The 113,764-nt window shown below is 61.6% G+C and carries 108 protein-coding genes and 8 pseudogenes (2 of these 116 only partly in view); 68 read left to right on the top strand and 48 right to left on the bottom strand.

Annotation, left to right across the window (positions count from 1 at the left end; genetic code table 11):
* The 7 genes and pseudogenes from CO666_RS11410 to CO666_RS11380 form a co-directional block, all read left to right on the top strand.
* Window positions 1-494, top strand: partial view of an acyl-CoA dehydrogenase gene (locus tag CO666_RS11410; protein ID WP_245436780.1) — the 3' end only. Its footprint begins 622 nt before the window's first position; 494 of the gene's 1,116 nt are visible here — the last part of the coding sequence; the start codon falls outside the window, past its left edge; the stop codon is at window positions 492-494.
* Window positions 494-1,672: a CaiB/BaiF CoA transferase family protein gene (locus CO666_RS11405; protein ID WP_097612160.1), complete on the top strand. Its 1,179-nt coding sequence runs from the start codon at window positions 494-496 to the stop codon at window positions 1,670-1,672. The genes CO666_RS11410 and CO666_RS11405 overlap by 1 nt, the downstream gene beginning before the upstream one ends.
* Window positions 1,669-2,544, top strand: a complete 876-nt coding sequence (locus CO666_RS11400) for a 3-hydroxybutyryl-CoA dehydrogenase (protein ID WP_097612159.1) — start codon at window positions 1,669-1,671, stop codon at window positions 2,542-2,544. The genes CO666_RS11405 and CO666_RS11400 overlap by 4 nt, the downstream gene beginning before the upstream one ends.
* Window positions 2,545-2,582: 38 nt before the next feature.
* Window positions 2,583-2,783 (top strand): annotated as a pseudogene (locus CO666_RS35020) (ATP-binding cassette domain-containing protein); the annotation flags it as partial.
* A gap of 40 nt (window positions 2,784-2,823) precedes the next feature.
* Window positions 2,824-3,235, top strand: a pseudogene (locus CO666_RS11390) (aldehyde dehydrogenase family protein); the annotation flags it as partial.
* Window positions 3,236-3,247: 12 nt separating this feature from the next.
* Window positions 3,248-3,997: an electron transfer flavoprotein subunit beta/FixA family protein gene (locus CO666_RS11385; protein ID WP_097612158.1), complete on the top strand. Its 750-nt coding sequence runs from the start codon at window positions 3,248-3,250 to the stop codon at window positions 3,995-3,997.
* A 26-nt stretch (window positions 3,998-4,023) separates the two neighbouring features.
* On the top strand, window positions 4,024-4,965 hold the full coding sequence (locus CO666_RS11380; RefSeq protein WP_097612157.1) for an electron transfer flavoprotein subunit alpha/FixB family protein: 942 nt from the start codon (window positions 4,024-4,026) through the stop codon (window positions 4,963-4,965).
* A gap of 116 nt (window positions 4,966-5,081) precedes the next feature.
* On the opposite strand, the pseudogene CO666_RS34530 reads toward CO666_RS11380, so the two are convergent.
* Window positions 5,082-5,274: pseudogene (locus CO666_RS34530) on the bottom strand (MarR family transcriptional regulator); the annotation flags it as partial.
* A 1-nt stretch (window position 5,275) separates the two neighbouring features.
* Here CO666_RS34530 and CO666_RS11370 point away from each other — a divergent pair.
* Window positions 5,276-5,665, top strand: a pseudogene (locus CO666_RS11370) (hypothetical protein); the annotation flags it as partial.
* On the opposite strand, the pseudogene CO666_RS11365 reads toward CO666_RS11370, so the two are convergent.
* The 3 genes and pseudogenes from CO666_RS11365 to CO666_RS11355 all read right to left on the bottom strand — a co-directional run.
* Window positions 5,664-5,869: pseudogene (locus tag CO666_RS11365) on the bottom strand (helix-turn-helix domain-containing protein); the annotation flags it as partial. The pseudogenes CO666_RS11370 and CO666_RS11365 sit on opposite strands and share 2 nt — an antisense overlap.
* Window positions 5,870-5,997: 128 nt before the next feature.
* A pseudogene (locus CO666_RS11360) lies at window positions 5,998-7,007 on the bottom strand (IS30 family transposase).
* Between the two features lie 272 nt (window positions 7,008-7,279).
* Complete coding sequence (locus tag CO666_RS11355; protein ID WP_097612156.1) at window positions 7,280-7,837, bottom strand: threonine transporter RhtB; 558 nt, start codon at window positions 7,835-7,837, stop codon at window positions 7,280-7,282.
* Window positions 7,838-7,964: 127 nt separating this feature from the next.
* Here CO666_RS11355 and CO666_RS11350 point away from each other — a divergent pair, with 127 nt between their 5' ends.
* The gene (locus tag CO666_RS11350; RefSeq protein ID WP_097612155.1) at window positions 7,965-8,183 is read left to right on the top strand and encodes a hypothetical protein; all 219 of its coding nucleotides are present in this window, start codon (window positions 7,965-7,967) and stop codon (window positions 8,181-8,183) included.
* Between the two features lie 123 nt (window positions 8,184-8,306).
* Here the strand turns inward: CO666_RS11350 and hemA are convergent, their stop codons facing one another.
* The 13 genes from hemA to ccoN form a co-directional block, all read right to left on the bottom strand.
* The gene (gene hemA, locus CO666_RS11345; protein ID WP_097612154.1) at window positions 8,307-9,521 is read right to left on the bottom strand and encodes a 5-aminolevulinate synthase; all 1,215 of its coding nucleotides are present in this window, start codon (window positions 9,519-9,521) and stop codon (window positions 8,307-8,309) included.
* Window positions 9,522-9,975: 454 nt separating this feature from the next.
* Window positions 9,976-10,653 (bottom strand): CBS domain-containing protein, encoded by a 678-nt coding sequence (locus tag CO666_RS11340; protein ID WP_097612153.1) that lies wholly within the window; start codon window positions 10,651-10,653, stop codon window positions 9,976-9,978.
* 147 nt (window positions 10,654-10,800) lie between these two features.
* Window positions 10,801-11,256, bottom strand: coding sequence for a cytochrome c maturation protein CcmE (gene ccmE / locus CO666_RS11335; RefSeq protein ID WP_097612152.1), 456 nt, complete (start codon window positions 11,254-11,256; stop codon window positions 10,801-10,803).
* Window positions 11,257-11,286: 30 nt separating this feature from the next.
* Window positions 11,287-11,952 (bottom strand): Crp/Fnr family transcriptional regulator, encoded by a 666-nt coding sequence (locus tag CO666_RS11330; protein ID WP_097612151.1) that lies wholly within the window; start codon window positions 11,950-11,952, stop codon window positions 11,287-11,289.
* A 32-nt stretch (window positions 11,953-11,984) separates the two neighbouring features.
* Window positions 11,985-12,143 carry a cbb3-type cytochrome oxidase assembly protein CcoS gene (gene ccoS / locus CO666_RS11325; protein WP_003568513.1) on the bottom strand — a complete coding sequence of 53 codons (159 nt, stop codon included), beginning with the start codon at window positions 12,141-12,143 and terminating at the stop codon, window positions 11,985-11,987.
* Window positions 12,140-14,428, bottom strand: coding sequence for a cation-translocating P-type ATPase (locus CO666_RS11320; protein ID WP_097612150.1), 2,289 nt, complete (start codon window positions 14,426-14,428; stop codon window positions 12,140-12,142). The genes ccoS and CO666_RS11320 overlap by 4 nt, the downstream gene beginning before the upstream one ends.
* Window positions 14,425-14,910, bottom strand: coding sequence for a FixH family protein (locus CO666_RS11315; protein WP_097612149.1), 486 nt, complete (start codon window positions 14,908-14,910; stop codon window positions 14,425-14,427). Before CO666_RS11315 ends, CO666_RS11320 begins: the two co-directional genes overlap by 4 nt.
* Entirely contained in the window at window positions 14,907-16,475 is a 1,569-nt protein-coding gene (gene ccoG / locus CO666_RS11310; RefSeq protein WP_097612148.1) for a cytochrome c oxidase accessory protein CcoG, read from the bottom strand. The genes CO666_RS11315 and ccoG overlap by 4 nt, the downstream gene beginning before the upstream one ends.
* A 190-nt stretch (window positions 16,476-16,665) precedes the next feature.
* Window positions 16,666-16,851 (bottom strand): hypothetical protein, encoded by a 186-nt coding sequence (locus tag CO666_RS11305; RefSeq protein ID WP_097612147.1) that lies wholly within the window; start codon window positions 16,849-16,851, stop codon window positions 16,666-16,668.
* A 10-nt stretch (window positions 16,852-16,861) separates the two neighbouring features.
* Complete coding sequence (gene ccoP, locus CO666_RS11300) at window positions 16,862-17,725, bottom strand: cytochrome-c oxidase, cbb3-type subunit III (protein ID WP_097612146.1); 864 nt, start codon at window positions 17,723-17,725, stop codon at window positions 16,862-16,864.
* 1 nt (window position 17,726) lies between these two features.
* Window positions 17,727-17,879, bottom strand: a complete 153-nt coding sequence (locus CO666_RS11295) for a cbb3-type cytochrome c oxidase subunit 3 (RefSeq protein WP_010067378.1) — start codon at window positions 17,877-17,879, stop codon at window positions 17,727-17,729.
* A gap of 8 nt (window positions 17,880-17,887) precedes the next feature.
* Window positions 17,888-18,622 (bottom strand): cytochrome-c oxidase, cbb3-type subunit II, encoded by a 735-nt coding sequence (gene ccoO / locus CO666_RS11290; protein WP_085740277.1) that lies wholly within the window; start codon window positions 18,620-18,622, stop codon window positions 17,888-17,890.
* Between the two features lie 8 nt (window positions 18,623-18,630).
* Window positions 18,631-20,253 (bottom strand): cytochrome-c oxidase, cbb3-type subunit I, encoded by a 1,623-nt coding sequence (gene ccoN, locus CO666_RS11285; protein ID WP_097612145.1) that lies wholly within the window; start codon window positions 20,251-20,253, stop codon window positions 18,631-18,633.
* A gap of 237 nt (window positions 20,254-20,490) precedes the next feature.
* Here ccoN and CO666_RS11280 point away from each other — a divergent pair, with 237 nt between their 5' ends.
* The 5 genes from CO666_RS11280 (at window position 20,491) to CO666_RS11260 (ending at window position 26,076) form a co-directional block, all read left to right on the top strand.
* On the top strand, window positions 20,491-21,222 hold the full coding sequence (locus tag CO666_RS11280) for a Crp/Fnr family transcriptional regulator (protein WP_097612144.1): 732 nt from the start codon (window positions 20,491-20,493) through the stop codon (window positions 21,220-21,222).
* Window positions 21,223-21,248: 26 nt separating this feature from the next.
* Window positions 21,249-23,174 carry a PAS domain S-box protein gene (locus CO666_RS11275; RefSeq protein WP_097612271.1) on the top strand — a complete coding sequence of 642 codons (1,926 nt, stop codon included), beginning with the start codon at window positions 21,249-21,251 and terminating at the stop codon, window positions 23,172-23,174.
* Between the two features lie 250 nt (window positions 23,175-23,424).
* Window positions 23,425-23,868 (top strand): pseudoazurin, encoded by a 444-nt coding sequence (locus CO666_RS11270; protein WP_097612143.1) that lies wholly within the window; start codon window positions 23,425-23,427, stop codon window positions 23,866-23,868.
* 59 nt (window positions 23,869-23,927) lie between these two features.
* Complete coding sequence (locus CO666_RS11265) at window positions 23,928-24,455, top strand: YcnI family protein (protein WP_097612142.1); 528 nt, start codon at window positions 23,928-23,930, stop codon at window positions 24,453-24,455.
* 46 nt (window positions 24,456-24,501) lie between these two features.
* The gene (locus tag CO666_RS11260) at window positions 24,502-26,076 is read left to right on the top strand and encodes a copper resistance CopC/CopD family protein (RefSeq protein WP_245436771.1); all 1,575 of its coding nucleotides are present in this window, start codon (window positions 24,502-24,504) and stop codon (window positions 26,074-26,076) included.
* A 12-nt stretch (window positions 26,077-26,088) separates the two neighbouring features.
* Here CO666_RS11260 and CO666_RS11255 read toward each other — a convergent pair whose 3' ends face one another.
* The 7 genes from CO666_RS11255 to hemN form a co-directional block, all read right to left on the bottom strand.
* Complete coding sequence (locus CO666_RS11255) at window positions 26,089-27,429, bottom strand: sensor histidine kinase (RefSeq protein ID WP_097612140.1); 1,341 nt, start codon at window positions 27,427-27,429, stop codon at window positions 26,089-26,091.
* A complete protein-coding gene (locus tag CO666_RS11250; protein ID WP_097612139.1) occupies window positions 27,426-28,103 on the bottom strand; it encodes a response regulator in 678 nt (225 codons plus the stop codon). Before CO666_RS11250 ends, CO666_RS11255 begins: the two co-directional genes overlap by 4 nt.
* Window positions 28,100-28,669, bottom strand: coding sequence for a cytochrome b/b6 domain-containing protein (locus tag CO666_RS11245; protein ID WP_097612138.1), 570 nt, complete (start codon window positions 28,667-28,669; stop codon window positions 28,100-28,102). Before CO666_RS11245 ends, CO666_RS11250 begins: the two co-directional genes overlap by 4 nt.
* Window positions 28,670-28,671: 2 nt before the next feature.
* Entirely contained in the window at window positions 28,672-28,938 is a 267-nt protein-coding gene (locus CO666_RS11240; RefSeq protein ID WP_097612137.1) for a PepSY domain-containing protein, read from the bottom strand.
* A gap of 134 nt (window positions 28,939-29,072) precedes the next feature.
* Window positions 29,073-29,567: a hypothetical protein gene (locus CO666_RS11235; protein ID WP_097612269.1), complete on the bottom strand. Its 495-nt coding sequence runs from the start codon at window positions 29,565-29,567 to the stop codon at window positions 29,073-29,075.
* On the bottom strand, window positions 29,567-29,728 hold the full coding sequence (locus tag CO666_RS34135; protein WP_097612136.1) for a hypothetical protein: 162 nt from the start codon (window positions 29,726-29,728) through the stop codon (window positions 29,567-29,569). The genes CO666_RS11235 and CO666_RS34135 overlap by 1 nt, the downstream gene beginning before the upstream one ends.
* 96 nt (window positions 29,729-29,824) lie before the next feature.
* Window positions 29,825-31,177, bottom strand: a complete 1,353-nt coding sequence (gene hemN, locus CO666_RS11225; RefSeq protein ID WP_097612135.1) for an oxygen-independent coproporphyrinogen III oxidase — start codon at window positions 31,175-31,177, stop codon at window positions 29,825-29,827.
* Between the two features lie 212 nt (window positions 31,178-31,389).
* On the opposite strand from hemN, the gene CO666_RS11220 reads away from it, so the two are divergent.
* From CO666_RS11220 to CO666_RS11205, 4 genes are read left to right on the top strand one after another with little or no spacing between them, the layout of a single operon-like run.
* Window positions 31,390-31,674 carry a DUF2249 domain-containing protein gene (locus CO666_RS11220; RefSeq protein WP_097612134.1) on the top strand — a complete coding sequence of 95 codons (285 nt, stop codon included), beginning with the start codon at window positions 31,390-31,392 and terminating at the stop codon, window positions 31,672-31,674.
* Window positions 31,675-31,689: 15 nt separating this feature from the next.
* The gene (locus CO666_RS11215; RefSeq protein WP_097612133.1) at window positions 31,690-33,063 is read left to right on the top strand and encodes a hypothetical protein; all 1,374 of its coding nucleotides are present in this window, start codon (window positions 31,690-31,692) and stop codon (window positions 33,061-33,063) included.
* Complete coding sequence (locus tag CO666_RS11210) at window positions 33,047-33,577, top strand: DUF2249 domain-containing protein (protein WP_097612132.1); 531 nt, start codon at window positions 33,047-33,049, stop codon at window positions 33,575-33,577. The genes CO666_RS11215 and CO666_RS11210 overlap by 17 nt, the downstream gene beginning before the upstream one ends.
* Window positions 33,564-33,863 carry a metal-sulfur cluster assembly factor gene (locus tag CO666_RS11205; protein WP_097612131.1) on the top strand — a complete coding sequence of 100 codons (300 nt, stop codon included), beginning with the start codon at window positions 33,564-33,566 and terminating at the stop codon, window positions 33,861-33,863. The genes CO666_RS11210 and CO666_RS11205 overlap by 14 nt, the downstream gene beginning before the upstream one ends.
* A 40-nt stretch (window positions 33,864-33,903) precedes the next feature.
* Here CO666_RS11205 and CO666_RS11200 read toward each other — a convergent pair whose 3' ends face one another.
* The gene (locus CO666_RS11200) at window positions 33,904-35,118 is read right to left on the bottom strand and encodes an NnrS family protein (protein ID WP_097612267.1); all 1,215 of its coding nucleotides are present in this window, start codon (window positions 35,116-35,118) and stop codon (window positions 33,904-33,906) included.
* Window positions 35,119-35,319: 201 nt separating this feature from the next.
* Between CO666_RS11200 and nirK the strand changes: the two genes are divergently transcribed.
* The 8 genes from nirK to CO666_RS11160 all read left to right on the top strand — a co-directional run bounded on the left by nirK (window position 35,320) and on the right by CO666_RS11160 (window position 41,875).
* Complete coding sequence (gene nirK / locus CO666_RS11195) at window positions 35,320-36,477, top strand: copper-containing nitrite reductase (protein WP_097612130.1); 1,158 nt, start codon at window positions 35,320-35,322, stop codon at window positions 36,475-36,477.
* A 79-nt stretch (window positions 36,478-36,556) separates the two neighbouring features.
* Window positions 36,557-37,510, top strand: coding sequence for an SUMF1/EgtB/PvdO family nonheme iron enzyme (locus tag CO666_RS11190; RefSeq protein WP_097612129.1), 954 nt, complete (start codon window positions 36,557-36,559; stop codon window positions 37,508-37,510).
* A 2-nt stretch (window positions 37,511-37,512) separates the two neighbouring features.
* Window positions 37,513-38,208, top strand: coding sequence for a Crp/Fnr family transcriptional regulator (locus CO666_RS11185; RefSeq protein WP_097612265.1), 696 nt, complete (start codon window positions 37,513-37,515; stop codon window positions 38,206-38,208).
* A 39-nt stretch (window positions 38,209-38,247) separates the two neighbouring features.
* Window positions 38,248-38,928, top strand: a complete 681-nt coding sequence (locus tag CO666_RS11180) for an NnrU family protein (protein WP_179869658.1) — start codon at window positions 38,248-38,250, stop codon at window positions 38,926-38,928.
* 167 nt (window positions 38,929-39,095) lie between these two features.
* The gene (locus tag CO666_RS11175; RefSeq protein WP_097612127.1) at window positions 39,096-39,422 is read left to right on the top strand and encodes a hypothetical protein; all 327 of its coding nucleotides are present in this window, start codon (window positions 39,096-39,098) and stop codon (window positions 39,420-39,422) included.
* 189 nt (window positions 39,423-39,611) lie between these two features.
* Window positions 39,612-40,337 carry a response regulator gene (locus CO666_RS11170; RefSeq protein ID WP_097612126.1) on the top strand — a complete coding sequence of 242 codons (726 nt, stop codon included), beginning with the start codon at window positions 39,612-39,614 and terminating at the stop codon, window positions 40,335-40,337.
* 497 nt (window positions 40,338-40,834) lie between these two features.
* On the top strand, window positions 40,835-41,158 hold the full coding sequence (locus CO666_RS11165) for a TraR/DksA family transcriptional regulator (protein ID WP_097612125.1): 324 nt from the start codon (window positions 40,835-40,837) through the stop codon (window positions 41,156-41,158).
* 261 nt (window positions 41,159-41,419) lie between these two features.
* A complete protein-coding gene (locus CO666_RS11160; RefSeq protein WP_097612124.1) occupies window positions 41,420-41,875 on the top strand; it encodes a pyridoxamine 5'-phosphate oxidase family protein in 456 nt (151 codons plus the stop codon).
* Window positions 41,876-42,193: 318 nt separating this feature from the next.
* Here CO666_RS11160 and CO666_RS11155 read toward each other — a convergent pair whose 3' ends face one another.
* Window positions 42,194-43,027: a universal stress protein gene (locus CO666_RS11155; protein WP_097612123.1), complete on the bottom strand. Its 834-nt coding sequence runs from the start codon at window positions 43,025-43,027 to the stop codon at window positions 42,194-42,196.
* 336 nt (window positions 43,028-43,363) lie between these two features.
* Here CO666_RS11155 and CO666_RS11150 point away from each other — a divergent pair, with 336 nt between their 5' ends.
* A complete protein-coding gene (locus CO666_RS11150; RefSeq protein WP_097612122.1) occupies window positions 43,364-43,666 on the top strand; it encodes a hypothetical protein in 303 nt (100 codons plus the stop codon).
* 118 nt (window positions 43,667-43,784) lie between these two features.
* On the opposite strand, the gene CO666_RS11145 is transcribed toward CO666_RS11150, so the two are convergent.
* Window positions 43,785-46,085, bottom strand: a complete 2,301-nt coding sequence (locus CO666_RS11145) for a heavy metal translocating P-type ATPase (protein ID WP_179869657.1) — start codon at window positions 46,083-46,085, stop codon at window positions 43,785-43,787.
* Window positions 46,086-46,486: 401 nt separating this feature from the next.
* On the opposite strand from CO666_RS11145, the gene CO666_RS11135 reads away from it, so the two are divergent.
* Entirely contained in the window at window positions 46,487-47,209 is a 723-nt protein-coding gene (locus CO666_RS11135) for a CBS domain-containing protein (protein WP_097612261.1), read from the top strand.
* Between the two features lie 146 nt (window positions 47,210-47,355).
* Complete coding sequence (locus tag CO666_RS11130; RefSeq protein WP_097612120.1) at window positions 47,356-48,333, top strand: ABC transporter ATP-binding protein; 978 nt, start codon at window positions 47,356-47,358, stop codon at window positions 48,331-48,333.
* 122 nt (window positions 48,334-48,455) lie between these two features.
* Here CO666_RS11130 and CO666_RS11125 read toward each other — a convergent pair whose 3' ends face one another.
* From CO666_RS11125 to CO666_RS11115, 3 genes are all read right to left on the bottom strand, one after another.
* Window positions 48,456-49,280: a universal stress protein gene (locus tag CO666_RS11125; protein WP_097612258.1), complete on the bottom strand. Its 825-nt coding sequence runs from the start codon at window positions 49,278-49,280 to the stop codon at window positions 48,456-48,458.
* Window positions 49,281-49,515: 235 nt separating this feature from the next.
* A complete protein-coding gene (locus CO666_RS11120; RefSeq protein ID WP_425352410.1) occupies window positions 49,516-50,436 on the bottom strand; it encodes a DUF6030 family protein in 921 nt (306 codons plus the stop codon).
* A 367-nt stretch (window positions 50,437-50,803) separates the two neighbouring features.
* Window positions 50,804-51,709, bottom strand: coding sequence for a sensor domain-containing diguanylate cyclase (locus CO666_RS11115; RefSeq protein WP_097612118.1), 906 nt, complete (start codon window positions 51,707-51,709; stop codon window positions 50,804-50,806).
* Between the two features lie 263 nt (window positions 51,710-51,972).
* On the opposite strand from CO666_RS11115, the gene CO666_RS11110 reads away from it, so the two are divergent.
* Both CO666_RS11110 and CO666_RS11105 read left to right on the top strand, forming a co-directional pair.
* Entirely contained in the window at window positions 51,973-53,046 is a 1,074-nt protein-coding gene (locus CO666_RS11110; RefSeq protein WP_097612117.1) for a tartrate dehydrogenase, read from the top strand.
* A gap of 224 nt (window positions 53,047-53,270) precedes the next feature.
* Window positions 53,271-53,747: an Lrp/AsnC family transcriptional regulator gene (locus CO666_RS11105; RefSeq protein ID WP_097612116.1), complete on the top strand. Its 477-nt coding sequence runs from the start codon at window positions 53,271-53,273 to the stop codon at window positions 53,745-53,747.
* A gap of 102 nt (window positions 53,748-53,849) precedes the next feature.
* Here CO666_RS11105 and CO666_RS11100 read toward each other — a convergent pair whose 3' ends face one another.
* Both CO666_RS11100 and CO666_RS11095 read right to left on the bottom strand, forming a co-directional pair.
* On the bottom strand, window positions 53,850-55,226 hold the full coding sequence (locus CO666_RS11100; RefSeq protein WP_097612115.1) for an aspartate aminotransferase family protein: 1,377 nt from the start codon (window positions 55,224-55,226) through the stop codon (window positions 53,850-53,852).
* A 13-nt stretch (window positions 55,227-55,239) separates the two neighbouring features.
* A complete protein-coding gene (locus CO666_RS11095; RefSeq protein ID WP_097612114.1) occupies window positions 55,240-56,073 on the bottom strand; it encodes a GNAT family N-acetyltransferase in 834 nt (277 codons plus the stop codon).
* A gap of 388 nt (window positions 56,074-56,461) precedes the next feature.
* Between CO666_RS11095 and CO666_RS11090 the strand changes: the two genes are divergently transcribed.
* From CO666_RS11090 to CO666_RS11015, 16 genes and pseudogenes are all read left to right on the top strand, one after another.
* Window positions 56,462-57,130, top strand: coding sequence for a haloacid dehalogenase type II (locus CO666_RS11090; RefSeq protein WP_097612113.1), 669 nt, complete (start codon window positions 56,462-56,464; stop codon window positions 57,128-57,130).
* Between the two features lie 83 nt (window positions 57,131-57,213).
* Window positions 57,214-57,641 (top strand): annotated as a pseudogene (locus tag CO666_RS11085) (ISAzo13-like element transposase-related protein); the annotation flags it as partial.
* Between the two features lie 237 nt (window positions 57,642-57,878).
* Window positions 57,879-58,475, top strand: coding sequence for a TetR/AcrR family transcriptional regulator (locus CO666_RS11080; protein ID WP_097612112.1), 597 nt, complete (start codon window positions 57,879-57,881; stop codon window positions 58,473-58,475).
* Window positions 58,459-59,061: a 2-hydroxychromene-2-carboxylate isomerase gene (locus CO666_RS11075; RefSeq protein WP_097612111.1), complete on the top strand. Its 603-nt coding sequence runs from the start codon at window positions 58,459-58,461 to the stop codon at window positions 59,059-59,061. The genes CO666_RS11080 and CO666_RS11075 overlap by 17 nt, the downstream gene beginning before the upstream one ends.
* A gap of 81 nt (window positions 59,062-59,142) precedes the next feature.
* The gene (gene sseA / locus CO666_RS11070; protein ID WP_097612110.1) at window positions 59,143-60,021 is read left to right on the top strand and encodes a 3-mercaptopyruvate sulfurtransferase; all 879 of its coding nucleotides are present in this window, start codon (window positions 59,143-59,145) and stop codon (window positions 60,019-60,021) included.
* Window positions 60,018-61,394: an FAD-binding oxidoreductase gene (locus tag CO666_RS11065; protein ID WP_097612109.1), complete on the top strand. Its 1,377-nt coding sequence runs from the start codon at window positions 60,018-60,020 to the stop codon at window positions 61,392-61,394. Before sseA ends, CO666_RS11065 begins: the two co-directional genes overlap by 4 nt.
* A gap of 41 nt (window positions 61,395-61,435) precedes the next feature.
* Entirely contained in the window at window positions 61,436-63,736 is a 2,301-nt protein-coding gene (locus CO666_RS11060; RefSeq protein ID WP_097612108.1) for a molybdopterin guanine dinucleotide-containing S/N-oxide reductase, read from the top strand.
* Window positions 63,737-63,920: 184 nt separating this feature from the next.
* Window positions 63,921-65,573 (top strand): ABC transporter substrate-binding protein, encoded by a 1,653-nt coding sequence (locus tag CO666_RS11055; RefSeq protein WP_097612107.1) that lies wholly within the window; start codon window positions 63,921-63,923, stop codon window positions 65,571-65,573.
* A 33-nt stretch (window positions 65,574-65,606) separates the two neighbouring features.
* A complete protein-coding gene (locus tag CO666_RS11050; RefSeq protein WP_097612256.1) occupies window positions 65,607-66,617 on the top strand; it encodes an ABC transporter permease in 1,011 nt (336 codons plus the stop codon).
* Window positions 66,614-67,462, top strand: a complete 849-nt coding sequence (locus tag CO666_RS11045; protein ID WP_097612106.1) for an ABC transporter permease — start codon at window positions 66,614-66,616, stop codon at window positions 67,460-67,462. The genes CO666_RS11050 and CO666_RS11045 overlap by 4 nt, the downstream gene beginning before the upstream one ends.
* A complete protein-coding gene (locus CO666_RS11040) occupies window positions 67,441-69,144 on the top strand; it encodes an ABC transporter ATP-binding protein (protein WP_097612105.1) in 1,704 nt (567 codons plus the stop codon). Before CO666_RS11045 ends, CO666_RS11040 begins: the two co-directional genes overlap by 22 nt.
* A complete protein-coding gene (locus CO666_RS11035; RefSeq protein WP_097612104.1) occupies window positions 69,141-70,232 on the top strand; it encodes an LLM class flavin-dependent oxidoreductase in 1,092 nt (363 codons plus the stop codon). Before CO666_RS11040 ends, CO666_RS11035 begins: the two co-directional genes overlap by 4 nt.
* A 141-nt stretch (window positions 70,233-70,373) precedes the next feature.
* A complete protein-coding gene (locus CO666_RS11030) occupies window positions 70,374-71,477 on the top strand; it encodes an LLM class flavin-dependent oxidoreductase (RefSeq protein ID WP_097612103.1) in 1,104 nt (367 codons plus the stop codon).
* Window positions 71,477-72,673 carry an acyl-CoA dehydrogenase family protein gene (locus CO666_RS11025; protein WP_097612102.1) on the top strand — a complete coding sequence of 399 codons (1,197 nt, stop codon included), beginning with the start codon at window positions 71,477-71,479 and terminating at the stop codon, window positions 72,671-72,673. The genes CO666_RS11030 and CO666_RS11025 overlap by 1 nt, the downstream gene beginning before the upstream one ends.
* A 2-nt stretch (window positions 72,674-72,675) precedes the next feature.
* Window positions 72,676-73,671, top strand: coding sequence for a ketopantoate reductase family protein (locus CO666_RS11020; protein ID WP_097612101.1), 996 nt, complete (start codon window positions 72,676-72,678; stop codon window positions 73,669-73,671).
* Window positions 73,592-73,858: pseudogene (locus CO666_RS11015) on the top strand (ISAzo13-like element transposase-related protein); the annotation flags it as partial. The gene CO666_RS11020 and the pseudogene CO666_RS11015, both read left to right, overlap by 80 nt.
* A 173-nt stretch (window positions 73,859-74,031) precedes the next feature.
* Here CO666_RS11015 and CO666_RS11010 read toward each other — a convergent pair.
* From CO666_RS11010 to argE, 6 genes are all read right to left on the bottom strand, one after another.
* Window positions 74,032-75,489: an NAD-dependent succinate-semialdehyde dehydrogenase gene (locus CO666_RS11010; protein WP_097612100.1), complete on the bottom strand. Its 1,458-nt coding sequence runs from the start codon at window positions 75,487-75,489 to the stop codon at window positions 74,032-74,034.
* 228 nt (window positions 75,490-75,717) lie between these two features.
* The gene (locus CO666_RS11005) at window positions 75,718-77,172 is read right to left on the bottom strand and encodes an aldehyde dehydrogenase family protein (protein WP_097612099.1); all 1,455 of its coding nucleotides are present in this window, start codon (window positions 77,170-77,172) and stop codon (window positions 75,718-75,720) included.
* Window positions 77,169-78,446, bottom strand: a complete 1,278-nt coding sequence (locus CO666_RS11000) for an NAD(P)/FAD-dependent oxidoreductase (protein ID WP_097612098.1) — start codon at window positions 78,444-78,446, stop codon at window positions 77,169-77,171. The genes CO666_RS11005 and CO666_RS11000 overlap by 4 nt, the downstream gene beginning before the upstream one ends.
* A gap of 200 nt (window positions 78,447-78,646) precedes the next feature.
* Complete coding sequence (locus CO666_RS10995; RefSeq protein ID WP_097612097.1) at window positions 78,647-79,003, bottom strand: cupin domain-containing protein; 357 nt, start codon at window positions 79,001-79,003, stop codon at window positions 78,647-78,649.
* Between the two features lie 14 nt (window positions 79,004-79,017).
* A complete protein-coding gene (locus tag CO666_RS10990) occupies window positions 79,018-79,941 on the bottom strand; it encodes a 2-hydroxyacid dehydrogenase (RefSeq protein ID WP_097612096.1) in 924 nt (307 codons plus the stop codon).
* 16 nt (window positions 79,942-79,957) lie between these two features.
* Window positions 79,958-81,085 (bottom strand): acetylornithine deacetylase, encoded by a 1,128-nt coding sequence (gene argE, locus CO666_RS10985; protein WP_097612095.1) that lies wholly within the window; start codon window positions 81,083-81,085, stop codon window positions 79,958-79,960.
* 288 nt (window positions 81,086-81,373) lie between these two features.
* Here argE and CO666_RS10980 point away from each other — a divergent pair, with 288 nt between their 5' ends.
* From CO666_RS10980 to CO666_RS10935, 10 genes are all read left to right on the top strand, one after another.
* Complete coding sequence (locus CO666_RS10980) at window positions 81,374-82,249, top strand: GNAT family N-acetyltransferase (protein WP_097612094.1); 876 nt, start codon at window positions 81,374-81,376, stop codon at window positions 82,247-82,249.
* Window positions 82,250-82,352: 103 nt separating this feature from the next.
* Window positions 82,353-82,619, top strand: coding sequence for an acylphosphatase (locus CO666_RS10975; RefSeq protein WP_097612093.1), 267 nt, complete (start codon window positions 82,353-82,355; stop codon window positions 82,617-82,619).
* Window positions 82,620-82,760: 141 nt separating this feature from the next.
* On the top strand, window positions 82,761-83,414 hold the full coding sequence (locus CO666_RS10970; protein WP_097612092.1) for a Rieske (2Fe-2S) protein: 654 nt from the start codon (window positions 82,761-82,763) through the stop codon (window positions 83,412-83,414).
* Entirely contained in the window at window positions 83,411-84,256 is an 846-nt protein-coding gene (locus CO666_RS10965) for an aromatic ring-hydroxylating oxygenase subunit alpha (protein WP_097612091.1), read from the top strand. The genes CO666_RS10970 and CO666_RS10965 overlap by 4 nt, the downstream gene beginning before the upstream one ends.
* Complete coding sequence (locus CO666_RS10960) at window positions 84,253-84,918, top strand: glutathione S-transferase family protein (RefSeq protein WP_097612090.1); 666 nt, start codon at window positions 84,253-84,255, stop codon at window positions 84,916-84,918. The genes CO666_RS10965 and CO666_RS10960 overlap by 4 nt, the downstream gene beginning before the upstream one ends.
* Window positions 84,915-86,294 (top strand): amidohydrolase, encoded by a 1,380-nt coding sequence (locus tag CO666_RS10955; RefSeq protein ID WP_097612089.1) that lies wholly within the window; start codon window positions 84,915-84,917, stop codon window positions 86,292-86,294. The genes CO666_RS10960 and CO666_RS10955 overlap by 4 nt, the downstream gene beginning before the upstream one ends.
* Before the next feature lie 25 nt (window positions 86,295-86,319).
* Window positions 86,320-87,417, top strand: coding sequence for a BMP family ABC transporter substrate-binding protein (locus CO666_RS10950; RefSeq protein ID WP_097612088.1), 1,098 nt, complete (start codon window positions 86,320-86,322; stop codon window positions 87,415-87,417).
* Window positions 87,418-87,420: 3 nt separating this feature from the next.
* A complete protein-coding gene (locus CO666_RS10945) occupies window positions 87,421-88,944 on the top strand; it encodes an ABC transporter ATP-binding protein (RefSeq protein WP_097612087.1) in 1,524 nt (507 codons plus the stop codon).
* Window positions 88,941-90,041, top strand: a complete 1,101-nt coding sequence (locus CO666_RS10940; protein WP_097612086.1) for an ABC transporter permease — start codon at window positions 88,941-88,943, stop codon at window positions 90,039-90,041. Before CO666_RS10945 ends, CO666_RS10940 begins: the two co-directional genes overlap by 4 nt.
* Window positions 90,038-90,949 (top strand): ABC transporter permease, encoded by a 912-nt coding sequence (locus tag CO666_RS10935; protein WP_097612085.1) that lies wholly within the window; start codon window positions 90,038-90,040, stop codon window positions 90,947-90,949. The genes CO666_RS10940 and CO666_RS10935 overlap by 4 nt, the downstream gene beginning before the upstream one ends.
* A gap of 38 nt (window positions 90,950-90,987) precedes the next feature.
* Here the strand turns inward: CO666_RS10935 and CO666_RS10930 are convergent, their stop codons facing one another.
* On the bottom strand, window positions 90,988-91,521 hold the full coding sequence (locus CO666_RS10930) for an NUDIX hydrolase (protein ID WP_097612084.1): 534 nt from the start codon (window positions 91,519-91,521) through the stop codon (window positions 90,988-90,990).
* A gap of 96 nt (window positions 91,522-91,617) precedes the next feature.
* Here CO666_RS10930 and CO666_RS10925 point away from each other — a divergent pair, with 96 nt between their 5' ends.
* The 5 genes from CO666_RS10925 (at window position 91,618) to CO666_RS10905 (ending at window position 96,810) form a co-directional block, all read left to right on the top strand.
* Window positions 91,618-92,262, top strand: a complete 645-nt coding sequence (locus tag CO666_RS10925) for a DUF47 domain-containing protein (protein ID WP_097612083.1) — start codon at window positions 91,618-91,620, stop codon at window positions 92,260-92,262.
* The gene (locus tag CO666_RS10920) at window positions 92,262-93,266 is read left to right on the top strand and encodes an inorganic phosphate transporter (RefSeq protein WP_097612082.1); all 1,005 of its coding nucleotides are present in this window, start codon (window positions 92,262-92,264) and stop codon (window positions 93,264-93,266) included. Before CO666_RS10925 ends, CO666_RS10920 begins: the two co-directional genes overlap by 1 nt.
* Window positions 93,267-93,750: 484 nt before the next feature.
* Window positions 93,751-95,049 (top strand): CmpA/NrtA family ABC transporter substrate-binding protein, encoded by a 1,299-nt coding sequence (locus CO666_RS10915; RefSeq protein ID WP_097612081.1) that lies wholly within the window; start codon window positions 93,751-93,753, stop codon window positions 95,047-95,049.
* 58 nt (window positions 95,050-95,107) lie between these two features.
* Window positions 95,108-96,001 carry a nitrate ABC transporter permease gene (ntrB, locus tag CO666_RS10910; protein WP_097612080.1) on the top strand — a complete coding sequence of 298 codons (894 nt, stop codon included), beginning with the start codon at window positions 95,108-95,110 and terminating at the stop codon, window positions 95,999-96,001.
* Between the two features lie 11 nt (window positions 96,002-96,012).
* Window positions 96,013-96,810, top strand: coding sequence for an ABC transporter ATP-binding protein (locus tag CO666_RS10905; protein WP_097612079.1), 798 nt, complete (start codon window positions 96,013-96,015; stop codon window positions 96,808-96,810).
* A gap of 152 nt (window positions 96,811-96,962) precedes the next feature.
* On the opposite strand, the gene CO666_RS10900 is transcribed toward CO666_RS10905, so the two are convergent.
* The 4 genes from CO666_RS10900 to CO666_RS10885 form a co-directional block, all read right to left on the bottom strand.
* The gene (locus tag CO666_RS10900; protein WP_097612078.1) at window positions 96,963-97,754 is read right to left on the bottom strand and encodes an amino acid ABC transporter ATP-binding protein; all 792 of its coding nucleotides are present in this window, start codon (window positions 97,752-97,754) and stop codon (window positions 96,963-96,965) included.
* Window positions 97,751-98,419 carry an amino acid ABC transporter permease gene (locus CO666_RS10895; protein WP_097612077.1) on the bottom strand — a complete coding sequence of 223 codons (669 nt, stop codon included), beginning with the start codon at window positions 98,417-98,419 and terminating at the stop codon, window positions 97,751-97,753. Before CO666_RS10895 ends, CO666_RS10900 begins: the two co-directional genes overlap by 4 nt.
* Entirely contained in the window at window positions 98,416-99,057 is a 642-nt protein-coding gene (locus tag CO666_RS10890; protein ID WP_097612076.1) for an amino acid ABC transporter permease, read from the bottom strand. The genes CO666_RS10895 and CO666_RS10890 overlap by 4 nt, the downstream gene beginning before the upstream one ends.
* Window positions 99,058-99,155: 98 nt before the next feature.
* Entirely contained in the window at window positions 99,156-99,983 is an 828-nt protein-coding gene (locus CO666_RS10885) for a transporter substrate-binding domain-containing protein (RefSeq protein WP_097612255.1), read from the bottom strand.
* 215 nt (window positions 99,984-100,198) lie between these two features.
* Between CO666_RS10885 and CO666_RS10880 the strand changes: the two genes are divergently transcribed.
* From CO666_RS10880 to CO666_RS10865, 4 genes are all read left to right on the top strand, one after another.
* Entirely contained in the window at window positions 100,199-100,906 is a 708-nt protein-coding gene (locus CO666_RS10880) for a histidine utilization transcriptional repressor HutC (protein ID WP_097612075.1), read from the top strand.
* 30 nt (window positions 100,907-100,936) lie between these two features.
* A complete protein-coding gene (locus CO666_RS10875; RefSeq protein ID WP_097612074.1) occupies window positions 100,937-101,875 on the top strand; it encodes a LysR family transcriptional regulator in 939 nt (312 codons plus the stop codon).
* Window positions 101,876-101,986: 111 nt separating this feature from the next.
* Window positions 101,987-103,339 (top strand): LLM class flavin-dependent oxidoreductase, encoded by a 1,353-nt coding sequence (locus tag CO666_RS10870; protein ID WP_097612073.1) that lies wholly within the window; start codon window positions 101,987-101,989, stop codon window positions 103,337-103,339.
* Window positions 103,339-103,878 carry a flavin reductase family protein gene (locus CO666_RS10865; RefSeq protein WP_097612072.1) on the top strand — a complete coding sequence of 180 codons (540 nt, stop codon included), beginning with the start codon at window positions 103,339-103,341 and terminating at the stop codon, window positions 103,876-103,878. Before CO666_RS10870 ends, CO666_RS10865 begins: the two co-directional genes overlap by 1 nt.
* Here CO666_RS10865 and CO666_RS10860 read toward each other — a convergent pair.
* Window positions 103,855-105,018, bottom strand: a complete 1,164-nt coding sequence (locus tag CO666_RS10860; RefSeq protein ID WP_097612071.1) for an aminotransferase — start codon at window positions 105,016-105,018, stop codon at window positions 103,855-103,857. The genes CO666_RS10865 and CO666_RS10860 overlap by 24 nt on opposite strands.
* Before the next feature lie 96 nt (window positions 105,019-105,114).
* Between CO666_RS10860 and speB the strand changes: the two genes are divergently transcribed.
* Window positions 105,115-106,170: an agmatinase gene (gene speB / locus CO666_RS10855; RefSeq protein ID WP_097612070.1), complete on the top strand. Its 1,056-nt coding sequence runs from the start codon at window positions 105,115-105,117 to the stop codon at window positions 106,168-106,170.
* Between the two features lie 166 nt (window positions 106,171-106,336).
* Here speB and CO666_RS10850 read toward each other — a convergent pair whose 3' ends face one another.
* The 4 genes from CO666_RS10850 to CO666_RS10835 all read right to left on the bottom strand — a co-directional run bounded on the left by CO666_RS10850 (window position 106,337) and on the right by CO666_RS10835 (window position 113,380).
* On the bottom strand, window positions 106,337-108,964 hold the full coding sequence (locus tag CO666_RS10850) for an AAA family ATPase (protein ID WP_097612069.1): 2,628 nt from the start codon (window positions 108,962-108,964) through the stop codon (window positions 106,337-106,339).
* Window positions 108,961-110,085 (bottom strand): metallophosphoesterase family protein, encoded by a 1,125-nt coding sequence (locus tag CO666_RS10845; RefSeq protein ID WP_097612068.1) that lies wholly within the window; start codon window positions 110,083-110,085, stop codon window positions 108,961-108,963. The genes CO666_RS10850 and CO666_RS10845 overlap by 4 nt, the downstream gene beginning before the upstream one ends.
* Window positions 110,086-110,225: 140 nt before the next feature.
* Window positions 110,226-112,313, bottom strand: coding sequence for an oxidoreductase (locus tag CO666_RS10840; RefSeq protein ID WP_245436770.1), 2,088 nt, complete (start codon window positions 112,311-112,313; stop codon window positions 110,226-110,228).
* Between the two features lie 68 nt (window positions 112,314-112,381).
* Window positions 112,382-113,380: a glycine betaine ABC transporter substrate-binding protein gene (locus CO666_RS10835; RefSeq protein ID WP_425352409.1), complete on the bottom strand. Its 999-nt coding sequence runs from the start codon at window positions 113,378-113,380 to the stop codon at window positions 112,382-112,384.
* 234 nt (window positions 113,381-113,614) lie between these two features.
* Between CO666_RS10835 and CO666_RS10830 the strand changes: the two genes are divergently transcribed.
* Window positions 113,615-113,764, top strand: partial view of a GlxA family transcriptional regulator gene (locus tag CO666_RS10830; protein WP_245436769.1) — the 5' portion only. Its footprint extends 801 nt past the window's final position; only the first 150 of its 951 coding nucleotides appear in the window; its start codon is at window positions 113,615-113,617; the stop codon falls past the right edge of the window.

Here is a 113,764-nt window from a genome sequence, read left to right as displayed (position 1 = left end):
GGGAAGAGGCATTGCTGCCTGGTGTCTCCGGCCTCGCCGGCCCCTTCGGTTGCCTCAACCGCGCCCGCTACGGTATTTCCTGGGGTGTGCTGGGCGCGGCAGAAGACTGCTGGTTCCGCTCCCGCCAATATGGCCTTGATCGCGTCCAGTTCGGAAGGCCGCTCGCCGCTACCCAGCTTTTCCAGAAGAAGCTCGCCGACATGCAGACCGAGATCGTGCTCGGACTTCAAGGTTCGCTTCGCGTGGGCCGCCTCATGGACCAACACAAGTTCGCCCCGGAAATGATTTCGATCGTCAAGCGCAACAATTGCGGCAAGGCGCTTGATGTCGCTCGTCAGGCCCGTGACATGCATGGCGGCAACGGCATTCAGATCGAATACCATGTCATGCGGCATGCGCAGAACCTGGAAACGGTCAATACTTATGAGGGAACGCACGATGTCCATGCACTGATCCTCGGACGGGCGCAGACCGGGTTGCAGGCATTTTTCTAATGGCCGACCGCAAGACCACCGCACTTGCCGGACTGAAGGTAATAGAACTGGCCCGCATCCTTGCAGGACCATGGATCGGCCAGACGCTGGCCGATCTTGGCGCGGACGTGATCAAGGTGGAAAGCCCGCAGGGCGATGATACTCGTTCCTGGGGGCCACCTTTCATCAATAGGCCGGACGGCAAGGGTGGCACGGAGAAAGTAGCCGCATACTTCCATGCCGCCAATCGTGGCAAACGCTCGATCGTTTGCGATTTTGCCGTCGCCGCCGATCTGGAAAAGCTCAAGGACCTTATCGCCGAGGCCGATGTCCTGGTCGAAAACTTCAGAGTTGGGGGTCTGAAGAAGTTTGGTCTCGACTATGAGAGTGTGGCGAAGCTCAATCCGCGTATTGTCTATGCGTCCGTAACAGGCTTCGGCCAGACCGGACCACGGGCAAGCCATCCCGGCTACGACTTCCTTATCCAGGGGATGTGCGGCATTATGGACCTTACCGGCGAGCCGGAGAGGGAGCCCCAGAAGGTCGGTGTCGCCTGGATCGACATCTTCACCGGTCTCTATGGCGTCATTGGAATCCAGGCAGCGCTCGTTGAACGTGAGCGCTCCGGCAGAGGGCAGCAGATCGACCTGTCGCTGATGGATACGGGCGTTGCCGTGCTCGCCAATCAGGCCATGAACTATCTCGCCGGCAATAATTTGCCACGCAGATTGGGAAACGCGCATCCGAACATCGTGCCTTACCAGGTCTTCCCGGCCGCCGATGGCCATATCATCATAGCCTGCGGCAACGACCGGCAGTTTACCGCGCTTTGCGATGTGCTGGGACTGGGCGGCTATTCAAGCGACCCCGCCTATGTGTCCAATGCAGCCCGCGTCACGAATCGGATCGCGCTCTGTGAGGCCATTGCCGAAGCCACAAAGTCGCGGGCGAAAACCGAGCTCATTGCGGCTCTTGAGCATGCCGGCGTTCCGGGCGGACCGATCAACACGGTCGGGGAAGCGTTGAACGATCCTCAAGTCCGGGCGCGGGGCTTGCAGATCGAGCCGGAGGGCCTCCCCGGTCTTCGGACTCCCATCCTTTTTTCACGGAGCGCGCTCTCACTCGAACGAGCGGCGCCGATCCTTGGCGACACGGCATGTCACTTTCCTCGATCAGATGCAGAAGAGGGGACGATATGACCGTACACGCGGTGGGCATCATCGGGGCCGGGCAGATGGGATCCGGCATCGCTCAGGTTTTCGCTGTCGCGGGCTTCGACGTTCTCCTTATGGACCAGCACGCTCAAAAGCTAACCGAAGCACTCGCCTACATCGAGACCAATGTCGATAGACAGGTGGCTCGCGGCAAGATCACGTCGGACGCGAAGAGGGCGGCACTGGCGCGCATTCGAACGACGCAGAAAATCGAGGAATTCGGATCGAGCGATCTTGTGATCGAAGCAGCAACCGAACAGGAAGCTCTAAAACTGACAATTTTCGAATCGCTGAAGCCGCATGTAAGGCGGGATGCGATTTTGACCTCGAACACATCGTCGATCTCCATTACCAAACTTGCCGGGAGGACGGCTCATCCTGAACGCTTCATGGGATTGCATTTCATGAATCCGGTTCCGGTGATGCAGTTGGTGGAGCTGATCCGCGGCATCGCCACCAGCGACGACACGTTTCACACGGTGCTTTCGGTTGTCGAACGGCTCGGCAAGACACCGGTGAGCGCGGCGGACTTTCCGGCATTCATCGTGAACCGCGTGCTCATTCCAATGATCAACGAGGCTGTCTACGTGCTCTACGAAGGCGTGGGATCTGTCCGCGACATCGACTTAAGCATGAAACTCGGCGCCAACCATCCGATGGGGCCGCTCGAGCTCGCGGACTTCATCGGGCTGGACACCTGCCTATCGATCATGGGCGTCCTGAACGATGGATTTGCCGATCCGAAATACCGGCCGTGCCCGCTCCTCATCAAATATGTCGAGGCAGGCTGGCTGGGGCGCAAAACTGGTCGCGGTTTCTATGACTATGGAGCTGACGAACCAATCCCGACACGATGAGCTGGGCCCTTTAAAGTACGTGTTCAGATCGACCAGGAATGAGCTTTGAGGAGAACCTGACGATGGGGACGACACCGATCGGCATGGCCAGTTTCGAGGATGATCGAACACCGATGCACGATCTGTTCCCGCGCCTCCAGAAACAACAAAACCAGACCGCCGACACTATGTCGGGCGGTGAGCGGCAGATACTCGCGATCGCACGCGCCATGATGGTCCGCCCGGAATTGATCCTATTGGACGAACCCTCGCCCGGTCTGGCGCCACCCGTCGTCAAACCAAGGCGCCAGTCTCGCTTTCGGCGGAGAACGGCTCGAGCGCGAGAACCCAGGCTTCTATCTGCAACCGGCACTCTTTACCGAGGCGACGAACGCCATGCGTTCGCGCGCGAGGAAGTCTTCGGCCCAGTCGCTACGGTCATCCGCGTTAGGAACTATGAGGAATCTCTGGCCACCGCCAATGACACCAACTTCGGACTGTCTCCGGCATTGCCACGACGAGCCTCAAGCACGCCACGCATTTCAAGCGCAATTCCGAAGCGGAGATGGTGATGGTGAACTTGCCGATAGCCGGTGTCGATTTCCACGTGCCCTTCGGCGGGCGCAAGGGCTCTTCTTGCGGCTCGCGGGAACAGGGCCGCTATGCCGCCGAGTTCTACACCACCATCAAGACCGCCTATACTTTTGCCTGAGGAGATCCCGCCATGAAGATTCTCGTGCCCGTCAAACGGGTTGTCGACTACAACGTAAAGATCCGGGTTCGTCCGGATGGCACGGGTGTCGAGCTTGCCAATGTGAAGATGTCGATGAACCCGTTCGACGAGATCGCGGTGGAAGAGGCGCTGCGGCTGAAGGAAGCCGGCAAGGCCGAGGAAGTGGTGGTGGTGTCGATCGGCCCCGCCAAGGCCGAGGAGACGCTGAGGACGGCGCTTGCCATGGGCGCTGATCGGGCGATCCTGGTCGAGACCGACGATCAAGTCGAGCCGCTCGCCGTCGCCAAGATCCTCAAGGGTGTCGCCGATGCCGAGCAGCCGGGGCTTGTCATCGTCGGCAAGCAGGCGATCGACGACGATTCCAATCAGACCGGCCAGATGCTGGCGGCATTGCTGGGTTCGGCCCAGGCGACCTTCGCCTCGAAGATCGAGATCGGGGACGGCAAAGCGACCGTGACCCGCGAAGTCGACGGCGGCCTGCAGACGATCGAGATCAAGCTGCCGGCGGTGGTCACCTCGGATCTGCGTTTGAACGAGCCGCGTTATGCCTCGCTGCCGAACATCATGAAGGCGAAGAAGAAGCCGCTCGACAGACAAGCTCCGGCCGATTTCGGCGTCTCCACGACGCCGCGGCTGAAGGTGCTGAAGACCGAGGAGCCATCCGGCCGCAAGGCCGGCGTCAAGGTCAAGTCGGTGGCCGAGCTGGTCGACAAGCTGAAGAACGAAGCCGGCGTGCTGTAATCGGGCAGGAACAGGAGTAAATTATCATGACCATTCTTCTTCTGGCCGATCACGACAATTCGAGCCTTTCCGACCAGACCGCCAAGGCACTGACGGCCGCAAGCCAGATCGCCAAGGAACAGGCAAGCGATGTCCATGTGCTGGTCGCCGGCAAGGGCGCCAAGGCTGCGGCCGAACAGGCGGCCAAACTCTCCGGCGTCGCCAAGGTGCTCTTGGCCGAAAGCGATGCGCTCGCCAACAATCTGGCCGAGCCGCTCTCCGAGCTGATCGTCTCGCTCGCCGGCAGCTACGACACGATCATCTCGGCCGCCACCTCGGTCGGCAAGAACGTGCTGCCGCGCGTCGCCGCCCTGCTCGATGTCGCCCAGGTCTCGGAGATCGTCGAAGTCGTCTCATCCGATACCTTCAAGCGGCCGATCTATGCCGGCAATGCCATCCAGACGGTGCAGGCAAGCGATGCCAAGAAGGTCATCACCGTGCGCACCGCCTCGTTTGCTTCCGGAGCAGAAGGCGGCTCCGCCGCGGTCGAGGTCATCCCCGCGGTTTCCGATCCCGGTCTGTCGACGTTCGTCAAGGATGCGCTGTCGGCCTCCGACCGTCCGGAGCTGACCTCGGCGAAGATCATCCTCTCCGGTGGCCGGGCGCTCGGATCGGCGGAGAAGTTCCGCGAAGTCATCCTGCCGCTGGCCGACAAGCTCGGAGCTGCCGTCGGTGCCAGCCGTGCGGCCGTCGATGCCGGTTATGCCCCGAACGACTGGCAGGTCGGCCAGACCGGCAAGGTGGTGGCGCCTGATCTTTATATCGCCGCCGGCATCTCCGGCGCCATCCAGCATCTGGCCGGGATGAAGGATTCGAAGGTCATCGTCGCCATCAACAAGGACGAGGAGGCGCCGATCTTCCAGGTCGCCGACTACGGTCTGGTCGCCGATCTCTTCGACGCGCTGCCGGAATTGCAACAGCAGATCTAGCAGAGCTGACCATGCCCACGACACCAAAAAGGCGTCCTGGCTTCGCAATCAGGAGAGCGGCCACAGCCGCTGGATCCGAGGGCATAGGATTGAAATCCGTCACTTAAATCTGTTGCTCATCCGGCGCCGAACAAACTTAGCTTCTTCAGAAGCGCCTCCGAAATCTCGAACACGCGCGCCGTTCCGCGCCTCATCGAATTCTTGACGCTCGTCTCGTCCAACATCCCACGTCTCACCAGAAGATCCACCGTCTCCTTGACGCCGCTACGCGTCAGAGCCGTAATTATCCATAATGCTGGAAAGGGTTAGCCATCGCCCTTTCCAGAAGGAGCCCGATCCGCGGCCACTCCCGGAAGAGCCCGTCGTTCAGTCGGCGCTGACCGCGATCTTTGACGCCCTGTTCGAAATGCTCGGCGATACGCGGCTGGAGCCCGATCTCGAAGACCTGCTCTGGTCGGCGGTTAACCTCTTCCACCGGGCCGGCGAACGCATCCAGCGCGAGCTTCAGCGAAACGAGGAAGCGCAACACGCCGGGCAGCGGGAGCAGGACGGCTCGGAGGTCAAGAGCGTCGAGCTCGCCGAAGGCATCATGTTTCTCGAACGCCGCAATGCCTTCGAGTTCATGCGCGACTATGCCGCCGATCTCTTCGAGGCTGAGATAAGTTCGGCCTGGCGGCCGCGCACCGGCTCCAAAGTCAGCTGATCCGGTTGTTCGACGGTCGGCCAATCGCCTTGTGCCGGATCGACGCCGCACCGTCAGTTCGGATCCGCTCCAGCAGACGGCGTACCTGGCGCTCGCTCAGAGCAAGCACATGCGCCGCCGACACCAGCGTCATGCGGCGATCACCTTCGATAGAATCTCGATCCGCCGCACATCACGTTCGCTCATCGCCATCAGTCCCATCCGCTTATCTCCCACGTCAGCAAAACGGCAGGAGAGTGACATTCCAACTTTGCAGAAACAGGACACTTCAGCTTTGCGGTTGGAGAATCTAATCCAAGTGCATCATGCCTGTCTTAGAGGGTAGGGGATCAGCCTCCCTCTTGCAAATGCGCCATGAACACCTCGGTTGGTGTCCTGTATCCGAGGCATTTGCGCGGTTGATCGTTGATATGGCGCGTGAGATGGAGAAGGTCGCGTTGTGACACAATTGTCAGGTCTGTGGTGCCTGGCAGAAAACGTCGAATGCGCTTGTTGGTGTTCTCGACGGTTCCTTTTTGCCATGGCGCGCTTGGGTCGCAAAACCAGTTCCGCGCGCCGATCCCTTCTTCCAAAGCCCGGAATCCCGCAAACTCGGTACCGCGATCAAAGGTGAAGCTTTGACGCGCAAAGGCCGGCAAAGGAGAAGAAGCTCTGATGATCTTGTCCATGATCGGGCGAGAATGCCGGCTCGGATTCTTGATGAGAACGGTGTAGCGGCTCTTGCGCTCCACGAGGGAGGTGACATTGGCATGGCCGAGTGGACGCTCAAAGATGAGGAGGTCGCCCTCCCAATGTCCCAATGTCCAAACTGCGATCTATCTCCAATAAAAACAGGACGTTGGGATATGCGGTGCGAGGCTGGAAACACACCGTCGCGCGGCTTCCTGGAGCGCAGTGGACGACGTTTGCGACGCGCTTCCGGTAGATACTGATAGAGACCAAACCCATAATCTTCCTTGCTGTAAATGAAGCGATAGATTGTCTCTTTACAGACGCGGACGAGGCTGTGCCCCTCCAACAACAGGCGCCCGGCGATCTGCTCCGGAGACCAGCGTGCCTCCAACTGGCTGATGATCTCCGTGCGTAAATTCGGGTACCGCCGCAGCTTTCTCAGCCGGCGTCGCCGTTCCTTAGAGATATCGTGAGCTACCGTGCTGTAGTAGCCGTCGTAGTCCGGCAGCTCACGATCGCGAAACGTGTTGCGCTTGATCTCGCGGTAAATCGTCGAACGATGGCGGCCAAGCTGACGTGCCATTTCGTTGACGGGAATTTTTGCCGCCACCAGCTGATGTAGGCGTCGTCGGTCGGCGAGAGCAAGCTGCGTATAGCATCGGGACATGCCAAATCTCCAAAGGGAAGCCATTGTTTCTATTGGCATGTCGCACTTGGAAATAGAATGTACCCCTGCGGCTACAGAGATGTGGCGTAATCTGCATTATGGAACTGGACGCAACATTGCAGCACGTCTCCGTGCGAATGATTTTCGCCGTCTAGGTGAAGCAGAGAGGCCCCCGCACCAACAAGCCTCTCGTCAGCATGGCGTTCCAATCCGCACGCCGATGAAGTCTTCTCTAACCAAGCATAGCGCAACCCTCAGCGAGTTTCCTCCCCTCAAAATGCGCTGACGGTGAGCGCAGCGGAGAACACGAAGAGTGCTGCGGAACTACATCGCCGGGCAAACAAGGGTATCTGCTTTTCGTCTCCCAGCACGATCCTGCCCATCGATAGCCAGACGGCCGAGGTGAGAAGCACCATGGATGCGAGAACGGCGACAACGGCTATCGATGATGCCTGCTGCGCGGGAGGGATTATTGTCAGCCCGATGATGAACCCCTTGGGATTCAACAGGGTAGTTATGGCCAGCTGCCGTATTCTTACGACCGTCACAGGGCTCGATCCGACACCCCAGAGCCGGAGCGCGAGGTAGAAAACCCAAGTCGCCGAAGCAAGTTTGACGGCCTGCGAAATCGCGGGATGATCACGGAGAATGGGAGCGGCCAGAGCTGAGACCGAAAGAACAATCGCAAGATAGGCGAAGACGACCGTTGCAAGAAGCATGATCGCCCGCCTGGACGTCAGCCCCTGAGATGCGATCGCCAATATCGCATTGGTTGGTCCGGGCAAAATGAGAAGCGTGAAAACGCTCGCCGCAAAAGGAAGAAGATGCACGGTTATAAGTCCTTCGGTTCCTGCGTTCCTGACACGGCCGGCCTGACGGGTCGTTGATTAGGATCACTTTCGGCTGGAACATTCTGCGTTGCCTGCCGTTTATTTCAGTCAAACTTGAGGTTTCTCCATGCCTCGCATGATCAGCTTCATGCTCACTCGACTGGCCACGGGCTTCGCAATTGGATGCGTTGTCGGGCTCCTGGTGTGGCAGAACGGCTTTTTGCCCTTCGGCTCCGCGGCAGGGGAATTTCAGAACTACATCGCCCAGGGTCTGTTCATCTATCTTTTCGCGAGCACGATAAGCATGGGCTATCTCGCCACAGCTCTTCTGCTGGAAGCGGAATAGTCCTGTTTTTTCATCGAAGTAGCGACCTATAGAAAGAGCCGGCAAACACCGAGTGCGGCGCTTCGGGCGGACTTCATGCCTGTACTTCGGCCATGATCATATTCCGCGTCTTGCCCTGTATTCTCAGGCGACGTGCCTTGCGAGCGCACAACGCGACCAGAGCGAATGCAGCGCCTCGACCAGATGGGCGATATCGGCGTCGGAATGCAGCGGTGTCGGCGTGATGCGCAGCCGCTCGGTCTTCTTCGGCACGGTGGGATAGTTGATCGGCTGGACATAGACGCCGCAATTGTCGAGCAGCAGGTCGGAGATCCACTTGCACTTGGCCGCATCGCCGACCAGCACCGGCACGATATGGCTCGGATTGGGCATATGCGGAATGCCGTTCTGGTCGAGCAGCGATCTGAGCTTGCGGACGCGGTCCTGATGGCGGGCGCGCTCGAACTGGCTGACCTTCAGGTGCTGGATCGAGGCGACCGCACCGGCGGCAAGCGCCGGCGGCAGCGCCGTGGTGAAGATGAAGCCGGAGGCGAACGAACGGATGAAATCGCAAAGTGCTGCCGACGCGGCGATATAACCGCCCATGACGCCAAAGGCCTTGCCGAGCGTGCCCTCGATCACCGTCAGCCGGTCCATCAGCCCCTCGCGCTCGGCAATGCCGCCACCGCGCGGGCCGTACATGCCGACGCCATGGACTTCGTCGAGATAGGTCATCGCCCCGTATTTGTCGGCGAGATCGCAGATCTCCTTGATCGGGGCGATATCGCCGTCCATCGAATAGACGCTCTCGAAGGCGATCAGCTTCGGCGCCTTCGGATCGGCGGCTTTGAGCTTGGCTTCGAGATCGGCGACGTCATTATGCTTCCAGATCACCTTGTCGCACTTGGCATAACGGATGCCCTCGATCATCGAGGCATGGTTGAGCGCGTCGGAGAAGATGATCAGGCCGGGGATCTTGGCCCCGAGTGTGCCGAGCGCCGCCCAGTTGGAGACATAGCCCGAGGTGAAGATCAGGGCTGATTCCTTGCCGTGCAGATCGGCAAGCTCACGTTCGAGCATGACGTGATAGTGGTTGGTGCCAGAAATATTCCGGGTGCCTCCCGCACCCGCGCCACAGTGGTCGATGGCGGCCTTCATCGCCTCGATCACCTTCGGGTTCTGGCCCATGCCGAGATAGTCGTTGGAGCACCAGACCGTGACGTCCTTTGCGCCATCGGCGGTGTGGCGCGTCGCGCGGGGAAAATTGCCGCGGTGACGTTCGAGATCGGCAAAAACGCGGTACCGGCCCTCGGCATGAAGCCCGTCCAGTTCGTTTTTGAAAAACGCTTCGAAATCCATCATATGCTCCATTCTGCATGCCCAAGCGATATATCGGGACGGCGTCCGCGTATTTGATCTTCGTCAAGTTCGACACGGGAGGGTGATGCCGAGAAGCATGACACGGCTTCGCGCGGACGGCGTGCTTATTTCTTTGTCGTAGACTGAGATGACCCGCGACCGCCCATTCCACGCCGCGATCCATCGAACCGCGGTTTCATTGTTTTCAATCAAAGAAGAAACCGGCGGCCAGGCTAAGGTCGGCGCGCGAGTCGGGAGTTTCCGTGTCAAGCAGGGAAGTTGACAGATGGCTTGCCCGATCCGGAAGATCCGGCAAGCCTCCTCGTCACGTTGGAACATTCTCGTTTTTCGAATCACGAAATGCCCTATCTCGTGTTTCACGCGCTTCCAAACCGCTGCACACCTTTGCTGGAATTACTCCAGCACGACGGCGGCGCGCCAATGCGACCATGCCTTAATCCTGGCCGTGAGCAGCCGATACGTGCAATTGATCCCGATAGCCGGCAATTCCCCCCAAGCCTTCGACGAGAACCTTGATGGCCTTGCGCTTGAGTTCGGATTCCACCTGGCCGTCAACGGTCACTTGCCCATTTCTGACGGAGACCTGCACTCGTTGAGAGGTGAGTCCGAGGTCGGATCTCAGCCTGGTGCGCACCGCCAGTCTGATCGCCTCGTCCCCTCGCGGCAAGGCGGTCGCCGGCGCTTCGGCGATGACCCGCAGAATATCCCTCCGGCTGACGATCCCGACCAGACGCCCGTCTTCGACGATCGGCAAGCGTTTGATGCGATGTGCCTGGAGACTTTCGGCGATATCGGACACTTCGCTGTCCGGCCGCGCGACGATCACATCCTGCGACATGACATCGCTGACACACCAACCGTTGCTGCAGATGTAACGTTCGAGATCGATCTCGGAGATGAGCTCCGGTGCCCGCGCAGGGCGGGGCGTGAGCCGGACCTCCCGGCGCAGAAGCAGATCGCCCTCCGTAACCATGCCGCAAACGCGTCCCTGATCGTCGACGACCGGAAGACCGCTGACGTGGTTCTGCAGCATCATCGCAACCGCATGGCGCACGCTGACCGCCGGGCTGACCGAAACCACCTTCGTGGTCATTATATCCCTTGCCTGCATGGTCGCTGCCTCACTGATCGCGGTTATTGTGGGGAATATGCTAAAGGCCGACCGGCTGCACCGCTTTGATCTTCGTCAAACGTCCTGATCGCCAGCCATCACATCCGGTCCACGATTGGATGGCATCGCTCATTGCGTCGCTTGGGCTCACTGCCCCTCCCCTTGAGCCTCGTTCCACAGCCCCTGCTGCTTCAGCCGGTCGGCCACATCTTTCGGCATATAGGTCTCATCATGCTTGGCAAGCACGGTATCGGCAACGAAGACATTCGTGCCTGATGTAAACATGCCCTCGGTGACGACGCCCTGGCCTTCGCGGAAGAGATCCGGAAGAATGCCGGTATATTGAACCTTCACGGCATTGGCGCTGCCGTCGGTGACGGCAAATTCCACCGTCGAGCCGGCGCCGCGCACGACGCTGCCCTCGCCGACCAGGCCGCCGAGCCGGATGCGGGTTTCCGGCGCCACCGGCGTCTTCGCCAGATCGGCCGGCATGTAGAAATAGGCGACCGACTGGCTGAAAGCGAACATGACCAGCAGCACGGCGGCGGCGATGAAGCCCATGCCGCCTGCTATCACCGCCAGCCGCTTCTGCTTGCGCGTCATTTCGGATTTCCTGTGTCTGTCATGGGAAGGTCAGCATGCCTTGCGAAGCTGATCGACGCTGTCGACGAGAACGACCTTGCCCCTGATTTCGACCCCTGCGGGGACGAGCGCGGCAAAGGCTCGCGAAAGGGCCTCGGGGGCAAGTCCCAGTTTGCCGGCCAGAATCCTCTTCCGATAGGGAAGGCGGAAAGTAACCTGCGAGGCGGACGCCGGGCATCGGCTCATGAGGTAATTCGCAACGCGTTGCGCGGCTGTGTGCAGCCGGTCTCCCGCAATGCAATCCATTGCGCCGAGCAGATATCGGGCCATGATGCGCATGACGTTACGATGCATGACGGGGTGCCGTTCGGCGAGTGCCCGCAAGTCCGCAAGGTCGAACAAGGCGACCTCGGCCCCATCGGCAGACCACGCGCTGTAGGCATAAGAGCCGCCCCCCGAGAGAAGATATTCGCCGAAGGTGTCTCCCGGTTCGCATACGTAGATATCCGCCTCGCGCCCGGCGGATTCCGATTTGGAAAGCCGCACGAACCCGCCGATGACACAATAGACGAATGACGCCTCCTGGCCTTCGGCGACGATCCGCTCGTCGGGAGCGAAGGTGCGAAGCTCGGCCGTGGCGGCGAGTTGCTGCACGATCGCCTGGTCCAAGCCGTCGAACAGGTCAGACTGCAAAAGTGCCGAATTTTTCGCAGGCATCGATCTTCCTTTCGTCTCGGGCCTGTGTGTCATCAAGGTTTCTTCCGGTCGGCTTCGTCTTCGAGGAGAATGCGCCACGCGGCTCCCTGAAGATCGTCGTACTGGCCGCTCTTCAGCGACCAGAGGAAAGCCAGGAGCCCCATGCCGCCCATCAGAAGTGCGATCGGTATGAGATAGATCAGCATGTTCATGCGGTTTTCACCTCCGCTTGCCCGCCGGCCCGCTCCGCGGTGCGGATGCCGGGACGTTTGGCGAAAGCATTGAGGCGCAGCGCATTCGTCACGACGATGATCGAAGATGTCGACATGGCCACCGCCGCGATGAGCGGTGTCGCCAGCCCGGCGATCGCGATGGGGACCGCCAGCACGTTGTAGCCGATCGCCAGCGCGAAGTTCTGCCGGATGAGGCTGGCCGACCGCCGCGCGACGGCGATCGCTTCGGGAACGGCGTCGAGGCGGTCGTTGAAGAAGACGAGGTCGGCAGCCTGCCGGCCGATATCGGACGCCGTGGCGGGTGCCATCGAGACATGCGCGGCGGCAAGCGCGGGAGCATCATTGATGCCATCGCCGACCATGAGCACGCGATGGCCCTGATTGCTCAATCTCTGGCATTCCTCGACCTTCTGCTTCGGCGTCAGGGCGCCCAAGGCCCTGTCGATGCCGAGAGCCAGCGCGGTACTGTCGGTGATGGTCTGCCTGTCGCCTGATACCATCAGCGTTTCAAGGCCGGCCGCATGGAGCTGGGCGATCGTCCCGGCAGCACCCGGGCGGAGCGTGTCGTCGAAGAAGAAGCGGGCAAGAACGACCCCGTTTTTCGACAGGACCACTTCCGAAAACGGACTGTCCACGCTACGGGACATGAAACCGTTTCCGCGGGCAAACATCGCATTGCCCAGTCGATAGACATCCCTTCCATTTCCAGCCTCCAGCCCGCCGCCTGGAATTTCTGTGACGTCGTCGAAGGACGGGAGATGGGCGAGTTCGGCGACCCGCACCAGCGCTTGGGAAAGCGGATGGCGCGAATGCGCGGCCAGACCGCCGGCGATGGCGGTACTCCCCTCTTCGATCGTCTCGACCCTGACGAGGCGCGGCATGCCCATCGTCAGGGTGCCGGTCTTATCGAAGGCGACTGTATCCGCCTCAGCCAGCCGTTCCAGCGCCGAACCGTCCTTGACCATGATGCCCTTGCGGAAAAGCTCGCCCGCAGCAACGACCTGAACCACGGGCACGGCAAGGCCCAGGGCGCATGGGCAGGTGATGATCAGGACCGCGACTGCAACCAGCATTGCATGTTTCCAGTCTCCGCCGAGGAGGCCCCAGGCAAGGAAAGAAATGAGCGCCAACAGATGTACGGCCGGGGAATAGAGTGCTGCCGCGCGATCGGCGATCCGGCGATAGCGCGCCCTTCCGCCTTCGGCGGCTTCCATCAGGCCGATGATCTCCGAGAGAAGCGAGTTCCTGGCAATCCTCGTCGCCTTGAAGACCAGCGAGCCGGTCAGGTTCATCGCACCGGAGTTTACCTCGCTGCCGGCAGCGACCGCGACCGGGCTGCTCTCGCCTGTGACGATGGAGAGGTCCACATCGCTTTCTCCGCTGACGACGACGCCGTCGACGGGAACGCGTTCACCCGCGGCGATCGAAATCTCGTCGCCCACCGCGATCTCCTCCACCGCGATGTAGCGCCGCGATCCGTCCGGCATCATCAGCAGCGCTCCGCGCGGGGCGAGCCTCGCCAGCCCATTGATCGCCGCGCGGGCCTTTTCGCGCATGACGTGATCGAGAGTCCGGCCGATCAACAGAAAGAACAGCAGGGAAACCGAAGCGTCGAACCACGCATGTTCGCCGTGGTGAGCCGTCTCCCATAAGGAAACGGCATAAGAGAGAGTTACAGCGAGCGAGATCGGAACGTCCATGTTGGTGCGCCCGCGCTTCAGCACGTTCCAAGCCGACTTGAAGAAGAAACGCCCCGCATAGACCAGCGCTGGCGCCGCGATCATCGCCGAGATCCAGTGAAACATGTCGCGCGTCGCAGCATCCGCACCCGACCAGACCGATACCGAAAGCAGCATGATGTTGGCGGCTGCAAAACCGGAAACGCCGACCGCCAGGAGATGCTGGTTTCTGGTCCTGTCGCTTTCGGGGGCCGAGGGCGTGAACAGGTGCGCGCGATATCCCACGGCGTTGATCGCCGCGAGGATTTCGGACGGATCGGTCGCGCGCTCGTCGATCTCTTCCTGATAGACGCAGCTTACCCTTCGCGCGGTCAGATTGACCCGCGCTTTCCGGACGAAGGCAAGCGCCGACAGCGCTCTTTCGATAGTCGAGATGCAGGCGCCGCAGTGGACGTCGGGAACGCTGAGATCAAGCTGGCGCAACCCCGTGCCGAGCGGATGGCTGGCAAGGCGGGTTTCCTCGGCGCTGGATGATGTCGCGCTGAGGGCAAGCACGCTTTCGGGGTCCATGGAGCAGCAACTCATTGGCCGAACTCCGCGGTATCGAAGCGTTTGGCTTCGTGCATGACAACGACGCCGTCTTTTCGCGAGATGATCTCGACGATCCAGTCGCCCCTGGCGACCGTATGCTCGGCTTCGAAACGCCCGTCGCCTGTCTTCCCGAGCGTCAGGTGGAAGTCCTCGTGGTCTCCGACCGGCCGTTTGAAATTCAGCACGACATCATCGACGATCGCGGGCGAGCCGCCCTTGTCGTGGATGTCGTAGCGGATCTCGCGCCCGTTGATGGAAAGATCGCCCTCAATGCCGGAGGCGCTCATCGCCTTCATCGCTGCCGCGTTGCGGTTGAATTCCTGGCTGGCGACATAGGTGTTTTCCACGACGAGGCCGCTCCAGCTGGAGGAGGCGTAGACGGCCATGGTGATGTTTACGGCAATCCCCACGGCGAAGAATGCCGAGGTCGCGAGCAACATGTGCAGGCCTGTGAAACTTTGAGCAGAAGCCTTCATTTGACGTCTCCCGGTGCATTGAACGCCGCCCGATAGGTCGCCCGGTCGGCACGGTCCGCATCTTCGATGACGAAGAGGAATTCGTTGATTTCGGCTCCGTCAGGCTTTCGCGTCACGAAGACCTTGAGCGTCGTGGCCGCGTCGGGTTCGGCATGGACGGTAAAACTGCGGCCGTCTTCCTTGCCGAGTTCGGAAATGCGCATCGTCGCTCCCTCCAACCCGACCAGGGTAATGCTCACATCTCTCGGCTTCGGCACCATGTTCAGGACGCGCAGCGTGTAGCCGTTGCGGATCGAGCCGTCGCTTTCCAGGACATATTGCGGGTTCCGGTCATGGACGACATTGAGTTCGAGACGCTCCCGGAAGGCGAGATGCACGACCATGGCAATGCCGATCGATGCCCAGACAACGGCGTAAAAGACGATTCTCGGACGGAAGATGATGCGCCAGTCGAAGTGCCGGACCGCGGAAACGAAACTTCCATCCTCGTTTCTGACCCTGGACGGTTGGATTGGCGTTGTTCCTCCCCCTGTCGCAAGCGACATATTGCTCGAATATTCGCTGAGCGTCGCGTAGGCGATCAGGCCACGGGGCTTGCCGAGTTTGTCCATCACGCCGTCGCAGGCGTCGATGCAGAGAGCGCATGTGATGCACTCCATCTGCTGTCCGTCGCGAATATCGATTCCCATCGGACAGACAGCCACGCAGGCATTGCAATCAACGCAATCCCCGACCGGCAGGCCCTGTGCCTGGGCCTTCTTGGCATGGCGCGACCGCTGTTCGCCCCGCCAGTCGTTGTAGGTGACGACGAGGGAATTCTCGTCGAGCATCGCACCCTGGATACGTGGCCAAGGGCACATATAGGTGCACACCTGCTCGCGCATGAGGCCGCCGAGCACATAGGTGGTCCCGGTCAAGGTGGCGACCGTAGCATAGGCGACTGCGGGAGCCGCGCCGGTGAACAGCGAAACAGCCAGGCTCGGCGCATCGGCAAAATAGAAGATCCACGCGCCGCCGGTGGCGACGCCGATCAGGAGCCAGATCGAATGTTTGATGACGCGTTTCCTCAACTTGTCGAAGCTGAAGGGAGCGGCATCGAGTTTCATTCGTGCGTTCCGGTCGCCTTCGATCGCGCGTTCGACGACAAGGAAGAGATCGACCCAGACGGTCTGCGGACAGGCGTAACCGCACCATGCGCGGCCGACCGCCGAGGTGACGAGAAACAGGCCGAAACCTGCCATCACAAGGAGGCCCGCGACGTAATAGAACTCCTGGGGCCAGATTTCGATGAAGAAAAAGAAGAAGCGCCGCGACGAGAGATCGATGAGGATCGCCTGGTCGGGCGCGTAGGGACCGCGATCCCAGCGAATCCACGGCGCAAGGTAATAGATGCCGAGCGTGATCAGCATCACGATCCACTTGAACCGGCGGAATCGTCCCTCGGCGCGCTTGGGAAAAATCTTCTTCCGAGGCGCATAGAGAGGCTGCCGGTTGCGGCGCGCATTGACCGGCTCGACGCTGACCCGCTCGATGTCATTGGGATCTGGTGCAGTGTAGAGATTCATGGGACCTATCCGGTTTCGCCTGTTCTTCTCCCACCTGCGGCGCATTCCTTCCTTGATGCAGATCAAGAAAGGACGCCTTCCCGAGAGAGACCTCTCCGGAAAAGGAAAAAGGCCACGCCCCGGGGTAAGGGCGTGGCCTGGAGGAACTGCGGAGGAGAGCACCGCTGGGACGTCCTCGACAAATCCAGAACTAGCGGCTCGTCCTGTCGTGATCTTTGAGGCAGGTCAAACTGACGATCGAATTGCCGATCTTTGCCGGATCATCCTGCTCGGAAGATGAAGGTATCACCTTGGCGCGCGCCGACACGCGTGACCGGATGACGGCGCGCGGCGTGCCGTAAAGGCCGAGGATCGGATTGTGGTCATGAGCTGTCATGACTTTTCCCTCACGTTCCGCCGCCGAGCGAATGGACGAAGACGGTCAGTTCCTTGACCGTCGTATCGCCGAGGCGCCCTGCCCAGGCCGGCATGACGCCATGCTTGGGAGAGGCCACCTGGCGAGCGATGGCGTCCTCGCCGCGCGCCTTCAGCCAGATCGCATCGGCGAGATCCGGCGCGCCCATTTCCACCTTCCCCTTGGCGTCCTCGCCGTGGCATGCGGCGCAGTTGTCGAGGAAAACCTGTTTTCCCGCAGCCGCGAGAGCAGGATCAGAGGGCGTGTTGGTCAGCCCCCAAACATAGGCGGCGACCTGCTTCATCTGGATCGGCTCAATGACGTCGGTAAAGGCCGGCATCTCGGAAGCATGCGTTTCGGCGTCCGAATCGAAGCGTATCCCGTGTGCGATCGTCGTTTGGATGGCGTCGAGATCCCCGCCCCATAGCCAGTCGTCGTCGTTGAGGTTCGGAAATCCCGGGCCGCCGCTGGCGCCCGAGCCATGGCACTGCGCGCAGTTCACCTTGAAAGCGGATGCACCGCCGGCAATCGCGAATTCCCGAAGAACAGGATCGGTGTCGATCTCCTCAACCGTCTTGGCGGCGATCAGGTCATGGAACTTCGTCTGGGATGCCTTGGCGAGATCGAGGTCCTGCTGCAGTTCGGCGCGCGTCGAGTAGCCGAAATAGCCTTTTGTGGCGGACGTGATCATCGGAATGGCCGGATAGGCGATGGCATAGCCGATCGCCCAAAGGATCGTTACGTAGAATGTCCAGACCCACCAACGCGGCATGGGGTTGTTGAGTTCGCGGATGCCGTCCCATTCATGTCCGGTCGTTTCGACGCCGCTCAATTCATCAATATGTTTTTCCGACATCTCAATCGTCCTTCAAAGGAATATCGGCAGCCTCTTTCGCGGTCTGCTTGCTGCCCGGGCGAAGCGTGAACACGACCGCGCCGACGAAGAATGCCGTCATTGCCAGAAGGCCCCAGCTGTCGGCGAAGTGTCTCATTGCAGTGTAGGTTTCCATGGATCACCTCAGCGGTAGCCGGTCGCGTCGTCATAGGTCGAGAAATCGACCAGCGTGCCGAGCATCTGCAGATAGGACACCAGGGCGTCCATCTCGGTCAGTTTGGCCGGATCGCCGTCGAAGTCGCCGACCTTCGCCTTCGGATAGCGCGCAAGCAGCGCCGTCGTATCCGCATTCGGATCGGCCTGGGCTTTCATGTCGGCTTCCGCATTCGCCAGCATGTCGTCGTTATAGGGCACGCCCACATCCTCGTTGGCCTTGAGGTCCATGCCGATATCCTTGACCGTCACCTCCTGCTCCTTGAGGAAGGCGTAGCTCGGCATGATCGATTCCGGCACGACCGCCCGCGGGTTTGCGAGATGCTGGACATGCCATTCGTTCGAATAGCGTCCGCCGACGCGGGCGAGATCCGGCCCGGTCCGCTTGGACCCCCACTGGAAGGGGTGGTCGTACATGGACTCGGCTGCGAGCGAATAATGGCCGTAACGCTCCACCTCGTCGCGGAACGGTCTGATCATCTGGCTGTGGCAGAGATAGCAGCCTTCGCGGATGTAGATGTTCCGTCCCGCCAGCTCGAGCGGCGTATAGGGCCGCATGCCTTCCACCTTCTCGATCGTGTTCTGCAGGTAGAACAGCGGGGCGATCTCGACGATGCCGCCGATGCTCACGACCAGCAATGAGCCGACGAGGAGAAGCGTCGCGTTCTTCTCGAGGATCTGGTGTTTATCAAGTATCGATGCCATGTCTCACCTCATTCGGCAGGCTGTGCTTGGGGCACGAAAGTGGTCGGGATCTGAGCTTCGTCGCGCAGGTGGCCGCGGATGGTCATGAACACGTTCCAGGCCATGACGAGACCGCCCGCCAGGTAGAGCGCTCCGCCGACTGCGCGCAGCACGTAGTAAGGGATCATCGCCGAGACCGTTTCCGCGAAGGAGTAGACGAGGAAGCCCTGGGCGTTGTACTCGCGCCACATCAGCCCCTGCTGGATGCCGGCGACCCAAAGCACGGCGGCGTAGATCACGATGCCGAGCGTTGCGAGCCAGAAATGCCAGTTGACCATCCGCAGGCTGTAGAGGCGTTCGCGCCCCCATAGTTTCGGCGTCAGGTAGTAGATCGCCCCGAAGGTGATCATGCCCACCCAGCCGAGAGCGCCGGAATGCACGTGACCGATCGTCCACTCGGTATAGTGGCTGAGCGAATTGACCGTCTTCACCGACATCATCGGGCCTTCGAAGGTCGACATTCCATAGAAGGCGATGGCGACGATCATCATGCGGATGATCGGATCGGTGCGGATCTTGTCCCACGCGCCCGAAAGGGTCATGAGACCGTTGATCATGCCGCCCCAGGAGGGCATCCACAGCATCACCGAGAAGACCATGCCGAGCGTCTGGGCCCAGTCGGGCAGTGCGGTATAGTGCAGGTGATGCGGGCCGGCCCAGATATACATGAAGATCAGTGCCCAGAAGTGGATGATCGACAGCCGGTATGAATAGACGGGCCGATTGGCCTGTTTCGGCACGAAGTAATACATCATGCCGAGGAAGCCGGCGGTGAGGAAGAAGCCGACGGCGTTGTGGCCGTACCACCACTGGGTCAGCGCGTCCTGGACGCCCGAGAAGAGCGAATAGCTCTTGGAGCCGAGGAACGAGGCCGGAACCGCCAGATTGTTGACCACGTGCAGCAGCGCGATGGTGACGATGAAGCCGAGGTAGAACCAGTTCGCCACATAGATATGCGGCTCTTTGCGCTTCAGGATCGTGCCGAGGTAGACGGCGAGATAGGCGACCCAGACGACGGTCAGCCAGAGGTCGACATACCATTCGGGTTCGGCATATTCGCGGGCCTGGGTGATGCCGAGAACATATCCGGTCGCAGCCATCACGATGAAGAGCTGATAGCCCCAGAACACGAACCAGGCGAGGCTGCCGCCGAAGAGACGGGCTCGACAGGTGCGCTGCACCACATAGAACGACGTCATGATCAGAGCGTTGCCACCGAAGGCGAAAATGACCGCCGAGGTGTGAACGGGCCGCAGCCTTCCGAAATTCAGATAGGGCGCGATGTTGAGGTCAGGAAAGGCCAACTGCAGCGCGATGACCACCCCGACGAGGAAACCGACCACGCCCCAGAACACCGTGGCGATCAGGCCGTAGCGGATCACCTCGTCGAAATAGCCCGACACGTCGACCTTCCGCCGCTGGTCCGCCGGTGCGAAATCGACGTTCCTGACCAGCAGCACCGTTCCCACCACGAGGCAGAAGCAGAGTATGCCCATGTGGACCGCAAAGAGATGATCGTGCGCAAATGCGGCTCCCAGCAGCGCTAGAAACGCCGCGACAGCAACCACCATCGTTTCCGTCGTGTAATTCATGATGTCGTCCCCAGTGCAAAGACGACCGCCTCGCGGCCGGCTTTCTCGTCGTTGGAGGCAGGACTGTCACGAAGCCGGCAATTGCTCCTTGATCTACATCAACCAGAAAATGGTAAGGCGGGATCGGGCCGCAGCCGTTACACACTGTTACACTCTTTCACCCTTTGGCACCGTCCGCTCATTCCTGTGTGACGCAGCGGAGTTCTAGTCAGCCTATCGATCACGAGGGACAAGACGATGCTGATGCAGAACAACCAGGCGTTCGAAAATGCGAAGATGACGGGTGATGCGATCCATGCCGGCCAATCTCTTTCATCGCTTTTTCTGACATCGGCGGCCGAGATCGTTCCCGCCGGGAAGGCTATCTGCTGGGAGGGCGACGAAGCGACCCATCTCTTCCAGGTGGAAGAAGGGGTCGTACGCCTCCATCGCATTATCGGCGAAGGCCGCCGAGTGATTACCGGGTTTCACTTTGCCGGCGATCTGATCGGCGCGTCGCTGCAAAACGATTTCCTGTTCACGGCGGAGGCTGTTACCGAATGCAGGATCCGCCGCATAGCCCGGAAGAGCTTCCATGAGGAAGTCGCCCGATCGAACGCACTCGGCCCTGCATACATCTCCCTGCTTTGTCAGGAGGCGGCGGCGGCGCACGAACAGATGGTTCTCCTGTCGAAGAAGAACGCCGAGGAGCGGCTATGCAGCTTCATCGTCAAGCTCGCCTCCCGCCGCAGTCCTCAGCCGCGCCAGGGCCTGGTGCGTGTTCCGATGAACCGGCAGGATATTGCGGACCATCTCGGTCTGACCATCGAAACCGTGTCCCGCACGATTACAAAACTTGCGTCGCGAAACATCGTTGTGCCCGAAGGTAGGCACGACCTCAGGATCGTCAATCTCGCCCGCCTGGCACAGTTGTCCGGTGATGCGGATGATTTTTCGGAGAATTCCTGTCATAGGGTCAAGTTGCACTGATGCAACGAACCGCAGGATCGACGTTCATGCCCCATCGCCTCGTCTCCCCGAGAACTGCATCGTACCAGGAACTGGATGCAATGGTGCACGTGCTCGACGGAGCGGACATTCTGATCCATCGTTTCGACGGAACCGTCACACACTGGTCCATCGGCTGCGAGAACATGTATGGCTGGGCGAGAGAGGAAGCCGTCGGCGAGAAAGTTCACGACCTGTTGGCGACGACCTTTCCCGAACCGGCCGACAACATCCGCGACCAGCTGAAGTCGCGCGGTTTCTGGCAAGGCGAGATCGTTCATCGCCACAAGAGCGGGCACGACATTCACGTCGCATCCCGCTGCGTGCTGGTCAATCTGCCGGACGGGGACCATGCCGTCATTCAAACGAACAGCGACGTCAGCGCATTGAGACGCGCCCAGGACGCGGTTAAATCCCGCGAAGCGCATCTGAGTTCGATCCTGGACACCGTGCCCGACGCTATGGTGGTGATCGATCGCAAGGGAATAGTGCTGTCGTTCAGCAAGGCCGCCGAAAAGCTGTTTGGGCTGTCCTCCGATCAGATTTGCGGCCGCAACGTCAGCAACCTGATGCCGAACCCCTACCGCGACGCTCACGACGGCTATATCGATCATTATATCGAAACCGGCGAGAAACGCATCATCGGCTACGGCCGTGTCGTCACCGGGCAGCGGGCCGACGGGTCGCAATTTCCCATGGAGCTCCATGTCGGCGAGACGACAGTGAACGGTGAGCAGATCTTCACGGGTTTCGTCCGCGATCTCACCAGCCGGTTCAAGATCGAGGAAGACCTTCGTCAGGCCCAGAAGATGGAAGCGATCGGGCAATTGACGGGAGGCATCGCCCACGACTTCAACAACCTCCTCACCGTCATCAGCGGTAATCTCGAAATGATCGAGGACAAGCTGCCGCCCGGCACTCTCCGCGAAATCCTCAACGAGGCCCAGTCGGCCGCGCAGGACGGAGCGATCCTCACGGGCCAGCTGCTCGCCTTCGGCCGGCGGCAACCATTGAATCCGAAGCATGCGGACCTCGGCCAGCTCGTCAGCGGCTTCTCCGACCTGCTCCGGCGAACGCTCAGCGAGGATATCAAGCTGTCGACCGTTATCGAAGGGGCCGGCCTGGACGTGCTTGTCGACAGTTCCCAGCTTCAGAACGCCATCCTGAACATCGCCTTGAACGCAAGGGACGCCATGCCGAAAGGCGGCAGTCTCACGACGACGATCTCGCGCGTCCATCTCGATGCCGATTATGCGAAGATGTACCCGGAGGTACGCAGCGGCAACTTCGTGCTCATCGCCATGACGGATACCGGTTCCGGCATGAGCGAGGAGGTCAGGAAGCGCGCAATAGAACCATTTTTCACGACGAAGGAAGTGGGCTCGGGCACGGGTCTCGGGCTCAGCATGGTTTATGGTTTCGTGAAGCAATCGGGCGGGCATCTCCAGCTTTACAGTGAGGTCGAACGCGGCACGACGGTCCGCATATACCTGCCCGCCATCAAAGGCGCGAAACCTCAGCAACCGGTGTCGGACCAAGGCTCCGGCGAAAACCGGTTGCCGGGCGGGGACGAAACGGTGCTGGTCGTCGAAGATGACGCCCGCGTCCGCCGCGTTGCCGTCGCCAGGCTCGCTTCGATGGGCTATACGGTGCTCGAAGCCGAAAGCGGCCACCGTGCCCTCGATCTGCTGCGGGACAATAGCGAGACCGCGCTCCTCTTTACCGACATCGTGATGCCGGGTGGGATGACGGGCGATGAACTGGCGCGGGAAGTGCGCCTCTTGCGGCCCGACATCGCCGTGCTCTTCACATCGGGATATTCCGAGCCGGGCCTCGCAGCCAAAGGCATTGTTCCCGGCGCGCGATGGCTGCGCAAACCATACACCGCAAAGGACCTTGCGCTGAAGATCCGCGAGCTTCTCGACGCGCAGTGACATCGGCCGCCGCCACCTGGCTTATCGTATGGAACCGACCTTCGCCGAGCCGATAATGCTCCGGCGAGAGGCCGGTTGTTTCGTTGTAAATTGACGATCATTGCCTGATGTCGACGCTCCTCGAAACGCGAGATTTCAGGCCCAATCGCAAGCTTTTTCCTGTATTTGACGAGCGTCAAAGAAGCCCCGCTCCGCATATCTTAAAGCATGTTCACGAGGTCAAATCGCCTCGAAAACAGGAGATATGCACATGCGTTTGAAATTCGCTCTGATCGCTGCAACGGCAGCCCTGATCGCTTCTGCCATGCCGTCGATGGCTGCCGATCATCAGGTTCAGATGCTCAACAAGGGTACGGACGGCGCGATGGTGTTCGAGCCCAGCTTTCTGAAGATTGCTCCCGGCGACACCGTAACCTTCATTCCCACCGACAAGAGCCACAATGTCGAGACCTTCAAGGGGCTCATTCCTGACGGCGCTCCCGAGTTCAAATCCAAGCCGAGCGAACAGTATCAGGCAAAGTTCGATGTTCCGGGCGCCTATGTCCTGAAGTGCACGCCGCATGTCGGCATGGGCATGGTTACGCTGATCGAGGTCGGCGACAGCCCGGCCAATCTCGAGGCCATCAAGACCGCCAAGGTGCCGAATATGGTGCGCAAGCGGCTGGATGCCGACCTCGCCCAGATCACCCCGTAGTCAACCGACCGGTGCGGATGGCCGCGCTTGCGCGCCATCCCGCACGGTGGAGAGCGATCATGTTCAAGCCCATGGCAATTGCTTTCGCCGCAGCGGTTTGCGCCGCAGGCGCGGCCAGTGCCCACATCACCCTCGAGCAGAGCCAGGCGCCGTCAGGCAAGGCGTACAAGGCGGTTCTTCGCGTCGGGCATGGCTGCGAAGGCAAGGCGACGATCAAAATCCGCGTGAAGATCCCCGAGGGCTTGCTGTCGGCGAAGCCGATGCCGAAATCGGGCTGGTCGGTCGAGAAGATCAACGCCGCCTATGAGAAAAGCTACGATCTCTACGGCAAGCCCGTGAAGGAAGGCGTCAGCGAAATCATATGGTCCGGCGGTACCCTCGCCGACGACGAATATGACGAATTCGTTTTCCGCGCGACGGTCGCGAAGGAGATTTCGCCCGGCACCCGCATTTTCGTTCCTGTCGTGCAGGAATGCACCGAAGGCGCCGTCGAACGCTGGATCGAAATTCCGGCTGCGGGCAGATCGCCCGACGATTACGAAACCCCCGCTCCCTACTTCGACGTGGTCGAACAACCGCGTGCGTGAACGGCGGGAGCCGTCGACCATGTGGCCCTCGAAAACAGGAAAGCGGGTGACGCGTCGTCTTCAGGCGGCTCTTGCGGCAGCCATCATCGCCATGGGCATGCTGGTGCCGACAGGCGCGCTTGCCCACGCCGCTTTGAAAAGCTCGACTCCGGCGGCCAGCGAGACGCTTGACCGCTTGCCGGACGAAATCGGACTGCATTTCAACGAACCGGTCAGGCTCATCCGGGCGACGGCAACCGACGGCAACGGCACGAACCAGGCCTTGGACGCCGACACATCGGGTGCGGATGTCCGATTGCGCTTCTCCGATCCCAACATGCGCGGCACGGTGATGGTGAGCTACCGCGTCGAATCCGAAGACGGCCACCCCGTCGGCGGCACGCTGGTATTCAACGTCGGCACGCCTTCTGCAAAGCCGCCGGTTGCGGTTGGCGAGGGCTCCGGTCGCTCTTTGCCGATCGCCATCTGGCTCGTACATGCCGCCACGGTCCTGTTCCTGGCCTTCGTGGTTGGCGGCGCGCTGTTCGATCGGTGGCTGGGCGTCCATAACAGCCCAACAGCGAGTGCCGCGACCGTCATGCTGCCCGGAACCGCGCTGCTGGCGGCGGGACTTTACCTGCAGGGGCTGGACGAAGCGGGAAGCGGTCTGGTCTTTGCCGGTGCGGCACCGCTCGAGATCGCCGTAAAGGGCAATGCCGCAATTTGCGCAAGCCTGTTCGTCCTGTCGCTGCTCACGATTGCGCTGCCCCTCACCCGCTGCCAAACCACCGGGCGCGTTCTTGCCGTCGTCGCCCTGATACTGGCGGCGAGCGCCTTTACTTTCAGTGGGCACTGCAGCGCGGCGGATCCCCGCTGGCTGGCGAGAACCGCCATATTTCTTCACAGTGCGACGCTGCTGTTCTGGGCAGGAAGCCTCCTGCCGCTCTGGCAGCTCGGCCGGACATCGCCGAACCTGCGCCCGCTGAGCAGCTTCTCGCGGATGATCCCGATCCCGTTCTTCGTCATGATCCTTGCCGGGATCGTGCTTGCGATCGTCGAGCTGCCGGCGCTCATCCAGATCCTGTCGTCGCTCTACGGCCGCATCCTTGCGGTCAAGGTCGTGCTCGTGGCCTGTCTTTGCATGGTGGCCGTCTATAATCGCTTCTGGCTCACAGGGCCGACATTGGCCGGAGATCCGGTTGCGAGGGAAAGGTTGCGCCGAAGCATCCTCTTCGAAATCATCCTTGCCGTCGCGATCATCGGCACGGCGGGCCTCTGGCGCTTTGCCGGTCCGGTACAGGCGGAGGCCGCCGAGGTTTCGCCGGCTCTATCGATCCATCTGCATTCCGAAAAGGCGATGGCTCAGCTGGAACTCGGCGCCGAGGCGCATGGAACGAGGAAGGTTCACGTCGCAATCATGGGTCCGGATTTCGATGCCCTCGACCCGAAGCAGGTCGTTCTTCGGCTGAGAAACCCGGGATCGGCGATCGAGCCTATCAAGTTCGAACTCACCGAAGCTCCGGAAGGCGGGTGGGAGGCGGAGGGTATCGCGGTGCGGGATTCGAAGGGCTGGCTCGCCGATCTCGAAGTGCTCGTGGATGATTTCCATGCAGTGCATCTCGAAGGTGGACTGTCGGACTGACGGCCGACCTATTCATAGTCCTGTCTTGGTTTGCCCGCCCGGTAGCAGGAGGTCGAAGACGTGACCATAAGGCGAAATGGAACGCCGCAACGATCCATTGTGTAGTTCCGCGATACGCTCCACGATTTTCAGCCCTATTCCGAGGCTGTCCTTATTCCGGGTTTGGCGAGGAGGATCATCTCCTCGAACGTCCCGCTTATCCTCGACGTGAATACCGTATTCTCCCACCCTGACGACGATCTGCGTCGAATCCGGCGTATGGCGAACCGCGTTCTCGATCAGGTTGCGAAGGGCATCTTTGAGGAGGGCCGGCGCGGCGCTGACAATTGCCGCCTCGGCATCGGCGAACACCTCGAGCGAATGTTTGTTTTCGTAAACCCAAGGCGCAAGCTGCTCTGCAACATCTGTCGTGAGGGCGACGAGATCGACCTCTTCGAACGCGCTGTGATCGAACGTGTCCAGCCGCGCCAGCGCAGTCAGCTGGCCGACGAAATGCATGAGGTCGTCGAGATCTCCTTCGGCTCTCCGCGCCCTCGGATGGTCGATACGACCGAGTTCGAGTTTGATGGCCGCAAGCGGTGTACGGACCTCATGTGCAATGCCGGATGTCAATATCCTCTGTGAGTTCATGAGGTCACCGACACGCTGAAATGCCCGGTTTACGGCCACAGCGAGGTGAGCGATTTCTCGCGGCATTCCCTCGAACGGCAGATGAGATCTGGAATCCATCGGATCAATGAGTTCGGCAGCATCGGCCGCGGCCTTCACGGGCTTCAGAGCGCGGTGCACCGACCACAACGTCGCCCCGAGAACAAGTCCGAGCAGGATGCTCATCGGCACGATCATATGCTCGAGGATCTCGTTCCAGAAGACGCCGTAGGCGAGATTCTCCGGATCGCCCACGGTGGCGACATCGACGAGAATCCGGTGCTCGCCGATCTTGAAAGCTCGCCCTCCGACCAGCGTGAGAGGTTTTCCAGGCTTGATGGTCCGAAGCCAGAAATCCGGCGGGTTGACCTCCGCGGGCAAAAATCGGCTTTCGCAGGCATCGTCACAGGACTCGAAAATCAGATCGCCCCGATCGTTCCGAATGCGGGCGACATAACCTGTTTGCGAATGTCCGTAACGCCGGCTGACGGTTTCGGGCAGTTGGTAGGTAACCGCGCCGTCTCTATCTCCCACGCCCGAGGCAAGCCGCTCGGTCTCCTGCTCGACATATAGGCGGGAAAGCTCGCCTACATTCCAATAGTAGTCAGAGAAGATGACGCCCAGTTGGACCAGCATCGCCACCGTGGCGAAAAATGCGATCCTTCGCGTCAGAACGGCCGTCAGCGTGGGATTCGACCGAATCAATCACGTTCCTCGCGCAGCAGGTAACCGACACCTCTCACGGTTTCGATGACGGCATCGGCGGGATGTCCCTCCAGTTTCCGGCGAAGCCGCGAGACCGCCAGCTCGACGGCATTGCTGCTGCGCTCATCGCCGAACTCGGAGAAAGCGTGTTCCATCTTTCGCTTGGAAACCACCTTCCCGCCATTGCGCATCAGCAGTTCGAGCAGCGACTTTTCCGAGGGGGCGAGCGCCATCTCGGTGCCGTTGCAGGTGACCTGGCGGGACGCCATTTCGAACCTGACGTCAGCAAATTCCAATGTCGGCATGATTGTCACCGGCGAGCGCCGCATCAGGGCGCGAATTCGCGCGATGAGTTCGCCATTGTTGAAGGGTTTGATCAAATAGTCGTCCGCCCCGGCATCCAGCCCGGCGATGCGCTCGTCGACGGCTCCACGCGCCGTCAGTACAAGCACCGGGATCTGCTGCTTTTCGGCACGCAGGGACTTCAGCACGGAGAGACCGTCCTCGTCGGGCAGGCCGAGATCGAGAAGAAGGAGATCATAGCCCGCACCCTCAAGCGCAAGGCGGCCTTCATTCGCCGTCGCAAAGGCGTCGATGCGCCAACCGGCCTCGCGGATGGCTTCGCAAAGAAGTTCGCGAAGCCGGGCACTGTCTTCGATGAGAAGTATCCTCATGCTCTCTTTCGACCCGTCACCATCGACCAGACAAGATTCTCCCTATGTCTCCAGCTTTCAACCAATGCTGCCCCTGCATGGATGAAGGCCAGGACCATGATGCTGTTGGCGAGAGCACCGTGCACCTCCTCAAGCCACTTGTCGCCCCAGAAGGCATCGAGTGTCGTCATCCAGCCGGTTGCCGCGGTCATCGCAAGAAGCGTCATGAGGCTCAGCATCATGATTGATGCCAGGGGATTATGGCCGATGTAGCGCTGCTCCCTGCCGTTGATCATGCCGAGGATCTGCTTCCTGACTTTGCCAGGTGTTGGGAAGAAATCGCGGAACCGCGCATGTCTGGTTCCGACGAAGCCCCAGATGATCCGCATGGCGATGGCAGCAGCGACGACATATCCGGTCAAACGATGCCAATATTTTCCTTCATCCAAAACAAAAAGGTTGAGGATGCAGGCAGTAACGACGGTCCAGTGAAACAGTCTGACCATGGGGTCCCAGACCTTGACGGTGTCGCTTCCGGTCGTGGAGGGCCGAAGGCCCTCCTGCTCCCGCAACTGAACGGGCGTCATGATCAATCGCCTTTCTGGACGATTTCGCCCGATACCGGATTGAAATAGACCTCGGCGCGATTGCCGTCCTTGTCCTTGCCGTAGATTTCGTAGCAGCTTCCGGTGATCTCGAAGGTTTTCACCTTGTAGCCCAGCGCATCGATCTTTTCCTTCATGGCTTTCTCGGGCATCCATTTGGACTTCGGCTCCTTGGTGCAGCTCGGGCTGGCGAGTGCCAAGGCGGGAGTTGCGGCCAGGATGACGAGGGCGACGGTCAGTTTCATCTTCATGGTTCGATCCTTTGCTTGTGCCTTCCATAAGGCGGCAAGCGACTGGATAGAGGCCGGAAGCTGTCTGTTTGCTGTCAGCGAGGTCATTCATGTGCGGCAGGCAGAGACCAGAGCCTGCAGACGACGGCATTTGTTCAGGCTGCTTCGGTCTGCTTGATCGCATCCGTTAGGGCCGCCGCCCGTTCAGCCTCCACCGCCCGCTGCATCAATCTCATGATCTCGCGTTCCGATCTGATATGCCCGCGCATCGAGCAGAAAAACGAACGCAGCTGGTATCCCACGGCCTCCCAGGAGAGCCGGCAGCGCCCTTCGCCCAGAGTTTCCAGCGTAACGACGACGTCTTTTGCGGCACCGCGATCAAACATCCGTCCTGCCCGCCGGCGTTCAGCGGCATCGGCCTTGTCGCCCGCTTCCATAATCAGGCCCAGTCCCGACGAAATAAGGCGCTCTTCGAGCTCATGCGTCGTCTGCAGGAGCGGGATCAGTCCGCTTGAGAGACGGCCGCAGAGGCCTTCGTCGATATGGCAAGGCAGGAAGTCGGCGATTGCCTGGAGCACGTCGCACCATGCCATGAGCTCGCCGTAGCAGCTTTCGAGTTCTGCGAAATCGGTCGGGATCGGGTTTTTCATCATATTACCTTTTGCAAGAATTGACCGACGGCGATCGCTATTGCCGCGAGAACCGCGGCGACGGCGCCCGTTCGCTGCAGAACGCCCAAGCGATAAAGGGCGATTGCGAACACCGTGATTACGGGAGTGGCCATCGATAGCCCCATCTGCGCATCGGTCATCAGGATCTCCTCTCGGCAGAACCCTAGGCTGTATGACCGGCAGGCTCTTTGCGATCGATCAAAGAGATGGCGCGATAGCGCGCACAGCTCTGCCGATCAGGCGGCCTTGCTGTGCGTGCGTCCGAGCGAGCCGAAATAGGCGTCGAATGCCGCCGCAACGGCACGGACCATGAAGCGTGCGTGCTGGGAGACGACGATCCGGTTGTCGCGGATCGTCACGACGCCATCGGCCACGAGTTCGCCGAGACGTTCGTTACGCTCGACGAGGAAGCCGGTGTCGAAACCCAACTCCCTGCTCAGCCTTCCCAGATCGACTTCGAAATCGCACATCAGCCGCTCGATGATTCTGCCCCGAAGCTTGTCCTCTTCGGTCAGAAGATATCCCTTGGCCGTCGGCAGCACGCCGGACGCGACACGCTCCGCATAGAGGCCTAGCGGCACGTGGTTCTGCATATAGCCGGTCGGCAACCGCCCGATCGCCGAAGCGCCGAGGCCGATGAGGCTATCGCAATCGTCGGTGGTGTAGCCCTGGAAATTCCGCCTCATCGTCCCCTGGCGCGCGGCGACCGCCAACTGATCCTCCGGCAGAGCGAAGTGATCGAGCCCGATACGCTCATATCCCGCTTTTTCAAGCTCTTGGGCGATGGCCTCCGCCTGTTCGTTGCGCTGCCTTGCATCCGGAAGCGATGCGTCGTCGATCAGGCGCTGATGCTTCTTGAAGGCAGGTATGTGGGCGTAGCCGAAAACGGCGAAACGTTCCGGACGCAGTTGCACGGCGAGCCGGACGGTTTCGACGCAGGATTGCACGGTCTGCTTGGGAAGGCCGTATATCAGGTCGAAATTGATGCTGGCGACACCGGTAGACCGCAGCCCGGCGACCGCAGCCTCCGTCTGCTCGAAGGACTGCGTCCGATTGATGGCGGTTTGCACGATCGGGTCGAAGCTCTGGACGCCGAGGCTTGCGCGATCGACGCCGTTTTCGCCGAGCGCCTCGATCATGGAGGCGGCCAAGGTGCGCGGGTCGATTTCGACCGCGACGCTTGCGTCCGCCTCGAAAGCGAAGGCGCTCCTGAGCTTCGCCATCAGTGCCGTAAATTCCTGTGGTTTCATGATCGTCGGCGTGCCGCCGCCGAAATGAACGTTCCTGACCGGCACGTCGTTTCCGGCGGCAAAGGAAACGAGCTCGATCTCTTCCCTCATCACATCGAGATATTCGACAACGGGGGCGTCCTGCCGGGTGATGGTCGTGTGGCAACCGCAATACCAGCACATCGAACGGCAGAAGGGCACGTGGAGATAGACGGAAACCGGTCCGGTCTTTCCGATACTTGCGAGGCCCTTGACATATTCATCCGGCCCCACGGCGGCTGAAAAGGCCGGAGCCGTCGGGTAGCTCGTGTAACGCGGGAGCCGCGCGTCGCCATATTTGGCGACCAAACTGTCGGACATTGTCGCATCCTCTGTCAAAATCAGAATGCTTTATGACCTCCGGCCGCGCGGTCTTCCTTGTCCCAGATCAATGAGGACGCTCGGCCGGGAATCATCCGGATATTTGTCCGCCATCAAAGTGGCTTTCCGCAAAGCCCTTTACCGTCTCGTTCTGGCGCGGGACGAGCCGCGATCCCGCCAGTCTGCAAGACGCGGCAAAAGGAAACAGCCAGATGACCGATGCGCAAACCATCCACGCCGAAGCTCCCCACATCGATGTCAGGACGATACATCCTATCGAGCGGCATCCCCGGATTTTTGGCACGCTCAGCGCACTGACCCCCGGCGACGCCATGCTGATCACCAGCGATCATGAGCCCCGTCCCCTGCATTACCAGCTCGAAACCGCATTTCCGGGAAAATTCCTCTGGGAATATCTGGAACAGGGGCCTGACGTCTGGCGCATACAGATCACCCGCCAGGATTCCGGTTGCGACTGCTGCTGCGGCAGCCATTGAGTTCGGGGCAGCGCGATGATGCCGGTGGGAGCGACACTGTCGCGTTGGACGATGTCATATTTCGGCGCGGCGCTTTTCTTCCTGCTCTTGGCGGAAGGCCTGCTTTCGGCCGGAGCCTGGACGCCATCGGCGAATGTTGCCGAACCCCATGCGCTGATCATCGTCCATTGCATCACGATCGGTTGGCTCGGCCTCCTCATGATCGGGGCGCTTCTGCAGTTTACGCCGGTTATGACCGGTCTCGGCCTGCCGACCGGGCGGCTCGACCTGCCTTGCCTTGCGGGTTCCGTCGCCGGGCTCGGACTTCTCCTTTTCGGCTTCCATCTGATCGATGCAGGATCCGGTGCGGCAGGCCCGGTCATGGTCGCCGCATCATCGGTGCTGCCGGCATCGCTGTTGTCGATCGGATTCGTGCTTCTCTCCGGTCTGTGGCGCGGCAGGGCGGCTCACGCCGCCTCGCCGCTCGTCATGATCGGCATGGCATGCCTTGCTGTGACCTTGGCGTTGGGGGCTCTGTTCGCCGTCACGGTCTCCGGGCTGACAGAGGCCACGGGCATCATCGCCTTCGTCGCGAATGCCGTGCCGTTCCACGCGAGCTTCGGCCTCGCCGGCTGGATGAGCTTCGCCGCGATCGGCGTCAGCTATAAGCTGCTGCCGATGTTTTTGCTTTCCGACGATATGAAGAAGTCGCCGTTCATTCGTGCCACGGGAATGCTTACGGCGGGCACACTTGCCGTGGCAATGGCCTCGACGATATCTGCACCCGTCCTGGGCCAGCGCCTCTTCCTGTTCGGATCGCTGCTCTTCCAGCTGCCGGTCGCGACCTACCTCGCCGACCTGTTTTCGACTTACCGCGCGCGGCGCCGGAAGAGCCTCGAACTCAACATGGCTGGATCCCTGCCGGCCTTCGTTCTGCTGGCGCTTTCGGTGCCGATGTTGACTATCGCCCTGGCATCCGATGCCCCGCCCCAGCTTTTCACCGCCATAGGCTACCTGTTCGTCTTCGGCTGGCTGACCGGGTTCGGTCTGTCGCAGCTCCTGAAGATCGTTCCTTTCCTCACCTGGATCGAAGCCTTCGGACCGCTGCTCGGACGCCGGCCGACGCCGCGCCTGGCCGAGCTGATAAACGGACGCCGGGCGACGGCCTGGCTCTGTATCTTTTACCTCGCCGTCATTGCGGCGGCCGCCGCGATCGCGCTCGGATCGGATGCAGCCTTTCATCTTGCGGCGATAGCCCAGACTTTTTCCACCGCAGCTCTCGCGATCGAGCTCGCGCTTGCCCGCACTCTGGCGAATGTCGATCCGGCCGCCAAGAGCGCACCCTTTCAACCGCCGGCGCTTTTTACCGCCGCCAACCACAGAGGTAACGCTCATGGTTCAGCTTCGTGAACTCGACGTCAGACAGATCCTGCGCGACGGCGGGATGCCGTTCCAGCTCATTATGGATACTTTCGCCAACCTCGGCCCCGGCGAGGGCGTGCGGCTTCATGCCATATTCGAACCCATCCCCCTGATCCGCCAGCTGGAGCAGCGCGGCTATTCGCATCTCACCAAACGCCTGGCCGACGACGACTGGGAAATCGATTTCGTTCCCCAGGGAAAGCCGGACAGCGATCCCGTGCCGGCAACTGCAACCGCGGAGACGATCTGGCCGGAACCGACCTGGAACCTCGATCTGACCGACCTCGCCCCGCCCGAACCGATGGAACGCATCCTTTCACGCCTGGAATCGATGGAGAGCGGCGAGGTGTTGTTTGCGCTGCTGAACCGTGAGCCTGTCTTCCTGTTCAACGAGCTCAAGGCGCGAGGCCATGAGTGGATCGGAGATTTCGATGCCAGCGGCAAGATCTACAGGATCATGGTGAGGGCAACGCCGGCGAATGTTTCCGATGCCCGCGCATAAGGTCTCCAAACCAACGATCCTGGCGGCATTGCGCGGGATCGAAGACCCGGAACTCGGGACGGATATCGTGACGCTCGGGCTGATATACGGCATCGAGATTTCGGATGATGGCGCCGTCAGAATAGAAATGACGACGACAACCCGCTTCTGTCCGGCCTCCGCCTTCATCGCCGAGGCGGTGAAGGCCAGGGCGGAAGAGATCGAAGGCGTTTCGGCCGCGGTCGTCGATATGGTCTACGAGCCGGCCTGGTCGCCGGAAATGATCGGACGATTGCCGGGCGCCTGAATGGGAGCGCCGCCACCGGTAAACGGGGCGGCGCTCTTCCTCATGGCTTGCGCGCGGCCAGAGGTTTGCGGTCCCGGCACAGGAACGGCGCATGTTCGAGCGCAAACAACCCGAAGGCAACCGTCCAGCCGACAGCGGACGCCATCAGTATCTGGGTCGTGAAGGCGGGCGTCAGCTCTGCCATGGGCCGAAGCAGGGCCACGGCGGCAAGCACGATGTAGGATGCATTCGTCACCCGGCTCGACTTCAATTTCCGGCCCGTATGACCTCGGCTTGCTCGGGTCATGACCGCCAGCATCATCATGGACATGGCGCCGATCGCAAAGAGATGAAGAACGGCGACCTGGGGCAGCCCCATCGGCCCGAGGGCGACGGCGGCAAATCCCAGCGGTACGAAACCATAGGCAATGTGAAGCACGAAGAGGATGGGCTCCGGCCAGGTCGTCCATCCCCGCCAGCGGAAAAGCCGTATTGCGTTCATCATTGCCGCAACGGCGGCAAAAAAACCGGTCGCGACGGCTTCGGGCGCAACCGCCCAGGCGGCGAGAGAAATGGCGCCGACGACGATCGCCGCCGCGTCGAAACGATTGTAGGCGACCGGAAAATCCGTGCGGCCGCGCTGATTGATCCAGTTCCTGGTAAAGCTCGGCAGAATGCGCCCGCCGACGATCGTGACGAGCAGGACATAGGCGCCGAGGCCGAGACGGATGGCAAGCGCCGGATTGCCGTCTCCGATCACCTCGAGATGAAAGAAGAGATTGGCCGCCGACAGGACCGCCAGCCCGGCGATGACCTTCAGATCTTTCCATTTCCTTCCCGCAATCACCTCTCGTGCCGATAGGGCGAGCATGAGCGGGAGAAAGAGGCTGTCGATCGCGGCGGCGGCCGTCAAACCAATGCTGCCGCTGAACAACATGGCGAACCGGCCGATGCACCATACCGCAAAGAGTGCTGCCAGCGGGCGCCCCGAGATGGGAAGGCGGCCGGTCCAGTTCGGGATTGCGGTCAGGAGGAAGCCTGCCAGGACAGCCGGCGCGAAACCGAAGAGCATCTCGTGCGCATGCCAGTAGAGCGTGCCGTAGTCGCTTGCCACGGCGACGCCGTCGTTCAGGAACGCCGTCCAGAGGCCGATGCTGACGATCGCCCACAATGCCGCGGCCAGAAAGAAAGGCCGAAAGCCGTAGGAGAACAAGACCATGCCGGAACGGCTCATTCCCCGCGGCGCCCTGGTCTCCACGTCCTTTATAGTCTGCATGGTCAAGATCTCCATTTTGATCATGCAGAAATGCCCGGATGGAAGATGGCAGTCGTTGAGATTACGCAAAGAAGATCTTTCGAACTTTGCGCCGGCACAAACAGCCAGTTTGCGCCACGTCAAAGATTTCCGTCGGCTTTGTTCTACTCTCCCCTTCGACAGGGCGGCGTCCGCCCGGTCTTCGACTACAGGAGATTAGCAATGACGAATACTCTGCAAATGACCCGGCGCACGATGCTGACGGGTGCTGCTGTTGCCGGAGCGCTGACGCCAATCATCGTATCCAACACGGTGGCCCATGCCGATGAAGAGGTCGCCGCAGCGGAAGCGCTGAAGACCGTCAAGCCGAGCAAGGTCGACATATCGAAGCTTCCCCGCGAGAAGGTCGAGCTCGTCAAGCCGCCCTTCGTTCATGCGCACGAGCAGAAGACCGCGGACGGGCCGAAGATCAAGGAATTCACGCTTACCATCCAGGAAAAGAAGATGATCCTGGACAAGGATGGCACCGAGATCAACGCCATGACCTTCGACGGATCGGTTCCCGGTCCCTTGATGGTGGTCCATCAGGACGACTATGTCGAGCTCACGCTGGTAAACCCCGACACCAATGCGATGCAGCACAACATCGACTTCCATGCCGCCACCGGCGGGCTGGGCGGCGGGGCGCTGACGGTCGTCAACCCGGGCGAGAGCACCGTTCTTCGCTTCAAGGCGACCAAGGCCGGCGTCTTCGTCTATCACTGCGCCCCTCCCGGCATGGTTCCGTGGCACGTCACATCGGGCATGAACGGTGCGATCATGGTGCTGCCGCGCGAAGGTCTGAAGGACGGCAAGGGCAAGCCGCTCGTCTACGACAAGGTCTATTACGTCGGCGAGCAGGATTTCTACGTGCCGCGCGACGAAACCGGCAAGTTCAAGACCTATGACAGCCCCGGAGAGGCGTATGAGGATACGGTGGCCGTGATGAAAACGCTGACGCCCACCCACATCGTCTTCAACGGCGCGGTCGGAGCCCTGACCGGCGACAATGCGATGACGGCCAAGGTCGGCGAAACCGTGCTGATCGTTCATTCCCAGGCCAACCGGGACACCCGGCCGCATCTGATCGGCGGACATGGCGAATATGTCTGGGCAACCGGCAAATTCCTCAACCCGCCCGACACCGACCAGGAAACCTGGTTCATCCCCGGCGGCACGGCAGGTGCCGCCCTTTATACCTTCGCTCAGCCAGGCATCTATGCCTACGTGAACCACAACCTTATCGAGGCCTTCGAGCTGGGGGCAGCGGCCCACTTTAAGGTGACCGGCGAATGGGATGACGATCTCATGACCTCGGTCAGGGCACCGTCGGCAAGCTGACCTGGCGGAGGGGGCGGTGCGCGGGCCAGGGGTGGCCCGCGCACCCATCTCATTTTGGGGGCGCTATCTGCGAAAAACCATGGCCCGCATTGCAGCCATCGAACCAGTTTCAGGCATATCGATTGCAATTCCCCTTGCGCTGCTCGTGGCACTTTCGGTCGCTGTCGCAGTGCAATCGGGATTGCTCGTGACGGCGGGCCCCGACAGGACGGTTGCCGCGCCGCAGACCGTCGTGATCGCGCCGCATGGCTTCGCCTACCGCGACGCCACCGAATATTTCCGCAACGGCCTGGCCGTCGATGCGCCCAAGCTGGATAGGGAAGTGACCACGACGCTCGAAATCATGAAATATCAGACCACGCTTCGCGACTATAACCGCTGCGTGGCCGATGCCCGTTGCGAGCCGGCCGAACAGCGATACGAGACGCCGTCCCAGGAGAAAATCCCCGCAACCGGCGTGAGCTATGACGATGCGGTCCGCTACGCGGCCTGGCTTTCGGAACGCACTGGCGCCGAATGGCGGCTGCCGAGCGATTTCGAGCTGGCCTATGCCGCGGCCGATCGTTTTCCCGACGATGCTCTCGGCATCGACCCCAACGACAAGAACCCGGCAAACCGCTGGCTTGCGGACTACGAGCGCGAAGCCCGCAGGGCGGCGGCGATCGACCCACGGCCGCAGCCGCAGGGCTCGTTCGGAATCAGTCAAACCGGACTGGTCGATTTCGCCGGCAACGTCTGGGAGTGGACCTCGACCTGCAACAAACGGGTCGATCTCGATAGAAACGATCCCGCGGCAGAGCCGGACCCCAGGAATTGCGGCATCATGATAGCCGCAGGCAAACACCGCGCCCCGATGAGCAGTTTCGTGCGAAATCCCAAGGGCGGCGGATGCTCGGTCGGAAGCCCGCCCGACAATCTCGGCTTCCGCCTCATTCGCAGGCCGGGCTTTCTGGAAAGCGTGAAAGACTTCGCGCAAAGAGCAATGGCGGAAATGTTCGGACCGGCGACGAATGCCCGGGGCAGAGCAGGATGACGATGAAAATTGACCGGACGATTTTGAAATCATTGCCGCTCTTCGAGCGCATGACCGATGCGGATCTCGATTCGATGCTGCAGCACGCGTTGCCGCGCCGCATCGCGCCGGGAGACGCGGTTTTCGAGCAGGGCGCTCGGGCAAAGTCGTTCTTCCTGCTCCTGCACGGACGTCTCAAGGTGACGCAAGTGACGCAGGACGGACAGCAGATCATCGTTCGGATGGTTCATCCCGGCGACCTGTTCGGCTTTGCAATGGCGCTCCGCCGGGAGGATTACCCGGGAACGGCCGTCGCGGCGGCTGAGAGCCTCGTCATCGCCTGGCCGACGGACATGTGGCCGCGGTTCGTCGAACAGAACCCGCGCCTTGCCGTGACCGCGATGCAGACGATCGGCCAAAGATTGGAGGAAGCGCACACGCGCATCCGTGAAATGTCGACAGAGGAAGTGGAAAAGCGAGTGGCCCACGCCGTCCTCAGGCTTTCCAAACAGGCTGGCCGGCCGGTTGAAACGGGCATCCGCATCGATTTCCCGATATCGCGCCAGGATATCGCCGAAATGACCGGAACGACGCTGCACACCGTCTCGAGAATTCTCAGTGCATGGGAGGCGAAGGGAATGGTGAAGGGTGGCCGCCAGAAGCTGACGGTGACCGATCCCCAAAAGCTCCTCAATCTCGCCGACGGCATACGGGATTGATGCCGATCGGGAATTGCCTGCAAAACCAGGAGAATGAACTTGACCGAGTTCCTTGCCGCCTTCGCGCTTTTCGTAGCGCTTCACTCCATCCCGGCCGTACCGGTCATTCGCTCCGGGATCATTCACCGCGTCGGTCGGCCGATTTATTTCGGCAGCTATTCGGTCATTTCCATTCTGGCGCTGATCTGGGTTTTCTCCTCGGCGCTCGCAATGGATTACATGCCCCTGTGGGAGCTGCGGCCGTGGCATGCCGCGGTCACGTTCGCACTCGCGCCCCTGGGCATCTTCCTCGTCATCGCCGGACTTTTAAGCACCAATCCTCTTTCGATCACGCTGAACGCGTCGCCCACACTCGGTTCCGTCACCAGAATCACCAGACACCCCGTTCTTTGGGGATTTGCCGTCTGGGCAGGCGGCCATATCGCTGCAAACGGCGATCTGCGCTCCCTATTGCTGTTCGGAGGGTTTGCCGGATTTGCATTGGCGGCAATTCCGATGATCGAAAAAAGAGCGAAGCGGCGCCTTGGCAACTCCTGGGCTGATCTGGCGGAACATAGGTCGATCTGGCCGCTCGCTGCCTATTTCAAGGGAGAGCAGCCGATGATCGACATGCCAATTCTGCTCGCGGTCCTCATGACCGCGAGCGTGACAGCGTGGCTCCTGCTCGCACGAGGTCATAGCGCGATGTTCGGTGCCGATCCCGTCGCCATCTTTGCCTGACCAACGCGCTGCCGCCCTGCCGCGAGACAATGACCGGCACGCGCCGCCGTGGCCACGCGGATATACCGGCATCGCATTGATCGAGGTCAAAGTGTCTTTGCGCTGGCGTCGTAACGTTGGAGAAAATCTGGAAGCAACCGCGACCAGCCTACGAGCGGAGCAATAGAATGCCGTACGATATCATTACAGCAAGCCTGAACGCGAGGGACAAGTCCGGGCGCATCGAGGTGCGTTTCGGCGCCGACAAAAAGACTGTTGTCGTCTCGCGACGCGCATTGCTGTCTATCGCCTCGCCTCCTCGCGCCACCGAAGTGCGCCTTCTTCAGCACATCGACACGTTCTGTGAAATTGCGGCAAGCTGCCTCGCATCGGAAGGGATGGACGGGGATACGATTCTGATCACCGCAAACGACGTCCGCAGGTGGTGCCATGCCTGGGAGTCATCCGGCTTGGCGGCCGAAGCGCCGGCAGCACCCCGTCTTCTGCTGGTTTGAGACCGGATTCTGAATCGGGATCTGAATCAAAGCAGTAGAGGATGAAAAGCCGCTCGCCCTTCGGCATCGTTCCCTCCCCCTACCGATGAGAACAACCGACCGGCTGCTGGTGACATCGGGACAGCGAGCGTGTTAAAGACGATGCCATTGGACACGATCTGTAACGAGCAACGGCTTGACGGATGGACGATGGCAACAGCTCAGAATGACGCGCATCTTCTCGTCGTTGACGACGACCCGCGCATTCGCCAGATGTTGACGCGCTATTTCGAGGGCGAGGGCTACTCAGTCTCCGCCGCCGCCGACGGGACCGAGATGCGGGTACGCCTGCGCCAGCAGACCTTCGATGCCATCCTCCTCGATCTCGTCCTTCCCGGCGGCACTGATGGTCTCGATCTTGCCCGTGAAATTCGGGCCACCTCGGATGTCCCGATCATGATGCTGACCGGCCGGGACGATGTCGTCGACCGGATTGTCGGCCTGGAGGTCGGCGCCGACGACTACATCGCCAAGCCTTTCCATCTCCGGGAAGTCCATGCCCGTCTGAAGTCGATCCTGCGCCGCCGGCAATCTTCGCCGCGCAATGCAGAAGCCGCGAGCGAGGAGATCATCGGCTTCGAGGATTGGAAGCTCAATCTCAGCCGTCGTCAGTTGCTCGACCCCGACGGCGCGGAGGTCGAGCTGACGACCGGCGAATTCGATATGCTTGCGACCTTCGTGCGGCATGCCGGCCGGGTCCTCACGCGCGATGTGCTGATGGATCTCACTCGGGGACGAAATCTCGAAGCCTTCGACCGGACGATCGACGCCCAGATCGTCCGCCTGCGCCGCAAGATCGAAACCGATCCGAAGAAGCCGCAATTCATCAAGGCCGTGCGTGGCGTCGGTTACGTCTTCACCGCCAGGCTCGACTGACGTTCTCAAAAGATGGCGCCGTGTCCAGACCAGCCATTTCCTCCGCGACGAGGAGCTGGTCAGGCAGAGTTTCTCCGAGAGAACGGGTTCTCTTCGGGATTGCGCCCGCCACTCCGGGTTTATCACGGCATCGGAGTACTGCCGGAAGGCGACGTCTCCTGAGTCACGTCATGTCCATAGCGCTATTAGGGCTTTTCTCCAGGCGGTACCCGCTTTGATCCAAGGAGATTTCAGCGAAGCTTGACGGAGATCAACGATAGTCGCTCGAGACGCCACCATCATGATGTCTGACCTGAAGGAGGTTCGTCGTGAGCGATACTGAGCTTCGAAGGTACATCTCGATGCGCTGCAATTGAAGTCGAGCGCCGATGCCGCCCACATCTGCCGCAGACAGCGGCGTCGTGCCTCTGACGGACCGTACCAAGCCTATTCGCATACTCGACGACCGGCTGTCGGTTGGTGGAGGGGCCGGCAAACGGCGGCCAAGGAGGATGTCAATGACGAACGAAGTGATGGAAAATAAACTGAAAGCCTTGAAGACGGACCTGCAACGCCGGCTGTCGGCGATTGACGCCGATCTCGGTGCCGCGCTGGATCCAGATAGCCAGGATCGTATCACGCAGGTCGAGAACGATCAGGTGCTGACGGAAATGAGACGGGAAGCGAGCGAGCAGATCGCATCGATCGACGCTGCTCTCGAGCGGCTTAAACACGAAACGTTCGGTCGTTGTGTCAGGTGTCTCCGGCCAATCGAGACAAAAAGGCTGGATGCCCTTCCCTACACACCTCTTTGCGTCGCCTGTGCTCACCTGTCGATCTAGCGACCGACAGCGGCAGACTGCCCGCAGAGATCGCGTGAACGACCCTGCCGGGTCGCGTGCCCCGATGGCGGGGCCACGCCCATTCACTGACAAACGTGTCGTCCGCAACCGAAATCACCGGATTGTGACACGCTCGATGAAAGGGGCGCGCGCGGGCAACGGCTCTCGCCCCAATATGGTTTTCAGTATTGCGATTCATCAATGCGTGAAACGGGCATCGGCCTATCATGACATCGCAAACATGAGCGAAAGGAGCGCGTCATGTCATTGGGATTACGCGAATACACGCAGGCCGAGTGCCGTTCTGCCCTGGAAGAGGCTCGTTTTGGGCACCTGGCCTGCTGCAAAGACAGCCAGCCATATGTCGTGCCGATCTATTTTTCATACGAAAATGGCGTGGCCTATTGTTTTTCGATGCCTGGCCGCAAGCTGGAATGGATGCGAGAAAACGATAAGGTCTGCCTGCAAGTGGATCAGCGGGTGGGCGGCGGCTGGGCGAGCGTCATTGTCGAGGGAAAGTTCGAAGAGTTTCCCGATACCGATGTCGGCAGGAGCGAACGTCTGCACGCATGGGAGCTGTTGCAGAAGCACTCGGATTGGTGGGAAGTTGGCTCGCTCAAGCCGAAAGAGCTTCCGGTCCTGGCCGAGTCTCCGCACGTATTCTTCGGAATTTTTGTTCACGCTTTGTCGGGCCGCGTTGTTTTCAGAAGTGACTAAAAGGCTGGAGTGGGAGATGCAGAGAACGCAAAACTGCAGATGATGCAGCGCGCGCTGTTTGGCGCCACACTCGAGATCAATTTCCAGCGGCCGCCGTTCAGCAGCGGTCGTTGCCCTGGTGCCTTCGTCACGGCGGCAGATGCCAAACAGGTCGTCCGATCCCGCGAGAATAGGATTGGTGATGCATGTCATCCAATTGCACAGGCTTTTGGACGACATGCATAAGGACAAAATCCAAGCACGCCGCTCTGGAGAAGGCCGATCCCTGCAGCCTGCGTGCCCGCAGCCGAACATGTCGAACCGACCGGCCCAGCAATTTCAATGGGCCATGAAGATCGGCATCTTGCTTTCTTCGATCATGCTGCGGGTCACCCCGCCAAAGATCGTTTGCTGCCAGCGGGGATGATTGTACGCGCCCATGACGATGAGATCGGCGGAGACGTCGACCGCGTGCTGCCGCAGGACCTCGTCTGCCGGCTGTCCGCCGCTGGCGACGCGGTCCACCTGAACCTTGACGCCGTGACGCGCGAGATAGGCGGCAATGTCGGCGCCCGGTTCTTCCCCGTTCACGCCTGCCCTTGCCACCGGATCCACCATCGTGACGTAGACGGTGTCGGCCTGCCTCAGCAGGTCAAGCGACTGGCGAGCGGCGCGGGAAGCTTCATCGCTCGAATCCCATGCGAGAAGAACCGATCTCGACGATGAATTCATTGCCCGCGTTCCGCGATTGATGAGGATCGGAGTGGGCGTTCGGAAGAGAGCACCGTCGATGATGCGTTTGCGAAGCTCTTCGTCGCGGGCCGCCTGCCGTCCGATCAGGACGACATCGGCATAGAGAGCCCTTTCGGCGATATCCTCGTCTGCCAACGCGAATTCGGTATAGACGTCCTGAACCTCGTAGGAGATATCGCTTCGGCCGAGAATTTCCTTGATCTCTTCGGTCTTGTGGGAAAGCGCGTCGATCTCGCGCTGGCGCTCCTCGATCCAGACGGGCGAGATGGCATTATAGTCCCCGATGATCGGAGACGCTCCCAGCGCGATGACGAGCGCATTCAGATGCGCAGCCTGAGCGCCGCAAAAGTCGATTGCGGTTTTCAGATCTTCCTCGAACTGGTTGACGCCGAGGATGCTTAATACTGTCCTGATTGTCATGTCGATATACCTCTCTGATTGGTGTCAGAAGGATAACCAGCCTGGCGGCGCGTTCCTTGACCTTCGTCAAAGCGATGTCGATTTTGGCGGTATAGCCTGTCTATCGACAGACAGGAGCAGTCAAGGACATCCCATCCCGGCCCCGGCCCCGGCCCCGGCCGTAGCCGGATGAGATCGGACAGCGGGACTGGCATGATGCCTGTCAGAGTGTCGCCCTCAACCTGGCCGACCGGTTGAAGGATGTAGCCGACCGCAAGAGCCGCGCCGTCATTCTGCGCAGGCTTGAACGGTGCGCGGGACGCTGGAACCGGCCAGAACGAAGATGGGAGGTCATAGATGTTGTCGACGGAACGAGACTTCAGACGAGGCGGCGAACGGTTCCCTATTCCTTCACAAGGCGAGGTCGAGGGTAGGCTTCTGATGTTCGAAGTGGTTGCCGCCACCTGCTTGCAGGAGCTTCTCGCCAAGCGGGACTCGCATCTTGTCTCCGGACTTCGCCGGAAGCTCCTTCGAAACCTGAAGGAAAAATGCGCCCCTTTGAAGCTATGTGCGGATGACGAAAGATCCGCGAAGGAATTCGCGCTTCAATTGTTGAAGGCGGCCTTGCAAAAGGCGGAAAACGAGAGGCAGGCGGAGTAGCGAAGATCTGCGGGAGGTCCAACGAGCAGAAGTGCAGTTACCTTCAATGCCGGATCCTCAAGCTCGAAGATCGGCGTCTTCGAGATTGGCGCCTCTGTATCGACTGCGGCGAGATTGCTCAGCCGGCTTCCAGCGAGCGGTAGATTTCTTCTTCCTGCGCAAAATGAAGGCGTGTTATGGCCTCCAGGCCGTGCAGCAGTCGCTGGACCTCATAAAGCTGCGTATCTGTCGGCACCTCGCCGGCAAACGCTTTGCACACATCGCTGAGGTTGTGGATTTGCCGTTGGATCTCCATGTGAGTCCGGCTCATGCCGGCCAGAACGTCGGGTGCTGCACTGTGTCGGCGCAGGCGCGCATAAACCTTCTCATCCTGTTTTTCGTGTGGAAGCAGGCGCTCACGGAGTTCGCGATCCAGCTTTTCGAGTTCGTCTTTTGTCTGCTCCCTGGGGAGGCGTTGTATGCGATCCGCCGTGATGCGGATGTCGTCGACCACATCGGCCAGAGCTGCATGTTCAGCCTCCAGTTGCAGCAGATCTTCGTTGCTCAGTCGAGCGGATGCGGTGCCTAACGACAGAGGCGGACCGAGGGCGCGGAGCGCATTCATGATGACGACGACGTCGATCGCCTCCTGAAAAAGCGCTCCTTCCACCGGTGTCAGATGACCAAGTGCGGCCGCGACCATACCTGCCATTGAGAGGGCCATGCCGGCATAGACGCTCTGCAGCGCAATCCTGCGCGAACGTCGCGCGACGTGGATGGCGTCGACCAGCCGGTCCAGCCGGTCGACCAGGATCACGACATCCGCTGCTTCGGATGAGGCAGCGGCCCCCCGCGCACCCATGGCAATGCCGACATCGGCGGCTGCAAGCGCCGGCGCGTCGTTGACGCCGTCACCGATCATCAGGACTGGACGGCTTCTTGCTTGCTCCTTTTGTACGGCGATCGTCTTGCCCTCGGGCTTCATTTCGCTGATGACCTCATCGACCCCGACAAAGGCGGCGACCTCTTCAGCGAGGTCGGCGCGGTCGCCTGTCGCAAGGACAATGCGCGCGATGCCGGCGTCCCGCAGATGCCGCAACACATAACCGGCTTCGGGACGAATTTGGTCCGCGAGGAGGATGGCGCCGGCCAGTGCGCCATCGATTGCGACAATGACCGCGACCGTTCCGTCGCGCCGTATCCAGCTTTGGATTTCTTCGCGAAAGTCCGAGTCTTGAAGCCTCGCGCTCGCGAAGTTCCATCCGCCGGCCAGAACGTCATGCCCGCCGACGCGACCCGTCAACCCGGAGCCGGGAGCTTCGCGCACATCCGAGGGCGTGTCGAGCAAGAGCCCTCGCTCGCGGGCCGCGGTCACGAGAGCCTGCGCCACCACATGGGGAGAGCTCTGATCCAGCGATGCCGCCAGTCTGAGGACCTCGAGTGCGTCGAGATCACCGCGCGCCTTTATCTCAATCAGCCGCGCACGGCCGTCGGTCAAGGTTCCGGTCTTATCGAGGAGAGCGGTCCTTGCGGCTGCAAGCGCTTCAAGAGCGCCTCCATCCTTCACCAGGATGCCTTTCTTCGCGCAGCGGGAGATGCCGGACACGATGGCGACCGGCACGGCCAGTATCAGCGGACAGGGGGTCGCCACGACAATGACGGCCAGGGCCCGTGTCGCATCTCCGGTGAACGCCCAGGCGGATATAGCGATCGCCAAGGTCAAAGCCAGGAATACCATGCCGAACCGGGCGGCCAGCCGCACCATCGGCGCTTTGTTCTCCTGGGCCGCCTTGACCAGCCGGATGACCCCGGCGTAGGTGCTGCCCGCCGCGGCACTCGTCGCCTGCATGTCAAAAGCATCGCCGGCATTCGTTGAGCCGCTCATCACCGCCTGCCCGGATTTTCGCCGGATCGGCAGTGCCTCGCCTGTCAGCGCGGATTCATCGAGCACGGCGGCATTCCCGGCAACGATGCCATCGACGGGAACAACTTCGCCGCGGCGCACAAGAATGCGATCGCCGGGCACGATGGCGGACAAGGCGACGTCCTGGATGCGGCCGCATTCATAACGGGCTGCGCTGTTCGGCACTTTGCCGAGCAGCGCCGTCATCTCCCGGCCCGCCCGGTTTTGGGCAAAGTTCTCCAGGAACTGCCCGCTGGTAAACATGAGTGCAACAATAATTCCGGCAAGATACTCGCCGAAAATAATGGCGCCGCCCATCGCCAGCGCCGCGATGAGATCGAGGCCGAATTCTTTCTTGCGAAGGCTGATCCCTACATCGATCAGGAGGGCAGCCAGGACAACCGCCGTTCCCGTCGTCCATAATTGCGTGGCAACATGCGGTTGCCCCGCAAATCTGGCGAGCCCACCGACGACCAATGCCAATGCGACCAAGGGCAGCATCCATGTCTTTGCGCCACGCCAACCCCGTATCAGCATGTGGGTTCTCCTACCCGAGACCGAAGCGCCGAACGCGCCAGTAAGCCATCTTCAGCGCATGCGCTCAAAAATTACGCCGGCGCCAAGCACCCGTCGAGCCTTGAGAATGCTCCTGCTGCGGAGGACATCGTTTGAGGAAAATCAAGAAGAGGCTGGAAAGCGAGGCCGGCGAGCGCATTCGGAGTGCGAGATCGGTCCGCAGCACCAGCATTGCGCGGAGAGCGGAGCGGTCATTCCGCAACGGCACCGATCACAAGGTCATATTTGACGCCGATCAAAGCGGTCTGCCTGCATCGCGCTACCTTGGTTTCGCGGCTCAGGTAATGGCCCGCCCATTCAAAGATTTCGGTGCACCGCGTTCATAGACGTGATGCGAAACCCACTTCGTCATGGAGTCGAAAATGCGCGTTGAAACCATCATGACTTCGCCGGCGATCACCGTAACGGCGTCCTCTTCCGTCGCGGAAGCCGCCAAACTGATGCTCGACAACAGGATCAGCGGTCTGCCGGTCGTCGACGCCAACGGAACGCTCGTCGGCATCGTCAGCGAAGGCGATTTCCTGCGCCGCAGCGAATTGAACACCGAGCGTAAACGCTCATGGCTGCTCGAGTGGCTGGCCAGCCCCGGAAAGATCGCCGACGACTATGTTCGTACCCATGGGCGACGGGTCGAGGAGGTGATGACCTCGCCGGTCAGCGCAATTGCGCCGACAGCCGCCATTTCCGAGGCGGTCGGATTGATGGAGCGCCGGGATATCAAGCGCCTTCCCGTCGTGGCCGATGGCAGGCTCGTCGGCATCCTCGCCCGCTCCGACTTGTTGCGGGCACTCTCGCAGGCCCTGCCGCCCATTTCGGCTTCCGCCGGGGACGCAGAGGCCCAGGCGGCGATCGAGGCCGAACTGGCAAGGCAGAGCTGGAGCCGCAATGGCTTCATCCACTGCCATGTCGCCAACGGCGTTGCCGAACTGACCGGCACGATCTTCGATGAACGCGAGCGTCTTGCCGCAAAAATCGCGGCCGAGAATGTGCCGGGCGTCACGTCGGTCAGGGATCTCCTCGTCTGGGTCGATCCCTACTACGGCATAGCGCTTCCGCCGCCGGCCGCCGAGGCCAGGCAGACTTGAAACTTCAGGGAGACACATCATGGAACATCCCGCGCCCGTCATTCGCAATGGCGCCGGCCGTTCTGGTTCGGTGACGTCGCCGTGGCTGCAGAGCCGAGGCGCTGCCGAATATCTTCGAAGCGCAAATACGAGGCCGGGACGCTGAAATGCCGAAAAGTCTGTTCGGTTTCGTGTTCCTCATGGGTCGCCATCACCAGATCGCGATCGCGGCTCTTTCTGTTGTTCTCTTTCTCGCCGGCACTGCACCGCTGGAAGTCCAGAGGCGCATCATCAACGCCGCCACAGACGCAGCTCCCTACCAGACCATCCTGATCCTCGTGCTTGCTTATCTCGGCCTTGTCCTCCTGGAAGGGCTGACCAAATTGCTGTTGAACATCTACCGTGGCTGGGTTGGCGAGGTCGCGGTCCGCTGGCTGCGCAAGTCGGCGCTTGCCGCCTCGGAACCCTCGAGCGAGGCTCCCATCGATGCCGTTGCCGAAGGCGTGCAGCTCTCGATCATCATTGCCGAGGCCGAACCGGTCGGCGGTTTCGTCGGCACCAGCATCTCGGAGCCGCTGCTGCAGGCCGGCATCCTTATCGCGGTCGGCGGCTATATGATCTTCCTGCAGCCCCTGATGGCGCTTGCCGTCGCCGTCGTCTTTCTTCCGCAGATCGGCTTCGTGCCGCTGATGCAAACGGCGATCAACCGCCGGGTCGAAACCAAGATCACCGTCATGCGCCATGTCAGCCAAAGCATGGTCCAGCATGTGGCGACGAATGATGCGCTCGATGCCCAGGGCGCCCGGGTGGAGAGGCTCTTTTCGCTGAACATGAGCATCTACAAGATCAAGTTCACGATGAATTTCATGATGAACCTGATGACGCAGCTCGGTTATGCCGGCATCTTCGCGCTCGGCAGCTATTATGTCGTCACCGGCAGGACGGAGATCGGAACCGTCGTCGCCTTCATTTCCGGGCTCTCCAAGATCAGGGATCCGTGGGGAGAACTTATCGACTGGTACCGCGATCTGAGGGTGACGCAGGTCAAATATGCCATGATCCGCGATGCGCGGGCTGCTTCAGAAGCGCCAGGTGGGGCGTTTATCAATGACGCGACGACCGCCACTGGCGCCACGGAGGCTTGAAGACTTGCCGCGGCTACGGCGGTATCTTCCCTACACGGCTTTGGCCTCGCGGACTCGTCTAATCCGGTCATGCCGCCAGAGCTTGTCGCTCCGAAGCCGATTTGAACATCGCCCGCAGGCTCTCAATGTGACAACAGGACAGGCAGGGTGATGCCGGTCAGTATTGATTGGGTGGCGCCGCCGAGCACGAATTCGCGCAGGCGAGAATGGCCGAAGCCGCCCATCACCAAAAGGTCGGCTCGCACTTCGAAGGCTTTGCTTTGTAGCACCTCGCCGATCGGTTCGCCACGCGCGCGCACCCGTGTCGTCTCTGCCGGTACCCCGCTCTTCAGCAGGTTCTCGACAAGATCGTCGCCCGTCTCATATGCCATCGGCTTCTCGTCGATGACGGAAAGTACGCAGACCTTGGACGCCTTCTCCAGGAAAATGGAGGCGTCATGGGCTGCCCGAGCGGCTGCGCGGCTGCCATCCCAGGCGATGGCGACACGATCTATCCGGCCGCCGAAGGGCGCCGAGGGATAAAGGATGAGCGGCCGGCCGGACCCGAACAGCACCGCCTCGACGACCGGACGCGAGATCCCGGCAGATTCCAAAAGCACGAGGTCGTAGGCGCGCGCCGCTTGCGCGAGCGCTTCGACGACGAAAGGCTCTTCGACCTTGATCTGTCGCGTGCGCGCATCGACAGAAGCCGCCTTTGCCTCGTCGACCGCCAGCCGGGTCAGTGCCGAGGCCTGCTTGCGGCTCAGCGCCTGCGCATCGCGCGCCATCTTCGCCGTATCGATGATCAGCGACGACAGTGCATTGGAGACATTGGGAATGGTGATCTCCACTGTACAGACGGTGAGTGTCGCCTGCATGTGGTGCGCAAGTGCGACGGCATTGGAGATCATGAATTCGGAAGTCGCATCAGGATAGGTGAGGAGCGGAAGAAAGATATGCCGTTTCATGATTGACTCCGAATGAGGATCGGGACCCGATGCCGGCATTTTGAAGCTTGCCGGGAATTGCGCATTGACATGCCTCAAAAGGAGCTCTGCGATCTCGAATGGTTGGCGAGGGGTGGCCACAACATTTTGATCGGTCGCAATGACGGACCACAGAATGGTGATGAGCGTTCCCGGAACAGGGAGATCGAAAACGGGCGGCTGTCTCGCCGGTCTGTCGCAGCGCTGCGATGCCAGTTCAGCCACAGGCCAAGCTTGATCTCGGATCGTGACTGCTACCTGCGCCGTCATTGCGCGCGATCGGTTGATCTGAAGTTCGTGGGACCATTGGCGGATTGGCTGCCGCCAGCCAGCGGTCTGTCGAAAAATACGTCCTGGTCCTCATTTGCGGATCTGAGGTCGCTTTGAGGCCAAGAGCAAAATTGAAGTTATTTTCGCTGCCGGCTTCGCGCGTGAAGCTCAGATAGGCGCCGAAACGTTCGGATTCGACATCGCGGAGGTTTTGGATCGACGCAAGCGTATCCTCGAAATCGCGCCAGCACGCCTGCTTCACAATGATCTCGAAAATGCGCAGGACGGCCGGGTCGAGACGTCCCTCAGCATCTGTCTTCGGCCCGATGATCTTGGCGCGGATCTCAAGAATATCGCCCGTTTCATTTCCACGAACCTTGACGAAGGTCGAACTGAGGGGACGGATCTCGTCCCGTTCGTAGATGCGCTGAAAATAACATTCATAGCTGCGGTTGCGCATCGATGCGGCCTTCCATTCGCTCATCTCGATGCCCGCCTCTCGAAGAGCGCTGCAAATATTCGACCCCGACATGCGCCACATCCGCAGAAACTGACTTGCCAGCTCCAGCTTCGGGATCTCGATCAGCCGCAGCGATCCAGGCATCGGCGCAAGAGACGGAGGAGCCGCCATATCGGGGCGGACGGCTATGGGTGGTGATCGGGCAGCCTTGTCGAGAGCCCGATGTTCAAAGCGACCAATCGGAGTTTCGGGCTGGCGGATTTCACGGAAAAAAACAGCGGTAGCGGCAAGAAGCAAAACGGATATCAAAAGCAAAAGCAGCCGGCGGCGGTTGCTCCGCAATGGCAACGTCCAGTGCCGAAATCGGCTGTCGCGAGGAGGATCGGTTGCTGACGACATTTTATCCACGGCGTTCCCTCACAAGCAAAACAAGAGCGGCTGCGAGTTTGGCCTCAATTGCCACGATCCTGTCTGCGGCCAGCCGGCCGGAGTGCTGACCAGATCGGCCCGGCGCCGACGACCGTTTCCTGAGTGGGCAACGGACGTGAAACGGTACAGTCTATTCCCACTCACCTTCAACACAGCGAGTGTGAAGTCGCGTTTATGGGGCGTCAAGCAGCGACCCAGTGTACGGCATCGGCGGCTGGAATATTGCGGAAGAATAGGCCGGCGGCCTGGGCAGGCGATTATGATCGCGTCGCGACGGCCGCGTTGCCTCTTCTGCCTTTTGATCGATTCTGTCTTCGACACAATCCGCCTTCCAGAACTTTTGCACTTAGGCGACGATCTTTAACCGATCTCGACCGCTCTGTTTTGCATGGTAGAGCGCCTCGTCCGCCCGGGCGTATAACTCGCGCGCCGTCTCGCCCGGGCGCAATTCGGCGAGTCCAGCCGAGCAGGTATAAGAGAATGTCGGCGCCGAGCGGATGGGCCGCGCACCTCGAACCGCCTTCAGGATCCGGTCGACGATCAGTTCGCCTTGCCCGAGCGTCGTATCGGGCAAAATCAACATGAATTCTTCACCGCCGATGCGCCCGAAGCTGTCGCGGCGGCGAACCAGAGGTTGGACGCGGCGTGCAAAATCGATGAGCACGCCGTCGCCGGCCTGGTGTCCGTATTGGTCGTTGATGCGTTTGAAGTAGTCGAGATCCATGATGCAGGTGCAGCCGCTGGCCGATTCCGCCGATGCCTGGCGCGCGACCATGCTGTCGAGCGCCGCCATCATGAAGCGGCGGTTGGAGATGCTGGTCAGTTCGTCCGTCTGCGAAGCCCGCAACGCAAAATCGCGATCCTGCCTCAGGTCGCGCTCGCTCGTCTTGATATGGGTGATATCGCTTGCAATGCATAACATCCAACCGTCGGCTTGGACGGTCTCGGTCATCCAGAACCATCGGCCGTCGGCCACATCGGTTTCAAAGGCACGGAACGGGAGCTTGCCACGCCGCGACTGTGCCGAGACCAGCCATGTCTCGAAGTCGGTCGCCTTGATGATCGTGCCCTTCCCCGCCTGCGTATTTCGCCGCATGAGATCGGCCCACAAGGGCGTTTCCTCAGGTTCCAGGGCGTAGGTGGCACGAAAGGCCGCGTTTGCATACTGCAAACGATCATCCTGATCGTAAAGCGCAATCAGGACTGCGCTCTCCTCGCTCAAACCCGCGAGCCGTTCCGATATATTGTTCATCCGACTGTTCCAGGCATCTCAGAATCACGGTGGAATCAGATTATGTTAGCAAAACCTAAAGAGATGATGGATGCCATGCCGCTATCGCAATATTGTGGGCCGCGAAAGCCAAACCGGCTTTCCCCGTGAGGCTGCCAAGCACGGGCCTTTTCCGCGGCGCGTAACTTAAAAATGTTGCACAACGACGGTTCCCAATGGATTGATCCATCGCGCGCTGCGCGAGTGTGAGGCGGACGGCGCGCAAGAGTTACCGGAGACCATCAATGCGTGAATATTCTATCGCGGCTATCCCTGCGGACGGGATCGGACCTGAAGTCATTGCCGCAGGGCGAACGGTGCTCGCAAGTCTGGAAAAACGTCTCGGCGATGTCAGGTTCGCCATCGAAAACTTCGATTGGGGTTCCGACTACTACAAGAGACACGGCGTGATGATGCCGTCCGACGGGCTCGAGCGGCTGAAGAAATTCGACGCGATCTATTTCGGCGCCGTCGGAGCGCCTGACGTACCCGATCATATCACCCTCTGGGGGCTCAGGCTGCCGATTTGCCAAGGCTTCGACCAATATGCCAATGTTCGGCCGACCAAAATCCTTCCGGGCATTACCCCTCCGCTGCGCAATTGCGGCGTCGGCGACCTCGACTGGGTCATCGTCCGGGAGAATTCCGAAGGAGAATATTCCGGCCATGGCGGCCGCGCCCACCGCGGCCTGCCCGAGGAGGTCGGAACCGAGGTCGCCATCTTCACGCGCGTCGGCGTCACCCGCATCATGCGCTATGCCTTCAAGCTGGCGCAGGCGCGGCCGCGCAAATTGCTGACGGTCGTGACGAAATCGAATGCCCAACGCCACGGCATGGTCATGTGGGACGAGATCGCTGCTGAGGTGGCTGCCGAGTTCCCCGACGTCACCTGGGACAAGATGCTGGTCGACGCCATGACGGTGCGGATGGTGCTGAAGCCTGAGAGTCTCGACACGATTGTCGCGACCAACCTGCATGCCGACATTCTGTCCGATCTCGCCGGTGCGCTCGCCGGCAGCATCGGTGTCGCGCCCACCGCGAATATCGATCCGCAGCGCCGTTTCCCCTCGATGTTCGAACCGATCCATGGCTCGGCCTTCGACATTACAGGCAAGGGCATCGCCAACCCTGTCGCGACCTTCTGGACCGCCGCCCAGATGCTCGATCATCTCGGCGAGCAGGAGGCCTCGGCCCGTCTGATGCGCGCCATCGAAGCGGTCACAGGCGCGGGCATTCTCACACCCGACGTCGGCGGCACCGCCACGACCAGGCAAGTCACGGACGCCGTCTGTGACGCAATCCATTCCTCCAACGTCTGATCGGGCAGACGACTGCTGCAATCGCGACCGGCCGAATGGCGTCACACGTCACGGCATCGCCGGTCAGACGGCATAAAATTCTGTTGCAGCCCCCGCCGCATCCCGTTCGTCCCTCTCCGAGCCCACGAAACGCGATCGACATGAGGCTTCGCTGTGCTACTGTCGCGAGGGTGGCGGCACAATATGCTGCGGCCCTTGACAGCTTCGACAGGCGGAGTGGACGGATGAAACTCGACCGGATCGATATTAAAATTCTGCATGAATTGCAGAAAAATGGCCGTGTCACCAATGTTGAGCTCGCCGATCTCGTCAATCTTTCGCCCAGCCCCTGCCTGATGCGGGTGAAGAAGCTGCAATCGGAAGGTTATATCGAGGGCTATTCCGCGCAGATCAATGTCGCCAAGCTCGGACAGACGCTGACCGTATTCACGGAAATCACCCTGAAGAACCACCGGCAGATCGATTTCGCCCGGTTTTTGACGACGGTCGAGAAGATCGACCAGGTGATCGAATGCCATCTGGTCTCCGGCGGCTACGACTATCTTTTGAAATTCGTGACTGCCGGGATCGGCGAGTACCAGACGATCATGGAGCGGCTCTCCGACATGGAGATCGGCATCGACAAGTATTTCAGCTTCGTCGTCTTGAAGTCGCCAATCGTCAAAGCGCATATGCCATTGACGAGCCTGTTTCCGCTTTAAAGTTCAGCTTTTCACGGAACACAGAACCGCTCTCAGCTTTTGTTTTTATGCATTCCCGGCAAAGGCGCTTCGCGCTTGCCTGGGAAAAGCGCTTCGCACCTTTTAGCCCCGCAAGGCCGCGCGTATATCGGGGTCAGCAAGCGTGTCATCAAGCGTTTTGCGCGTGCGCTCGACGATTGCATCGATGTCGGCGTCGGTGCAGCAGAGCGGCGGCGCATAGCCGAGGACGCCGTTGGCGAAAGCACGGATGACCAGGCCGTTTTCCCAGGCGCGGTCGAAGACCCGGCGCGCCGGTTCGGCGGCAGCCGGCAACGGCGTCTTCTTTTCCTTGTCGACCACCAGCTCGACGGCGGCCAGCATGCCGCGACCGCGCACATCGCCGACGAGCGGATGGTCCTTGAGGCCTTCAAGCCCTTGCATCAGCCGTACGCCGGCCTTCCGGCCGTTCGCCAGCAGGCTGGTTTCGTAAAGCTTCAACACTTCCAGGCCGACAGCGGCGCTGACGGGATGGGCCGAATAGGTGTAGCCGTGACCGACGGCCGCGCCGCCGGCGCCATCGGCGATCGTCTGGTAAACATGGTCGCTCATGAAGACCGCGCCCATCGGCACATAGCCGGAGGTCAGACCCTTCGCCGTGGTGATGAAGTCCGGAACGATCTCGTCCTCCTCGCACGCAAAGAGCGGGCCGGTGCGGCCGAAAGCGGTGATCACTTCGTCGGCGACAAACAGGATGCCGAGTTCGCTGCAGAGCGCGCGCATCGCCTTCATCCAGCCCTTCGGCGGCACCAGCACCCCGCCCGACCCCTGGATCGGTTCGGCATAGAAGGCGGCGACACGTTCGGGGCCGATCTCTTCAACCTTGCGCCGCAGGGCTGCGAGGGAGGCATTGATGATGGCCTGCGGATCCTGGCCGACAGGGTTCCGATAGGCGTAGTGGGAGGGAATCTTATGCTGCCAGTCGAAGGGAATGCCGAAGCCGGCGTGAAACGACGGAAGCGCCGTCAGTCCTGCCCCGACGGTCGATGAACCGTGATAGCCTTGCTCGAGGGAGATGAACTGGTCGCGCTGCGGCTGGCCGCGGGCAATCCAGTAGTAGCGGATGAACCGGACCGTGCTGTCGACGGCATCGGATCCGCCCAGGGTGAAGTAAACATGGTCGAGGTCGCCCGGCGCCCGTTCGGCCAATTCCGCGGCTAGCCGGATCGCCGGTTCCGAGCCGAGACCGAAATAGGTCGTCGCATAGGGCAGTTCGCGCATCTGCCGCGCTGCCGCCTCGACGATCGATTCATGACCGTAGCCGGCATTGACGCACCACAGGCCGGCAAAGCCGTCGACCAGCTGCTTGCCGGAAGCATCGGTCACCGTCGCCCCCTTGGCGGAAGCGAGCACACGCACGCCGAGTTTTTCGTGATTGCGGTAGGAGGCGACCGGGTGCACCAGATGGGCGCGGTCGAGTTCGACAAGAGAATTGCTGTACATGATACTCTCCGGATCAGCCCAGCGCCTGGTTGGCCAGGGCGAAGATGGTGGCGACGGATTCGGCGCCTGGAATCGATGGCTTCATCATGGCGATGCCGCCGCCGACATGGGAAAAGCCCTGTTCGGCCAGCCAGTCGGAAAGGCCGGCGGCCGCTGTCGTATCGACCCTGAGGAACATACCGGGCCGCCGGGCGATGAAATGCGCGACGAGCGCTTTGGCGTCCTCCAGGTTCCCGGCAATAACGGGGCCGATGACCTCGCCCCGGCCGAAGGTGCGAAGCACTGCAAAACCGGTGACGCGTCCGTCGCGGCGGACCACGGCGATTTCGCCGACCTCGGCGAGATAGGCGATCAGATCGGTGCGATCGGCGCCGAAGGCCTGCCGATCGAGTTTGGTGACTGTGGTGAAATCGCTCTTGGTGGCGGCTGAGGTTGCCGTCGGCGCGGCGATCTCCGCTGCGATGCCCTGATGCTGCAGAATTCGGCCGGTCGGACGGAAGCCGAGCTTTTCATAGAGGGGAAGGCCATCGGCGGTTGCAACAAGCCGGAGCGGCCGTTCGCCGGCAAGCTCTATCGCGGCATGCATGAGCTTGCGGCCAAGACCGCGGCCGCGCATGGCTTCATCGACGATGACCATATTGATCGTGGCGCAATCCTGCTTGTAGGGGGTCACGAGCACGGTGCCCACTACCCGGTCGTTCTCAATGGCCACGACGCCCTCGCTCAAGGCAAGCGCCATCTGCCAGTCTTCAGGGCGATGAGGCCAGCCGGCCTGCCGCGACAGGTGGACGGCGGCACCGAGGTGTTCGGCGCCGAAAGCGGCAAAATCGATCTGGCTTGTTTGCATGGCATTTCCTTCATTTCTGAATGGAAGTGTGAAGGAGTGCGGGTTGGCTAATCGTCTGAAGGCTGCGCTCCGAGCGGTATCTTATCGTTTTCCCTTTGTCGCCCGCCGCATCTTATGCTGGCATGCGGGCTTCAGACTCCGGGCGTTGCGATCGCCCAGGCGGATGCGGGGCTCCGTCTCCAGCCTTGACGGAATCCGCGGGCGCCTCTTCTCGTTATTCGCCGTCGTTCGGCATCCGCCGGCGCGGAAGCGACACAAGCATCTGCCAAAGCCGCCTTTCGATACGAAATAATCTGCTTCGATCGCCGCCACATTCAGGCGAGCCGGGGGACGGGCCGCGACTATCATGGCGTCAAATGCCTCGCTCCACTCTCCAAAGGATATGCCCATGACCCTGTTGCGTCCGAAATACGTCACCTTCGACTGCTACGGCACGCTGACCAATTTCCAGATGGCGGAAGCGGCGCGTGACCTTTATGGCGACCAGCTCGACGAGGCTGGCATGGCCGAGTTCATCCGCAACTTCGCCGCCTATCGCCTCGACGAGGTTCTGGGCGACTGGAAGCCCTATGCCGCGGTCGTTCACAATTCGCTCGAGCGCAGCTGCAAGCGCAACGGCGTCAAGTTCAAAGACGAGGATGCCCGCATGGTCTATGAGCGGGTGCCGAGCTGGGGTCCGCATGCGGATGTGCCGGCCGGCCTTGCGAAGGTTGCCAAGGAGATCCCGCTGGTGATCCTGTCGAACGCGATGAATGCGCAGATCATGTCGAATGTCGAAAAGCTCGGCGCTCCGTTCCATGCGGTCTACACGGCCGAACAGGCACAGGCCTACAAGCCGCGCCTGCGGGCCTTTGAATATATGTTCGACATGCTCGGCTGCGGCCCCGAAGATGTCGTGCACTGCTCCTCGTCGTTCCGCTACGACCTTATGTCGGCTAACGATATCGGCATCAAGAACAAGGTGTGGGTCAACCGCCGCCACGAACCCGCCAACCCATTCTATGGCTACGTCGAGATCGCCAATATTTCCGGCCTGCCCGGCGTTTTCGGTCTTTAGGCTCTGTTGATAATGGAATCGAGACGGTCGATTTTTGGTGGGGGTGGGATTCCCGTTTGGTTTGAAGCCGGTAGAATCGCGGTGTGATCGACGAGGCTTCCATCCAACTGCGCTATGCTGCGCTTGAACCGGTTCTGGACGAGCGTGGGCGGCGGCGCTTTGCGGCAGCCGAAGCGTTGGCGGGCCGGTCGCGGCGGTGTGACGGCGGTCTCCCGGGTCACCAGTCTGGCGCGCAGCACGATTGCCCGGGGTCTGGCGGAATTGCGCGGCGAGGTCGCCCCGGAGGCGGCTTCGGGTCGGGTTCGCCGCCAAGGCGGCGGCCGGCGTCCGTTAGCCGCTACGGATGCGACGCTTCTGGCCGACCTCAAGGACCTGGTCGAACCGGCCACGCGCGGCGATCCGATGGCGCCGCTGCTGTGGACGGCCAGGAGCCTACGCAATCTGGCAAGCGCTCGGCGCACTTGGACATCGCATCGGCCACAACGTGGTGGCCGATCTGCTGCGCGACATGATTCACCTGCCGCGTCAAACACCTACGAGCCGGATAACAATTATCTTGCAATAGTTCTCCACGTGGCCGGAAATAATTTTCTATCAATTATATAGAAAAAGAAAGACCCGTCGTTCTCAGCGCTTTTGTTCATGGATACCGTGTCCCACGCTGATCGAAGACCTTACGTGCTTCCGAGCAGCCCCGAACCACCCTTCGGGAGCCCTTGGTGAAGACATATCAACCCGAAGCAGTTCTATGAAAGTGCTCATATCAGATCAGATTCTCACCATTGCCGGCGCGCTTTTTTACAGTGAAGGTATCCGCGCCGTCGGCATCGACCGTATCATCGACGAGGCGAAAGTCGCCAAGGCAACGCTCTACCGGCACTTTCCGTCCAAGGATCATCTCGTTGCCGCCTATCTGCAACATCGTCACGACCGGGTCATCCGTTCGCTGCACGAGGTTCTGGAGAGGGCGGCGCGTCCAAGAGACCAGATCAAGCTGATCTTCGAGCAGTTGCATGAGAAAGCCGATAGCCCGGAGTTTAGAGGCTGTGCATTCGCACTTGCGGTCGCCGAGCACGGCGATTCCGAACGTGTCGTCTCCGTTGCACGAACCCACAAGAAAGCCGTCGGCGACATTTTCCGCGTCATCGTGTTGAAGGCCGATATCACGACAGGCCAGACGGCCGCGCATCTTTCGTTTCTTTATGAAGGCGCGCTTGCGACGGTCGCCGTGGGGCGCGATCCGCAGGCCGTTCTCGTCGCTCGTGACTGCGCCCTGTTGGCGTTCGATGCAGCAATTTCCTCAACCATAGCTTTTGAAAGAGCAGACCATGGCAAAGACAATTGATTACTTCTTCGGTATCGGCTCGCCCTGGGCCTATATCGGCCTTCAGCCGTTTAAGGCACTTGCGGCGCAGCATGATGCGAAGATCCGCCCCTATGTCATCCCCCTGATCGAGGACAACGGAGCGATCTATTCCCGCAACCGGCCGGAGGCACGCCGCGCCTACTGGACCAAGGATCTGAAACGCTGGGCGGCCCTGCGCGGCAAGGTGCTCAATTTTGAAAATCGCGCTGCCCTTTCCGATCCGACGCCGGCCGGCCTGTTGGTGATTGCCGCCATCGAAAATGGCGCCGACTGGCTGAAACTCACCGGCGCCCTTCAGGAGGCCTTCTGGACGCGCGGCGAGGACATCGGTAAGCTCGAAGTGCGTCAGGCGATTGCGAATGCGGCGGGATTGAACGCCGCAGAACTCGAGGCTTTTGCTGGGGGCCCCGCCGCCCAGTCGATCTGGACATCGAACATCGAGACCGCCAGGGCCGCCGGCGTCTTCGGCCTTCCGACCTTCCGCTTCGAGGATGAACTCTATTGGGGGCAGGACAGCCTGCCCTTCCTCGAACGCCATCTGAATGGCGAAAGGCTGGTCGCCTGATCGGCGTCCTATCGGACCGGCGCGGCAAAGGCTACGCCGGATCATACACCGCGCGCTCAAGACCGCATTCCGGAGCTTCTCATGTCCCTTTCTTTGCCCGGTTCGCTCGTCTCCACCGAATGGCTGGCGGCGCATCTCGATGACCCGACCCTCGTCATTCTTGACGGTTCGTTCAAGCTGCCCGGCGTGACACCAATCGCTGCAGAAGATTTCGCCGCACGTCACATTCCCGGTACCCGCTTTTTCGACATCGATGCAATCGCCGATCACGAGACGACCCTGCCGCACATGTTGCCCTCGCCAGCCGCCTTCGAACGCTTCGCCGGAGACCTCGGCATCTCGAATGATAGCGTCGTCGTGGTCTACGATACGCCGGGACTGATGTCGGCCGGACGTGTCTGGTGGACCCTACACGTTTTCGGCCATGACAAGGCCGCGATCCTCGATGGCGGCCTCAAGAAATGGTTGGCCGACGGACGGCCAGTGACGGACGCAGTCATCGCTCCTGCTCCGACGCATTTCACCGCTACATTCGACCCGACCGCTGTCCGCGCCAAGACGCAACTTCTCGACAATCTGCAAAGCCAGGCCGAGCAGGTGATCGACGCACGTTCGGCCGGACGTTTTACCGCTGAGGAGACGGAAGTACGGCCAGGCCTGCGGTCGGGCCATATTCCCGGCAGTCTCAATCTGCCGTTCACCGCGCTGGCGGACCCGCACACCGGCGAAGTTCTCCCGGTTTCGGAACTGCGCAAGGCATTCGAAGCGGCCGGCCTCGATTTCTCCAAACCCGTGATCGCGAGTTGCGGCTCGGGGGTGACTGCCGCAGCCCTTGTCTTCGGGTTGCATCTGGTCGGCAAGGACGATGTCGCCATCTATGACGGTGCCTGGACCGAATGGGGCCAGCCCGGCGACACGCCTGCCGAAACAGGCGCCGGCAAGGACCAAAGCGGCAGATGAGGGCGCTTTCTACTACCCTTTCGCAGATGCTGCTCGAGCGGTTCGGCGACCGTTTTTCGACATCGCAGGCGCTGCGCGAACAGCATGGACGCGGCGAATCCCATCATACCCCGGCTATCCCAGACGCTGTTGTGTTTGCGGAAAGCACGGACGAGGTGGCTGAGATCGTTCGGCTCTGCGCGGCCGAAAATGTCCCCGTCATCGCCTTTGGCGCAGGCACGTCGCTCGAAGGCCATCTGACGGCAGTCCGCGGCGGCATTTCCATCGATCTTTCCCGGATGTCGCAGATCATTCGCGTCAGTGCCGAAGATCTCGATTGCACTGTGGAGGCCGGCGTCACGCGCGAACAGCTCAACGCTTATCTGCGTGATCAGGGCCTGTTCTTCCCGATCGACCCAGGGGCCAACGCTTCGATTGGCGGCATGGCAGCGACCCGTGCATCGGGCACCAACGCCGTGCGCTATGGCACCATGCGCGAGAACGTGCTGTCGCTAACTGTTGTGCTGCCGACAGGTCAGGTCATTCACACGGGCGGACGGGCGCGCAAATCGTCTGCTGGGTATGACCTCACCCGCCTCTTCGTCGGCTCTGAAGGCACGCTCGGCATCATCACCGAGGTGACGTTGCGGCTGCAGGGCATCCCGGAAACCATCTCGGCGGCCCTTTGTTCGTTCGAGAGCGTGGAGCAAGCGGTCGCCGCGGCGATCGCGATCGTGCAGCTTGCCATCCCTGTCGCCCGGATGGAACTGATGGACCGTGGCCTGATTTCTGCCACCAACGCTTATTCCGGTCTCTCTCTCAAGATTGAAGATACCCTCGCCTTCGAGTTCCACGGATCCCCTGCCTCGGTTCGGGAGCAGGTCGAATTGGTTGGAGAAATCGTGAAGGATCACGGTGGCAAGGACTTCGAATGGGCCAATGCGCCGGAAGAACGAAATCGCCTCTGGAAAGCCCGCCACAACGCCTTCTACGCAGTCGTCTCGCAACGGCAAAATGCCAAGGGCTGGTCATCCGACGTCTGCGTTCCGGTATCGGAGCTCAGCGGCTGCATTCTCAAGACGCGCACGCTGTTGCAGGACTGCAGTGTTCCGGCTGCCATTCTCGGCCATGTCGGCGACGGCAACTATCACGTGGTCTTCGCCGTGGATCCGGAAAACAAAGCGGAGCTCGCGGAGGTCGCGGCCATCAACAAGAAGATGGTGGAACACGCAATCTCCGTCGGTGGGACGTCGACCGGAGAACACGGCGTCGGCACGGGCAAGGTCGGCTATCTACGCCAGGAACACGGAGACGCCGTCGAACTGATGGCCCTGCTGAAGAACGCCATCGATCCCAAAGGCATCATGAACCCCGGCAAGATCCTGCCCGCGTAGGTGCTGTCGATTTTTCCACCCTTGCCGCGGGAGACGGTGCGATGGACGGCTTCAAACCCCACAGCTCTCATTGGGGCGCATTCTATGGACGGCACCAGAGCGGCGAGCTCGAAATCCGTCCCCATCCCGCCGACCCACATCCATCTCTCCTGCTCGGCAATCTTCCCGCAATCGCCCATAGCTCCGCCCGCATCCGGCGCCCGGCCGTCAGACGAGGCTGGCTTGAAGGCAAGCCTGATAATGCGCAGAAGCGCGGGAGCGACGTCTATGTCGAGGTCACTTGGCCGGAAGCGCTCGATCTGGTCGCCAACGAGCTTCGCCGTGTCTACGGCGAAGCCGGACCGCAGGCCATCTTCGGCGGTTCGTACGGCTGGTCCAGTGCCGGACGGTTTCATCACGCGCAAAGCCAGATCCACCGCTTCCTCAACGTGCTCGGCGGATATGTCAGATCGGTCAATACCTACAGTTCGGGCGCGGCGATGGTCATCATTCCGCATGTGCTCGGCCCCTACGATCATTTCGACCGAAAGAGCGTCACCTGGGAGGCGATCGAACGCAGCAGCGAGCTGATCGTTGCCTTCGGCGGCATGGCGGTCAAGAACACCGATGTCCATGGCGGCGGCATCAGCCGGCATGTCGTGCGCCCCGCCCTGAGCGGTGCCCGTGCGCGCGGCGCGCGTTTCGTCCTCATAAGCCCGCTCAAGGATGATATTGCGAGTGATCTCGATGCGGAATGGCTGCCGGTCATCCCCGGAACCGATGTCGCACTCATGCTTTCAATCGCCTTCGTCCTCGTCAACGTGGGGCGGCATGATCGGGAATTTCTCGACCGTTATACGGTCGGCTATCCGCGCTTCGAGGATTATCTGCTGGGCCGCGAGGATGGTATTGAAAAGGATCCGCAATGGGCATCGGGCATCTGCGGTATCTCTGCCCAGACGATTGTGGATCTGGCGCGGAGCATGGCGAATGCCCGGACGCTGATCACCGTCAGCCACTCGCTGCAGCGCGCCGACTACGGCGAGCAGCCGGTCTGGATGGGGATCGTGCTGGCGGCCATGCTCGGGCAAATCGGCCTGGATGGCGGCGGCTTTTCCTATTCGCTCGGCGCCCTCGGCAATATCGGCAAGCGCCAGCTTGCCGTGCCCCTGCCGACGCTCAAGCAGTTCCACAATCCGGTACCGGATTTCATTCCCGTCGCACGGATCGCCGACATGCTGCTGAAACCGGGCGAACCGTTCCACTACAATGGTCAGGCTCTGCGCTATCCGGACATCCGCCTCGTCTATTGGGCCGGCGGCAACCCGTTCCATCACCATCAGGATCTCAACAGGCTTCGCCGGGCGTTCAAGAAGCCGGAGACGATCATCGTGCACGAGACGGCCTGGACGTCGTCGGCACGCTACGCCGATATCGTCCTGCCCGCGACTACAACGCTCGAGCGTGACGATATCGGTGCCGCCGACCGCGACCCGATGATGATCGCCATGAAGAAGCTGATCGAGCCGGTCGGTGAAGCACGCGACGACTACGAGATATTCGCTGATATCGCAGGACGTCTCGGCAAGCGCGGCGAATTCACCGAGAACCGGTCGAGCCGCGAGTGGCTGGCTTTCCTCTTCGAGACCACGCGAACAGCACTCGCCGCTGCCGGTCATCCGGCGCCGGATTTCGAAACGTTCTGGGAAAAGGGAGAGCTGCTGCTACCGGTAAAGCCTGACGATGGCGGGCCCGCGCGCGCATTCCGGGGCGATCCGGACGCTAGTCCGCTGCCGACGCCATCGGGCAAGATCGAGATCTTCTCTGAAACGATCGAGAGTTTTGGTTATGACGATTGCCGCGGCCATCCACGCTGGTTTGAGCCGGATTCGACGACGAAGGCGGCGGAGGGGCACTATCCCCTCTATCTCGTCTGCAACCAGCCCCACTCGCGCCTTCACAGTCAGCTGGACTATGGTGACTTCAGTCGTTCCACCAAGATCGGCGGCCGGGAGCCGGTACGCATCAACCCGGCCGATGCGGCAGAGCGCGGTATTTCGGACCGCGACATCGTCAGGCTGTTCAACGCTCGCGGCAGTTGCCTGGCGGCTGCGATGATCAGTGAGGATGTAAGGCCTGGCGTGATGCAGCTTGCCACCGGTGCTTGGTTCGAACCTGATGATGCGGATGCCGAGATCGCCATGTGCATTCATGGCAACCCGAATATTCTCACCCGCGATGCCGGCACGTCTCAGCTCGCGCAGGCCTCGACCGGGCAGCTGACGAAGGTCGATGTCGAGCGCTTTGCCGGGGAACTGCCGGCCGTGCGCATTCTCGAAGGGATGACGTTCATCGAGGAATAGATTGGCAGAGCCACCACGCTCACCGGGCGATCAACCCCGGAAATGCTGATCCAAGCGCTTCGGATCGCGCTGATAAAATAATCTACAAATTTGGTAGAAAAAGAACAACCAGTCTTTCTCGAAACCGATCCGCTCACATAGGCTCCTGTTTGTAATCAGCCCGGCAACCAAACAGGACCGCTTCATGAACGACCGTTCTTCTCGCCTTCTTCTTTCCCGGCGCCGTCTGCTGACCGCCACCTCTGCACTGGCATTTGCCGCTCTGGTCGCAACAGCGGGTGTAACCCCGGCATTGGCCGAGGATGGAGCGCATGACGGCGGAGATGTCGTCTTCCTGATCGACTCGCTAGGCGACACCTGGATTCCCAACAACAGTGCGATCTCAAGCTTTCAGGGCCACATTTGGGGCCATGTCACCGACAAGCTTCTTTATGTCGATGCCGACGGCAAGGTCAGTCCGTGGATCGCCGAGCGTTGGGAGCAGAACGACAATGCAACCGAATTCACCCTGCATTTGAAGAGCGGCGTGACCTTCTCCGATGGCAGCCCGCTCGATGCGGCGGCCGTCGTTGCCAATCTCGACATCTGGTATGCCGGTCGCAAGAGCGAGGGCATCAATCCGATCGGCCTCTTTCCCAAGACCTATGATCATGCCGAAGCCGTCGATGCAACAACCGTGAAGGTCTTCTTCAAGAAGCCGACGCTGGGGTTCATTCCGACGCTCGGCTATCATGGCTCGATTCTTGTCTCCCCGAAGACCATTGCCTCGCCGGCAAGCAGCCAGGCCGATCTCAGCAAGACCTCCGGCAGCGGCCCCTATGTCGTTGAGTCCTGGAAGGAAGGCGACTACGTCAAGCTTATCAAGCGTAAGGATTACAACTGGGGTCCTGCGGCGGTCGGCCAGACAGGTCCGGCCCATCTCGATACGATCACCTACAAGCTCGTCTCGGAACCGTCGCTGCGCGTCGCCGCCGTCCAGTCCGGCCAGGCCGACGTTGCCTATAACGCATCGCCGCAGGAACTCGAGTCCCTCAAGTCGGAAGGACTCACCGTGGCGACGCCCCGCTATCTCGGCTTCGTCAACGGCTGGGCTATCAACACCAAGCTTGCGCCCTATGACGATGTAAAGGTTCGCCAGGCGCTTCAGGCCGGCATCAATCGCCAGGAGATCATCGACACGGTCTACACGCCCGACTGGAAGCTTGCGACGTCGTTCATCCAGAGCAACGTTCCAGGTGCGAGCGACCAGAGCACGCTCCTCGCCTACAATCCCGAAAAGGCAGAAAAGCTTCTCGACGAGGCAGGCTGGAAGAAGGGAACGGGCGGCATCCGCGCCAAGGATGGCAAGCCGCTGTCGCTGACGCTGAATTCCAACCCCTACCTCGCGACATCGAAATCGATCGATGAACTGATTGCGCAGCAGCTCGGCAAGATCGGCTGGAAGGTCGATATCCGTGCCTATGACGTCGTCACCTACGGCCAGAAGGTGAAGTATGGTGGCGCGGGCGTACCGGCATATGAGGTGACGCGCTCCTTCATCGACGCCGGCACCGTCGCCAGCATCCTGACCAATGCGAACAATGGCGAGAACTGGTTCGCGCTCGACGAGAGCGACAAGACCCTCAACGACCTGCGCGACAAGATCGCCGGCGCCGGCTCCATCGAAGCGCGCAAACCGCTGCTCGACGAACTGCAGAAATACGTCCTCGACCAGGGCTATTTCATTCCGCGAACCCAGATCGTCCAGCGCATCTACGTGCAGTCGCCGAGGCTCAAGGGAGAGGTCTACAACGGCGTCGCCTATGCCAGCTACTACACCGCCACGAAAAGTGAATAGCCCGGCCGTTCAACAGATACAGAGGTGATGGGCATGAACAAAGCCTATTTCGACTACGCCGGAAAGCGCCTCCTGCAGGCGATCGTCGTGATCCTGCTGTCTTATGTCTTCACCTTTGTCGTCGTCAGCATCCTGCCAGGCGATCCGATTACCAACGTCCTGAACAATCCTCAGAACGGCTTCACACCGGATGAGATTAAGGAGATCATCGCTGCGCAGGGCCTGGATAAACCGATCCCCGTGCAGCTTTGGAACGCCTTTTCCGGCTTTGTGAGCGGCGATCTCGGCCTGTCGATGCGGACCAACCGGCCGGTTGTGACGCTGATCGCGGAGGTTCTGCCGTCGACACTCGTGCTTGCCTCGGCGGGCCTTGCGGTTGCGCTGTTCCTGGCGGCAATCATCGCCTACGGCACACAATTTCTGCCCCGGCGGTTCGGCCAGGGACTGCTCCGCGGTTTCCCGTCTCTGTTCCTGTCGGTTCCGAACTTCGTGATTGGCCTGGTGCTGATCCATCTCTTCGGTTTTCAACTCGGCGTCTTTCGCGTTATCGAGCCCGACAGTTTCTGGGCGACGCTTTTCGCAGCGATCGCCCTCGGCATTCCGATCTCGGCGCAGATCGCCGAAGTCCTGATTGCCAATCTCGACCACGAATCCGACCAGGACTATGCCGCCGTCGCACGCGGACGCGGGCTCGGCCAAATGCGGCTCTTCGTCATGCACTTGCTGAAGCCGTCCTCGCTGCCCGTCATCACCGTCGTCGCTCTAACGATCGGTGAATTGCTCGGGGGCTCCCTGATCACCGAGACAGTGTTCGGCCGGAACGGGCTCGGCAGCCTGGTACAGCGGTCGGTCAGCACGCAGGACCTGCCGGTGCTGCAGGCGGTCGTTTCGCTCGCCGCGGTGGTCTTTGTGGTCGTCAACCTGATCGCCGACCTGACCTACCCGCTGCTCGATCCTCGCGTGAAACTCCTTGGGACGCAGCAGCGCCGTCCGACGAGCGCCGACGACAGCTCTCTCCCCATCTCCAAGGCGGTGACCCCATGACGCTCGCCTCGCTTTCTTCCAATCCGCGTGTGACGCTGATCGGCCGTCTGACGGGCCTGCGCGTGCCGCCGCTCGTCATCCTGTCGTTCCTGGTCGTCGCCCTGGCGATCGCCTGGTCATTGGCGCCTGGCCTCTTCACGAGCTACGATCCGGTGAACGACACCCCCGCCCAGAAATTGCTCGGCCCAAATGCGGCGCACTGGTTCGGCACCGATCATCTCGGCCGCGATCTCTACGCCCGCGTCGTCTATGGCACGGCCTCATCGGTGGCGAGCGCATTGATCGCGGTCGTCATCGGCGTCGTTGCAGGCGGTGTTGTCGGACTGCTGGCCGGTTTCTTCGGCGGCTGGGTGGACACGGTGTTTGCCCGGCTCGTCGATGTCTTGCTGGCAATCCCCAAATTCCTGCTTGCCGTCATCGTCGTCACCGCAATTGGATTCGACACGACCAATGCGGCAATCGCGACGGGTGTCTCCGCCGTTGCCCTTTTTGCCCGGGTGATGCGCTCCGAAGTCATCAAGACCCGGCAGGCGACATTCGTCGAATCGTCCTTTCTCCTCGGTGGCTCGCGCTGGCACATTCTGTGGCGCCACGTGCTCCCGAACGCATCGCGATCGGTGCTGCCGCTTGCCGTCCTCCAGTTCGGCGATTCCATCCTGGTGATCGCCAGCCTTGCCTTCCTTGGCTACGGCGACCCGCCGCCTGCTTCCGACTGGGGCCTGCTGATCTCGATCGGCAAGGATTACCTCAAATGGCCGTGGCTGGTTTACGCCCCGGCCCTCGTCACGATCGCAACCGTTCTCTCCGTCAACAGGATCAGCCGATGGCTCCGCAAGACAGACTGACCATGCTTTCAAACCGCCCGTCGACCCCGCTCTTGCGGGCCGAAGGATTGTCGGTCGCCTACGGCGCCAACAGGGTCGTGACCAATGTCGGCTTCGAGCTTCAACGCGGCAAAGGTCTCGCGCTGATCGGCGAATCCGGATCGGGCAAATCCACCATCGCCCGCGCCGTCTTGCGGCTGCTACCGGCGACGGGACATGCTACCGGCCGCGTCGAATTCGAGGGCCAGGAGCTTCTGCGGCTTCCGGAGCGCCGCTTCCGCCCCTTCAGGGGACGCAGGATCGGCTTCGTGCCGCAGGACCCCGGCAATTCCCTGAACCCGGTCCGCACGATCGGCGCGCAGGCAATGGAAGCCGCCGCACTGCTGGACCAACCGGACAAGGCGCTTCGCAAGGCACTCGTTCTGGAGACATTCGCGCAGGTCGGGCTCGACAATCCGCAGCGTGTCTACGACTCCTATCCGCATCAGCTTTCCGGCGGCATGCTCCAGCGCGTGCTGATCGGGCTCGCCGTTCTGCCGCGGCCCTCGCTGCTGGTCGCAGACGAGCCGACCTCCGCGCTCGATGTGACGATCCAGAAACGTATTCTCGACCTCCTGTCGAAGCTGCAGGAGGAGTTGCAAATCAGCCTTCTCCTGATCACCCATGATCTGGCGATCGCAGCCGAGCGCGCAGATTCCATTGTCGTTCTCAAGGACGGCGCCATCCAGGAGGCTGGAAACACCGCTACGGTATTCTCCGCCCCTTCCTCGACCTACGCCAGAAAACTCCATGGTGACGTGCCAGCCCTCAACCCGGACCGGTACCGGAAGTTGCGGGAGCCCGGTTTCCGACACCTCGGCGCCAGGCGCGAGAAGACACCAAAGATCGAGGTCAGTGGCGTAACGAAGACCTTCACTGTCGACGGCAAGGTTCTGACCGCCGTCAACGACGTCTCGTTCGACGTTCAGGCGGGAACGACGCATGCGCTGGTCGGGGAATCCGGATCCGGAAAGACAACGGCGATCCGGCTTCTGCTCGGGCTTGAGCAGCCCGATACCGGCAAGATCGCGGTCGGCGGCGAACAGGTCAACGGCAAGTCACCCGAACAGCTGCGCTCTGTCTGGCGCCAATTGCAGCTCGTCTATCAGAACCCCTTCACATCGCTCGATCCGACCTGGAACGTCGAGAGGCTCGTGCGCGAGCCGCTGGACCGCTTCAAGATCGGGACAGATCACGAGTGGGCGCTTGCGGTGCGCAAGGCGTTTGCAGATGTCGGGCTGGGGGAGCATCTCTTATCCCGCAAGCCCGCCGCCTTGTCCGGCGGCCAGCGCCAGCGCGTTGCCATTGCCCGCTCGCTTGTCCTGAAACCCGATGTGATCGTGCTTGACGAGCCCACCTCCGCGCTCGACGTCAGCGTTCAGGCCGATATCGTCGAAGTGCTGCTGGCGCTGCAAGTCAAGCTCGGCCTCACCTATATCTTCGTGTCGCATGATCTGGCGCTGGTGCGCCAGCTTGCCCACACGGTCTCCGTCATGCAGCGCGGCCGCATCGTCGAGCACGGTACCGTCGGAGAGATCTTCGACACACCCCGCCAGCCCTATACCCGTTCGCTTCTGGAATCGATCCCGTCAGGGGCCGTGCGTTTTGCGCGAACCCAGCCCCTGCAGCAGCGGCAGATCTTCAACGAGGAAAAGATCGCATGACCGTCATCGCCCCTGCCGCGGCACCGTCCGCGTCATTCCGTCCGAAGAAGCGGCTGGGCTTCAACACGCGCGTCTCGTTCACCGACGAGACCGGCCCGGCTCACGGGCTGCGGGAGGGTATCGAACTTTTCAAGGCGGCAGAACGTCTGGGCTACCAGTCGGGTTGGGCCTATCAACGCCATTTCGACCATTATCTGTCCTCGCCGCTCCCTTTCTTTGCCGCAGCCGGCCAGCATACCAGTCATATCGTGCTCGGCTCGGCCGTCATTCCGATGCGCTATCAGGATCCCATCCTGCTGGCGGAAGCCGCAGGCACGACAGATCTCCTGATCGGCGGCCGGCTGGAACTGGCGATCTCGACCGGCTCCAACGCTGCCTTCGATGCCGTCTTCGGCACGGTCGAAACCGATGCCCGGACGGAAGCCAAGCGCCGCCAGGCCCGTTTCCTGTCCGCGATCGCAGGCGAGGTTCTGCACACCGTCGCAGAATCCGGCCAGGGGGCCGCGGAGGGCAGCCAACTGAGGGTGACGCCGCACAGTCCGACCCTTCGCTCGCGCATCAGACAGGGTTCCGCCAGCCTTGGATCGGCGATCCAGGCCGCCGAACTCGGCATCGGGCTGATCGCCGGAACCGTGCAGCATGACCACGCCGACGGCGAGAGCTTCGGAGCCTACCAGGCCCGCTGCATCGAGGCTTTCCGAGCCACCTGGCGAAGGGAACGGACAAGCGAGCCGCCGCCTGTTGCGGTGGCAGCGTCGATCCTGGTCGGCACCACGCCGGAACTTCGCGAACAATACGCCGCCTATGATCTCGAGCGTCGCACCCAAGGCATCGCAGCATCGCGGCCGAAAGGCGCACTTGAGCCGAGCTCGCGGACCAACCAGCCGCCGGGAAGCCAGATCTCACCGGTCTTCCACGGCACGCCGGACCAGGTCATCGAAGCCGTGTTCAGTGATCCCGGCCTTGCCGCGGCCGACGAGGTCGTCCTCTTCCTGCCGCCTGCCTTGGGTCTCGCCGAGAACATCCGGCTCCTCACCGATCTCGCCGGAACCGTCGCCCCAAGCCTTGGCTGGTCTCCCGACTTGTAAGGCCTTCGCTTAACCAGGTCTTCCACGCGAGCGATTAGAGAATATTTTCTATAGTTTCAGTAGAAATAGAAAGACCTGTCTTCCTTACTCTTTAGCTGCCGCCTAACTTTCGTCCAGCATTCGACAATCAGAGGAGCTCCCATGTCCGCGGAATTCATCAGCGTTAGCTTTCCCAACGCCTCGAACGATCTCGATCCCATCCCGGACGCTCCGGTCGATCCCCGCTATCTCGAGCGCTATGCGCGCGCGCTCGATGACTACGGCTTCAATTATACGCTGATCCCCTACTCGTCCTCCTCCTTCGACCCCTTCACCATTGGCGCCACCGTCCTTGCGCATACGAAGAACATCAAGATCATCGTCGCGCTCAGGCCCAATACCGTCTATCCGACGGTGGCGGCCAAATCGCTTGCCACACTTGACCAGTTGAGCGGCGGGCGGGTGGTCGTCCACTTCATTGCCGGCGGCAGCGATGACGAGCAGGCCCGCGAGGGCGACTTCCTCAACAAGGAGCAGCGCTACGAGCGGCAGGAGGAATATATTCGTATCCTGCGGCTTGCATGGAGCTCGACCGAGCCCTTCGATTTCAACGGCGAATATTACCAGTTCAAGCAGTTCCGCAGCGCCGTTCGTCCGACGAATGGAACCATCCCTATATCGGTCGGCGGGTCGTCGGACGCCGCCTACCGGATCGGCGGCTCGCTCGGCGATATCTTCGGACTATGGGGCGAACCGCTGGCCGAAACCAAGCAGCAGATCGAACGCATCTACGCCGAGGCAGCAAAGGCCGGCAGGACCGACCGGCCGCGGATCTGGGTGACCTTCCGCCCGATCGTTGCGGAAACCGACGAGCTTGCCTGGGAAAAGGCCCATCGGGTGCTCGACCGTCTCAAGGACAACCGGGAAAGGGGCCTTCATCGCGTGGCCCCCTCAGCCCCTCGCCCCGCCAATGTCGGTTCGCAGCGGCTTCTCGACATTGCTGCACGCGGCGACGTCCATGATCGCGCCCTGTGGTATCCGACGGTCACGGCGACCAATGCCTCCGGGGCGACCACCGCGCTCGTCGGATCGCCGCGCACGATTGCCGATTCCATCCTCGACTATATCGATCTCGGCGCCGACCTGATCTCCATCCGCGGCTACGACAATTTCAACGATGCCGTCGACTACGGGCGCTATATCCTGCCCTTGGTGCGCGAGGGCATACGCGAGCGGGAAGAGGCAAAGAAGAAGGCCGCCGCCTGATGACCGCGCGAGAGACAGCTTTCGATCCAAGTCTGCTGAGCGCGACGACGCGTGCTCTTGCGGATGCAGCTCCCGAGGCGGACCGGACCGGGGATTTTCCCTGGACGGGGATCCGGGTGGTTCATCAAAGCGGCCTGCTCGAAAGCACAGTCGCGGCGAGATATGGCGGCGCCGGCGCAACACTCCACGAGGCCGCAACGATCCTTGCGGCCCTCGGCCGCGGTGACCCATCGGTCGCGCTGATCAGCGCCATGACGATCTTCAACCACCTCGGCCAGGCAACCAAAAGCCATTGGCCCGAGGACCTCTACAAGCGCCTGCTTGCTGAGGCCAAGCAGCATCCGCTGCTGCTCAATGCCGCGCGTGTCGAACCGGAACTCGGCTCGCCCGCGCGTGGCGGCCTGCCGGCGACGGTTGCCCGTCGCACCGCATCCGGCTGGTCAATCACAGGCCGCAAGCGCTTCGTCACCGGCGCGCACGGTCTAACCCATTTCCTGGTCTGGGCCCACACCGATGAAACACCTACCCGGGTCGCAACATTCGTCGTTCCGAACAAGCTTCCGGGCATACGCGTTATCGAGAACTGGAACAGCCTTGGCATGCGTGCATCCGGCTCCCACGATGTCGAATATACCGATGTCGAAATCCCGCTCGAAAATGTTATCGATCTCGTCGATCCGTCAATCGCACAGCAGGATAATCGCGCCCACGCGGCAATCACACTGGCGCTGACCGCGCTCTATCTCGGGGTGGCCGAAGCGGCACAGGAGGCGTTCATCCGCTTCGCTCATGAGCGTATTCCGACCAACCTTGGCCATCCGATCGCCCGCACCGAACGCTTCGTGACGCTCTCCGGCGAAATCGATCTTCTCGTCTCCGGCGCCCGGCAGATCATTTTCGATGCCCTGCAGGACAAGCAAGCCGAGGCAGAAAAGCACATCCGGGCCCGGCTGCTTGCCGGCCGGCAGTTGCGCGACGCTGTGCAGATCGCCGTGCGCGGCATCGGCAATCCCGGCCTCGGGAACGAATTGGGGCTGGAACGCCATTTCCGGGACATTCAGTCGGTGCTCGTCCATGCCCCGCAGGAGGACACGTCCGTTGCCATTCTCGGGCGCGCCGCCTTCGAACGTTGGAAGAGCGAAACGGACGCGTCATTGGCGCCTCCGGTCAATCTCACTGTATTGAAGACGGCCTGATTATGAAACGCTACATCATCATCGGCGCCGGCGCGGTCGGTGCGAGCCTCGCCGCCGAATTCGAGACGCATGGCATCCCCTACGTGCTCGTTGGGCGCGGCGCCCAGATTGTCCATATCGCCGCTCACGGTCTCTCGTATCGCCGGCCGGGCGGACATCGTGTGCTCCGGCTCAACACCGCCGATACGGCTTCGCCACCGGCGCTTCGTCCGGGTGATATTCTGGTCCTTGCGGTCAAGGCACAGGATGTCGAGTCGGCCACGGAATTTTGGGCCTGGCGGCAGATCGAGGGTGCAGGCTTTGCATCGGAACTGCCCCTCGTGACGTTGCAAAACGGGCTGGCCGCGGAAGGCATCGCGCTGCGGCGCTTCGATCGTGTTTATGCGGCGAGTATCCGCATTCCGGCGCGTTACACCGTCACCGGCGAGGTGGTCGTCGGAGGCGAGCCGAATGTCGGCATCGTCGCCCTTGGGCGCTACCCCGAAGGGCTCGATGACACGGCTTTGTCGATCGTCGCCGATCTTGCAAAGGCGGGCTATCTCACTGAGGCGCGCCCCGACATCCAGCGATGGAAGGCGGCCAAGCTGGAGCATAACGTCACCAATGCGGTCGAGCTGTTCGCAGGCCCTTCCGAACTCCGCTCAAAGGCCGCAGCCGGCCTGGCGCAAGAGGCGCGCGCCGTTCTCATTGCTGCCGGCTACGATCCGGCGACCCCCTCGGAGTGGAAAATCGACATCTCATCCTGGCGTGTCGCACCAGAGAGCGGCATAAAGCCCGGCCAGCAATCGACCTGGCAAAGTTTCACCCGCGGCACCTCAAGCGAGGTCGACTACCTGAACGGCGAAATCGTCAGGCTCGGACGAATTCACGGTGTCGCAGCACCTCTCAACACCGCCTTTCAACAGGCCGCGGCGAGGCTTGCGATCGAAGGCCGTCAACCGGGCACGAGGGATATCGGCGAAATTTACCCAGTCGTTACCGACGGGGCTGCGCTATAGCCTGCCCGCAGTCCTGCAAACCGACCGAAAGGAAGAACATGGGAACCCCAAGGATCGTCGCAATATCGGGAAGCTTCCTTACGGGGTCTATGACATCGCCGACAATGCCGGCTGGGTCAGTGTCAGCATCGACTACGACAAGGCCAGCTTCGCGGTCAACGCCATCCGCCGCTGGTGGCAATCGATGTGCCTAAGCGATCTCCGATCGCGCGAACTCTCCAGAGATGTAAAGCTCGAGGGGCCGGCCTGCAGCCGGATCGACCGAAGCCGAAGATTGCCAAGATGCGTGTCGCGATGGCGGTGACGTAAGATGTGGCGCACGCGTGCGCCACCACTTTGCTGGTTCTCATCGCTTCAGATTCAGCTCAGCCCGCCGATGTGGAAGCTCTTCATTTCGAGATATTCCTCGATGCCGGCCTGCGCTCCCTCCCGGCCGAGGCCGGACTGCTTGACGCCGCCGAAGGGGGCGACTTCGGTGGAGATCGCGCCGGTGTTGAGCCCGATCATGCCGAATTCGAGGGCTTCGCCGACGCGCCAGGAGCGCTTCAGGTTTTCGGTGTAGAAATAGGCAGCCAGGCCGAAGGGGGTGCCGTTGGCGATTGTAATCGCCTCTTCTTCCGTCTCGAAGCGGAAGAGCGGGGCGACGGGGCCAAAGGTTTCTTCGCTGGCGAGCAGCATCTCGGTCGTCGCCTCCGTCAGCACCATCGGCGCGGCATATTGCGAGCCTTCCGCCACCGAGTTGTTCCGGGCGGAAATCTTGGCGCCCTTGGCCAGGGCGTCGTCGACATGGCGGGTGATCTTCTCGATGGCGGCAGTGTTGATCATCGGGCCGATGACATTGCCGGGTTCGGTTCCCGGACCGACCTTCATGGCGTTGACGCGGGCGCCGAGCTTCTCGGCAAAGGCATCATACACCCCGGCCTGCACCAGGATGCGGTTGGCGCAGACGCAGGTCTGGCCGCCGTTGCGGAACTTGGCCAGGATTGCGCCTTCGACCGCGAGATCGAGATCGGCATCGTCAAAGACGATGAACGGCGCATTGCCGCCCAGTTCGAGGGAGAGCCGCTTCACGCTGTCGGCGGCGCCGCGCATCAGCAGCGAGCCGATCCGGGTCGAGCCGGTGAAGGAGATCTTGCGAACCGTCGGGTTTGCCATGAACTCGTTGCCGATCTCCGCCGGCATGCCGGTGACGATGTTGATCACGCCTGCCGGGATGCCGGCGCGCTCGGCAAGCACACCCATGGCGAGCGCCGAGTAAGGCGTGAACTCCGAAGGCTTGATGACAACCGTACAGCCGGCCGCCAAGGCGGGCGCCACTTTCCGGGTGATCATGGCGATCGGGAAATTCCACGGGGTGACGATGGCGCAGACGCCGACCGCCTCCTTGAGCACGACGATGCGGCGATCTGGCGTCGGCGAGGGAATGGTATGGCCGCCGATGCGGCGGGCCTCTTCGGCAAACCATTTGACGAAGGAAGCACCGTAGCGGACCTCGACGCGCGATTCATCGAGCGGCTTGCCTTGTTCAAGCGTGATGAGCAGCGCAAGATCCTCGAGGTTCTCGATCATCAGCGCATACCAGCGCTCGAGCAGAACGGCGCGCTCGGCATGCGTCCTCTTCTTCCACGGGCCGAAAGCCGCCGCGGCTGCGTCGATTGCCGCGCGGGTCTCGGCGGTTCCCATATCCGGAACAGTGCCGAGCTTCTCCTGGGTCGCGGGATTGGCGACGCTCACCGTCTGGCCCGAAGTTGCGCGCGACCAGATTCCGTCGATCAGGCCGGCCTGTTGGAAAAGGTCTTTGTCTTTCAACTCGAGCATTTGGTTTCCTCTCTGATCATGGGCTGCCGCCGCAAAAGCCATTGTGATGGATGAATTCGGTCTTGCGCCGTCATCGATGCGCGTTCCTGAGCCAACCTACCGAAATAGGACAAGCAGCATGCTTCGACTGTGGGGGGCGCCGCGGTGGAAAATAACGTTTTGAGCGATGTGACAGTCATCTCGGCGCGGCAGAGGTCAAGCACGACCAGACGTCCGCGACAGGATGTTCTAGAAGTAGCCGAGGATGGATTTGACCTCGAGATATTCCAGCATGCCCTCGATACCGTACTCGCGCCCATTGCCAGATTGCTTGAAGCCGCCGAAAGGCGCGTGCGGATCCCAGGCCGGATAGTTGAGATGCACCTGACCGCAGCGGATCCGGGACGCGACGTCCCTGACGGCGTCGATATTCCCGCCCTGCACATGCGCGCCGAGGCCGTAGACGGTGTGGTTGGCGATGGTGATGGCTTCTTCCACCGTATCGTAGGGAATGAGGCAGAGAACCGGGCCGAAGATCTCCTCCTGGGCGATGCGCATGTTGGTATGCACGTCCGAGAAAATCGTCGGTTTAACGTAGAACCCGGCATTCAGACCGGCTGGGCGACCCTCTCCGCCGGTGACGAGTGTCGCGCCTTCGGCAATGCCGACGCCGATCATGGTCTGGATCCGATCGAACTGGGCGCGGTTGGCGATCGCGCCGTGCGTGGTGGCTTTTGCGAGGGGATCGCCGATGACGATCTCCTCTGCGGCCTGCCTGGCGAGGGTTTCGATCTCGGGCAGCCGCGCCCGCGGCACGATCATACGCGTCGGCGCGCTGCATGATTGGCCGAGATTGCGGAAGGCTGCGGCTATGCCCATGGAGACGGCGCGGTCGAGATCGGCGTCCGGCAGGATCACGTTCGGCGACTTGCCGCCAAGCTCCTGGGCGACGCGCTTGACGGTCGGTGCAGCTGCCTGGGCCACCGCGATACCCGCACGGGTAGAGCCGGTAATCGAAATCATGTCGACGTCCGGATGGGACGCGAGAACCGAACCGACGGACGGGCCGTCGCCATTAACGAGGTTGAAGACGCCGGCAGGGAAACCGGCTTCCTCGATCGCCTCTGCAAACAGCAGCGCGTCGAGGGGAGAAAGCTCGCTGGGTTTCAGCACGACCGTGCAGCCTGCGGCGAGCGCCGGCGAAACCTTGGCGGTGATCTGGTAGAGCGGCCAGTTCCATGGCGTGATCAGCGCGCAGACGCCGATCGGTTCGTGGGCGATGGCGGTGTGGCCGCGCTGCTTGACGAAGGGAAAGGCTTCCAGGACATCGCGAGCAGCCTTGACATGGGCGATCGCCATCGGCACCTGCGCGCTGCGCGCATATCCGATCGCCGCGCCCATTTCGAGGCTCAGGCATTGTGCGAAGAGTTCGCTGCGCGCTTCGAGCAGCGCCTGCAGGCGATCAAGCAACTCGATGCGATAGTCCGACTTGGTCCGGCTCCAGGCGGCGAAGGCCCGCCGGGCCGCGGAAACCGCAGCGTCGACATCCCAGCCGTTTCCGAGCGCAAAGTGGGTCACCACCTCTTCCGTGGCAGGGTTGACCACCACGCCCTTGGCGCTGCCGCTCGCTTCGAGCCATTGACCGTCGATGAAGAATTTTTCGAGACGGCCGCTGCGGGACAGGTGTTCGAGAGGCGCCATCATCCGACAAGGTCCTTCATGCGGTAATAGGCGCCGACGACGGGCAGGAACCACGGGTTTCCGGTATGCATGGGAACGGCGGGCCATGCGAAGCCCTCGAGCGGATTGGCGTCCTTGCGCCCCATCGCCATATCGGCCAGCGCGCTGCCCATGAAGGTCGACAGCTGGGCGCCGTGGCCGGAATAGCCCATGCTGTAAATGACACCCTCGGCATTGCCCGCGCGGGGATAACGGTCTTGCGTGCAACCGACGAGGCCGCCCCAGCAATAGTCGATCTCGACGTCGGCAAGCTGCGGAAACATGCCGACCATCTGCCGGCGCAGAAGCTGGCCGGAGCTGACGTCGGTTTTCTGGTTGGACACGGCCGAAAATCGCGCCCTCCCCCCGAACAGCATGCGGTTGTCGGGCGTGAGGCGGAAATAGTTGGAGATGTTGAGGGAGTTGGTGAAGTTGCGGTGGCCCGGAATCGTCGCGGCGGCCTCCTGCGGGGTGAGCGGGCGTGTCGCAATGATGAAGGAAGCGATCGGCACGAGCCTTCGGCGGAAATAGTTAAAGGGACTTGGCGTATAGGCGTCGGTTGCCAGAATGACCTGGCGAGCGGTGAGCGAGCCGGTCGGTGTGGTGAGCCGCCATCCGTTCGGCAAGGGCTCGCGGGCGGTGACCGGGTTCCGCTCCCAGATCGCCGCGCCATGGCGGCGGGCCGCCTCGGCCATGCCGTTGGCGTAGCGTCCCATGTGCATCATGGCGGATTTCGGATAGAGAATCCCGCCGTGGAAGGCATCCGATATCACCTCCTTGCGGAGGTCTTCGCGCGTGAGCCACTCGGCCGACGGGTCGACCTCGCGACGGATTTCCTCGGACATCGCCTGCAGCTTGCCGACATGCGAGGGCTTCGAGGCAAGCTTGAGCTTGCCGCCCCTGCGGAAGTCGCAGGCGATCTTTTCCTCCTCGATGATCCGTTCGATCATGTCGATGGAATCGTCATAGGCGCGCCACAAGCGGCGCGCCCGATCGTCCCCGAGATGCTGCCGGGCGGCGCCGAAGCTTGCGAAATGACCGCTGTTAAGGTGCCCGCCATTGCGTCCCGACGCGCCGTACCCAACGTGCTCGGCTTCCAGCAGAGCGACCTTCACACCGGATTGCGCGAGTGTACGCGCGGCATTGAGCCCGGTGAAGCCGGCGCCGATCACCGCAACCTCGAAATCTCCCGAGACGGGCTCGACGATGCCGCCGGTGAATGGGATCGAGGTATCATGCCAGTAGGACGCAAATTTCATTGGCGCATGTCCTTATGCTCGTCTGATCCGAATGCATAAAGTATATGCCCGCCGGCGTTGGAGGAGTGCGGCGCAGGCGGCCTCGTTTCGCAACAATTGCCTGTGTTCGGGGCGGCAAACCACAGCATATTCTGTTTATGCGCCCCACCCCGGAAGCCACAGATTAGCCCCGTCATTCGGCGCGCCTCGTCGGCGATGGCTCAGTCGTAAACGCAGACGTAGATCTTGCGCACGGTTTCGACGGTACGCCAGACGCCGACAAAACCAGGCTTCATCACGAAGCTGTCGCCGGCGCGGTAGGTCTTCGTCCCCGCGCCTTTCTCATCGATTTCAACGACACCGGAAAGGATGTGGCAGAATTCGTAGACCGTGCCCTTGATGGAATGGGTTTCGCCGGGCGTCGCTTCCCAAACGCCGGTGAGCACCTTCTCACCTTTCGAGGCATCTTGTGCCCAGGTCTTGTAGGCCGGATTGCCGGAAATCAGCCGGTCCGGGTCCGGCAGGGACTGCTTTGGCGTAAAATTCGGCTCGGTATCGATGGTCAACAGAAGCGACATGTCATTTTCCTCGTTTAATAACCGCGTGTCCGATCGACCAGGCCGATCAGGTTTTTGCCGGCGCGGTGGCGTCGGATATTGTCAACGACCGCGTGTGCTGCCGTTTCCGGCTGGGTGACGGAGGCGATGTGCGGTGTGATCGCCACTTTCGGATGCTGCCAGAGCGGATGGTCTGTCGGCAGCGGCTCGGGGTCGGTGACATCGAGCATTGCCGCGGCGAGATGGCCGCGATCGAGCGCCTCGATCAGTGCCGCCTGGTCGAGGTGGCCGCCGCGACCCACATGCAGCAGTCGTGCGCCGGCCGGCAGCCGGGAGAAGAGTCCGGCATTGAGAATGCCGCGCGTCTCATCGGTGAGCGGCAGCAGGCAGACCAGAATGTCCGTCTCTGCCAGAAAATCGGCAAGCCCATCCGTGCCATGATGACAGGTGACGCCGTCAATTTGCTTTTTACTCCGGCTCCATCCTGCAAGAGGAAATTGGAACGGCTTCAGGCGCTCGATCGCCGCCTGCGCCAGGATGCCGAGACCCAGGAAGCCTATTCTGCGCCGGGAGGCCTGCGGTGCTGCGAGGGGCTGCCAGGCAGACTGTTTTTGCAGCTCCCGATAGGCGAGCATCTCCCGGTGGAGCGTCAGGACGCCAAGAGTAACGTATTCCTGCATCATCCGGATAATGCCGTCCTCGACCATGCGGACGACTGCGACAGGCTCCGGCACGCTGTCTTGTTTGAATTGATCGACGCCGGCGCCGATGGAAAACAGCACTTCGAGATTGCGGTAGCGCGAGATGTCGCCGGGGACCGTCCAGGTCAGGAGATAACGGACCTTGTCCGGATCCACCGGTTGGCCCTGCCCGACGAACGGCAGATCCGGAAGCTCGCGCGCAAAAATCTCCTGGAAAATTGCACCGCGCGTGGCATCGGAATTGAAGAGAAACGCCATGGAAATCGCTTATCCTTCAGCCTTCGGCAAGGTGGGTGCCGAGCTTCTCGATCATCGTCCGGCATGCCGCGAGTTCGCCAATCTCGATATATTCGTCAGGCCGGTGCGCGCGGCCGATATCCCCGGGACCGCAAATGATGGAATCGATGCCGGCCTGCTGGTAAAGACCGGCCTCCGTACCGTAGCTCACGGCAGCAAGCGGCTCCTGCCCTGTCAAATCCCTCAGCAGGGTTGCGAGTTCGCTGCTTTCGGCGAGCGCTAGTCCGGGATAGGCGCTCAGCTCCTGCCAGCCGACTTCGAAGCCCTGCTCTCTGAGAGCTGCGAGCCTGGCCCTTACCGGCGTGAGCAGTGATAACGGCGAGATATCAGGCAGAGCGCGGAGTTCGACATCGCAGGTGCAGCGATCCGGAATGATGTTGACGGCCTGGCCGCCGGCAATGACACCAACCTGCAATGATGAGTAGGGAGGCACGAAATCATGGTGGAACGAGCCTGATGTCAGGGACTTGCCGTATTCCGCGACCTCTGTGATCAGATTGGCCATGGCGTGAATGGCGTTAAGCCCCAGATCGGGGCGTGAGGAATGCCCCGATCGGCCGATCACCTCGAGCCGCACGGCTGCCTTGCCCTTATGCGCCCGCACGGCCTGCATCCGGCTCGGCTCACCGACGATCGCCCCCAGCGGGGCATTGCACAGCTTTGGCAGCTCGGCAATGAGATGTGGTACGCCACGGCAGCCTGCCTCCTCGTCATAGGACAAGGCGAGGTGAATTGGCCGCCGCAGCTTCATGGCGGCAAGCGTCGGCAATGCCGCCAGGGCGCAGGCGAGAAAGCCTTTCATATCGGTGGTGCCGCGTCCGTAAAGCCTCTCGCCTTCTGCACGCAGGACGAAGGGATCCGAACTCCACTCCCGCTCGCCGGCCGGCACGACATCCATGTGCCCGGATAGAATGTAGCCTCGCCCGTCGCGCGGCCCGACTGTTGCAAAAAGATTGTAGCGGTCGCCTTCCGGGCCAGGATGGACGGTCACCCCGGCTCCCGCCTTCCGGCAATAGTCGCTGATCCACTCGGCAATCGCCCCGTTCGGAGTGCCGACGACGGAGGGGAAAGCGATCAACCTCGCGAGAATGTCTTTGACGTCCATGAGTGACCAGGTTGCCTTTGGAGTGGTCTGATGCATGTCGCTGGGAAATCGCGACATGCATAAAAGCAAGAAGTTTTCGATGTTGGTCAGCCTAAGCAAAGGCAGGAGTTTTGCCTGCTGAGTGGAGCCTCGCTTCAGCCGAAGATTCCGAATTGATCCGACGAACAAGCCGATCCTGCTGGCCCTGGCGTGCAATATTGTGACCTGGTTGCAATCGGCGCAGGATCGATGACACTGTCTGCCTCGAGTGGGGTTTGGTGATCTGGCGAGCGGAGCGGATACCCGAAAATGCAAAAATCAGTGCGCCTGAAATCGTTCGAATTGATTGCGCAGGATATAGACAGTGTCGATGTCGGCCTGCTGCACGCATTGTCGATCGGCGTCGGCTGGCCGCACCGGCCGAAGGACTGGGATTTCCTGCGGCGCGCCGGCCGGGGCATCGTCGCCGTCGATGGCATCGGACGCGTCTTCGGAAGCGCGATGTGGTTTCCGCATGGGGATGATTTCGCCACGATCGGGCTGGTGATCACCTCGCCGCGCACCCAGGCGCAAGGGACCGGGCGATGGCTGATGGAACAGGTGTTCGAGAAGTGCGGCGACCGCGATCTGAGCCTGAATTCGACCCATGCGGCTTACAGGCTTTACGTTTCGCTCGGTTTCACCAAGGAAGCGATTGTCTATCAATACCAGGGAAATGTTGCGCCTGAGCTCCCTCCCCTGCCGGAGCTTAACGGGCAGCTGAGCGCGCTGTCCCGCGATAAAATCGCCGAGATCAACGCTCTCGATGCGCGAGCCTTCGGCACCGACCGCGAGAAGCTGGTCGCGTTGCTTGCGGAGGGTGCTTCCATTTACATGCTCCGGCGCGACGGCGAAATCGTCGGCTATTCCATGTGTCGCGAGTTCGGACGTGGCCGTGTGGTTGGTCCGATCGTGGCGAGCAATGATCAGGATGCGATCAATCTGACCGCCGTCCATCTCAAGGATCTGGCAGGCGGATTCGCGCGTGTCGATACGCGGGAGAAAGGCCTGTTCGCCGAGTTCCTGCAGCAGAACCGGCTCGCCGTTGCGGACACCGTGACGACCATGTCCAGAGGGCGCCGTTTCCTGAATGGCAAGAGCGGCGAACCGGCAGTTTATGGTCTGGCCGGCCATGCGTTAAGCTAGCCGCGCGATACCGCTGCAGAGCTTTTGCAAAGAAAACTCAAACGCCATATCCTCGCTTCGATGATGCCCCTTCCTCTATGGTGAGGGAAAGCAAGGACGAAGCATGGGACAGGATACAAGCCACCTGCAGGAGCGGATGACGATTGTCGGCGATCTCAAGGCCGCCTCCTTTGTCCCCTGGATCCGGCGCCATGCCGCCAAGCTTGGGCTCTCGCACCACATATCCCATACGAGTTCGAAGCGGATCGAGGTCGAGGTTTCCGGACCAGGGGATTTGATCGACATGATGGAGGTGGGCTGCTCTCTCGGGCCAATCGACGTCTGGGTCGAGAGCATAGAACGCACGGCCATTAATCGCGAAATAGCCTAGCGCCGGCCGCAACCTTTTGGTGTGTGCATATAATTTAATCAACGTTGCCAATGCGAAATAATTATGCAAACGTGAGGCCGTCGAGCGTGATGCCCCAGGGGAGCGGGCTCGGCAAAACAGCGATGTTCAGGAAGTCTCGTCATGCCATCCGATACGACCGGCTTTTGGACGCCAGTCGCCCTCTCCCGGGATTTGCCGGCCGGAACCGCGATGCCGGCGCGGACGGCATCTGGATCGATTGCCCTGTGGCGCAGCGCTTCGGGGCGCCTATCGGCATCGGCGGATCGCTGTCCGCATCGCGGCATGCGCCTGTCTCACGGCTTCGTGCGCGGCGAAGCGCTTTCCTGCATCTATCACGGCTGGAGTTATGACCGGACCGGACATTGTCTGCGCATCCCCGCCCATCCGGGGCTGGCGCCACCGGAAACCATCCGTGTCGCCACCTATGATGTCGAGGAAGTCGGCAGCGTGATCTGGGTGGCCATGGGCACGCCGGCGTCGAAGCCGCCGCGGCTTGAGGGCCTTATTCCCTTGCGCTCCCTGACGGCGTTTGCCGGCATCGCGGCGATCGAGGCGGCGGCCGATACGAAGGCGAGCCCTGACGGTATCGTCGAGATCGACGCAGCCACCGGAACCATCTGTCTGCTATTATCCCCCCAGGAAGACGGGCAGACGCTGATCCATGTGTTGCTGAAGGGCGATCCCGGCCCCGCCGGGGCGATCGGCGCTTCACGAGCCGCCGAAAGCCTGCGTCGCCGGGCCGAGGGTCTTCAGAAAGAGGAGATCGCGCGGTGAGCATCCAGGCGATGATCGACGAATGGTATCCGGTCGGGCTTTTCAGCCAGCTCGACCGCGCCGGCCACAGGACGGCGCTGATGGGCGAGCCGATCGACGTCGCATGTGATGCCGATGGCAAGGCGAGGGTCACGGGCGGCGACGACCGCGTTCTGCCGGTGCGTGTGCGGTACGGTCACGTCTGGTCCTCGCTCGGCGCGCCGAAGAAGGAGCTTTTCCCCATTCCCGAGGCGGATCAGCCGGGCCGCCGCTTCGTCGACGTCGGCGTGGTGCGGGTGCGCTGCTCGCCGCTGCGTGCCGTCGAGAATTTTCTCGACATCGCCCATTTCCCCTTCGTCCACACCGATATTCTCGGCGCCGAACCGCACACCGAGGTTCAGAACTACAAGGTCGAGATCCGCGAGGAAGAAGACGAGGTCTGGGCGACGCAGGTGAAATTCTACCAGCCGCAGGCTGCCAAATCGGCAAGCGGCGGCATCACCACCGAATATATGTACCGCGTGCCGGCGCCGACCTGCTCCGTGCTTTACAAGACCTGCCCGCCGCGCCCGAGCGAATGGGATGTGATCACCCTCTTCGTGCAGCCGCTGGCCGAGGACCTCTGCGACGTCTGGCCGTGGATGGCGCTCTTCGACGACGAGACCGCGATGACCGACCTCATCCACTTTCAGCAGACGATCTTCCTGCAGGACCGTTCGATCCTCGAAAACCAGATCCCGCGGTTGTTGCCGCTCGACCCCGGCATGGAAATCCCGACGCGGGCCGATCTGACATCGATCGCCTACCGGCGCTGGCTGAAGCGTCACAATTATACCTACGGCGCACAGCTGGTGGCGCAATGAAGCTCTACGACTACATCCTCTCGCCGAGTTGCTACAAGGCGCGCCTGATGGCGGCGCTGACCGGTGTGAAGCTGGAATTGCGCCCGGTCGATTTCCATCCCGGCGCCGAGCATCGCGGCCCCGAGCTGCTTGCGCTCAATCCGGCGGGCTCGATTCCGATCCTGGAGGATGGCGACCTGATTCTGACCGAATCCTCGGCCATTCTCGTTTATCTCGCCGCCAAGGCGGCACCGGAATGGCTGGGCAGCGGCAAGGCCGAAGAAGCGGCGCGGGTGCAGCAATGGCTGTCCTTCTCCGGCCGGCTGACGGCAAGCCTCGGGGCGGCGCGTCTGCATGAAATGCTGCTACGCCCCGGCGATATCGATGCGCTGCAGGTCCAGGGCACCATGGCGCTCCGCGAGCTTGAGGCCGGCCTCGTCGAACAAGGCTTTCGCGGCATGCGCTTCCTCGCCGCCGACCGGCCGACGGTCGCCGATATCGCCTGCTTCCCCTATGTGGCGCTGGCCCCCGATGGCGGCGTGACGCTGGATCCTTATCCCGCCATCCGGCTCTGGTCCCGGGCGCTGCGCGCCCTCGACAATTTCATTGAAATGCCCGGCATTCACCGGCTGCACGAATTGAAGCCCGAACCGCAAGATCGAAGCGGGCGAGGCGTGAGATGACCGGCTATCTCCTGAAGAACTGCGCAGCCGTAATCGCCGACGAGGGCCAGGGGCCGGTCGTCCATCGCAATGTCGATCTGCTGACCAGCGGCCCGGCGATCGTGGCGATCGGCGAAAATCTGGCGGCGGACGCGTTGCCTGCCGGCACGACCGTTCAGGATGCTGCCGGCTGGTTCGTCTATCCGGGCCTGGTTAACACCCATCACCACTTCTTCCAGTGCTTCGTGCGCAACCGCGCCGACCTCGACTGGACGAAGCTCTCGGTGATCGAGTGGCTGGAGCGCATCTACCCGATCTTTTCGCAGCTCAACGAGGAATGTTTTTACCACGCCTCCGTCACGGCGATGGCCGAGATGATCAAGCATGGCTGCACCACGGCTCTCGACCACCAGTATAATTTCCCCCGGCATGCCGGGAAGCGGCTGATCGACCGGCAGTTCGAGGCGGCCGAGCTGCTCGGCATGCGCTTCCATGCCGGCCGTGGCGGCAACACCCTGCCGAAGTCGGAAGGCTCGACCATTCCCGACGAGATGCTGGAGACGACCGACGAATTCATCGCCGACTGCGCCCGGCTGATCGACACCTATCACGATGCCAGCCGCTTCAGCATGCGCCAGGTCGTGGTCGCGCCCTGCCAGCCGGTCAACTGCTATCGCGAGACCTTCGTGGAATCGGTAGCGCTGGCGCGCGATCGCGGCGTGGTGATGCACACCCATGTCGGTGAGGGCGAAAGCCCGGTCATTCAAGCCCGCCACGGCATGCGCACGGTCGACTATCTCGAAGAACTCGGCTTTGCCGGGCCCGACGCCTTCTATGCCCATTGCTGGGAGCTGACCCACGACGAACTGAGGACGATGGCGGCGAGCGGCACCGGGGTGGCGCATTGCCCGGAACCGGTCTATCTGGTCGGCGCCGAGGTCACCGACATTCCCGCCATAGCCGCCTTCGGTCTGCGTGTCGGCCTCGGCTGCGACGGTGCTGCCTCCAACGACAATTCCAATCTGATGCACTGCCTGCACTCCGGCTATATGCTGCAGTGCCTCGTCGCCTCCAGTCGCGCCCATCCGGTGCCGCCGCCGGCCGACTTCCTCGGTTATGGCACGACGGGTGGCGCCAGCCTGCTCGGCCGTCGCGATATCGGCAGGCTTGCGCCCGGGATGGCCGCCGACCTGTTTGCGATCGACACCCGCCGCATGGATTATGTCGGCACGCGGCATGACCCGCTCAGCCTGATTGCCCGTGTCGGCATCGGCATGGCGACCGACATGACGATGATCAACGGCCGCATCGTCTGGCAGAAGGGCGAATTCCCTGGTCTCGACGAGGCCAAGCTGGCTGCCGACGCCGAGGCCGTACTATCCGCCGTGGAATTTTAAAGAACCAAAAGAGGGAACTGAGACCATGACCAAACTGACCCGCAGAAACCTGATGACGGCCGCTGCCGCCACCGGCCTTGCCGGTGTGCTCGGCAGCCGCATGGCTTTTTCCGCCGACGAGCCGCTCGGCATCACGCTCGTCGTCCCGTCGCCGATCGGCGACGTCGGCTGGGGACATGCGCTGGCCGCCGGTCTCGAGCCGATCAAGGCTGCTTACGGCGACAAGGTGAAGGTCACCGTGCTGGAGAATATCGCCGAAGGCCCGGATGCCGACCGCATCATGACCAAAACCGTCGCCGACGGAAACAAGTTCCTGGTCGCCGGCTCTTTCGGTTATCAGAACGGCGCCCTGCAGATCGCCCGCCGCGATCCGAGCGTCACGGTCCTGCACGCCTCCGGCTTCCAGGTCGCTCCGAACTTCTCGCCTTTTGCCGCCAAATATTTCCAGGGCACTTATCTGCTCGGCATGGCCGCGGCAGCGCTCAGCAAGACCGGCAAGCTCGGCTCCGTCTCGGCCTTTGCCATCCCCGAACTCATCACCTCGATCAATGCTTTCACGCTCGGCGCCCAGGCGGTCAAGCCGGATATCGAAGTCTCGGTCGTCTGGGTCAATTCCTGGTTCGACCCGGCCAAGGAGCAGGAGGCGGCCAAGGCGCTGATCGCGCAGAAATGCGACGTGATCTTCTCCAACGCCCAGGACACGCCGTCCGTCATCTCGGCCTGCGAGGAAGCCGGCGTCTATGCCTTCAACCTCAATTCCTCGATGAAGAAATATGCGCCGAAAACCTATCTCGGCTGCGTCTCGACGGATTGGTCGCCTTTCTTCAAGGCCTCGGTCGATGCCCATCTCGCCGGTACGTTCAAGGGCGCCAATGCGTTCCTCGGCGTTGCCGACAAGGTCGTCGAGGTGGTTGACTGGAGCGCCGATATTCCGGCCGACGTGATGGCCAAGATCAAGGCGATCGAGGCAAAGATCGCCGACGGCAGCTTCTCGCCCTTCACCGGGCCGATCGCCAAGGCCGACGGCAGTGAAGGTGTCGCATCGGGCGCCACCATGGCCGACCCCGAGATCATCGCCATGAATTGGCACGTCAAGGGCGTGTCGACGCCGCTGCCGAAATAAGTCATGACCACCCCGCTGCTGTCACTGCGCGGCATTTCGAAGAGCTACGGCCAGATCCATGCCAACCAGGCCATCGATCTGGACGTGGCTCCGCAATCGATTCATGCGATCCTCGGCGAAAACGGCGCGGGAAAATCGACGCTGATGAAGCTGATCTACGGCGTCGAGCAACCGGATGACGGGGATGTCATCTGGGAAGGAAAGCCGTTGCGTCTCGCCTCCCCCGCGGAGGCAAGGCGCAACGGCATCGGCATGGTCTTCCAGCACTTTTCGCTGTTCGAGACCCTGACCGTCCTGGAGAATATTCGGCTGGTCGTGCCGGGTGGGAAGGCTGAGCTCAAGGAGCGCATCCGGACGCTCGGACGGGAATTCGGCCTTGAAGTCGATCCGCTTGCCCATGTGCATGCGCTGTCCGTCGGCGAGCGGCAACGGGTGGAGATCATCCGAAGCCTGATGACCAATCCGAGGCTGCTGATTCTCGACGAACCCACCTCCGTCCTGCCGCCGCAATTGGTGGAAAAGCTCTTCGACACCCTGCGCCGGCTGCGCGACGGCGGCGTTTCCATCCTGCTGATTTCCCACAAGCTCGAGGAAATCCGGGCGGTCTGCGACCGGGCGACGATCCTGCGCGGTGGCCGCGTCACCGGGGATGTCGACCCGCGTGAACACGATGCTCATGACCTTGCCGGCATGATGATCGGCCGCGATATGCCCGCACCCATCTCAGCGCTGCCGCTGTCCGGCGGGGAAAAGCGGCTGGAGATCATCGGTCTGGACTATCGGCCCGACGATCCCTTTGCGGTGCCGCTCTCCGGCATCAGCCTCGAAGTGCGTGCCGGCGAGATCCTGGGCATTGCCGGCATTTCGGGCAACGGCCAGAGCGAGCTTGCCGCGCTGATTTCAGGCGAGACGGTGCTGGGGCGCGACCAGCCCGACCGGATCTACATGATGGGAACGGATGTCGGCAGGCTCGATGCCGCCGCGCGCCGCGCGCTCGGATTTGCCTTCGTCCCGGAAGACCGGCTCGGACGTGGCGCCGTGCCCGAAATGTCGCTCGTCCTCAACAGCCTGCTGACGGCCCACCCGCTCAAGCTTTTGCGGCGCGGTCTCGTCGACAGGGCGCGGGCGATGGCGTTCACCAAGGATTGCATCCGTCAGTATGATGTTCGCACCCCCGGCCCGGATGCGGAAGCCGGGACGCTGTCCGGCGGCAACCTGCAGAAGTTCATCGTCGGCCGCGAAATCATGCTGTCGCCGAAATTGCTGTTTGCGGCGCAGCCGACCTGGGGTGTCGATATCGGTGCCGCCGCCGCCATCCGCAGCCGCCTGGTCGCCTTGCGCAATCAGGGCATGGCGATCCTCGTCATTTCCGAGGAGCTGGAAGAACTGTTCGAGCTCTGCGATTCCATCCAGGTGCTGTATCACGGCCGGCTCAGCCCGCCGCTCGCCACGCGGGACACCAAGCCCGAGCAAATCGGCCGATACATGATCGGGGCCCAAGCCGCGCCCGAGAAAGTCCATAGATGAGCGCTTGGTCTCCCGCTTTCCTCCCCACCCTCGTCCGCCGCGAGCGCGCCTCGCTTGTCGCGGCCTTCCTCGCGCCTGTTATCGCGCTCGGGGGAGCCATCGTTCTCAACCTTGGCCTTTACATCTTGATGGGCCGCGACCCGGTCGCGGTCGTCCATGCGATGCTGCTTGAGCCCTTCCTCTCCTGGGCGTCGTTTTCGGAAGTGCTTTTGAAGGCAGGCCCGCTCCTGCTGATCGCCCAAGGACTGGCGATCGGCTTTCGCGCCAAGGTCTTCAACATCGGCGCCGAAGGCCAGTTCATTCTCGGCGCGATTTTCGCCTCTGCCATTCCCGTCTGGTTTCCCCAGGCGACGGGCCAGTGGATCTGGCCGGCGATGCTGCTGCTCGGCGCAATCGGCGGCGCCCTCTGGGCTTCTTTGACCGCCTTCTGGCGCGTACGCCTCAACGCCAACGAGATTCTCGTTTCGCTGATGCTGAGCCTCGTTGCGGTGCAACTGCTGAACTACCTACTGCTCGGCCCCTGGAAGGATCCGAACGGTTTCAACTTCCCGCAGTCGGTGATGTTTCAGTATGATGCGATGGTGCCGACCTTGATTGCCGGCACCCGCCTCAACCTCTCATTCCTCATCACGCTCGCCTTGTCGGTTGCGGCCTGGGTCTTCATGCAGAAGAGCTTCATCGGCTACAGGCTGCAGGTCGGCGGCCTGGCGCCACGCGCTGCCGGTTATGCCGGTTTCAGGGAGGGTTGGGCGATCTGGCTGTCGCTGTTGATCGGCGGCTTTGCCGCCGGTCTTGCCGGGGCTGCCGAAGTCGCCGGTCCGCTCGGCCAGCTGCAGCGTTCGATTTCGAGCGGCTATGGCTATGCGGCGATCATCGTCGCCTATCTCGGCGGTCTGCATCCGCTCGGCATCATTGTCTCGGCGCTTGTTATGGCGGTGATCTATATCGGTGGCGACAATGCCATGGTCTCGGCCAACCTGCCGATCGCTGCCGTTCGGGTCTTCCAGGGCAGCCTGCTGCTCGCCTATCTCGTCGCCATTGCCTTCGTACGCTACCGTCTCGAATGGCCCCGCCCCGCCCATCGGAGCCCCTCATGAACGCCATCGAATTCATTCTGGCCGGCATGCTTGCGGCTGCGACCCCCTTTCTTCTCGCAGCACTCGGCGAGCTTGTGGCAGAGCGCGCCGGCGTCCTCAACCTCGGGGTCGAGGGATTGATGGCTCTCGGCGCTGTGCTTGCCTTCATCGTCGTCTATCAGGGCGGCGGACATCTGCTGGGTTTCGTCGTCGCGGGGCTGGGCAGCGCAGCCCTGTCCCTGCTCTTTGCCTTCGTTACGCTCGGATTCCGGGCAAACCAGGTGGCGGCGGGCCTTGCCATCGGCATTTTCGGCCAGGGCCTCTCCGCCCTTTTCGGCAAGTCCTATGAAAGCCTGACGGTCAAAGGACTTCAGAAACTCGCCCTTCCCTGGTTTTCGGAATTGCCTGTTATCGGCGGCCTGTTCACCCAGGATATCGTCGTATGGATTTCGCTCGCCGCGACGCTTACGCTCTGGGCGATGTTTGCCTATACCAAGCTCGGTCTCATCATCCGCGCCGTCGGCGAGAATCCGAAGGCAGCCCATGCCATCGGCTATTCGGTGATCTCGGTCCGCGTCCTTGCCATCGCCTTCGGCGGCGCGATGGCCGGTTTCGCCGGCGCCTATGCGGCGGTGGTCTACACCCCGCTCTGGGCCGATGGAATGATCGCCGGACGCGGCTGGATCGCCATCGCCCTCGTCGTCTTCGGAACCTGGCTCACCGGCCGCATCTTCCTCGGCGCCTGCCTCTTCGGGGCGGTCTCGCTGGTCGGCCTTGCCGCCCAGGCTACCGGGCTCGACGTTCCCTCGCAGCTGCTGTCGAGCCTGCCCTATCTCGTCACCATCATCGTGCTCGGCATCATCTCCGCCGATCGCCGCCTGCTGAAGCTGAACGGCGTCGCCTCGCTCGGCGAACCATTCGAGCGATAAGGACGCGCGCCGCTGCGATGCCGGCGAAGAACCCGTGCTCAGCCGCGATCACGCTTCTTGCGGCCCTGCGGTTCAAATTGGACGAGCAGCGATTTGAGTTCGATCTCGCGAACGCGGCGTGCCGCTTCGTCGGGGCTGACCCATTCGAGAATGCGCTGGTCCCGCTCCTTGAAATCGCCGCTGATATCAGTGACTTCAATCTGAAACATGTCGACGATACAGGGGGCTACGTCGCCATTGTCGAGTTCCTTCAGATAGGTATAGCGACCGACCGGTTTTTTCTTCACCGTCCCGCGCATACCTGCCTCCTCCCAGGCCTCGATTGCCGCTGCTTCGAAAGGCTTTTTCCCTTTCATCGGCCACCCTTTCGGAATGACCCAGCGTCCACTGTCGCGCGATGTGATCACCAGTATTTCGATCGCGGATCCGGCATTGCTGCGGCGAAAGCAGAGAGCGCCGTACTGTTGACGGAATGCACCGGCGAACAGCATTTCAGGAACAGCAGCGAGCTGCCGCAGTAGTGGCTGGGACTTGTCCGGTCGAGGCTTCCTGGTTTTTCTGCTCGGTGTCATACCGCATGAATTACCGAATTTGCTTGTTGCTTCAATTGCCTGGGCGTGTTTATGACAGATTTATGACAATCGGCCGCATGAGGAAGGTTCCCAGGCATGATGAGCATTTTTCGCAAGCTGATGCCACGGGAAGATAGATTCTTCGAAATGTTTTCCAGACACGCGCAAACTGTCGTTGCCGCCGCGCACGCCCTCGATCAACTCCTGAAGGCCAATGATGTCGAGAAAAACTGCGAGCGCATCGTCACATTGGAAAACGATGCCGACGGCGTCACGCGCGAGGTTCTGCTTGCCGTTCGACGAAGCTTCATCACGCCTTTCGACCGGGGGGATATCAAGGATCTTATCCAGTCGATGGATGATGCGATCGACATGATGCACAAGACGGTCAAGACGATCCGCCTGTTCGAGCAATCCAGTTTCGATCCGTTGATGCAGCAGATGGGCAGCGAAATCGTCAAGGCGGCAAATCTGGTGGCGGAAGCGATACCTCTCCTCGACAGATTGGGAGCCAATGCGCAGCGTCTGACGGCCATCGCGGAGGAAGTCACCCGCGTGGAGGAGCGCTCCGATGAGCTCCACGACCAGGGCCTGAAGGATCTGTTCTTGCGTCATGGCGCCGGCGGCAATGCGATGGCCTACATGATCGGCAGCGAAATCTACGGAGAGCTGGAGAAAGTCGTCGACCGCTTCGAGGATGTCGCCAATGAAATCAGCGGCATTCTCATCGAGAACGTCTGATGGATGCCTCCCTCGCTCTGCCGCTGCTGGTCGGTCTCGTCGCCGTCGCCCTGTTCTTCGATTTTCTCAACGGCCTTCACGATGCGGCCAATTCCATTGCCACGATCGTATCGACCCGCGTCCTGCGACCGCAATACGCGGTCGCCTGGGCGGCGTTCTTCAATTTCATCGCGTTCCTGTTCTTCGGCCTGCATGTCGCCGAGACGCTGGGGACCGGCATCATCGATCCGGCGATCGTGTCACCTCAACTGATCTTCGCCGCGCTCATGGGCGCCATCATCTGGAATATCCTCACCTGGATTTTCGGGATTCCATCCAGTTCGTCGCATGCGCTTGTCGGTGGGCTGGTCGGGGCCGGTCTGGCGAAGGTGGGTTTCAGCTCGATCGTCTGGGGCGGCCTTCTCAAGACGGTCAGCGCCATTTTTCTCTCGCCGGCCATCGGCTTCCTGCTTGCCTTGGTGCTGGTGCTCGCCGTCTCCTGGTTGTTCGTCCGGCAAACGCCGTTTGCGGTGGATCGGACCTTTCGCATCATGCAATTTGTGTCCGCTTCGCTTTATTCACTCGGCCACGGCGGTAACGATGCGCAGAAGACGATGGGCATCATCGCGGTGCTCCTGTTCAGCCAAGGATATCTCGGCTCGACCTTCTACGTGCCTTTCTGGGTGGTGCTTTCCTGCCAGTCGGCCATGGCGCTCGGTACGCTCTTTGGCGGATGGCGGATCGTTCATACCATGGGGTCGAAGATTACCCGGCTCAACCCCATGCAAGGTTTCTGCGCAGAGACAGGCGGAGCGCTGACGCTGTTCGGCGCCACGTGGCTCGGCATTCCCGTCTCGACGACGCATACCATCACCGGAGCCATCGTTGGCGTGGGCGCGGCGCGGCGTGTTTCCGCCGTGCGCTGGGGATTGGCCGGCAATATCGTGATAGCCTGGATCGTAACGATGCCGGCGGCCGCAGCGATATCCGCAGCGTTCTACGGCCTGGCATCTCTGCTGCGGTGAGATGAGGACGGAGCGATGTCGCCACATTCGGCGATCAATATAGCCGCTCCTGCGAGGATTTTCGTGGCCGGATCATCGAGGCAAACCGGAACTTCGAGTGGCCAGACTCTGCTTCGCCGTCGGTATCGCAACGGCTTCATCGACGCGTGCGCTGCACAAATAGAGCGCTTCCGCCGCGGAGACGGCAACAATGGTCGCACAAAATATCGCCAGACTTCCGGAGTGACTAATAAATAGTCACTGCGCGAATCGTACAGATTCTCCTTTAATTCCATATTGTTAATAACGGAATCCGCAGCTGGCACGATGATTGCAGGTTCCAGTACGCCCCGGTCAACGGCGACTGAGGCGGATAGGCGCGGCATAAGCGCCTGCACAAGACATCGACGTCGCAAGGATTGCCATCCGGGATTCTCCCATCCCGTGGACGCATTCCGGCGGCGTTTTTTTGTGTCCAAATTCAGCCAGCAGAGGGAACCTGCGCATGACAAAGAATTCGACAACCGGCATCACCCGCCGCAGCATGCTCAAGACGACTGCGACGGCCGCCCTCATCGGCGCCGTCAAGACTGCTTTTCCGTCCGGCGCCTTCGCCGCTGGTCCGGGCCCTGAAGTGAAAGGCGTCAAGCTGGGCTTCATTGCCCTGACGGATTCCGCGCCGCTGATTATCGCCAAGGAGAAGGGCCTTTTCGACAAATATGGCCTGCCGGAAACGGACGTCGCCAAACAGGCCTCATGGGGTGCGACGCGCGACAATCTTGTGCTGGGTGGCGGCGCCAACGGCATCGACGGCGCGCATATCCTCTCACCGCTTCCCTATCTCATGCACACCGGCAAGGTGACACAGAACAACAAGCCGGTGCCGATGGCGATCCTTGCCCGGCTCAATCTCGACAGCCAGGGCATCTCCGTTGCCAAGGAATATGCCGACACCGGCGTGCAGCTCGATGCCTCGAAGCTGAAGGCGGCGTTCGAAAAGAAGAAGGCGGAGGGCAAAGAGATCAAGGCCGCCATGACCTTCCCGGGCGGCACCCACGATCTGTGGATCCGCTACTGGCTTGCCGCCGGCGGCATCGATCCGAACAAGGACGTTTCGACGATCGTCGTGCCGCCGCCGCAGATGGTGGCCAACATGAAGGTCGGCAACATGGACGTCTTCTGTGTCGGCGAACCGTGGAACGAGCAGCTCGTCAACCAGGGCATCGGCTTCACCGCAGCCACGACCGGCGAGCTCTGGAAGGGCCATCCCGAAAAGGCGCTGGGGCTGCGCGCCGAGTGGATCGAAAAGAACCCCAACGCCGCCAAGGCGCTGCTGATGGCCGTCATGGAGGCGCAGCAATGGTGCGACAGCATGGACAACAAGGCGGAGATGGCCGACATTCTCGGCAAGCGCCAATGGTTCAACGTCCCGACGAAGGATGTGCTCGGCCGCCTCAAGGGCGACATCAATTATGGCAACGGCCGCGAGGTCAAGGCCACCGACCTCTACATGAAGTTCTGGAAGGACGGCGCCTCCTATCCGTTCAAGAGCCACGACAGCTGGTTCATGACGGAAAACATCCGCTGGGGAAATCTGCCGGGCAATACCGACGTGAAGGCGCTGGTCAACCAGGTGAACCGCGAAGACATCTGGCGCGAGGCGGCCAAGGATCTCGGCGTCGCTGCAGCCGATATTCCGGCATCGTCTTCCCGTGGCAAGGAAACCTTCTTCGACGGCAAGGTCTTCGACCCCGAAAACCCCTCCGCCTATCTCGACAGCCTTTCGATCAAGGCCGTCGCCTGACCCCGCCTCCGGCGCGCCATCGGTGCGCCGGCCTTTCATTCACGTGAGGAGCGCGCCGATGTCCGCTTTGGCAAATAACCACAATCCCTCCACTATTGCCTCCGCCAAGCCGGTGGCAAAGATCGTGCCGTTTTCCGGCAAACATGGCTCGCGGTTCAACTTCCGACAGGCGGGTTTGACCGCACTTTGCAATGTCGTTCCGCCGATCGCCGTGCTCGCACTCATTCTGCTCGTCTGGCAGGTGCTGTGTTCCTCCGCGGACGCGTCTTTGCCCTCGCCGCATCAGGTCTGGCAGGAAAGTTACGATCTGATCGTCTATCCCTTCTTCAACTACGGCTCCCAGGATATCGGGCTCGGCTGGCGCGTGCTCGTTTCGCTGCAGCGCGTCGCCTATGGTTTCGGCCTTGCCGCGGTCGCCGGCGTCATCATCGGGGCGATCATCGGCCAGTCGGTCTGGGCGATGCGCGGCCTCGATCCGATCTTCCAGGTGCTGCGCACGGTCCCGCCGCTCGCCTGGCTGCCGCTGTCGCTCGCAGCCTTCCAGGATTCCAATCCTTCGGCGATCTTCGTGATCTTCATCACCTCGATCTGGCCCGTCATCATCAACACCGCCGTCGGCGTCCGCAATATCCCGCAGGACTACCGCAACGTCGCCGAGGTGCTGCGGCTCAACCAGTTCGAGTTTTTCTGGAAGATCATGCTGCCTTCGGCAGCCCCCTATATCTTCACCGGCCTCAGGATCGGCGTCGGCCTCTCCTGGCTCGCCATCGTCGCGGCCGAAATGCTGACGGGCGGCGTCGGCATCGGCTTCTTCATCTGGGACGCCTGGAACTCGTCGCGCCTTCCGGACATCATCGTCGCGCTCGCCTATATCGGCATCGTCGGCTTCGCCCTCGACAAGCTGGTGGCTGCACTCGGCAAACTCATCACCCGCGGCGCCATGGCCAACTGAGGAACGCACCTATGAACGCCTATCTCAAACTCGACCATATCGACAAACATTTCGATCGGGGCGGTGTGCGCGCCGAGGTGCTGAAGGACATCAACCTGACGATCTCAGAGGGTGAATTCGTCTCGATCATCGGCCATTCCGGCTGCGGCAAGTCGACCCTGCTCAACCTGATTGCCGGCCTGACGCCGGTGTCCGCCGGCGCCGTGCTGCTTGAAAACCGCGAGGTCAACGAACCCGGCCCGGAACGCGCCGTCGTCTTCCAGAACCACTCGCTGCTGCCCTGGCTGACCGTCTACGAGAACGTCAATCTCGCCGTCTCCAAGGTCTTCAGCCGAACAAAGACCAAGGCCGAGCGGCACGACTGGGTGATGGTCAATCTCGACCTCGTGCAGATGGCGCATGCGAGGGACAAGCGGCCTTCGGAAATATCCGGCGGCATGAAACAGCGCGTCGGCATTGCCCGGGCGCTGTCGATGGAGCCGAAGATCCTGCTGCTCGACGAGCCCTTCGGCGCGCTCGATGCGCTGACCCGCGCCCATCTTCAGGACGCGGTGATGGAAATCCACGCCCGGCTCGGCAATACGATGGTGATGATCACCCATGATGTCGATGAAGCGGTGCTGCTGTCCGACCGCATCGTGATGATGACCAACGGCCCGGCCGCCCGCATCGGCGAAGTGCTCGATGTCAAGATACCCCGCCCCCGCCATCGCATCGAACTCGCCTCCGACCGGACCTATCTCAAATGCCGCGAAGCCGTGTTGAAGTTCCTCTATGAACGCCACCGCTTCATCGAAGCCGCAGAGTAGACCGGGAAACAATCTCGGGCGCTTGCTGGTGGTGATTTTTGTCTTGGTGGCGGGTGCAGGGGCGTGATTTTAGGCGTCGCGTCCCTCTCTCTTCCCCGGCCATTGCCGGTCCCCGCCGAGATCTGCCCGCCGATCCCGGAAGGGCACGAACGTCACAGCAGCATCGAGGCTCCGCGATCGATGTAGGTATCCAGAAATTGCTCAAGCCGGGGGTTTCTCGGCCGCTTGAAGACGTCCTGCGGCGGGCCGGTGAACAACACCTTGCCGTGATCAAGAAAGACGATCTGCTGGCCGACCGTCGCGGCAAATCCGATCTCGTGGGAAACGACGACCATCGTCATGCCCTCGTTGGCGAGATCGCGCATGACGTTGAGCACCTCGCCGGTGAGCTCGGGATCGAGCGACGAGGTCGGCTCGTCGAAGAGCATGATTTTCGGGTTGAGGGCAAGCGCCCGGGCGATGGCGACGCGCTGCTGCTGCCCTCCCGAAAGCTGCGAAGGGTAGTGCCCTGCCCGGTTTTCCAGGCCGACCTTGACGAGCTGGGCCATTGCCCGCTCCTCCGCATCCCTACGGCTCATCTTGTGAACCGTCTTCAGCGCTTCGCTGACATTGCCGAGCGCCGTCATATGCGGCCAGAGATTGAACTGCTGAAACACCATACCGATCTGCGATCGGATCTGCCGGTTCATAGCCGCCGGCACGCGCTCCCGGACGCCCTTGGCGTTTTCCGCAAAACCCAGCACCTCGCCGTTGACGGTAATCGTCCCCTTCGTCGATTCCTCCAGAAATGCCATGCAGCGCAGCAGCGTACTCTTGCCGGATCCCGACGGGCCGATGATGCAGGAAACCTGTCCTTGCTCGATTTCGAGGTCGATGCCGTGCAGCACGGTGGACGCGCCGTACGTCTTGACGAGATTTTTGACTGCGATCGCAGGAACGCTCATATGTTGAAAAACCTGAATCTGGAGAGTTTCGTTTCGGCGAGATGACCGAGCCATCCGGTGATTTCGACGAGCGCCCAATAGAATAGCGCAAGCACGAAGAGCGCCTCGACGAAGGCATATTGCTGCGAGCCGATGGCGCTGAGCGTCGCCGTCAATTCCGGCACGGTGATGATGGACAGCACCGCCGTCTCCTTCATGAGGATGATCGTCATGTTGACCGAAGGCGGCAGCACCAACATCGTCATCTCCGGCAGCAATATGCGCCGGATGATCTGCCCTTGTGTCAGGCCAACGCACAGGCCAGCCTCGATATGTCCCTTCGGGACGGCGGCAAAACCCGAGCGGAAGATCTCGCTGAAATAAGCCGCGCCGTAGATGGAAAGGCCGATGATGCCGGCCGGGATCGGATCGAGTGACAATCCGACGAAGGGGCCGCCGTAGTAGACGAGGAATATCTGAATCAGAAAGGGCGTGCCGCGCAGCACCGCAATGACAATACCGAATGCCTTGTCCGGGATGACGCCGCCAAAACGTCTGGCAACGGCGATAAGGAAACCGAGCGCGGCAGCCGCCGGCGTGGTGACGAGCCAGATGACGATGGTGAGCCACGCGCCGCTGACGATGTCCGGTAAGTTGTTGACAATCACATTGGTGTCGAAGGTCATCGCGGCACTCCCGGCAGGGAGCGTTCGATCAGACCGCCTGCAAGGGCAACGATCCAATTGATGACGAAATAGATCAGGCCAGCGGAAGCAAAGATCTCGATCGGCAGGAAGGTGCTGCCGGCAAGGTCCTGGGCCATGCGCGTCAGCTCGATGACCCCGACGACCGAGACCAGCGACGACGCCTTCAGGATAAGGATCGCTTCGTTGACGAGCGCCGGAAAGGTCAGACGCAGGGCGATCGGGGCCTTGATCCGACGGAAGATCTGAACGGGAGTCATGCCGACCATTTCGGCAGACTCGACAAGGCCCGTGGGAACGCTGGCAAAACCGCCGCGCAGATTTTCAGCCTGATAGGCCGCAGTACACAAGGAAAGGCCGACGATGGCCGCAACGATGCTCGGCACGTTGATGCCGATCACCGGCAGCAGGTTATAGATCAGCAACAGCTGCACCAAGAGCGGCGCGCCGCGAAAGAAGCTGATGAAGATCTGCGCCGGCAGCGCGAAAAGCCGTTGCCGCGAAAGCAGCATGGCGGAAATGACGATCGCGATCGCAAAGCCGATCAGGATCGAAACCACGCTGATCGTCACCGTGTAGATCGAGGCTTGCAGAAGCAGTTCGAAAAGTTTGATGGACATGGACGATGCTTGCCTGCGTGCTGCGGCCGTGAACTCCGATCTCACGGCAGATTGCGCCCCGGCGAATCCCGGGGCGCGTGCAATTCACCGGTGGCCGATCAGAATGCCGGGTCCTTGACGGCATCAGGCGTATCGAAAGACGCGCCGAACCACTTCTTTTGCAGCTCCGCCATACGCCCGTCTGCCTTGATCTTGAGCATCGCGGCATCGATCGCATCCATCAGGGCCGCATGATCGGCATCCTTGAGGCCGATGAAGCCGAAATAGGATTTCTTGCCGAATGGCGGCAGGACGACTTCGAACGTGCCCTTTCGCTGGCTGGCGACGAAGGCGATATTCGGCAGCGAATTGGCGACACCGGCAATACGGCCGGCTGCGAGATCGGCGTAGGATTCGGTGAAGGCCGGATATTCGCGCACATCGACCTTGGTCGGCAGCGTGGCGGAGAACTCCTTCAACTGGTCGAGCTGGGCGGTTGCCTTGCCGACGCCGATCGTCTTGCCGGCAATATCTTCCGGCTTGCTGATCGTCGTGTCGCCGGCCTTCTTCAGAATGGCGATCGTCGCTTCGGCGATCGGCGGCGTGAAGCGATAGCGCTCCATGCGCTTTTTGGTGATCGTTGCAGGGCCTGCGACGACATCAAACTTACCCGCCTCGAGCGCAGGGAAAACGCCGTCCCAAGGAAGCGCCACCCACTCGATCTTGACGCCGAGTTCCTTGCCGATCTCGGCAAAGAGGTCGACGTTCAACCCGGTATGTTCGCCGGCATCGATATAGTCGAACGGTGCGAAAGCCGTTTCGGTGCCTACCTTGAGGGTGCCGGCTGCCTTGACGGCCGCCAACGTATCGGCTGCATGGGCGCAAACGGCTGCTCCGAGGAGGAACGCAGCGCCGACCAGACCCTTCAGCAATGGATTTGCCTTCATGATCATCTCTCCAGTTTTATTCCCCCGGCGGAGGAGTTGTGGTTCCCGACTTCGATTTCCTCTGCGCGGATTTCTATGCTCCGCTTTTGACTATACAAATAGATATAGGCGGGCCTAGAGTGTCAATGCAAAAGACGAGGAACGCAAAATTTGTGCCGGGTGGCAGCGATGACCGTTCCGGATCTGTGATCGTTGACGCCGGATGAGGTGTGGGCTTGGTGTCGATTTACCAGCGTATTTTCACGGATATCGAGACGAAGATCATCAGCGGCATTTGGCGGCCGGGTGACTGCATTCCCGTCGAGCGCGAACTCGTGAGGCAATACCAATGCTCGCGTATGACGGTCAGCAAGGCGCTGTCGGCGCTGGCCGAGCGCGGCATGATCGTCAGAAGGCGCAAGACCGGTTCGTTCGTCGCATCACCTCAGATCGACCGCACGGTGATGGATATCCAGGATATCAGCACCGAAGCGGAACTGGCAGGGCACGAACACCACTTCGAAATCCTTGCCCGCAAGATCGAGCGCCTTGGGGAGGCGGAAGCGCAGCAGCTCTCGGAAGCTGCCGATGCAGAAGTCCTCAGGCTTCAATGCCTGCACATCGTCGACGGCAGGCCGAATGCCATCGAGCGGCGGATTATCATGCTCGATGCCGTCCCGCGGGCGAGAGAGGAGAGCTTTGCTTCAACTCCGCCCGGCAAGTGGCTGCTTCAGGAAGTGCCCTGGTCCAAGGCCAAACATGTCATTCGTGCCGTCTCGGCGGATACTGCGACCGCCCGAATCCTGCAGACGGAAAGGGGCGAGGCGTGCCTGAGCTTCATCCGCCAGACCTGGCAGAACGGCCGCACGGTGACCTATGTCGAGTTTATCCACCCAGGCGACCGGTTCCAGTTCGCGGGGACGTTTCATCCGATGGCAAATTGAGTTTGGCGCAAATCACGAGAGGTTGTGCAAGTGACCGAAGAGCGCCTCAAGGCGATCCCGCTGAAAAGCCTGCAAGCCTTCGAGGCGGTGGGTCGCTGCGGCGGCGTGACCGCCGCGGCACTCGAGCTCAAGGTCTCGCCGGGGGCCATCAGCCAGCAGATTCGCAAGATCGAGAGCTTTCTGGGAGTTTCGCTCCTGGAGCGCAGCGGACGAACCGTGGAACTGACCGCCTGGGGACGGCTCTACCATCAGGAGATATCGAAGGGGTTCGAGCAATTCGCGCTCGCCCAGCAACTGCTGGAAAAGGCCCGCAATGAGACGGCATTGGTGCTCAGTGCGCTGTCCTCCGTCGTCAACAAATGGATCGGCAGGCGCATCTTTGACTGGCAGGCGCTTCATCCCGACGTGCAGGTGCGGATCATCGGCCGCGACAGGGAACCCCGGATCGGTTTCGACGATGTCGATTTCCGCGTGAGCTACGGGTCTGATGTCCTGCAGCACGAACATTATACCGAATTGTTTCGGGACTGGGTCGTGCCGGCCTGCTCACCGGCGCTGATGCGGGATCGTGCGCATGTGGCTCGCGAGCTCTTCGAACAACCCCTCCTCCATGTCGAGTGGGAACGGCACTTTACCCCGTACCCCAGCTGGGCGGAGTTTGCCGCCAAGGCCAACGTCCCCTTCGATGCGTCGACATCAGGCCTCTCCTTCACCCTGTCGAGCAGCGCAATCGATGCGGCCGTCAACAAGCGCGGCGTCGTTCTCGCGCAGATGTCGATGATATCAGATGAGCTTGAGGCGCAGACGCTGGTCATTCCGGTCGACATGCGCATTGCGTTGCGGGAAAGCTATTTTCTCGCCTGGGATCGTGCGGCCTTGCAGAAGCCCCACGGGCGCGAATTCCGCGACTGGCTCATCGCTATTTCCCGTCAGCAGGCCGCGGCGTCGGCGCCCAAGCCGATAGTTTAGAAAAACTAAAACGGAACTCAGCTGCGCGATATTGATGAAAATTTGCGCCGGGCGATAATTTGCGCAGTCGCCATGCCTTGGCGGCGCAACCCGACATAACAGGAGAGCTCAATGGCGCGGACCGACAAGATGAAACTCGGGACTTTCGTCTATACCTTCGGCTTTCATCCCGCCTCCTGGCTGCATCCGGCAAGCGACGTCCATGGCGCAAACGACTTCACTCATCTGCTCGATGTCGCCAAACGATCCGAAGCGGCCAAGTTCGATTTCATGTTCATGGCGGATTCTCCCGCCGCCGCCGTCGGCGATCCGAATGCGCTTGCCCGCATCCCGACCAAGATGAACCGTTTCGAACCCCTCTCGCTGCTTTCGGCACTTGCCGTCACCACCAGCGATCTCGGTCTGGTCGCGACGGTGTCGACGAGTTACTACGAGCCATTCAATGTCGCACGTCTGTTTGCCTCGATCGACCATCTGAGCAAGGGCCGCGTCTGCTGGAATGTCGTTACGTCGGATCACGACGAAACCGGCTACAACTTCAATCGCGAGGGGCTCGATCCGCATGCGCTGCGCTACGAGCGCGGCAACGAGTTTGTCGATGTCGTGTTCGGTCTCTGGGACAGCTTCGAGGAGGGCGCACTGCTTCTCGACCGTGAAAACGGTGTCTATTATGACAAGGACAAGCACCACACGCTCAATCATAAAGGCAAGCACTTCCAGGTTCGCGGTCCGCTCAACATTGCGCGAACGCCCCAGGGCCGCCCCGTCATCGCCCAGGCGGGCGGTTCGGAACCCGGAATGGACATGGCGGCACGCACCGCCGAAATCGTCTTCAGCCTCGCATCGAATATCGATCGAAACCGCGCTTTCTATGAAAACGTCAAAAGCCGTATGCCGGCCTATGGGCGCGATCCGGACGACCTGAAAATCATGCCGGGCATCGTCATCAACGTCGGTGAAACCGAAGCCGAGGCAAAGGCCAAGGTGGATTATCTGATCGACAAGATGCATCCCGATGTCGGCCGGCTGATGCTCTCCGAATTCCTGGAAGCGGACCTGCGCGACGTGGCTCTCGACAAGCCCTTCCCCATGGATCGGCTGCCGGCGGCGCCAAAGGGATCGCGCGCCCTGTTCGACGAACTGGTCGATTTCGTCAGAAGCGGCCGCACCGTCGGCGAACTCATCCGGCACTATGCGGAGAAGCATACCGGAAACGGCATGACGGGCACGCCGGCCCAGATTGCCGACTACATGGAGGAATGGTTCGAGACGCGCGCCGCCGACGGCTTCATCCTGATGTTCCCGACCTTGCCGTCCAGTCTCGACGACTTCGTGCGGCTTGTGCTGCCGGAACTTCGCCGCCGCGGGCTGTTCCGCGAGGAATATGAGGGCAAGACCTTGCGGGAAAACCTCGGTCTTTCAATGCCTGTCAATCGCTTCGCCAAAACGAAGGAGCCAGCCTGATGAGTGCCGAGGCTTTGATCAGCGAAGCGGACTTCAAGCTGTCGATGCGTCATCTGGCCGGTGCCGTCAGCGTGATTACGGTCGGCGACGGACAAGACCGCACCGGCTTCACCGCAACGTCGGTCTCCTCGCTGTCGGCGGAACTGCCTTCCGTCATCGTCAGTGTCAACCGGGCGTCTTCCTCATGGCCGGCGCTGCAGCGATACGGCTGCTTCTGTGTCAACGTGCTCGCCGCCGACCAGCAGCAGGTGGCGCAATCCTTTGCCGGTTTTGACGGGCGAAAGGGCTCGGAGCGCTACGGCGATGCGGGATGGCATCATCTCAAGACGGGTGCTGCCGCCCTTGAAAATGCCCTGACGGTCCTGGACTGCAAGCTCGAAACGGCATTTCACTACAGTTCCCATGCGATTTTGGTCGGACATGTCTGCGCGATCGAAATCCGCCACGGCATAGGACCGCTGCTTTACTGGCGCGGTGGCTATCACCAACTTCCGGCGGAGGTCGATCGCAGCGGTCTAGCGAAGGCGCTCGGTCAATAGCCCGATCGAGGCGACATCCGCATTGGCAAAGGCAAGTCTGAGGTAACGCTCCTGTCCTTCGCCGAAATAGGCGCCGGGCAAAGAAACAATGCCGGCTTCCCTAGCGAGCTTTTCGGCAACCTCTGAAGACGATCGATCTGCGTGGGGATGGCGGACAAAGGCGAAATAGGCGCCGATCGCTCCGATCTCCCAATCCGGTAGCCCGGAAAAGACCTTTCTCAACGCGTGAGCCCTGCGGGCGATCTCCAGCCGATTTCCGGCCCGCCAATCGGCGAGCGCCGGGATCGCCGATGCAACGGCGATCTGAGCCGAGCGCGGTGCGCAGATCTGCATATTGTCCATCACCTTGGCGATCTCGGCGATGAGTTTGGGTCCGGCCGTGATCGCACCCAGCCGATGACCGGGAATGCAGAAGGATTTCGAAAAGCTGTAGAGAAGAACGAGCGTGTCCTCCCAGTCCGGCTCGGACAGCAGAGAGTGCGGCCGCCCGTCATCCTCGCCAAGGAAATCGCGATAGGTTTCATCGAGAATCAGCCAGGCGCCATATTTCCGGCAGAGGACGAAAAGCTCGTGCAGCAGGCTTGGCGGATACACCGCCCCGGTGGGATTGTTGGGTGTCACGACGGCAAGCACCTTCGCGCCGGCCGCAAGTGCCGCTTCGGCCGAACGCGGATCGGGAAGAAACCCGCCGGCGGGATCGCAATCGACCAGATGCCGCCCAATTCCGAGCATCGACAGCGTCGTGTCGTGATTGAAATAAAAGGGATTGGTGAGAGCGACCGTATCGCCCGCGCCCGCAAGCGCGATCGCCGCGCACATGAACGCCTGATTGCAGCCGGCGGTGATCTGGATATTGCCGGCGGAAACATCGGCGCCGTAGAGCTCGGCAACGTGAGCCGCATAGGTCTTGCGCAACAGAGGTTCGCCCTCGATCGGCCCGTATCCGGTCATCGCCTGTTGTCCGGCCGCCTCGCCGAGAAGCCGAAGCATCTCCGGATGTGCGGGATAGCCGGGCACGGCCTGCGACAGATCGATGAGCGGCCCTTTTTCTCCTTTGTATTCGCGGCTCCAGGCGACGACGGAAGGAATGGGCGGGGCAGAGAGGCGGGCAACGAGGGTATTGGGTTTTGCAGCGATCATGTCGATTTCTCTTTGATACCGATTGCTACAACGATACCAATTGCTTTCTCAACCTCTTTGTCTGACGAGACGGATCTGAAGCGGAGACGCAAGCGCATGGTGTGGGACAAAACGCGGCTCGAACAGCTGCGCGCAGAATTTGCAGATGCCAATGGCGGCGAGATTTTCGACGAGAAATTTCGCAAAGTGGCGGAGAAGATCATCTCCAAGAGCGGCACGCGGCTGGCGCCATACGCCGGAGTTCCGACCTTCCTCAGCGCGCCTTACATGCAGGTCGCGGCCGAGGATCCGGACTTCGGCAATCTCCAGGTTGCAATCACCGGCATCCCCATGGATCTTGGCGTCACCAATCGTCCAGGCTCGCGTTTCGGACCGAGAGCGCTTCGCGCCATCGAAAGGATCGGCCCGTACAATCACGTCCTCGCCACGGCGCCGGTCTTCGATCTTCGGGTCGCCGACATCGGCGATATCCCGTTCCAAAGCCGTTACCGACTGGAACTCAGCCACGACGACATCGAAAAACGCATCGGCCAGATCATCGATGCCGGCGTTGCCCCGCTTTCCGTCGGGGGCGATCATTCCATCAGCCACCCGATTTTGAAGGCCATCGGTCGGCAGCAACCGGTCGGCCTCATTCATATCGATGCCCATTGCGACACAAGCGGCGCCTTCGATCAGACGAAGTTTCATCATGGCGGACCGTTCCGCAATGCGGTGCTGGACGGCGTGCTCGATCCGACAAGGACAATCCAGATCGGCATCCGTGGTTCGGCGGAATATTTGTGGGAATTCTCCTATGCATCGGGAATGACCGTGATCCACGCCGAGGACATCAGCGGAATGGGGATTGCGGCCGTCGTCGCCAAGGCAAAATCCATCGTCGGCGATGGCCCGACTTATCTTTCCTTCGATGTCGACAGCCTCGATCCGAGCTTTGCTCCCGGCACGGGCACGCCCGAGGTCGGTGGATTGACCACACGTGAGGTGCTTGAACTGATACGCGGGCTGAAAGGGGTCAACCTGGTGGGTGGTGACGTCGTCGAAGTGGCTCCGCAATATGACGCAACGACCAACACAGCGCACGCCGCAGCACAGGTGCTCTTTGAGATTCTGAGCCTCATGGTGTTTAGTCCATCGATCGGCAAACGCTAAGGCCGACCTCTCGGTCATCTCCGGCAATTGGACGGATGGGCCAAGACCATGTCATTGGCCGCGGTGGTCACCAATCAAGGCTGCGCTGGCCTCGGCTTTTCCTGGACGGCTGCCGCCTATCTCTAACTTGAGCGACGCGTCGTCCCTGCCCGAGCATCGATCCCGATCAATCCGGCTGCCATGGCTGCATGGCGAGCACATTGCCGCCCAGCCTGGCGAAGGCGCGCTGGCGGCAGGAGAAGACCAGGATCTGCTGATCGCGCGACTGGCGATGCAGGGCATCGAACATCCGCTCGATGCGGTCGTCGTCGGAATAGACCAGGGCATCGTCGAGGATGACGGGGGCCGGCCGGCCGTCGCGGGTGAGCAGCCGGGCGAAGGCAAGGCGGGTCAGCACCGAGAGCTGTTCCCGCATGCCGCCGCTCAGCCGGTCGACATCCTCGTCCAGGCCGTTGCGGCGGACAATCTGCGGCAGCAAGCTGTCGCCGTCGAAGGTGATCGAGATGTCGTCGAACAGCAGGCCGACCAGCGGCGCGAGTTCGTTCATAACCGGCTTGAGATAGAGGTCGCGCGCGGCCGCCCGCGTTGCCGTCAGCGCCTTGCGCAGGCGATCGAGCACGGCGACCTCGGTCTCGAAACGCTTTACCTGCTCGCGCGCCGCGGCGAGCAAATCGCGGATCTCCGACCAGTTTTCTTCCACCGCGCTGTCCGAGCGGGTGCGGATCTGACCACCGAGATCGGCAAGCTCTTCGCGCAGCCTGGCAATTTCGCGTCCGGCGGCGTCGGCGACCGAGCGCGCCCGGGCAAGGGCGGCCTCCGCGCCTGCGAGGTCCCGCCCTGTCCGGCGCAAAGGCCCGGCCCGGAGTTCGGCCGCATCGAACTGCTCTTTGGCGCTGGAAAGTTCGACAGCAAGATCCTGCTGCACATCATTTCGGACAGCTTCGGGGCCGATGATCGCCTCGATCGCCTCGAGTTCCTGGTGAAGCCTGGCATGCTCGGTCTGCGCGCGCAATATGGCCTCGCCGGCCTCGGTGCGCATCATCGACGCTTCCCGCGCCCGGTTCCGCGCCCGTTCGATGCGCCGCGTCGCATCCGCGAGACGGGTGCGCACCTCTTCCGGGTCGGCGTCGAGTTCGACCGGACCCTCGCTGAGTTCGGCAAAGCGCGCGGCGTCGAGGTGAAGCGCGTCGATGCCCTTCGGGGCGAGATCGGCGAGCCGCTGGCGTGCCCGCACCAGCTCCTCGTGCTTGCTCCGCGCGGCGATATCGCGCTGTCGCGCTGCGAGCAGACTGTCGACACCGAGCTTGGCGAGCAGTGTCTGGCGGGCGGATTGCGCGGTCTCCAGCGCTCCGTCCTGTTCCGCCTGCCGGCTGGAATGGATGGTCAGGGTGCCGACGCCCGCTATGTCGAGCCTCGCCATGCCGGCAAAGCTTTTATCCTCGCCGCCGGGCAAAGGCTGGCGGTCCATGCTCACCGTTCCGGAGACGTCTTTGAGGTAATCGATCCGGAGGGTGGGAAGGCCGACCTCGGCGGCCGCGCGCAGGCCGACGATCTTGAGATCAAGCGCTTCGAGCCGCTCGATCGCATCGGCTGGAATGGCGAGCAAGGCATGCGCCGCCTCCCCGTCCTCGATCTGCTGCCGCGCTGCTTCCGCCTGTTCGAGACGCTGGCGAAGCTCGGCCAGACGCTCGGCGGCGTGGCGTGACCGCAGCGCCGCCTCCAGCCGCGCGAGCCATTCGCGGTTCACCCGCTCCTCTTCTTCGGCCGCCTGCACCTCCGCCGCTGCAGCCTCGCTTTCAACAAGCGATGCGGTGCGCCGCTCGGCTGCATTGGAAAGTTCTTTTTGCGCCAGGGCGAAACGCCGCGCGAGCTCGCCGCTGCGGTTCAATGCCGTGAGGAAGCGGTCGTATGCCTGCTGCGCCGCATCGCGACGGCTGGCGGCTAGAGCGGCTTCGGCATCGAGCGCCTTGAGTTCCCTCTCATGCAGTTTGGCGGCTTCGAGCACGGCCTCGGCATTGGCAATCGCCGCCTTCCGGCCGGCCTCCTCGTCCGTATTTTCCAATTCGCGGAGCCTCGCCTGCACGGAGCGGCGGCGGTCGAGCGCGCCGTGCAGCATCTCGACCTCCTTGGCCAGCCGGGCCTCCTCCGCCTGCAGCCGGTCTCGCTCCTCGAGCGCGGCGGCAAAGCGGCCTCCGGTCTTTGGCCGGAGCGTCGTGGTGACCAGGCGATTGAGCTCTTCCTCGCAGGCTTCGAGCACGGCCGTCATGCGCCGTCCGCCGGTCAGCGCCTCCACCTCGCCCTGCACCGAAGACAGCAGGCTTTCGCGCACCCGCTTGTCGTTTTCTTCCTCGCTCTTGCTGCGATTTTCGATGCCGGTGACGCCCTGGCGCACCCAGAGCAGGCCGGCCGGGCCTGATGTTCCGCCGGAAATGAGATCGCCGATGAAAGCCTCGGCCTCGTCGGCCTGGGCGACGATCCGGCCGCTGCCGAGATCGGTGACGCTGGCGCGCCGTCCACTATAAAATTGCTTGGTCAGGCGGTAACGGCCGGTTTCGATCGAAATATCGGCCTCGACGATCGGATTGCCGCCGCTATAGGGGCGCAGCATCTGCACGTTTTTCGGCGTGCCGCTGTGCGGCTGGAAGAACAGCGCATGCAGCGCCTCGAAACAGGTCGATTTGCCATGTTCATTGGCCGCGCTCAACACATTGACGCCGTCGGTGATGCCTTCGACGGCGATGCCGCGACCGGCGAAACGTTTGACATTGTGCAGGCGAAGGGCGGTGAGCTTCATCGATCGATCGTCTCGCAATAGGAAAACAGGCGGATCAACGCTTCGCGCGACACGCCTCTGTCGTCGCCGGAGCGGGCGTCGTCCAGGCTTTCGGCCAGCAGCAGTTCGGCCGCGTCGCGCAGCGCGCCGGCTCGGTCGATGATCTCGAGATCATCGCTCTCGCAGTCGGTTCCGAGCAGATCGGTATCGATCTCCAGATGCGCAAATTCCGGCGCCACCTGCTCGAGCAGGCTGATCATCGCCGTCCGCCCGTTCAACCGCGCACGGCCGGACAGCGCGACGCGCAGCAGGGTTTGCCGCCGCGTAAAGGGTTCCGGCAAAGCGGCCTTCAGCGCTTCGACCCCGTCCTCCGACGCCAGCAGCGGCAGCTGCAATGTCTGCCAGGAAAAGCTCGCGGTCGTCACCGCCGTCGTCGTCGGCATCGCCCCCGGCCCGGCAATGGAAACGACCATCGCCTGCCCCGGCCGGTCATGTTTGAAGCGGTCCGGCTCGGGCGCACCGCTGTAATATGTTCTGGCATCGACAGTCACCGGCCCGTGCCAATCGCCGAGCGCCATATAGTCGAGGCCGGCGAGCGTCGCGCGGTTCGGCGCAATCACGTTCGTGGCCGTGGCATCCTCGGAAAACTCCTGGATCGGCCCATGGGCGAGGCCGATGCGGATAGCGCCGTTTGGCGTGGCGGCACCGGTCATCCATTCGGTCAGGTCGCGGCCCGGCCGCCTGGTCGTGCAGGGCGCCGGCAGGAGGATGACCTCGGGGGCAAGCATCATCGGCGCCGCTTCCGTCGCCAGAATGACATTGTCGGGCAGCACGCCGCGCGCCGCGCTCCAGAGCTGGTCGGCCAGCAGTGAATCGTGATTGCCCGGAAGCAGGACCCAGCGCAGCGGCCTGTTCCGGGCCATCTCGCCGAGCGCTTGCCGGAGCACGGCGGGCGTCGGCGTCTCGGTATCGAACGTGTCGCCGGCGAGCAGGATGGTATCCGCCCCATGCTCGCGCGCCGCACTGGCAAGCCTGGTGATGACGCCATGTCGCGCCTCGCGCAGGCGCCCTCTCAAATCCTCCGGAAGATTGCCGAACCGCTTGCCGATGTGAAGGTCCGAACTGTGCAGGAAGGAAAACATTCGCCAGCCATGTCTACGATGCGCCGCGAGCCTCCGAGCATGGCCAAGAGCACCGTCCGCAGCGTCGTGATTCCATTGTTCCGCGACGACCATGCCTCCCGGCAGAGGGCTAGGCAAGCCTATCCTGGCCGAGCCGGCTGTTATCCAGTGCTTGTCTCATGTGTTGGTGGGCTGCCCTGGCGTTCACCGTCAATATGGCAGCCTCGGTGGGTTCGGCCGCCGTTTTGCTTGCCCTTAGCGGTTCCGATCGCCATTCCGGCACGCCGTCCCTCATAGAAGGCGTAGGGGGCCTGCCTCGGCGCCACGCCGTCGCCGATCTCGACGAAGGGGATGGCGAGCTCGGCCAGCTCCAATGCGAGCCAGTTCGCTGCCACATTGGTCGTGGAGAAGACGAGGCTGTCGGCGTCGATCGTCTCCCGCTTCCCGGTCAGATGGGAGACGAGCACGGCGGCATTGCCTTGCCAGCTGTCTATGCTGGTCTCCGTGCGGAATTCTACGCCGAGCATGCTGAGGGTCCGGCGCAGGGGAATGTCGGCGGAGGTGCGCTGCAGTTCCTTTCCGATGAGCGCGTCGGGCGTTACGAGCACGACCTCGTGTCCCTGTTCGGCAAGCTTCCAAGCCGTGCCGCAGCCCTTCCAGCCGCCGGTTTCATCGACCACGACAACATGTTTGCCGAGTCTTGCCTGACGGGCCATGACGCTTTCGGCGGAGAAGGTGTTTCCTCGCTCGATCCCCTCGAGCGACAGGCGATCGGGCATAGCCTTCTGAAAGCCGGAGTCCTGCGGCAGCGATCCCGTCGCCAGGATCACCACGTCGGCGCCGATATCGGCGACGTCGCTTCCCTCGATATAGCTGTTGAAGCGAACCTCGACGCCGAGTTTTTCGAAGCGGGTTTCGTACCAGGCAATGAGATCCAATATCTGCGCCCGGCGGGGCTGCTCGCCGGCAAGGCGGAACGCGCCCCCCAGCCGATCCGAGGCTTCCGCCAGGATAACCCGATGGCCCCGTTCGGCGGCCACGCGTGCCGCTTCCAATCCCGCCGGCCCTCCTCCGACGACCAGCACGAATTGAGGGTTTTCGACAGGTTCGAACCGGTCGCCTCCCCATTCGGCCTCGCGCCCGACGGAAGGGTTGATCAGACAGCTGATCCAATAGTCGCGCGACCGGCGGCCCCAGCACATCTGGTTGCAGGACAGACAGCCCCGGATATCCTCGGGCGTTCCCAAGCGCGCCTTATTGGCAAGATGCGGATCGGCGATCTGGCCGCGGACGATGGAAACCAGATCCGATGCCCCCTCCCCGAGCGTGATTTCGGCATTCTCGGGTGTGCGAATATGGCTCTCCGCCGTTACCAGCGCATGGTTCACCACCTGCTTCAGCCGCGCCGACAGCTCGACACCCAATCGCTCGGGATAGAGAAAGGTCGGCATCAGGCTGCCATAGTCGAAATAGCCGCCCGAGCCGCAGGTCACGTAATCGATCAGCCTCTCGTCATCGAGGCTAGCGACGATCTCCGTCAACTGGTCACGATTCAAAGCGGTCGGACAGCCCGGTTCGTCGCTGACGGTCAGCCCGATGATGAAGCCCGGGCCGCAGGCGTGCCGTATACGGCCGAGGATTTCCCGCGAGAACCTCATTCTGTTCTCGAGACTTCCGCCCCAGCGATCCTCGCGGCGGTTGTAGAATGGTGTCCAGAACTGATCGAGAAGACCGCCATAGGCGGCCCAGACCTCGACGCCGTCAAAACCTGCCGCCTGACAGCGCAGCGCTGCCTTGACGAAGGCGTCGATGGTTTCCTCGATCTCGCCCTGCGTCATCGCATGCGAGCCGTCGCTGTCATGATAGCTCGGTCCTCCCGAAGGCGACCAATGCGGATGAAAGGAAAGGTCGGAGTCGCCGTGGCTTCCGACATGATAGAGCTGCTGGACGATGACGGCCCCATGCCGTTTCACGCTTTCGGTCAACGTCTTGAACGCTGGGATGACGGAGTCGTCCGATGTGCGGAAATTGCCGCGCGTCAGCACGGTCGCCGGGTGGACAGGCATCGGCTCAACGACGATCATCGCCGCCCCGCCGATCGCCCGTTCGACATAATAGGCGGTGGTCTGTTCGCCCGGCAGCCCGTTCACGGACATGTTTGCCGTGTGAGCGCCGAACACGATCCTGTTGCGGAGCGTATGGCCCGCGAGCGTGATCTCGGAGAAGGTCTTCGGAAAGGAGGTCGTCATCGTGAATCCTGGCGGGTTTATGGTCTGCCGTACGGATGCGCGGGCCTCGACGGCCCGCGCGGTTATGTTCAGAGGGCGGCGGTGATTTTTTCCGCCACGTCGGCGCTCAGCCATGATTTCCAGATATCCGGATGCTCCTTGAAAAAGTGCACCGCGCCGTCATCGCCGCCGGCCTGAGTATCGGTCATCCACGACATGACCGAACTGACGGTCTGATTGTCCCATGACCGCTTGCGGAGATAGTCCATGACGCCGGCATTGTCGCTTTCCGTCAGTTTCTGCGAAACAAGCGTCACGACATGGTCCTTCGGCCATTCGTTCTTCTTCGGATCGAGGCAATCGGCAACGGTGTTGCAGCGCTTCCATTCCCCGGCATCATGCGGGACTCCGGCTTCCAGACGCACCATGGAATATTTCCCGAGAAGGGCGGTCGGCGACCAGTAATAGCCCATCCAGCCCTCTTTATGTTCATAGGCCCGCGCCATGGCGCCGTCGAGGCCGGCCTGGGTTCCGGGATCGACGAGCTCGAAGCCCTTGGCTTCGCCGCCATAGGCCTTGAAAAGCTGGGCGCTGACGACCGAGCCGCCCGATCCTGTCGGGCCATTGAAGACCGCTCCTTTCGACGTGTTCTCGGGCGCCGGGAAAAGCTCCGGATGTGCGAAGGCGTCATCGACCGTCTTGATCTCGGGATGCGCGTCGACGATGAATTTCGGTATATACCAGCCCTGGATGCCGCCATCGGACAAAGCTGGTCCGATATTTACAATTCTGCGCTCGTCGACACCCCGTTTTACGATTTCCGGGACGAGATCGACCCAGGCCTCGCCGGCAATATCGGGCTGTCCCTTTTCCACCATCGAGGTGATGGTCGGCACGGTGTCGCCGGGCACGAACTCCACCTGACAGCCGAAACCGTGCTCGAGGATGAACTTGTCGACATGGGCGAGAAGTTCGCCGCTTTGCCAGTTCATGTTGGCGACGGTGACGGTGCCGCAAGCGGCGCTGGCGCCGGATGCGATGCCGGCGATCAAGGCGACCGTCGAAATTGCGAGAAATGTCTTCATCATATTCCCCTCTTTTGCGCTTTGGCCTGTCTGCTTGGCGGGAGGGTATGCCGGTTTTCCGAGCCTCGGAACCGCGCCTCTCCACGCAAATCGATGGTATTTGTCTTGGCGGCTGCGGTATTGTACGTTTAGGACAATTTCGGTGGCCCGGAGGACCTTCTTTTGCAGCGCGACTACTCCCAACTAGGCCCAAGCAAGCCGCCGCCCGACATCACCGCTCCGCTCAGGGTGGGGATCGTGGCGACACCCAATTTCACGCTGATGCCGCTTGCCTGCTTCACGGATTTTCTCCGGCTCGCAGGCGACGAAGGCGACTTCAGCCGGCGGATCTATTGTGATTGGGAGCTGCTGTCGCACAGTCTCGATCCGATACGGTCGAGCTGCGGC

It is taken from the genome of Rhizobium chutanense (assembly GCF_002531935.1).
In the GTDB taxonomy this organism is placed as follows: domain Bacteria; phylum Pseudomonadota; class Alphaproteobacteria; order Rhizobiales; family Rhizobiaceae; genus Rhizobium; species Rhizobium chutanense.
Note: the sequence above shows the minus strand (reverse complement) of the source record. Positions and strands in the feature narration are given on the sequence as shown.

Coding starts and splice junctions, on each gene's coding strand:
- CO666_RS11165 (WP_097612125.1), top strand. CDS start 40,835: ATGACGAACGAAGTGATGGAAAATAAACTGAAAGCCTTGAAGACGGAC.
- CO666_RS11090 (WP_097612113.1), top strand. CDS start 56,462: ATGACCCTGTTGCGTCCGAAATACGTCACCTTCGACTGCTACGGCACG.
- CO666_RS11050 (WP_097612256.1), top strand. CDS start 65,607: ATGAACAAAGCCTATTTCGACTACGCCGGAAAGCGCCTCCTGCAGGCG.
- hemN (WP_097612135.1), bottom strand. CDS start 31,177: ATGTCCGACAGTTTGGTCGCCAAATATGGCGACGCGCGGCTCCCGCGT.
- CO666_RS11175 (WP_097612127.1), top strand. CDS start 39,096: ATGCCGTACGATATCATTACAGCAAGCCTGAACGCGAGGGACAAGTCC.
- CO666_RS11275 (WP_097612271.1), top strand. CDS start 21,249: ATGCCCCATCGCCTCGTCTCCCCGAGAACTGCATCGTACCAGGAACTG.
- CO666_RS11170 (WP_097612126.1), top strand. CDS start 39,612: ATGGCAACAGCTCAGAATGACGCGCATCTTCTCGTCGTTGACGACGAC.
- CO666_RS11350 (WP_097612155.1), top strand. CDS start 7,965: ATGCCTCGCATGATCAGCTTCATGCTCACTCGACTGGCCACGGGCTTC.
- CO666_RS11045 (WP_097612106.1), top strand. CDS start 66,614: ATGACGCTCGCCTCGCTTTCTTCCAATCCGCGTGTGACGCTGATCGGC.
- CO666_RS10915 (WP_097612081.1), top strand. CDS start 93,751: ATGACAAAGAATTCGACAACCGGCATCACCCGCCGCAGCATGCTCAAG.
- CO666_RS11210 (WP_097612132.1), top strand. CDS start 33,047: ATGGTTCAGCTTCGTGAACTCGACGTCAGACAGATCCTGCGCGACGGC.
- CO666_RS11125 (WP_097612258.1), bottom strand. CDS start 49,280: ATGAAACGGCATATCTTTCTTCCGCTCCTCACCTATCCTGATGCGACT.
- CO666_RS10870 (WP_097612073.1), top strand. CDS start 101,987: ATGGCGCGGACCGACAAGATGAAACTCGGGACTTTCGTCTATACCTTC.
- ccmE (WP_097612152.1), bottom strand. CDS start 11,256: ATGACGCGCAAGCAGAAGCGGCTGGCGGTGATAGCAGGCGGCATGGGC.
- ccoG (WP_097612148.1), bottom strand. CDS start 16,475: ATGAATCTCTACACTGCACCAGATCCCAATGACATCGAGCGGGTCAGC.
- CO666_RS11305 (WP_097612147.1), bottom strand. CDS start 16,851: ATGACAGCTCATGACCACAATCCGATCCTCGGCCTTTACGGCACGCCG.
- CO666_RS11280 (WP_097612144.1), top strand. CDS start 20,491: ATGCTGATGCAGAACAACCAGGCGTTCGAAAATGCGAAGATGACGGGT.
- CO666_RS11130 (WP_097612120.1), top strand. CDS start 47,356: ATGCCGAAAAGTCTGTTCGGTTTCGTGTTCCTCATGGGTCGCCATCAC.
- hemA (WP_097612154.1), bottom strand. CDS start 9,521: ATGGATTTCGAAGCGTTTTTCAAAAACGAACTGGACGGGCTTCATGCC.
- sseA (WP_097612110.1), top strand. CDS start 59,143: ATGTCCCTTTCTTTGCCCGGTTCGCTCGTCTCCACCGAATGGCTGGCG.
- CO666_RS11110 (WP_097612117.1), top strand. CDS start 51,973: ATGCGTGAATATTCTATCGCGGCTATCCCTGCGGACGGGATCGGACCT.
- CO666_RS11155 (WP_097612123.1), bottom strand. CDS start 43,027: ATGACAATCAGGACAGTATTAAGCATCCTCGGCGTCAACCAGTTCGAG.
- CO666_RS10860 (WP_097612071.1), bottom strand. CDS start 105,018: ATGATCGCTGCAAAACCCAATACCCTCGTTGCCCGCCTCTCTGCCCCG.
- CO666_RS10975 (WP_097612093.1), top strand. CDS start 82,353: ATGGGACAGGATACAAGCCACCTGCAGGAGCGGATGACGATTGTCGGC.
- CO666_RS10925 (WP_097612083.1), top strand. CDS start 91,618: ATGATGAGCATTTTTCGCAAGCTGATGCCACGGGAAGATAGATTCTTC.
- CO666_RS11160 (WP_097612124.1), top strand. CDS start 41,420: ATGTCATTGGGATTACGCGAATACACGCAGGCCGAGTGCCGTTCTGCC.
- CO666_RS11115 (WP_097612118.1), bottom strand. CDS start 51,709: ATGAACAATATATCGGAACGGCTCGCGGGTTTGAGCGAGGAGAGCGCA.
- CO666_RS34135 (WP_097612136.1), bottom strand. CDS start 29,728: ATGACCGATGCGCAGATGGGGCTATCGATGGCCACTCCCGTAATCACG.
- CO666_RS11100 (WP_097612115.1), bottom strand. CDS start 55,226: ATGTACAGCAATTCTCTTGTCGAACTCGACCGCGCCCATCTGGTGCAC.
- CO666_RS11095 (WP_097612114.1), bottom strand. CDS start 56,073: ATGCAAACAAGCCAGATCGATTTTGCCGCTTTCGGCGCCGAACACCTC.
- CO666_RS10995 (WP_097612097.1), bottom strand. CDS start 79,003: ATGTCGCTTCTGTTGACCATCGATACCGAGCCGAATTTTACGCCAAAG.
- CO666_RS11010 (WP_097612100.1), bottom strand. CDS start 75,489: ATGCTCGAGTTGAAAGACAAAGACCTTTTCCAACAGGCCGGCCTGATC.
- CO666_RS10930 (WP_097612084.1), bottom strand. CDS start 91,521: ATGACACCGAGCAGAAAAACCAGGAAGCCTCGACCGGACAAGTCCCAG.
- CO666_RS10935 (WP_097612085.1), top strand. CDS start 90,038: ATGAACGCCATCGAATTCATTCTGGCCGGCATGCTTGCGGCTGCGACC.
- CO666_RS10890 (WP_097612076.1), bottom strand. CDS start 99,057: ATGTCCATCAAACTTTTCGAACTGCTTCTGCAAGCCTCGATCTACACG.
- CO666_RS10945 (WP_097612087.1), top strand. CDS start 87,421: ATGACCACCCCGCTGCTGTCACTGCGCGGCATTTCGAAGAGCTACGGC.
- CO666_RS11190 (WP_097612129.1), top strand. CDS start 36,557: ATGGCCCGCATTGCAGCCATCGAACCAGTTTCAGGCATATCGATTGCA.
- CO666_RS11055 (WP_097612107.1), top strand. CDS start 63,921: ATGAACGACCGTTCTTCTCGCCTTCTTCTTTCCCGGCGCCGTCTGCTG.
- CO666_RS11030 (WP_097612103.1), top strand. CDS start 70,374: ATGTCCGCGGAATTCATCAGCGTTAGCTTTCCCAACGCCTCGAACGAT.
- CO666_RS11405 (WP_097612160.1), top strand. CDS start 494: ATGGCCGACCGCAAGACCACCGCACTTGCCGGACTGAAGGTAATAGAA.
- CO666_RS11215 (WP_097612133.1), top strand. CDS start 31,690: ATGATGCCGGTGGGAGCGACACTGTCGCGTTGGACGATGTCATATTTC.
- CO666_RS10950 (WP_097612088.1), top strand. CDS start 86,320: ATGACCAAACTGACCCGCAGAAACCTGATGACGGCCGCTGCCGCCACC.
- argE (WP_097612095.1), bottom strand. CDS start 81,085: ATGGACGTCAAAGACATTCTCGCGAGGTTGATCGCTTTCCCCTCCGTC.
- ccoS (WP_003568513.1), bottom strand. CDS start 12,143: ATGAACATGCTGATCTATCTCATACCGATCGCACTTCTGATGGGCGGC.
- CO666_RS10850 (WP_097612069.1), bottom strand. CDS start 108,964: ATGAAGCTCACCGCCCTTCGCCTGCACAATGTCAAACGTTTCGCCGGT.
- CO666_RS11025 (WP_097612102.1), top strand. CDS start 71,477: ATGACCGCGCGAGAGACAGCTTTCGATCCAAGTCTGCTGAGCGCGACG.
- CO666_RS11270 (WP_097612143.1), top strand. CDS start 23,425: ATGCGTTTGAAATTCGCTCTGATCGCTGCAACGGCAGCCCTGATCGCT.
- CO666_RS11320 (WP_097612150.1), bottom strand. CDS start 14,428: ATGAGTTGCTGCTCCATGGACCCCGAAAGCGTGCTTGCCCTCAGCGCG.
- CO666_RS10970 (WP_097612092.1), top strand. CDS start 82,761: ATGCCATCCGATACGACCGGCTTTTGGACGCCAGTCGCCCTCTCCCGG.
- CO666_RS10885 (WP_097612255.1), bottom strand. CDS start 99,983: ATGAAGGCAAATCCATTGCTGAAGGGTCTGGTCGGCGCTGCGTTCCTC.
- CO666_RS10865 (WP_097612072.1), top strand. CDS start 103,339: ATGAGTGCCGAGGCTTTGATCAGCGAAGCGGACTTCAAGCTGTCGATG.
- CO666_RS11040 (WP_097612105.1), top strand. CDS start 67,441: ATGGCTCCGCAAGACAGACTGACCATGCTTTCAAACCGCCCGTCGACC.
- nirK (WP_097612130.1), top strand. CDS start 35,320: ATGACGAATACTCTGCAAATGACCCGGCGCACGATGCTGACGGGTGCT.
- CO666_RS10940 (WP_097612086.1), top strand. CDS start 88,941: ATGAGCGCTTGGTCTCCCGCTTTCCTCCCCACCCTCGTCCGCCGCGAG.
- CO666_RS11105 (WP_097612116.1), top strand. CDS start 53,271: ATGAAACTCGACCGGATCGATATTAAAATTCTGCATGAATTGCAGAAA.
- CO666_RS10990 (WP_097612096.1), bottom strand. CDS start 79,941: ATGGCGTTTCTCTTCAATTCCGATGCCACGCGCGGTGCAATTTTCCAG.
- CO666_RS11220 (WP_097612134.1), top strand. CDS start 31,390: ATGACCGATGCGCAAACCATCCACGCCGAAGCTCCCCACATCGATGTC.
- CO666_RS10900 (WP_097612078.1), bottom strand. CDS start 97,754: ATGAGCGTTCCTGCGATCGCAGTCAAAAATCTCGTCAAGACGTACGGC.
- CO666_RS11245 (WP_097612138.1), bottom strand. CDS start 28,669: ATGACGCCCGTTCAGTTGCGGGAGCAGGAGGGCCTTCGGCCCTCCACG.
- CO666_RS11400 (WP_097612159.1), top strand. CDS start 1,669: ATGACCGTACACGCGGTGGGCATCATCGGGGCCGGGCAGATGGGATCC.
- CO666_RS11000 (WP_097612098.1), bottom strand. CDS start 78,446: ATGAAATTTGCGTCCTACTGGCATGATACCTCGATCCCATTCACCGGC.
- CO666_RS11330 (WP_097612151.1), bottom strand. CDS start 11,952: ATGCCTGCGAAAAATTCGGCACTTTTGCAGTCTGACCTGTTCGACGGC.
- CO666_RS11080 (WP_097612112.1), top strand. CDS start 57,879: ATGAAAGTGCTCATATCAGATCAGATTCTCACCATTGCCGGCGCGCTT.
- CO666_RS11380 (WP_097612157.1), top strand. CDS start 4,024: ATGACCATTCTTCTTCTGGCCGATCACGACAATTCGAGCCTTTCCGAC.
- CO666_RS11265 (WP_097612142.1), top strand. CDS start 23,928: ATGTTCAAGCCCATGGCAATTGCTTTCGCCGCAGCGGTTTGCGCCGCA.
- CO666_RS10920 (WP_097612082.1), top strand. CDS start 92,262: ATGGATGCCTCCCTCGCTCTGCCGCTGCTGGTCGGTCTCGTCGCCGTC.
- CO666_RS11150 (WP_097612122.1), top strand. CDS start 43,364: ATGTTGTCGACGGAACGAGACTTCAGACGAGGCGGCGAACGGTTCCCT.
- CO666_RS10955 (WP_097612089.1), top strand. CDS start 84,915: ATGACCGGCTATCTCCTGAAGAACTGCGCAGCCGTAATCGCCGACGAG.
- CO666_RS11060 (WP_097612108.1), top strand. CDS start 61,436: ATGGACGGCTTCAAACCCCACAGCTCTCATTGGGGCGCATTCTATGGA.
- CO666_RS11200 (WP_097612267.1), bottom strand. CDS start 35,118: ATGCAGACTATAAAGGACGTGGAGACCAGGGCGCCGCGGGGAATGAGC.
- CO666_RS10980 (WP_097612094.1), top strand. CDS start 81,374: ATGCAAAAATCAGTGCGCCTGAAATCGTTCGAATTGATTGCGCAGGAT.
- CO666_RS11035 (WP_097612104.1), top strand. CDS start 69,141: ATGACCGTCATCGCCCCTGCCGCGGCACCGTCCGCGTCATTCCGTCCG.
- CO666_RS11235 (WP_097612269.1), bottom strand. CDS start 29,567: ATGAAAAACCCGATCCCGACCGATTTCGCAGAACTCGAAAGCTGCTAC.
- ntrB (WP_097612080.1), top strand. CDS start 95,108: ATGTCCGCTTTGGCAAATAACCACAATCCCTCCACTATTGCCTCCGCC.
- CO666_RS10835 (WP_425352409.1), bottom strand. CDS start 113,380: ATGATGAAGACATTTCTCGCAATTTCGACGGTCGCCTTGATCGCCGGC.
- CO666_RS11295 (WP_010067378.1), bottom strand. CDS start 17,879: ATGGAAACCTACACTGCAATGAGACACTTCGCCGACAGCTGGGGCCTT.
- CO666_RS11145 (WP_179869657.1), bottom strand. CDS start 46,085: ATGCTGATACGGGGTTGGCGTGGCGCAAAGACATGGATGCTGCCCTTG.
- CO666_RS11075 (WP_097612111.1), top strand. CDS start 58,459: ATGGCAAAGACAATTGATTACTTCTTCGGTATCGGCTCGCCCTGGGCC.
- ccoO (WP_085740277.1), bottom strand. CDS start 18,622: ATGGCATCGATACTTGATAAACACCAGATCCTCGAGAAGAACGCGACG.
- CO666_RS11005 (WP_097612099.1), bottom strand. CDS start 77,172: ATGATGGCGCCTCTCGAACACCTGTCCCGCAGCGGCCGTCTCGAAAAA.
- CO666_RS10960 (WP_097612090.1), top strand. CDS start 84,253: ATGAAGCTCTACGACTACATCCTCTCGCCGAGTTGCTACAAGGCGCGC.
- CO666_RS11250 (WP_097612139.1), bottom strand. CDS start 28,103: ATGAGGATACTTCTCATCGAAGACAGTGCCCGGCTTCGCGAACTTCTT.
- CO666_RS11065 (WP_097612109.1), top strand. CDS start 60,018: ATGAGGGCGCTTTCTACTACCCTTTCGCAGATGCTGCTCGAGCGGTTC.
- CO666_RS10845 (WP_097612068.1), bottom strand. CDS start 110,085: ATGTTTTCCTTCCTGCACAGTTCGGACCTTCACATCGGCAAGCGGTTC.
- CO666_RS11240 (WP_097612137.1), bottom strand. CDS start 28,938: ATGAAGATGAAACTGACCGTCGCCCTCGTCATCCTGGCCGCAACTCCC.
- CO666_RS11135 (WP_097612261.1), top strand. CDS start 46,487: ATGCGCGTTGAAACCATCATGACTTCGCCGGCGATCACCGTAACGGCG.
- CO666_RS11020 (WP_097612101.1), top strand. CDS start 72,676: ATGAAACGCTACATCATCATCGGCGCCGGCGCGGTCGGTGCGAGCCTC.
- CO666_RS11205 (WP_097612131.1), top strand. CDS start 33,564: ATGCCCGCGCATAAGGTCTCCAAACCAACGATCCTGGCGGCATTGCGC.
- CO666_RS11340 (WP_097612153.1), bottom strand. CDS start 10,653: ATGCAGGCAAGGGATATAATGACCACGAAGGTGGTTTCGGTCAGCCCG.
- CO666_RS11315 (WP_097612149.1), bottom strand. CDS start 14,910: ATGAAGGCTTCTGCTCAAAGTTTCACAGGCCTGCACATGTTGCTCGCG.
- CO666_RS10895 (WP_097612077.1), bottom strand. CDS start 98,419: ATGACCTTCGACACCAATGTGATTGTCAACAACTTACCGGACATCGTC.
- ccoN (WP_097612145.1), bottom strand. CDS start 20,253: ATGAATTACACGACGGAAACGATGGTGGTTGCTGTCGCGGCGTTTCTA.
- CO666_RS10905 (WP_097612079.1), top strand. CDS start 96,013: ATGAACGCCTATCTCAAACTCGACCATATCGACAAACATTTCGATCGG.
- CO666_RS11185 (WP_097612265.1), top strand. CDS start 37,513: ATGAAAATTGACCGGACGATTTTGAAATCATTGCCGCTCTTCGAGCGC.
- CO666_RS10840 (WP_245436770.1), bottom strand. CDS start 112,313: ATGACGACCTCCTTTCCGAAGACCTTCTCCGAGATCACGCTCGCGGGC.
- ccoP (WP_097612146.1), bottom strand. CDS start 17,725: ATGTCGGAAAAACATATTGATGAATTGAGCGGCGTCGAAACGACCGGA.
- CO666_RS11385 (WP_097612158.1), top strand. CDS start 3,248: ATGAAGATTCTCGTGCCCGTCAAACGGGTTGTCGACTACAACGTAAAG.
- speB (WP_097612070.1), top strand. CDS start 105,115: ATGGTGTGGGACAAAACGCGGCTCGAACAGCTGCGCGCAGAATTTGCA.